The 115343-nt window shown below is 57.7% G+C and carries 97 protein-coding genes, 1 tRNA gene and 2 pseudogenes (2 of these 100 only partly in view); 55 read left to right on the top strand and 45 right to left on the bottom strand.

Features of this window, described 5'->3' with window-relative positions:
* Together ABVF61_RS14820 and ABVF61_RS14815 are read right to left on the bottom strand one after the other, a co-directional pair.
* Positions 1–96 carry the 5' portion of an alkyl sulfatase dimerization domain-containing protein gene (locus ABVF61_RS14820; RefSeq protein WP_353994316.1) on the bottom strand. It extends 1170 nt beyond the left edge of the window, so only the first 96 of its 1266 coding nucleotides appear in the window; the start codon lies at positions 94–96; its stop codon lies off the left edge, out of view.
* Positions 97–99: 3 nt separating this feature from the next.
* Entirely contained in the window at positions 100–1743 is a 1644-nt protein-coding gene (locus tag ABVF61_RS14815) for a sulfatase-like hydrolase/transferase (protein ID WP_353994315.1), read from the bottom strand.
* 134 nt (positions 1744–1877) lie between these two features.
* Between ABVF61_RS14815 and ABVF61_RS14810 the strand changes: the two genes are divergently transcribed.
* Positions 1878–2714 carry a helix-turn-helix domain-containing protein gene (locus ABVF61_RS14810; RefSeq protein WP_353994314.1) on the top strand — a complete coding sequence of 279 codons (837 nt, stop codon included), beginning with the start codon at positions 1878–1880 and terminating at the stop codon, positions 2712–2714.
* Between the two features lie 48 nt (positions 2715–2762).
* Here ABVF61_RS14810 and ABVF61_RS14805 read toward each other — a convergent pair whose 3' ends face one another.
* From ABVF61_RS14805 to ABVF61_RS14780, 6 genes are all read right to left on the bottom strand, one after another.
* Positions 2763–3527 (bottom strand): SDR family oxidoreductase, encoded by a 765-nt coding sequence (locus ABVF61_RS14805; RefSeq protein ID WP_353994313.1) that lies wholly within the window; start codon positions 3525–3527, stop codon positions 2763–2765.
* Positions 3528–3842: 315 nt separating this feature from the next.
* Positions 3843–4097, bottom strand: coding sequence for a hypothetical protein (locus ABVF61_RS14800; protein ID WP_353994312.1), 255 nt, complete (start codon positions 4095–4097; stop codon positions 3843–3845).
* Between the two features lie 531 nt (positions 4098–4628).
* Positions 4629–6146 carry an ABC transporter permease gene (locus ABVF61_RS14795; protein ID WP_353994311.1) on the bottom strand — a complete coding sequence of 506 codons (1518 nt, stop codon included), beginning with the start codon at positions 6144–6146 and terminating at the stop codon, positions 4629–4631.
* 11 nt (positions 6147–6157) lie between these two features.
* Positions 6158–7207 carry a quaternary amine ABC transporter ATP-binding protein gene (locus tag ABVF61_RS14790; protein WP_353994310.1) on the bottom strand — a complete coding sequence of 350 codons (1050 nt, stop codon included), beginning with the start codon at positions 7205–7207 and terminating at the stop codon, positions 6158–6160.
* A 70-nt stretch (positions 7208–7277) separates the two neighbouring features.
* The gene (locus ABVF61_RS14785) at positions 7278–8249 is read right to left on the bottom strand and encodes an ABC transporter substrate-binding protein (protein ID WP_353994309.1); all 972 of its coding nucleotides are present in this window, start codon (positions 8247–8249) and stop codon (positions 7278–7280) included.
* Positions 8250–8283: 34 nt separating this feature from the next.
* The gene (locus ABVF61_RS14780) at positions 8284–10611 is read right to left on the bottom strand and encodes a trimethylamine N-oxide demethylase (protein WP_353994308.1); all 2328 of its coding nucleotides are present in this window, start codon (positions 10609–10611) and stop codon (positions 8284–8286) included.
* A 109-nt stretch (positions 10612–10720) separates the two neighbouring features.
* On the opposite strand from ABVF61_RS14780, the gene ABVF61_RS14775 reads away from it, so the two are divergent.
* Positions 10721–11734, top strand: coding sequence for a LacI family DNA-binding transcriptional regulator (locus ABVF61_RS14775; protein ID WP_353994307.1), 1014 nt, complete (start codon positions 10721–10723; stop codon positions 11732–11734).
* Between the two features lie 53 nt (positions 11735–11787).
* Here ABVF61_RS14775 and ABVF61_RS14770 read toward each other — a convergent pair whose 3' ends face one another.
* The 3 genes from ABVF61_RS14770 to ABVF61_RS14760 all read right to left on the bottom strand — a co-directional run bounded on the left by ABVF61_RS14770 (position 11788) and on the right by ABVF61_RS14760 (position 14936).
* Positions 11788–13050, bottom strand: coding sequence for an ABC transporter permease subunit (locus ABVF61_RS14770; RefSeq protein WP_353994306.1), 1263 nt, complete (start codon positions 13048–13050; stop codon positions 11788–11790).
* Entirely contained in the window at positions 13047–13853 is an 807-nt protein-coding gene (locus ABVF61_RS14765; protein ID WP_353994305.1) for a taurine ABC transporter ATP-binding protein, read from the bottom strand. The genes ABVF61_RS14770 and ABVF61_RS14765 overlap by 4 nt, the downstream gene beginning before the upstream one ends.
* Positions 13854–13934: 81 nt before the next feature.
* A complete protein-coding gene (locus tag ABVF61_RS14760) occupies positions 13935–14936 on the bottom strand; it encodes a taurine ABC transporter substrate-binding protein (protein WP_353994304.1) in 1002 nt (333 codons plus the stop codon).
* Positions 14937–15255: 319 nt separating this feature from the next.
* On the opposite strand from ABVF61_RS14760, the gene ABVF61_RS14755 reads away from it, so the two are divergent.
* The 15 genes and pseudogenes from ABVF61_RS14755 to ABVF61_RS14685 form a co-directional block, all read left to right on the top strand.
* The gene (locus tag ABVF61_RS14755; RefSeq protein ID WP_353994303.1) at positions 15256–16635 is read left to right on the top strand and encodes an aminotransferase family protein; all 1380 of its coding nucleotides are present in this window, start codon (positions 15256–15258) and stop codon (positions 16633–16635) included.
* A 163-nt stretch (positions 16636–16798) separates the two neighbouring features.
* Positions 16799–18268 carry a MocR-like pyridoxine biosynthesis transcription factor PdxR gene (gene pdxR, locus ABVF61_RS14750; protein WP_353994302.1) on the top strand — a complete coding sequence of 490 codons (1470 nt, stop codon included), beginning with the start codon at positions 16799–16801 and terminating at the stop codon, positions 18266–18268.
* 145 nt (positions 18269–18413) lie between these two features.
* The gene (locus ABVF61_RS14745) at positions 18414–18968 is read left to right on the top strand and encodes a helix-turn-helix domain-containing protein (protein WP_353994301.1); all 555 of its coding nucleotides are present in this window, start codon (positions 18414–18416) and stop codon (positions 18966–18968) included.
* Positions 18969–18994: 26 nt separating this feature from the next.
* Entirely contained in the window at positions 18995–21436 is a 2442-nt protein-coding gene (locus tag ABVF61_RS14740) for a GcvT family protein (protein WP_353994300.1), read from the top strand.
* 50 nt (positions 21437–21486) lie between these two features.
* On the top strand, positions 21487–23037 hold the full coding sequence (locus ABVF61_RS14735) for a trimethylamine methyltransferase family protein (protein ID WP_353994299.1): 1551 nt from the start codon (positions 21487–21489) through the stop codon (positions 23035–23037).
* Positions 23038–23079: 42 nt separating this feature from the next.
* The gene (locus ABVF61_RS14730; protein ID WP_502949966.1) at positions 23080–25521 is read left to right on the top strand and encodes a GcvT family protein; all 2442 of its coding nucleotides are present in this window, start codon (positions 23080–23082) and stop codon (positions 25519–25521) included.
* 269 nt (positions 25522–25790) lie between these two features.
* Positions 25791–27569 carry a sulfoacetaldehyde acetyltransferase gene (xsc, locus tag ABVF61_RS14725; protein ID WP_353994298.1) on the top strand — a complete coding sequence of 593 codons (1779 nt, stop codon included), beginning with the start codon at positions 25791–25793 and terminating at the stop codon, positions 27567–27569.
* A 247-nt stretch (positions 27570–27816) separates the two neighbouring features.
* On the top strand, positions 27817–28848 hold the full coding sequence (gene pta / locus ABVF61_RS14720) for a phosphate acetyltransferase (protein WP_353994297.1): 1032 nt from the start codon (positions 27817–27819) through the stop codon (positions 28846–28848).
* Positions 28845–31661 (top strand): molybdopterin oxidoreductase family protein, encoded by a 2817-nt coding sequence (locus ABVF61_RS14715; protein WP_353994296.1) that lies wholly within the window; start codon positions 28845–28847, stop codon positions 31659–31661. The genes pta and ABVF61_RS14715 overlap by 4 nt, the downstream gene beginning before the upstream one ends.
* Positions 31658–32407: a 4Fe-4S dicluster domain-containing protein gene (locus ABVF61_RS14710; protein WP_299475574.1), complete on the top strand. Its 750-nt coding sequence runs from the start codon at positions 31658–31660 to the stop codon at positions 32405–32407. Before ABVF61_RS14715 ends, ABVF61_RS14710 begins: the two co-directional genes overlap by 4 nt.
* Positions 32407–33318, top strand: coding sequence for a dimethyl sulfoxide reductase anchor subunit family protein (locus ABVF61_RS14705; RefSeq protein WP_353994295.1), 912 nt, complete (start codon positions 32407–32409; stop codon positions 33316–33318). Before ABVF61_RS14710 ends, ABVF61_RS14705 begins: the two co-directional genes overlap by 1 nt.
* A gap of 19 nt (positions 33319–33337) precedes the next feature.
* Positions 33338–34369, top strand: a complete 1032-nt coding sequence (locus ABVF61_RS14700; protein WP_353994294.1) for a GlxA family transcriptional regulator — start codon at positions 33338–33340, stop codon at positions 34367–34369.
* Positions 34370–34617: 248 nt separating this feature from the next.
* Positions 34618–35910 carry an Hsp70 family protein gene (locus ABVF61_RS14695; protein ID WP_353994293.1) on the top strand — a complete coding sequence of 431 codons (1293 nt, stop codon included), beginning with the start codon at positions 34618–34620 and terminating at the stop codon, positions 35908–35910.
* A gap of 220 nt (positions 35911–36130) precedes the next feature.
* Positions 36131–36745: pseudogene (locus tag ABVF61_RS14690) on the top strand (Tll0287-like domain-containing protein); the annotation flags it as partial.
* 141 nt (positions 36746–36886) lie between these two features.
* A pseudogene (locus tag ABVF61_RS14685) lies at positions 36887–37693 on the top strand (PP2C family protein-serine/threonine phosphatase); the annotation flags it as partial.
* A gap of 49 nt (positions 37694–37742) precedes the next feature.
* Here ABVF61_RS14685 and ABVF61_RS14680 read toward each other — a convergent pair.
* Positions 37743–39149 carry a PepSY-associated TM helix domain-containing protein gene (locus tag ABVF61_RS14680; protein ID WP_353994292.1) on the bottom strand — a complete coding sequence of 469 codons (1407 nt, stop codon included), beginning with the start codon at positions 39147–39149 and terminating at the stop codon, positions 37743–37745.
* 84 nt (positions 39150–39233) lie between these two features.
* Positions 39234–39587: a DUF2946 family protein gene (locus tag ABVF61_RS14675; RefSeq protein WP_353994291.1), complete on the bottom strand. Its 354-nt coding sequence runs from the start codon at positions 39585–39587 to the stop codon at positions 39234–39236.
* Positions 39588–39973: 386 nt separating this feature from the next.
* On the opposite strand from ABVF61_RS14675, the gene ABVF61_RS14670 reads away from it, so the two are divergent.
* The 10 genes from ABVF61_RS14670 (at position 39974) to ABVF61_RS14625 (ending at position 48875) form a co-directional block, all read left to right on the top strand.
* Positions 39974–40216, top strand: a complete 243-nt coding sequence (locus ABVF61_RS14670) for a DUF6732 family protein (RefSeq protein WP_353994290.1) — start codon at positions 39974–39976, stop codon at positions 40214–40216.
* Entirely contained in the window at positions 40213–41325 is a 1113-nt protein-coding gene (locus tag ABVF61_RS14665) for a sirohydrochlorin chelatase (RefSeq protein WP_353994289.1), read from the top strand. The genes ABVF61_RS14670 and ABVF61_RS14665 overlap by 4 nt, the downstream gene beginning before the upstream one ends.
* Positions 41326–41332: 7 nt before the next feature.
* Entirely contained in the window at positions 41333–41989 is a 657-nt protein-coding gene (locus tag ABVF61_RS14660; RefSeq protein ID WP_353994288.1) for a precorrin-8X methylmutase, read from the top strand.
* A 1-nt stretch (position 41990) separates the two neighbouring features.
* Positions 41991–42233 (top strand): hypothetical protein, encoded by a 243-nt coding sequence (locus ABVF61_RS14655; protein ID WP_353994287.1) that lies wholly within the window; start codon positions 41991–41993, stop codon positions 42231–42233.
* Complete coding sequence (cbiE, locus tag ABVF61_RS14650; RefSeq protein WP_353994286.1) at positions 42230–43429, top strand: precorrin-6y C5,15-methyltransferase (decarboxylating) subunit CbiE; 1200 nt, start codon at positions 42230–42232, stop codon at positions 43427–43429. Before ABVF61_RS14655 ends, cbiE begins: the two co-directional genes overlap by 4 nt.
* Positions 43426–44151 carry a precorrin-2 C(20)-methyltransferase gene (gene cobI / locus ABVF61_RS14645; protein WP_353994285.1) on the top strand — a complete coding sequence of 242 codons (726 nt, stop codon included), beginning with the start codon at positions 43426–43428 and terminating at the stop codon, positions 44149–44151. The genes cbiE and cobI overlap by 4 nt, the downstream gene beginning before the upstream one ends.
* Entirely contained in the window at positions 44121–45992 is a 1872-nt protein-coding gene (cobJ, locus tag ABVF61_RS14640; RefSeq protein ID WP_353994284.1) for a precorrin-3B C(17)-methyltransferase, read from the top strand. The genes cobI and cobJ overlap by 31 nt, the downstream gene beginning before the upstream one ends.
* Entirely contained in the window at positions 45989–46765 is a 777-nt protein-coding gene (cobM, locus tag ABVF61_RS14635) for a precorrin-4 C(11)-methyltransferase (RefSeq protein ID WP_353994283.1), read from the top strand. The genes cobJ and cobM overlap by 4 nt, the downstream gene beginning before the upstream one ends.
* Before the next feature lie 89 nt (positions 46766–46854).
* The gene (locus ABVF61_RS14630; RefSeq protein WP_353994282.1) at positions 46855–48213 is read left to right on the top strand and encodes an MFS transporter; all 1359 of its coding nucleotides are present in this window, start codon (positions 46855–46857) and stop codon (positions 48211–48213) included.
* A gap of 29 nt (positions 48214–48242) precedes the next feature.
* Complete coding sequence (locus tag ABVF61_RS14625; protein WP_353994281.1) at positions 48243–48875, top strand: class I SAM-dependent DNA methyltransferase; 633 nt, start codon at positions 48243–48245, stop codon at positions 48873–48875.
* Here the strand turns inward: ABVF61_RS14625 and bchE are convergent.
* The 3 genes from bchE to cobA form a co-directional block, all read right to left on the bottom strand.
* Positions 48848–50413, bottom strand: coding sequence for a magnesium-protoporphyrin IX monomethyl ester anaerobic oxidative cyclase (gene bchE, locus ABVF61_RS14620; RefSeq protein WP_353994280.1), 1566 nt, complete (start codon positions 50411–50413; stop codon positions 48848–48850). The genes ABVF61_RS14625 and bchE overlap by 28 nt on opposite strands.
* A 116-nt stretch (positions 50414–50529) precedes the next feature.
* A complete protein-coding gene (locus ABVF61_RS14615; RefSeq protein ID WP_353994279.1) occupies positions 50530–51852 on the bottom strand; it encodes a cobyrinic acid a,c-diamide synthase CobB in 1323 nt (440 codons plus the stop codon).
* The gene (gene cobA / locus ABVF61_RS14610; protein ID WP_353994278.1) at positions 51842–52708 is read right to left on the bottom strand and encodes a uroporphyrinogen-III C-methyltransferase; all 867 of its coding nucleotides are present in this window, start codon (positions 52706–52708) and stop codon (positions 51842–51844) included. Before cobA ends, ABVF61_RS14615 begins: the two co-directional genes overlap by 11 nt.
* A gap of 130 nt (positions 52709–52838) precedes the next feature.
* Here cobA and ABVF61_RS14605 point away from each other — a divergent pair, with 130 nt between their 5' ends.
* A complete protein-coding gene (locus tag ABVF61_RS14605; protein ID WP_353994277.1) occupies positions 52839–53936 on the top strand; it encodes a cobalt-precorrin-5B (C(1))-methyltransferase in 1098 nt (365 codons plus the stop codon).
* A complete protein-coding gene (locus tag ABVF61_RS14600) occupies positions 53923–54684 on the top strand; it encodes a cobalt-precorrin-6A reductase (protein WP_353994276.1) in 762 nt (253 codons plus the stop codon). The genes ABVF61_RS14605 and ABVF61_RS14600 overlap by 14 nt, the downstream gene beginning before the upstream one ends.
* A gap of 9 nt (positions 54685–54693) precedes the next feature.
* Here ABVF61_RS14600 and ABVF61_RS14595 read toward each other — a convergent pair whose 3' ends face one another.
* Positions 54694–55458: a WecB/TagA/CpsF family glycosyltransferase gene (locus ABVF61_RS14595; RefSeq protein WP_353994275.1), complete on the bottom strand. Its 765-nt coding sequence runs from the start codon at positions 55456–55458 to the stop codon at positions 54694–54696.
* 350 nt (positions 55459–55808) lie between these two features.
* Between ABVF61_RS14595 and ABVF61_RS14590 the strand changes: the two genes are divergently transcribed.
* Complete coding sequence (locus tag ABVF61_RS14590) at positions 55809–57881, top strand: GumC family protein (protein ID WP_353994274.1); 2073 nt, start codon at positions 55809–55811, stop codon at positions 57879–57881.
* Entirely contained in the window at positions 57859–59193 is a 1335-nt protein-coding gene (locus tag ABVF61_RS14585) for a UDP-phosphate alpha N-acetylglucosaminyltransferase (protein WP_353994273.1), read from the top strand. Before ABVF61_RS14590 ends, ABVF61_RS14585 begins: the two co-directional genes overlap by 23 nt.
* On the opposite strand, the gene ABVF61_RS14580 is transcribed toward ABVF61_RS14585, so the two are convergent.
* Positions 59163–60335, bottom strand: coding sequence for a glycosyltransferase family 4 protein (locus tag ABVF61_RS14580; RefSeq protein ID WP_353994272.1), 1173 nt, complete (start codon positions 60333–60335; stop codon positions 59163–59165). The two genes, ABVF61_RS14585 and ABVF61_RS14580, sit on opposite strands and share 31 nt — an antisense overlap.
* A 196-nt stretch (positions 60336–60531) precedes the next feature.
* On the opposite strand from ABVF61_RS14580, the gene ABVF61_RS14575 reads away from it, so the two are divergent.
* Positions 60532–61539, top strand: coding sequence for a glycoside hydrolase family 5 protein (locus ABVF61_RS14575; RefSeq protein WP_353994271.1), 1008 nt, complete (start codon positions 60532–60534; stop codon positions 61537–61539).
* A gap of 24 nt (positions 61540–61563) precedes the next feature.
* On the opposite strand, the gene ABVF61_RS14570 is transcribed toward ABVF61_RS14575, so the two are convergent.
* Entirely contained in the window at positions 61564–62898 is a 1335-nt protein-coding gene (locus tag ABVF61_RS14570) for an aspartate aminotransferase family protein (RefSeq protein ID WP_353994270.1), read from the bottom strand.
* A 167-nt stretch (positions 62899–63065) separates the two neighbouring features.
* Entirely contained in the window at positions 63066–63974 is a 909-nt protein-coding gene (locus ABVF61_RS14565; protein ID WP_353994269.1) for an ATP-grasp fold amidoligase family protein, read from the bottom strand.
* Positions 63975–64184: 210 nt separating this feature from the next.
* Here ABVF61_RS14565 and ABVF61_RS14560 point away from each other — a divergent pair, with 210 nt between their 5' ends.
* The 3 genes from ABVF61_RS14560 to ABVF61_RS14550 all read left to right on the top strand — a co-directional run bounded on the left by ABVF61_RS14560 (position 64185) and on the right by ABVF61_RS14550 (position 68302).
* Entirely contained in the window at positions 64185–65303 is a 1119-nt protein-coding gene (locus tag ABVF61_RS14560; RefSeq protein WP_353994268.1) for a GumK N-terminal domain-containing glycosyltransferase, read from the top strand.
* A gap of 141 nt (positions 65304–65444) precedes the next feature.
* Entirely contained in the window at positions 65445–66902 is a 1458-nt protein-coding gene (locus tag ABVF61_RS14555) for a lipopolysaccharide biosynthesis protein (RefSeq protein WP_353994267.1), read from the top strand.
* 209 nt (positions 66903–67111) lie between these two features.
* The gene (locus tag ABVF61_RS14550; protein WP_353994266.1) at positions 67112–68302 is read left to right on the top strand and encodes a hypothetical protein; all 1191 of its coding nucleotides are present in this window, start codon (positions 67112–67114) and stop codon (positions 68300–68302) included.
* Positions 68303–68427: 125 nt separating this feature from the next.
* Here ABVF61_RS14550 and ABVF61_RS14545 read toward each other — a convergent pair whose 3' ends face one another.
* From ABVF61_RS14545 to ABVF61_RS14505, 9 genes are all read right to left on the bottom strand, one after another.
* A complete protein-coding gene (locus ABVF61_RS14545; protein ID WP_353994265.1) occupies positions 68428–69891 on the bottom strand; it encodes an aspartate aminotransferase family protein in 1464 nt (487 codons plus the stop codon).
* 8 nt (positions 69892–69899) lie between these two features.
* Positions 69900–70913: an NAD-dependent epimerase/dehydratase family protein gene (locus tag ABVF61_RS14540; protein WP_353994264.1), complete on the bottom strand. Its 1014-nt coding sequence runs from the start codon at positions 70911–70913 to the stop codon at positions 69900–69902.
* A complete protein-coding gene (locus tag ABVF61_RS14535) occupies positions 70910–71347 on the bottom strand; it encodes an EamA family transporter (protein WP_353994263.1) in 438 nt (145 codons plus the stop codon). Before ABVF61_RS14535 ends, ABVF61_RS14540 begins: the two co-directional genes overlap by 4 nt.
* Positions 71348–71518: 171 nt before the next feature.
* Positions 71519–72820: an FAD-binding protein gene (locus ABVF61_RS14530; protein WP_353994262.1), complete on the bottom strand. Its 1302-nt coding sequence runs from the start codon at positions 72818–72820 to the stop codon at positions 71519–71521.
* A gap of 6 nt (positions 72821–72826) precedes the next feature.
* Positions 72827–74263: a UbiA family prenyltransferase gene (locus ABVF61_RS14525; protein WP_353994261.1), complete on the bottom strand. Its 1437-nt coding sequence runs from the start codon at positions 74261–74263 to the stop codon at positions 72827–72829.
* A gap of 279 nt (positions 74264–74542) precedes the next feature.
* Complete coding sequence (locus ABVF61_RS14520; RefSeq protein ID WP_353994260.1) at positions 74543–75349, bottom strand: class I SAM-dependent methyltransferase; 807 nt, start codon at positions 75347–75349, stop codon at positions 74543–74545.
* The gene (locus ABVF61_RS14515; protein ID WP_353994259.1) at positions 75346–76398 is read right to left on the bottom strand and encodes a glycosyltransferase family 4 protein; all 1053 of its coding nucleotides are present in this window, start codon (positions 76396–76398) and stop codon (positions 75346–75348) included. Before ABVF61_RS14515 ends, ABVF61_RS14520 begins: the two co-directional genes overlap by 4 nt.
* Before the next feature lie 6 nt (positions 76399–76404).
* Positions 76405–76803 (bottom strand): 6-pyruvoyl trahydropterin synthase family protein, encoded by a 399-nt coding sequence (locus tag ABVF61_RS14510; protein WP_353994258.1) that lies wholly within the window; start codon positions 76801–76803, stop codon positions 76405–76407.
* A 57-nt stretch (positions 76804–76860) separates the two neighbouring features.
* Complete coding sequence (locus tag ABVF61_RS14505) at positions 76861–77898, bottom strand: zinc-dependent alcohol dehydrogenase (RefSeq protein WP_353994257.1); 1038 nt, start codon at positions 77896–77898, stop codon at positions 76861–76863.
* 74 nt (positions 77899–77972) lie between these two features.
* Between ABVF61_RS14505 and mdoH the strand changes: the two genes are divergently transcribed.
* The gene (gene mdoH / locus ABVF61_RS14500; RefSeq protein ID WP_353994256.1) at positions 77973–79796 is read left to right on the top strand and encodes a glucans biosynthesis glucosyltransferase MdoH; all 1824 of its coding nucleotides are present in this window, start codon (positions 77973–77975) and stop codon (positions 79794–79796) included.
* 52 nt (positions 79797–79848) lie between these two features.
* On the opposite strand, the gene ptsN is transcribed toward mdoH, so the two are convergent.
* The 11 genes from ptsN to ABVF61_RS14445 form a co-directional block, all read right to left on the bottom strand.
* Positions 79849–80316: a PTS IIA-like nitrogen regulatory protein PtsN gene (gene ptsN, locus ABVF61_RS14495; RefSeq protein WP_353994255.1), complete on the bottom strand. Its 468-nt coding sequence runs from the start codon at positions 80314–80316 to the stop codon at positions 79849–79851.
* Positions 80317–80377: 61 nt separating this feature from the next.
* Positions 80378–80965: a ribosome hibernation-promoting factor, HPF/YfiA family gene (hpf, locus tag ABVF61_RS14490; protein WP_353994254.1), complete on the bottom strand. Its 588-nt coding sequence runs from the start codon at positions 80963–80965 to the stop codon at positions 80378–80380.
* A 313-nt stretch (positions 80966–81278) separates the two neighbouring features.
* On the bottom strand, positions 81279–82829 hold the full coding sequence (gene rpoN, locus ABVF61_RS14485) for an RNA polymerase factor sigma-54 (RefSeq protein WP_353994253.1): 1551 nt from the start codon (positions 82827–82829) through the stop codon (positions 81279–81281).
* 89 nt (positions 82830–82918) lie between these two features.
* Entirely contained in the window at positions 82919–83674 is a 756-nt protein-coding gene (gene lptB, locus ABVF61_RS14480; RefSeq protein ID WP_299475701.1) for an LPS export ABC transporter ATP-binding protein, read from the bottom strand.
* Between the two features lie 121 nt (positions 83675–83795).
* Positions 83796–84365 carry an LptA/OstA family protein gene (locus tag ABVF61_RS14475; RefSeq protein WP_353994252.1) on the bottom strand — a complete coding sequence of 190 codons (570 nt, stop codon included), beginning with the start codon at positions 84363–84365 and terminating at the stop codon, positions 83796–83798.
* A 3-nt stretch (positions 84366–84368) separates the two neighbouring features.
* Complete coding sequence (gene lptC / locus ABVF61_RS14470; protein WP_353994251.1) at positions 84369–85019, bottom strand: LPS export ABC transporter periplasmic protein LptC; 651 nt, start codon at positions 85017–85019, stop codon at positions 84369–84371.
* A gap of 54 nt (positions 85020–85073) precedes the next feature.
* The gene (locus ABVF61_RS14465; RefSeq protein WP_353994250.1) at positions 85074–85694 is read right to left on the bottom strand and encodes a ribonuclease D; all 621 of its coding nucleotides are present in this window, start codon (positions 85692–85694) and stop codon (positions 85074–85076) included.
* 140 nt (positions 85695–85834) lie between these two features.
* Positions 85835–86299 carry a c-type cytochrome gene (locus tag ABVF61_RS14460; RefSeq protein ID WP_353994249.1) on the bottom strand — a complete coding sequence of 155 codons (465 nt, stop codon included), beginning with the start codon at positions 86297–86299 and terminating at the stop codon, positions 85835–85837.
* A gap of 5 nt (positions 86300–86304) precedes the next feature.
* Entirely contained in the window at positions 86305–86724 is a 420-nt protein-coding gene (cueR, locus tag ABVF61_RS14455) for a Cu(I)-responsive transcriptional regulator (RefSeq protein WP_353994248.1), read from the bottom strand.
* A 10-nt stretch (positions 86725–86734) separates the two neighbouring features.
* Entirely contained in the window at positions 86735–89092 is a 2358-nt protein-coding gene (locus tag ABVF61_RS14450) for a heavy metal translocating P-type ATPase (RefSeq protein ID WP_353994247.1), read from the bottom strand.
* Between the two features lie 105 nt (positions 89093–89197).
* A complete protein-coding gene (locus ABVF61_RS14445; RefSeq protein WP_353994246.1) occupies positions 89198–89854 on the bottom strand; it encodes a GntR family transcriptional regulator in 657 nt (218 codons plus the stop codon).
* A 140-nt stretch (positions 89855–89994) separates the two neighbouring features.
* On the opposite strand from ABVF61_RS14445, the gene dctP reads away from it, so the two are divergent.
* From dctP to ABVF61_RS14415, 6 genes are all read left to right on the top strand, one after another.
* Positions 89995–90981, top strand: coding sequence for a TRAP transporter substrate-binding protein DctP (gene dctP / locus ABVF61_RS14440; RefSeq protein WP_353994245.1), 987 nt, complete (start codon positions 89995–89997; stop codon positions 90979–90981).
* A 67-nt stretch (positions 90982–91048) separates the two neighbouring features.
* Positions 91049–91591 carry a TRAP transporter small permease gene (locus tag ABVF61_RS14435; protein WP_353994244.1) on the top strand — a complete coding sequence of 181 codons (543 nt, stop codon included), beginning with the start codon at positions 91049–91051 and terminating at the stop codon, positions 91589–91591.
* Positions 91592–91596: 5 nt separating this feature from the next.
* A complete protein-coding gene (locus ABVF61_RS14430; RefSeq protein WP_353994243.1) occupies positions 91597–92913 on the top strand; it encodes a TRAP transporter large permease in 1317 nt (438 codons plus the stop codon).
* Positions 92910–94178: a malonyl-CoA decarboxylase gene (locus ABVF61_RS14425; RefSeq protein WP_353994242.1), complete on the top strand. Its 1269-nt coding sequence runs from the start codon at positions 92910–92912 to the stop codon at positions 94176–94178. The genes ABVF61_RS14430 and ABVF61_RS14425 overlap by 4 nt, the downstream gene beginning before the upstream one ends.
* The gene (locus tag ABVF61_RS14420) at positions 94171–95688 is read left to right on the top strand and encodes a malonate--CoA ligase (protein WP_353994241.1); all 1518 of its coding nucleotides are present in this window, start codon (positions 94171–94173) and stop codon (positions 95686–95688) included. The genes ABVF61_RS14425 and ABVF61_RS14420 overlap by 8 nt, the downstream gene beginning before the upstream one ends.
* Positions 95689–95966: 278 nt before the next feature.
* On the top strand, positions 95967–97478 hold the full coding sequence (locus ABVF61_RS14415; RefSeq protein WP_353994240.1) for an ABC-F family ATP-binding cassette domain-containing protein: 1512 nt from the start codon (positions 95967–95969) through the stop codon (positions 97476–97478).
* Between the two features lie 12 nt (positions 97479–97490).
* Here the strand turns inward: ABVF61_RS14415 and ABVF61_RS14410 are convergent, their stop codons facing one another.
* Positions 97491–98153 carry a L,D-transpeptidase gene (locus tag ABVF61_RS14410; RefSeq protein ID WP_353994239.1) on the bottom strand — a complete coding sequence of 221 codons (663 nt, stop codon included), beginning with the start codon at positions 98151–98153 and terminating at the stop codon, positions 97491–97493.
* A 337-nt stretch (positions 98154–98490) separates the two neighbouring features.
* Here ABVF61_RS14410 and ABVF61_RS14405 point away from each other — a divergent pair, with 337 nt between their 5' ends.
* From ABVF61_RS14405 to ABVF61_RS14360, 10 genes are all read left to right on the top strand, one after another.
* A complete protein-coding gene (locus tag ABVF61_RS14405; RefSeq protein ID WP_502950000.1) occupies positions 98491–98823 on the top strand; it encodes an SMR family transporter in 333 nt (110 codons plus the stop codon).
* A 128-nt stretch (positions 98824–98951) separates the two neighbouring features.
* On the top strand, positions 98952–100892 hold the full coding sequence (locus tag ABVF61_RS14400) for a multiheme c-type cytochrome (protein ID WP_353994237.1): 1941 nt from the start codon (positions 98952–98954) through the stop codon (positions 100890–100892).
* Between the two features lie 207 nt (positions 100893–101099).
* The gene (locus ABVF61_RS14395; protein ID WP_502949965.1) at positions 101100–102704 is read left to right on the top strand and encodes an arylsulfatase; all 1605 of its coding nucleotides are present in this window, start codon (positions 101100–101102) and stop codon (positions 102702–102704) included.
* Positions 102705–102789: 85 nt separating this feature from the next.
* Entirely contained in the window at positions 102790–103767 is a 978-nt protein-coding gene (locus ABVF61_RS14390) for an HAD family hydrolase (RefSeq protein ID WP_353994236.1), read from the top strand.
* Positions 103768–103824: 57 nt separating this feature from the next.
* Positions 103825–104820, top strand: coding sequence for an AAA family ATPase (locus ABVF61_RS14385; protein WP_353994235.1), 996 nt, complete (start codon positions 103825–103827; stop codon positions 104818–104820).
* Between the two features lie 28 nt (positions 104821–104848).
* Positions 104849–105853: a DUF58 domain-containing protein gene (locus ABVF61_RS14380; protein WP_353994234.1), complete on the top strand. Its 1005-nt coding sequence runs from the start codon at positions 104849–104851 to the stop codon at positions 105851–105853.
* Positions 105850–106320 carry a DUF4381 domain-containing protein gene (locus tag ABVF61_RS14375; protein WP_353994233.1) on the top strand — a complete coding sequence of 157 codons (471 nt, stop codon included), beginning with the start codon at positions 105850–105852 and terminating at the stop codon, positions 106318–106320. Before ABVF61_RS14380 ends, ABVF61_RS14375 begins: the two co-directional genes overlap by 4 nt.
* Positions 106317–107300: a VWA domain-containing protein gene (locus ABVF61_RS14370; RefSeq protein ID WP_353994232.1), complete on the top strand. Its 984-nt coding sequence runs from the start codon at positions 106317–106319 to the stop codon at positions 107298–107300. Before ABVF61_RS14375 ends, ABVF61_RS14370 begins: the two co-directional genes overlap by 4 nt.
* Complete coding sequence (locus ABVF61_RS14365) at positions 107297–108838, top strand: VWA domain-containing protein (RefSeq protein ID WP_353994231.1); 1542 nt, start codon at positions 107297–107299, stop codon at positions 108836–108838. The genes ABVF61_RS14370 and ABVF61_RS14365 overlap by 4 nt, the downstream gene beginning before the upstream one ends.
* Positions 108835–110127, top strand: a complete 1293-nt coding sequence (locus ABVF61_RS14360; RefSeq protein WP_353994230.1) for a hypothetical protein — start codon at positions 108835–108837, stop codon at positions 110125–110127. The genes ABVF61_RS14365 and ABVF61_RS14360 overlap by 4 nt, the downstream gene beginning before the upstream one ends.
* Before the next feature lie 30 nt (positions 110128–110157).
* On the opposite strand, the gene ABVF61_RS14355 is transcribed toward ABVF61_RS14360, so the two are convergent.
* Both ABVF61_RS14355 and ABVF61_RS14350 read right to left on the bottom strand, forming a co-directional pair.
* On the bottom strand, positions 110158–110307 hold the full coding sequence (locus ABVF61_RS14355; RefSeq protein WP_353994229.1) for a hypothetical protein: 150 nt from the start codon (positions 110305–110307) through the stop codon (positions 110158–110160).
* 274 nt (positions 110308–110581) lie between these two features.
* Positions 110582–110668: transfer RNA gene (locus ABVF61_RS14350), tRNA-Leu, on the bottom strand.
* A gap of 177 nt (positions 110669–110845) precedes the next feature.
* On the opposite strand from ABVF61_RS14350, the gene ABVF61_RS14345 reads away from it, so the two are divergent.
* Together ABVF61_RS14345 and ABVF61_RS14340 are read left to right on the top strand one after the other, a co-directional pair.
* Positions 110846–111820, top strand: coding sequence for a complex I NDUFA9 subunit family protein (locus ABVF61_RS14345; RefSeq protein WP_353994228.1), 975 nt, complete (start codon positions 110846–110848; stop codon positions 111818–111820).
* A 112-nt stretch (positions 111821–111932) separates the two neighbouring features.
* Entirely contained in the window at positions 111933–113195 is a 1263-nt protein-coding gene (locus tag ABVF61_RS14340) for an MFS transporter (RefSeq protein WP_353994227.1), read from the top strand.
* Positions 113196–113222: 27 nt separating this feature from the next.
* Here ABVF61_RS14340 and ABVF61_RS14335 read toward each other — a convergent pair whose 3' ends face one another.
* The gene (locus tag ABVF61_RS14335; protein ID WP_353994226.1) at positions 113223–113456 is read right to left on the bottom strand and encodes a DUF1127 domain-containing protein; all 234 of its coding nucleotides are present in this window, start codon (positions 113454–113456) and stop codon (positions 113223–113225) included.
* A 146-nt stretch (positions 113457–113602) separates the two neighbouring features.
* On the opposite strand from ABVF61_RS14335, the gene ABVF61_RS14330 reads away from it, so the two are divergent.
* Positions 113603–114631 carry a helix-turn-helix transcriptional regulator gene (locus ABVF61_RS14330; RefSeq protein WP_353994225.1) on the top strand — a complete coding sequence of 343 codons (1029 nt, stop codon included), beginning with the start codon at positions 113603–113605 and terminating at the stop codon, positions 114629–114631.
* On the opposite strand, the gene ABVF61_RS14325 is transcribed toward ABVF61_RS14330, so the two are convergent.
* Positions 114623–115343: the 3' portion of an undecaprenyl-diphosphate phosphatase gene (locus tag ABVF61_RS14325; protein ID WP_353994224.1), read on the bottom strand. The gene runs 86 nt beyond the window's last position; 721 of the gene's 807 nt are visible here — the last part of the coding sequence; the start codon falls outside the window, past its right edge — the gene reads right to left on this strand; it ends in the stop codon at positions 114623–114625. The two genes, ABVF61_RS14330 and ABVF61_RS14325, sit on opposite strands and share 9 nt — an antisense overlap.

The following is a 115343-nucleotide window of genomic DNA, read 5'->3' as shown; positions in this document are numbered from 1 at the left end:
CGCGTATCCGACCGCGGTCCAGACGCCGGGCGCCAATTCGACAATCGTCTTGCGGAACTGGGTTTCGTTATGGCGGAGGAGATCTGCATTCGGCATGGGTCAGTCTCCCGTGTGCTTCTGGAGAGCCGGACCGCGATAGTTTTCCGTCAACTCTTCAGGCACTTCCGAACCGTCCACCAGAAACGGCAGAATGCCCCTGCGCATGGACCGTCCCCGCATGCCCCTGATGTCATCGTCGGAACGTGTGACGCGCTGCGCGCAGCGTCGTCCCCACTCGGCCAGCATGGAATAGAGGCGGTCGATCTCCGCCTGATGCGCATCCCCCTTGGCGAGATCGTGAAACTCGTCCGGATCGGTTTTCAGGTCGAACAGTATTGGCCGGAAACCGCCCTCGGCGTGCATCAGCTTATAACGGCCGTCGAACACCATGAAGAGCCGGCAGTCCTTCGGGTCGAGACCCAGCTTCATGGCCTGAGGCGTCGGCGAATAATCGAACTCGGACACCGCGAATTCACGCCATTTCGGCGTGTCACCGTGCAGCCAGGGCAGAAGCGAACGACCCTCAAGAATATGGTCCTGGACGGCACCGCCCGCGGCCTCCACGAAGGTCGGTACAAGATCAATGGATTCGACCAATGCATCGCAAGCGGTGCCGCGGGTCGCGTCGCCCTCGGGGCGGGGATCGTAGACGATCATGGGGATCTTCACCGAAGGATCATGGAAGAGATCCTTTTCGCCCATCCAGTGATCGCCGAGATAGTCGCCATGATCGGATGTCAGAACGATCATCGTGTCCTTCAGCCGACCTGTGCGCTCAAGATGATCCAGCAAAACTCCGAGCTGGTCATCGCATTGCTTGATCAGACCCATATAGGCGGGAATGACTTTCTGCCGAACCTCGTCCTTCTGAAAGGCGGAAGAGATCCTGTTTTCCATGTAAGCAGCAAAGACCGGATGGGCATCCTGCCGTTCAATCTCGTGACGGCAGGCTGCCGGAACATGGTTCTGCCCGAACATGTCGTGATAAGGCGCTGGAACGATATAGGGCCAGTGCGGCTTGATATAGCTTACATGCGCGCACCAGGGACCGCTCTGCTCCTCGATGAAGTCGATCGTCCGGGCCGTCAGCCACGGTGTCTCGCTGTCCTTTTCCTGGATGTTGGCCGGTTTGTCCGCATTGGCAAACATCCAGCCCGATGCCATGTTGCCGTCGTCATCGATACCCGCATTGGCAAAGTCTGCCCATGGGTTCTCGCCCTGATAGCCCTTGGATTTCAGATACTCGTTATAAGGCGAACGCTTTTCGTCATAGAACCCGTCCGGGCCATAGCCCCAGAGCCCGTCGTCCCGGATCCAGACGTCAAAGCCACACTCGGCCTGGCGCGCGCCGATCACGCTGTCGGGCGCGAGCCCCAGGCGTTCCATACCGTCTTTGTCCGCCTTCATGTGGGTCTTGCCGATCAGCCAGCAGTCCATTCCGGCCTTGCGCAAGTGATCTCCGAGTGTCTGCTCGCCAACACGGAGGGGAAACCCGTTCCATGCCGCCCCGTGGGAAGATACATACCTGCCGGTGTAAAAACTCATCCGGCTCGCACCGCAAATCGGGGACTGCACATACGCATTGGAAAAGCGGACCCCCATGGCCGCCACCCGATCGAAATTCGGGGTGTGCAGATGCGGGTGTCCGGCGCAGCTGAGGTAATCAAACCGCAGCTGGTCATACATGATGAACAGGATATTCACGCGCGGATTTCTCCACTTTTTTGCCGGCGTTTGCACCGGCTTCCTCCCTCGGGACAAAGCCCGTTGTCCGGAAAGTATTGCTCTTCTTTTTCAGGCTGTCTAATCTTCAGTCCGCTAGGCGGACCGATGAGCAGATGACTGAAAAAGACCAAAGCGAGCGTGTCAGATCCCTGGAACGGGGGCTCGAAATCATCGAATACCTGTCGCGCCGAACACGCACATCACTTGCCGATCTACGCCAGGCGACCGGCTATTCCAACGCGACATTGCTGCGCCTGTTGGCAAGTCTACAACATCGGGGCTGGGTCCGGCGCAACATCGTGGAGGGCCAATACGAACTCTCGCACTCGATCGGCAAGGTGCTGGGTGAAAAGGCCCGGGCCCATCCGCTCGCCGAACTTGCAGGTCCCATTCTGCTTGATCTCAAGGGGCGGCAGACGGGACTACCTTCAGATCTCAATGCAGTCATGGGTGCGGGGCGCATCGAAATTATCGAAAGCACCCGCCTGCGCGGTCCGATGGCGCCGACGCGGACCGCGCTCGGCATCCGTCCCTCGATGGTTCTCTCCGCGCATGGGCGCGCCATTCTTGCATTTTCGCCCGAGGCTGTCGCAGAACGGCACCTTGAAAGCCTTCGCCAAATTGCCGGCAAGGAAGAGCTGCGCATGATCGAAAGTGGATTTCTGGCACGCGAGATTGAAGAAACGCGCCAGCGCGGCTTCGGCCTTCGCGAGGCAGCTTACTGGCAGGCGCCCTTCGACCCGGGACCGGAACTCGGTGCAATGGCGGTTCCGATCATTTCAAAGTCCGGTGTACATGGGTCGATCAGTATTCTCTGGATGATCGATGACATGGATATCGACGAGGTGCTGGCTTTCGGTTGCCTGGACGACCTGCAAAAAGCTGCTGGCCGCATTGCCAACGTGCTGGACCGTGAACGGATCAAGGCACCGGATATTTTGTGGGGTTAGCTGTGATCACGTTTTTAGCGAACGCAAAATAGTATAGTTGCATTCTGTCTAGAGCTGCAATTTATCACTCACCGACATCGCGCTCATGCCACCATCGATGGTTATGTCCTGGCCCTTGATCCAGCCGCTTTCCGGCGAGGCCAGAAAGACGATCACATCGGCGATTTCCTCCGGCAGGCCGGGCCGGCCGGCCCGCGCGACGTTCCGCGCCATCCTGTCTCCGAAAGCGGCGGCGAAATCCTGCAAGATTCCGGTGCTGACGGCTGCCGGGCTGACGGAGTTCATCCTGAGGCCTCTTTCAATCATGTTTTCGGTTTCGGCCATGGTCATGACGATCACCGCCTCTTTGGAAAGATTGTAGGCCCGCGTCGCGTCAATGCTTCTTTCGCTGATGAACGCCGGAAGTCCATCCGGCTGGAGAGACATCAATGCCTTCACCTCGTCGAGATTGTCCCGCCACATGGCCCCTGCCCGCGATGCGGTGTTGACGATTGCACCGCCGGGAGCAAGTTTTTCCAGCATGCCGTCCATCAAGTTGCGCAGTCCGAACCAATTGACCTGAAGGATTTTCTGTTCCAGCCCATCGCGCGGCGGAAGGCCTGCGTTGTTGAGCAGGGCATCAAAACGGCCGGATGCGCGCCCGACTGCGGCTTGGATCGACGCCGAGCTGCTGAGGTCTGTCTCGATCCACTCGGCGACCTCTACCTCCGGTTCGGATATGTCAAACGCTGTCACTTCATGCCCGAGATCACCCAGCTTTCGCGCAACCTCGGCGCCAATGCCCGAAGAGCCCCCTGTTAACGCCACGCGCATATCGATCCTCCCAGATACCGTGAACTCGCGGTCCTTATCCTTCTGCTCAAAGGACGCGCCGTCAAATCCGAAAGGCTTTCAGTTTGGTCTTCAGGTCGGCTCGACAAAGGCGAACGCACCGTCGTGGCACGGCGGGAACGACGGCGAAGGTGACCACCAACACGGGTACGATCACTGCCGGACGAAGCGACGCCTGACAGCGATTTGGCCTTCGCCAAAAAATCAATTGAGCGGCCCTGCGGGGCCGCTTTTTCGTGGCCAAGTGGCTAATACACTAAAGAAAGCGTGCAGTTTCACTTCGCCTTGTGGCGTGTGTCAGGCAGCGTCCGTCGTCTCTTCGAGATCGGCAATCGCCGCGCGGTTGCCTTCCTCAATATTCTGTAGAACGATTTCCATGGCAGTTTCGGGCGACATGCGCGTTTCATCCTGAAGCGCAATCAGATTGCCGACGAGCTGACTTGATACCGCCAGTAACTCCGCCGGACAAAGGGTGTCCTGGTATCGACCAAGGACACCGACCAACTCCTGACGCAGAGTAAAATGAGTGTTCGACGGAGCTGTATATCTCACGGCCTAACCTCCTCTAAACGAACTATAAAAACTTATTCAGCCAACAAACTCGGTACGAGATTGCAGATGAGCGACGTCGCAAACGATTGAAAGAAACAAAGCTTCGGGTCACTTTAACCTTCAGCAATTGGTCGCCTTTCAATAAATACTAAGCACGATTAAATTATTTTGTGCCAAGCGAAAAATTCGCATCAATCACTCAAAACGACATACTTTTACTCAGCACTTATGAGAACAGTTTACTTAAGAATATACTTGATTTCAATTTGGCTATATTACCGACTGGTGCAACCTGTTCGTGTCCGCTCACAAAAGCGGACGCAAGTCCGCATCAAGCTGCGAAGCCAGTAGGGCTGGAATGCCTTGGAACAGTGTTCTTGTGTGTTGTTCAGAGCCCGGTCACGCAATTGGCCCGAGGCCGGTAAAAGGAATTCAACTTCATAACGCAACACCGGCAAGATCCTGACTGCCGGGATCTTGCCGGTGTTGCGTCCCCGAAGGCGGCGGACCGCCTCCGGAGACAGAGGTTCACTAGCGTCCGCCCACGACGATCCGGTCAAGTATGAGCGCACAAAACAGGATCGCGAGGCCCGCCAGGATACCTTGACCCGCAGCTGCATATTGCAGGGCCTCCAGGACGTCCTCACCCAAGCCTTTTGCGCCGATCAGGGAGGCCACGACAACCATCGCAAGGGACAGGAGGATTGTCTGGTTGACGCCTGCCATAATGGTTCTTCGGGCAAGCGGCAGGTCGACGCGCCACAAAAGGTATCGGGGTGTCGCACCGAACGCGAGCGCAGCTTCGCGCACGGTTTCGGGCACTTGCTGCAACCCAAGAACCGTGAACCGAATAACCGGCGGGCTCCCGAATATCATTGTCGCGACAACCCCTGCCGGTTTACCGGATCCAATGAAGGCGACAACCGGGATCAGGTAGACGAAGGACGGCATCGACTGCATGAAGTCAAGGATCGGACGGACCACTGCAAAGACCCTCGGCCGACGCGCGCAATAGATCCCGAGCGGAATGCCGAGACTGATTGAGATGAGCGCTGCAGCACCCAGGAGCGCAATGGTCGTCATTGCCTTTTCCCAGAAATCGAGCAGTCCCAGATAGGCCAAAGCCGCTCCGGTAAAGATCGCAACGCGTGGTCCTGCCGACAGGTATCCCAGCATGATGATCACCAGCGCAACCACTGGCCAGGGCGTTCCAACGAGAACGACCTCAATGCCGTCAAGAAGCGTTCTCATGCCGAAGGTCAGACTGTCGAAAAATCCTCTGCCAACCGTCTTCGTCCAGTCAAAGACGGCCTGAACGCCGTCGCCGACCACCAAACGCCAGTTTCGATCCGTTGGGAAGTTGGCGAGGGCGGCAATGGCATCGGGCCGTGCAAAGCGTATCGTCGACAGCACAACTACTGCAACCGTCAACGCTGCGGCGACGATGAGCCGCTGTTGTGACCAGCCGCTGGCCACACTCTGGTCGGAGCGCCAACGCGTGAATTGCTCCTCAAGTGTCCAGTTCGCAACCGAGGCGATGAGGAACTTGATCCCCAGCAGAAGGATCAGGCCGAACCCGAGATAGATAAGGCCGCTGGAATCAGCTGCCGCGGCAGCAGCCTGAGCATCCGCATACGCTGTTTCCAGGGAACTGGCCGCGCGTTTGAGACTGTCCAGCGACGAAGCGCCGGACTGCTCGGCTGCCGTTATTTGCTGACGGCGCAGCTCCAAAGTTTGCGCGATCTGATCGGCCCGTTCCCGCAAAGACCTGCCCAGATCGCCGAAAAGGCCAAGGCCTATCTGGATGTAGGCAAAGGTTTCAAGAACCAGAAACCCGAGGAACCAGGACCAGAGGCCTCGCGCTCCGAACCAGATCGGCCCAAGAAGACCTGCTGAGGGGTTCAGAGTGAAACAATAACCGGGTGCCTTCATCATCACGGCAAAGGTACGCTGATAGTATTCCTGCTGCGTGCCAACGAAAGAAGCGATCAGCGTGTTCAGCCGGTCCGCGGTTTCGGGCTTAATGTCGTTATCATCAACAGTGCTCATGACGGTGTCCCTCATGCCTGGCTGCTCTGGATGGCGCGCAGAAGCCCTGCTTGATCAATCACGCCCACATCATGTCCATTTTCCCGCACGCGAACGACACCGTTGCCTTCCGTGCAAATCGAGATCAGATCATTCAGGTCCATGTCCGGATGGGCCGAGGCCGCCCCGTCCGGAATGGGACCATGCTCGGCTTCGAACTCCGCCACCGGCTTCATGACAGCATGCGCGAAAATCATGTTGAGCTTGGAGATCCCGGCCACGAAGTCTGCGACATAGTCGTCGGCCGGATTGAGTATGATGTCTTCCGGCGTGCCGATCTGAACGATTTGGCCATCCTTCATGATGGCTATCCTGTTGCCGATACGGATCGCCTCATCAAGATCGTGCGTGATGAACATGGTCGTTTTGTTCAACTTGGCACTCAGTTCCATGAACTGATCCTGAAGCTGTTTGCGAATAAGCGGATCGAGCGCGGAGAACGGTTCGTCCATCAGGAGGATGTCCGGATCGGAGGCAATCGCCCGTGCCAGTCCGACACGCTGCTGCATGCCACCGGACAGCTCATGGGCGTATTTGTCTTCCCAGCCGTTCAACTCGACGAGTTCAAGAACCCGGTCGGCTTCTTCCCAGCGGCGAGCCTTGCCCGTGCCGCGGATCTCCAGCGGCATCGCCACATTGTCACGTACGGTGCGGTGGGGCATCAGACCGAAATTCTGAAACACCATTGCCACCCTGTGATTGCGCAAGCGGCGCAGTTCGGTGTCGTTCATCTGAACAACATCCTGGTCGTTTACCAGGATATGACCCGCGGTGGGCTCAAGGAGACGGTTGACGTGACGCACAAGAGTAGATTTTCCAGACCCCGAAAGGCCCATGATGCAAAACAGCTCTCCGCGATTGATCTGAAATGTCGCGTCAGCAACGCCCACGACACAGTTGTATTTATCAAGGACTTCAGCTTTTGAAAGACCTTCGGCGTGAATGGCGTTAAGTGCTTCTTCGGAGCGGGCTCCAAACACTTTCCAGACAGACCGGGCATCGATAGCGATATCAGCAGACACACCTATCCCCTTTGCTGAAAAGGAGGTACCACCCCGGACCGAACAGCCCGGGGTGTAACCTGCAGGAGTGTTAGTTCAGGCCGAGCCAGCCATCGACGACTTCACCGTTTCCTTCGATCCAGGCCGCGACGACTTCATCGATCTCACCGCCTTTGACCACCACTTCATAGGTGAGCTGGGACAGGTGATCGGCATCCATGCTGATATTGGCAAGGAACTGGGCCGCTGCCGGGTTTCTCTCGTCCAGGGACTTGGAGTAAGCGACCTTCACGGTCTTGACGAGGTCACCAGTCGTGATCTTGGATTTGTTGTACCAGTCGGCATCCTGATCCGGCTGCACGATCTTGAATTGTGCCGGGTCGTGCTCAGGCTCCTCAAGCATGACGACGTCATAAAGCGCGTGCACATAATGCGGCTTGTAGCAGTAGAACACCACGCCCTTCTTCTGATCCACGGCATCTTTCAGACGTGCGTAGAAGACGGTTTCGTCTTCGGTGGTCGGCGTCAGGAACGTTTCAATTCCGTAGTCGCGCACCTTCACTTTGTGAACATTGGTGGAAGCCCATCCGGATGCGCCAACCCAGATTTCGCCCGTGCCGTCCCCATCGCCATCATAGAGGCCCTGCGCGTCAGGTGTGGCAAGATCGAACACGGACTTGATATTGTGCTCTTCGGCCATGTAAGTCGGCGTGCAGAAACCGGTTTGGCCCGAGTAGCTGCCGGCGGACAGTGCGACGGTGCCTTTCTGGTCGACATATTCATCGGTGAACGATGACTGGTTGGGCAGCCAGACATCCGGATGGACGTCGATGTCGCCACGGCCACCATCCATGGCTGCAAAGATGACCGCATTGGCACCCGGTGCATACCCGACCTCGCCGCCAAGGCGGCTTTCAATCACCTGGCCGATCAGGTTGGCCATGATTTTCGCCCCTGGCCAGCTCGGTTCGCCGACCATCACTTTTTCCTGCGCCATGGCACCGGTCGTTCCAAGACCCAGGACCAGGGCGGCGGCTATCAGGGGTTGCTTTGCATATTTCATTTTATCGTTCCTCTGGCAGGTTGTGTGAACGCTCTCAGGCGCGCGCCCGCTTTCGTTGCGGGTCTATGAAAGGTGTGTTGGAAACCGTGCAGCCGAGGCGCTTCATGCGTCCGTCAAGCTGACCGATTTCAAGTCTTGTTCCGTTTTCGGCGTGTTCGACCGCGATGCGCGCCATTGCAATCGCATGCTCCAGTGACGGCGAGCGCGTTGCAGACGTCACGGTCCCGACCTGCCGTTCGCCGGCATAAACGGGTGCGCCATGTGCAGGTACGTCGTCGCTGTCGATCAGCAAGCCCTTCAACAGGCGGCGCGGTTCGCGGGCGTTTCTTTCCAGAGCCGCCTTACCGACGAATTCTTCCTTTGTAAGATCAACGGCAAAGCCCAATCCGGCTTCATGGGCATCGACATCGGCCGCGAACTCGGCGTTGCGGGCTGCAAGACCTGCTTCGATGCGTATCATCTCAAGTGCGGCGGTTCCCATCGGAGTGACACCAAATTCACCCCCGGCTGACATGATCGCGTCCCAGATCTCGATCGCATCGGATGTGGAACAGAAGATCTCGTAACCCAGCTCGCCCGTGTATCCGGTTCTGGACAGGAGGAATGGAGCGCCTTCGCGGTCCTTGAGCCTGGCAACCGTCACGCCGAACCACTTCATCTGGTCCAGCGCGGGAACATGCGGCTGCGTGAACACAATCTTCCGCAAAAGGTCCCGGGACTTCGGGCCCTGAAGCGCAAGGTTCGGCAGCGCGTCGCGATTGTCCTGAATGCGCACCTGAAGGTTGCGTTCACGCGCCAGCGTCTCGAGAGAGCGTGCGCTTTCCTCCGAGCCGCAGCACCAGCGGAACAGTTCCGGCCCCAATCGCAGCAAAGTGCCATCGTCGATGACAGTGCCGCTCTCGTCGCACATGAGGGTATAGGAGGCACGCCAGACGGCGAGCTTTTCGACATTTCTCGTTGTGGCCAGTTGCATCAGTTTCGAAGCATCCGGGCCGATAATGTCGTATTTGCGCAGCCCGCTCATGTCCTGGATCGTGACAGCCTCACGGCAGGCCCAGTATTCGCCAAGGGTTCCGTAGGATGGAAAACTGACCGGCGCCCAAAGATTCCGGGCGGGTGCAAACTGCTGTGTCAGACGCGTCAAACGATCGTGGAACGCGGAGTTCTGACTGATTGTCATCGGGGCATCTTCCTTTTCGCGATAGGCTATAGCCCGCCGGACCGGTTGATCGGCCCGATAAATGCGTACGTGAATATCCGTTGGATTCCAGCCGTTGATCGGATCAATATCGTCGGGGCACGCCGTGGAAACGCACACCGTGTCGGTCATGGCCCGCATCGCCACGTAGTCTCCGGGACGCGAATGGGATTCTTCAGTCTGGATCGTATGGTGATGGGGATCGATCCAGGTGTTCCAGAAGAAATTGATCGCTGGCCAAGCCGACCTTCGACCAACGCCATAAGGATCAAGCGCGCGGGACATGTTGTCGGAGCAATTCACGTGCCCCGGGAAGCCACGCTCCTCATAGCCTCTGGCCGTGCACGCCAGCCCGAACGTGTCGTGACGGCCGCAGGTGTCCTGCACCACATTCAACATGGGGCGCATCTCACGATCGTAAAACTTGTCGAACAGACCCGGCTCAGGGTAGGCGCGCCGAACCATGGACCGCGTTGCGGTGCTGTCGATCATCCACTCCTGTCCGGTGTCGAGGCCATCGGACCGAAACGCCATGAAGTCCGAACACTGTTGTCCTTCGACATCAATAATCTGGACGATTTCACCTTGCTTAAGCTCGTAGGCAACGCCCGTCCCGGCCCGAACCGTAAATTCTTCGCGCATGTCCGCCAAGGGATCCGGAAGCAACGGAGACCTCGCGGAAGACGGCGCGTGGCTGACCGCCACCGTACCGCCGGCCGTACCGGAAATGAGTTCCTGAGCACTTGCCGGCCGGACCAGCCACGCATCTGTGTCACGGCGGGCCTTCAGAACCAGGGTCTCGTCAGGCTCTGCCATGAGGTGACTTTTGAATGTCCACCTGTCGTCAGCGCCTCGTGCGCGCGCCCAGCCGATGAATTCTGCACTGTCGAAGCTTGCCGGGTCCAACTCTGAGCCTGCCGTCAGGCCGAGCGCATCCAGATCATCTTGACCATCTGCCGCGAAGGCGACCAGTTCCAACTGCCCTGGACCATTGAGCCCGTCCACTGACAGAAGGTCTCCTGCTTTTATCTTCAGATGCAGGGCCTGCCGTGGGGAGAGCAGAAAGGTCAGGGCCTGCGAGGGTTTCCTGAATCCGGGGAACTTTCGGGCAGGCGTTTCATGACCGACATTGTTAAACGCATAAAGAACTGTCTGGCTGCGCATTTCGAGCATTTCCGCCAAATGTAACTAGTTACATAGGTTGTTAAAACCAGTTACATATGTCAAGTCTCATCAACGATCGATTTTTGAATTCGGGCGATTTTGGAGGCGCATGACCAGCACCAGATACCGCAAGCGTGCCAATCTCAGGGATGTTGCGAAACTGGCAAATGTTTCGGTGGCGACCGTTTCGCGTGTTTTGAATTCACCGGACAGCGTGGCCAAAAATACAAAGGCGGTTGTCGATGCTGCGATCGCGGAATTGCGCTTTGTCCCAAGCGCTGCTGCCCGCGCCATAAACTCCGGACGATCCCGCTTTGTCGGGGCGTTGGTTCCGACCCTGGATCATGCGATTTTCGCGCGTTATCTGGCAGCACTTGAACAAACGCTGTCCGACTATCGCCTGTCCCTTGTCGTTGCCACGACAAATGGTGATGCTGCGGTTGAAGCGCAGAAGGCGCAGACGCTGGTCGACATCGGTGCCGAAGGGCTCGTCATCTCGGGAATCACGCACGAACACGAGCTTTACGAGTTGATCGACCGATGCCAGTTGCCGTCTGTTGCGACGTCTTACTACGATCCGGACTTTCTGCTGCCGACGATCGGCTATGACAACGTCGATGCCGGACGGATCGCGCTTGAGCATCTTTTGTCGCTCGGCCACAGCGCGATCGCCGTGGTGCATGGCTCGCTGACCAGCAACGACCGTACGCTGGCCCGTATCAAGGGTCTGGAAGGCCATGACGATGCGCAAATGAGTTTTCTGGAAGCGGATCTTTCAGTCGAGGCAGGTTGCGCAGCTGCGCGTCAGATCCTAGCCGGGAAACAACGCGCCACGGCGGTTTTGTGCCTGTCCGACGTGCTGGCGACCGGCGTGCTTTATGAACTGAACCGCCAGGGTGTTTCGGTTCCGCAGGATATTTCCGTCGTCGGGATTGATGACCTGCCTGGGTCCGCCCACACAACACCCGGACTGACGACCGTTCACTTGCCTGTCGTGCGAATGGGACACGCTACCGCGATCGCTATTTCCGAATGGATTGAAAACGGGGTGATACCCGCTGAGAAACTATTTGATACCGATCTGATCATCCGTGGATCGACCAGTCCGCTACACGTGGACTGAAAGTTTTTCGGGCGCAGTCTTGCCGCGCCCGAGATTGCTTGTCTTCCAGGAAATCAGGCCCGCCCCTTCCAGGGAACCAGTACCCGTTCTGCCATCCGCATGAGGATATCGATGCTGTAGCCGACAATACCGATGAGGATGATCCCCATGATCACGATATCGGTGAGCTGAAACTTGGAAGCAGCGATAATCATCATCCCGGCGCCTTTTTGGGCCGCGACCAGTTCGGCGGCAACAACCGTGCCCCAGCACACACCCATGGCAACACGAGCGCCGGTGAAGATCTCAGGCAGTGAATTGGGAACGATGACATAGCGCAGGATCTGGCGTTTGTTCGCTCCCAGCGAGAAGGCCGCGTGCACCTTGGAGATGTTCACGCCCGACACACCAGCTCTTGCGGCGATCGTCATGATCCAGAGCGCTGCCAGGAACAGGAGCACGATCTTGCCCGTCTCCCAGATGCCGAACCAGATGATGACGAGCGGGATGAGCGCAAGTGGTGGAACCGGACGCATGAATTCCACGATCGGATCGAACCAGCCCCGGACCCAGCTGGACAGGCCCATTGCATAACCAAGCGGAATGCCGATCAGTGCACCCGCGACGAACCCGCCAACCACGCGCAACAGGGACCAGCCGAGGTGTTCCCAAAGCGTGAAGTTCTGGTAACCCTGCGACGCGATTTCCGTGAAACGGCTGGCAACAGCTTCTGGAGACGGCATCCAGATGGGCTCCATCTGCAAACCCTTGCTGGGTTCGAAATTCAACGAGCCCTTCGGCGTCATGCTGACGGTCCCGTTGGACACGTTTACTGTTTCGCCCGGCGCAATCGGCTGTCCGTCGACCTCCGTCACTTTCGCGCCGTCACCGTCGTTTCGTGTGACGCGCAACAGCACAGAACGCCACGCCCCAACCGTGCCGGAGTCGTTTTGTGCAAACCCGTCGTTTGCCGCAACTTCAGGCGCGTCGATCTTCTTGCCCGGCTCATGCACGATCACATCAACTGTGGCACTGCTTGTTTCGCCGGCGTCGTTGGTCACCGTGTAGGTGAAGTTCGTGTCGCCGACAAACGGTCCTGGAACGTGGAACGGAACCAGCTTGGACCCTGTGAAAGCGCCCCAGATGAAAAAGATCACAATGATGGAAATCACCGACGCAGCCCTGTTGGGCCGAATGGCACTTTCGTCACCGAATGTCACCGTCTTCAGGCTGGTGAAATCCTGCCCGCTTTGCATCATTCTGCTGAGATAGGTGACCAGAAAATAGCTGGCCAGAAACAGCGCAGCATATACGAGAAAAACAACAGATCCGGTCATGCGGCAGTCTCCGATCGGCCCATGATTTCTTCTTCCATTTCCCAGATCATCGACAGGATTTCTTCACGCGTCTCCGCAAATCCCTCGCTTTTCTTGACGTCACGCAGATCTGCCTGCACACCGCGTTCGGCAAATGGCAGCCGGTATTCCTTGTGAATGCGTCCAGGTCTCGGGGCCATGACCAACAGGCGCTCACCAAGCAGCAGGGCCTCTTCCACCGAATGCGTGATCAGGATGACGGTCTTGCCGGTTTCCTTCCAGAGTTTGAGAACCAGACCCTGCATCTTTTCGCGGGTCAACGCATCAAGGGCGCCCAATGGCTCATCCATGAGGATAACGTCAGGGTCGTTTGCAAGACAACGCGCCAGGGCAACACGCTGCTGCATGCCGCCGGAAAGCTCGTAGACCGCCTTTTCCTTGAAATCCCCCAGACCCACTGTGTCCAGCAGATGGTCGACGATCTGGTCCCGCTCGCCTTTCGGCATTGATTTCATGCGCGGACCGAATTCGACATTCTTGCGCACATTCATCCATTCAAACAGTGCCCCCTTCTGGAACACCATGCCGCGTTCGGCGTTGGGACCGGTCACCACATGACCGTTCATGCGAACCTGCCCGCCTGTCGGGGCCAGAAATCCGGCGACGATATTCAAAAGGGTGGTTTTTCCGCAGCCTGACGGACCCAGGACCGACATGATTTCGCCGGTCTTCAGCTCAATGGACACGTCCTTGAGCGCTTGCACGTGCGATCCGTTTGGCAGATCGAAGCGCATGGAAACATTTTCGATATGGAGGCCATCCATGATCTGTCATCTCCTGCAGTCAAAAGAAAAGGAAAATGGGGCGGCACACGTTGCCGCCCCATGTCTTGCAGGGATGCGGTCTTATTCGGTACCGGTTGCAGCCAGGTAGCTGGAATCCACGGTATCGACATAGCTGTCGAGCGCCTGCGGAATGGAGCCGGCACCCTGGAAGACATCAGCAACGCCGAGCATGAAGGTCTGAACGTTTCCGCCCATCCACTTGTCGCTCAGCTTTTCTTCAACACTCGGGAACGTGAAGGTTGCAAGTGTGGCTTCGGTGGCGTCCACATCCATACCGGCGTCCTTGGCGATGACTTCAATCATTTCCGCCTTGTTCTCACCAGCGTTCCACATGGCGTTCGCCTCGGCGGTCACCTTCAGGAACTTCGTCAGCATTTCAGATTCTTCAGCGGCGAAATCAGCCGGGACGCTGATGCCGTCGAAAACGAGAATGCCGAGCTCTTCCTTTTCCGCGCCAGTCAGGAGCACGTTGCCATGTTCCAGCATGCGCCGCAGGGCGCCGCCCCAGCCGCAGACCATGTCAAGGCTGCCCTGTGCGAACGCAGCTGCGCCGTCGGCAGGTGCCATGTCGACGATTTCCATTGTCGAGATGTCGACGTCAAAATGCTTCATCTGAGACAGGAAGCCGTAGTGCGCAGCCGTTCCGATCGGAACACCCACCTGCTTGCCTTCCAGTTCCTTGGCATTGCTTTTGTCGATTTCCAGCGTTTCCGCAACGACGCAGTTGTCATTTTCGGAGTAGCTGACGGCAATGTCCGTCAGAACCAGGTCCTGGCCAGCGGATGCGGCCACAACGAAAGGAGGCACGCCCTGGCTCACGGCGATCTGAACGTCACCGGATGCCATGGCGGCCGACATCGCCGTGCCTGTGTCAAACGAAACCCAGTTGATCGGCACACCAAGCGCCTCATCGTAAAGGCCTTTTTCCTTCGCATACTGGAACGGCATCGGCCATTCCAGGAAGTAGGCCACCGTCAATTCCTCAGCTGCGGAAGTCGCCGGCAAGCCAGCCACCATTCCCAGTGCTGCAAGAGTGCCGACTAGTTTTGATTTGTAGGTCATTGATTTTTTCTCACTGTTCCCTCGGTACTGTACAGACGCGCAGATTTTCCTGTCTCGTGCCGCTCTCCTCGAACATCGGCTTGCCTGCATTTGAAAATGGTTACGGCAGAACGCCACGGTTACAATAGAAACACTCGACTGGATCTAATGTATCTGTAAATCTGGCCCTATATGTCACCGCCGGGCCGTGTTGACTGAGAACAATTGGTGCAACGGACTGCTTGATTTGTGAGCAAGCGCACAAATTTCCGCTCACACAGTCCCGCCTTGAATTCACCGAGAACTCGTCGAAGACCCCGAGACATGAGAGGACATTGCCATGAACGTTGCCGCCTCCCCGAATGATTTGAGTGAAATCATTGAAGCAGACCGCAATCATGTCTGGCATCATCTGCTTCAGCATAAGGCTCTGGAGACGATCGACCCAAAGATCATGGTCGAAGGCAAGGGCATGCGTCTTTGGGATGCGACCGGCAAGGAGCATCTTGATGCGGTGTCCGGAGGTGTCTGGACGGTGAATGTCGGCTATGGCCGTGAGTCGATCGCCGACGCGATCCGCGACCAGCTCGTTAAGCTGAATTACTTCGCGCATTCCGCCGGTTCAATTCCTGGCGCCCTCTTCTCAGAGAAGCTCATCTCGAAGATGCCGGGCATGAGCCGGGTCTACTTCACCAACTCGGGTACTGAGGCGAACGAGAAGGCTTTCAAGATGGTCCGCCAGATCGCGCACAAGCGCTATGGCGGCAAGAAGCACAAAATCCTCTATCGTGAGCGCGACTATCACGGGTCTTCTATCACCACGATTTCCGCTGGCGGGCAACAGGAGCGCAACGCGCAATATGGCCCCTACACGCCGGGCTTTGTTGAAGTCCCGCATTGCTGCGAATACCGCGCACAGTGGGACGTTGAAAATTATGGCGAGCGCGCTGCGGACGCGATTGAGGAAGTCATCCTGCGCGAAGGCCCCGATACTGTTGGCGCTCTGTGTCTTGAGCCCGTGACGGCCGGCGGCGGCGTGATCACACCCCCTGAAGGATACTGGGAGCGCGTTCAGGAGATCTGCAAGAAGTACGACATCCTGCTGCACATTGACGAAGTCGTCTGCGGCGTCGGGCGCACCGGCACCTGGTTCGGGTACCAGCACTTTGGCATCAAGCCTGATTTCGTCACGATGGCGAAAGGTGTGGCATCCGGTTATGCAGCAATTGCCTGCATGGTGACCACCGAAGAGGTGTTTAACATGTTCAAGGAGGATGCCAGCGATCCGATGAGCTTCTTCCGCGACATCTCCACCTTCGGCGGCTGCACGGCCGGCCCTGCGGCAGCTTTGGAAAACATGCGGATTATCGAGGACGAGGGCCTGCTCGACAACACGACCAAAATGGGCGACCGGCTGATCGCAAATCTCAACGGTCTCATGGAAAAGCATCGCGTCATTGGCGACGTTCGCGGCAAAGGCCTGTTCTGTGGTGCCGAACTGGTTGCGGATCGCGCAACACGCGAGCCTGTCGCCGAAAAGCAAATGCAAGCCGTCGCTGCTGACTGCATGGCACAGGGCGTCGTTATCGGCGTGAGCAACCGGGCCGTGCCTGGCCTCAACAACGTTATCTGCCTGTCTCCGGCTCTGATCGCGACCAGCGACGACATTGATCACATTACAGATGCGATCGACGGAGCCCTGACGCGGGTGTTCGGCTGAGACGTCTGACTGACCGGCGCTAAATTCTGACAGGGACACGGCGATCTAACGCCGCCGTGTCCCTGAAACCGAAACCTCGCAATGCTCCGGCATTGAAAGAATTTGCCAAAACGGGATCCCGCCTGTTTAATAAGTCCAGTCAGATACTGAATTAGGGCCAGATATGGCAATTCCGGCTGAGACGTTTTTTCTCCGCCCCGACAATGAAGCGTCGCTTCAACAACAGATCCAGGGGCTCGTCGTTGAAGCCATTCTGTCCGGGCGCTGCCTTCCCGGCGAAAAGATGCCGTCCAGTCGAAAGCTGGCCGAACACCTTGGCGTCGCAAGAATTACGGTAACGATCGCCTACACCGAGCTTGTCTCCAACGAATATCTCGTTTCAAAGGGGCGCTCCGGCTATTTCGTCGCCCACACAGCACCCAGCAGACCCAAATTCAATCTCCCCGACCAGTCCGACAAAATGCAGGTCGACTGGAACCGTACGATCGGACAACGATTTTCCGAACACGTTCCTTTGGTGCGTCCCGAGAACTGGCGCGACTACACCTACCCCTTCATCTATGGTCAGTCGGATTCCAGACTTTTCGACCACCACAATTGGCGCAATTGCGCCTTGAAGGCGGTTGGCCGCAAGGATTTCGACACGCTGGCGACCGATTATTATGAGCGCGACGATCCAATGCTCGTTGAATTCATACTCAGGCATATTTTGCCACGGCGCGGGATCAAGGCACGGCCCGAAGAAATCCTTATCACCATGGGAGCGCAGCACGCGCTTTGGATCACAGCGCAAATCCTTTTGACCCAACGGCGCACGGCCGCGATCGAGAACCCCTGCTATCCGGGACTAAGGCAAATCCTCAGCCAGACTCGTTGCAACACCATCTCAATCGATGTCGATTCAGCCGGATTGCCACCGGAGGATCTCCCGGAAACGCTTGATGTTGTTTTCACGACGCCGAGCCACCATTGCCCGACCAATGCGACCATGCCGGTCGCGCGCCGGCAGCGACTTCTGGATCTTGCTGCTGATCGTGGTTTTATCATCGTCGAGGATGACTATGAATTCGAGATCTCCTTCCTCAAGTCACCCTCGCCGGCCCTGAAGTCGCTGGACCCTGCGGGGTCAGTCATCTATGTCGGATCGTTTTCAAAGTCGCTCTTTCCAGGGCTGCGCCTTGGATATCTGGTCGCGTCCGAACCCTTCATTCGCGAAGCACGCGCGTTGCGTTCTCTGGTGCTGCGCCACCCGCCCGGACTGATACAACGCACCGCAGCCTATTTTCTCTCGCTGGGCTACTACGACTCACAAATTGCCCGAATGGGAAGAATATATCGGAAGCGCAGGTCCATCATGGAACAGAGCCTGATGGAAAACGGACTGACCCAGAACGCTCAGGGAACGTTCGGCGGGTCTTCGTTCTGGATGCGGGCGCAGGAAGATATCGACAGTTCCAAACTTGCAATGAAACTCCGCCAGGACGGCGTGTTGATCGAAGCCGGCCGGGCCTTTTTCAAAAGCGGCGAGGAGCATCCCGGATACTACCGGCTTGCCTACTCATCCATCGCCTCCGCAAGGATTCCTGACGGCATAGCGCACATCGCCAAGAGAATAGAAGAAGCAAGCCGTTAGGGCGAATTGCATTTTCAAACCAAGCCGCGAACTGACAGTCACGAAAGCGCGATAGAAAAAGTTCATGCGCGCGTGAAAATTTTGTTGATTTTTTCATTTTGCCGCGTGAAATTATGGAGGAAATTTTCACGCACGGATCGACAGAATGGAAATGAGCAGCCTGGGTGAAGACCTCAGGGCCCTTCGCACAACCAGAAAAATGACACTTGAAGAGCTCGCCCAGAAACTCGGGCGTTCGGTTGGCTGGCTGTCTCAAATTGAACGCGACATCTCCACGCCGCGCCTCTCTGATCTCCGGCAGATCGCCGACATCTTCGATGTGCCGTTGTCGATCTTTTTCGGAAGTGCCGACGCTCCCGAAATCGAGAAAGGCCGTATCGTGCGCTCATCGGCGCGGCGGATCATCGGCGAACGCGACGCAGGTCTGGTCGAAACGCTCATCTCACCGGACCTGACCGACAACTTTGAAATGATCCACTCGACTTTCCAGCCCGGGTCGCGACGTCCGTCGCCCATTTCCCGGCCCACGCAGGAAGTCGCCTACATGATCTCCGGCAAACTGGACATCTGGCTGGATGAAGACACCTTCACCGTTGAAACCGGTGACAGTTTCCGGATCCGCGATGCCTCCTACCGCTGGGCCAATCCATATTCAGAACCTGCAGTTGCCGTCTGGGTGATTTCCCCACCGGTCTACTGAACCCTTTCGAGAAGGAAAGCCGAACCATGTCCGTTCCCTCAACAGCCCGCGTCGTCATCATCGGTGGTGGCGTTGTTGGCGTGTCCACGCTCTATCACCTTTCCAAAAACGGCTGGTCAGACTGTGTCCTCCTGGAAAAGAACGAACTGACGGCCGGGTCGACCTGGCATGCCGCCGGCAACTGCCCGAACTTCGCCGGCAGCTACGGCATCATGAACATGCAGCGGTATGCCCTGGAGCTCTATAGGGGGCTGGCAGAGGAAGTCGATTATCCGCTCAACTACCATGTGAGCGGAGCGGTGCGCCTCGCCCACAGCCATGAGCGGATGATGGAATTCGAATATGTCGCCGGCATGGCCCGTCACATGGGCCTGGAGATGGAAATGTGCACACCGCAGCAGTTGCAGGAGCACCACCCCTTCATGGAACTCCACGACCTTGAAGGCGGCCTCTGGGACCCGCTGGACGGAGATATCGATCCCGCCCAGGTCACACAGGCTCTTGCGAAGGGCGCAAGAACGCACGGTGGCAAGATTTTGCGGTTCACGCCCGCGACCGGTGTCAGCCGCCAGAACGGCGAATGGATCGTGCACACGGAACAGGGCAACATTCGCTGCGAATATGTCGTGAACGCTGCCGGTTACTATGCCGAACGGGTCGGAGAATGGTTCATACCGTTCGGTGGCCGCCAGGTTCCGATGGCGGTCATGAGCCACCAGTATTTCCTGACAGAACCCGTACCGGAAGTTGCCGCATGGTCAGAAAAAAACGGCCGCAAGCTGCCACTGATACGGGATGTCGACACCTCCTACTATCTGCGCCAGGAAACCACCGGCTTCAATCTCGGCCCTTACGAGCGGAACTGTCAGACCGCCTGGACGCGGCCCGACGATCCGATGCCGGATGATTTCAGCTTCCAGCTCTATCCCGACGATCTCGACCGGTTGGAATGGTACATTGAGGATGCCATGGCGCGCGTTCCGCTGCTGGGCACACAAGGAGTGAGCCGCAACATCAACGGCCCAATTCCCTACGCGCCGGACGGATTGCCAATGATCGGTCCGATGCCTGGTGTTCCGAACGCATTTGAAGCCCACACATTCACCTTCGGCATCGCGCAGGGCGGCGGCGCCGGCAAGGTCGCGGCAGAGTGGATCATGCACGGTGCGACCGAGTGGGATATGTGGTGCGTCGACCCGCGCCGCTACACCGACTACACGGACAAGCAATACTGCATCGACAAGGCCAAGGAAGTGTATGGCCACGAATATGCGATGCATTTCCCGCATCACGCGTGGCCCGCTGGCCGTGACCGGAAAAAATCGCCCAACCATGAGAAAATTATGGAACTCGGCGGCCAGATGGGATCGTTCAACGGTTGGGAGCGCGCCAACTGGTTTGCAAAACCGGGCGATGACACTTCCGAGGATGCGACACAGACCTGGTCGCGATCGGGCCCATGGGAACCGCGGGTGCGTGAAGAATGCGAGGCCGTTCGCGACTCCGTCGGCGTGCTTGACCTGTGCGGCTTCTCCCGCTTCAGTCTCAGCGGCGAAGGTGCCGCGGAATGGCTTCGCGGCAAAATTGCCGGTGGTTTGCCCAAGGCCGGCCGCCTGAATCTCGGATATTTCCCGGATCACCGCGGGCGGGTGCTGACCGAAATGTCGCTTGTCCGTCATGGCGAGGATGACTTCACACTGATCACGGCTGCGGTTGCGCAGTGGCACGACTTCGCAGTTCTCAAGTCGGATCTGCCCGACGGCGTGACGCTGACCGACCGCACCAAAGAGATGACAACGCTGATCGTGGCAGGTCCGAAGTCCCGCGACCTCTTTGAAAAGATCACGGATGCAGACCTCTCCCTCGGCTGGCTGACGCACCAGCAGACAACCGTTGCTGGCAAGCCCGCAATGCTGGTTCGCGTTTCCTTCGCAGGTGAACTTGGCTGGGAAGTCCACGCAGCGATGGACGACATGCCGGCGATCTACGGTTCCATCCTTGAGTGTGGCGCAAAACCATTCGGCATGTTCGCTCTGAATGCACTGCGCATCGAAAAAGGCTATCGCACCTGGAAAACTGACCTTTCGTCCGATTATTCCCTCTTCGAGAGCGGTCTGGGACGTTTCGTGAAACTCGACAAGCCGCAGGAGTTCCCCGGCAAGCAGGCACTTCAGATCGAAAAACAGCGTGGTGCGGCAAAGGGTTTCGTTACGCTGACGATCGAGGCAGGCGACTATGACGCGCCCTACATGTCGAACATCTGGCAAGGGGATGAGATGGTTGGTGAAATCACCTCGTCTGCATGGGGTTACCGCGTCAATGCATGTATCGGCCTCGGCATCGTCCGCAAAGGTCTCGATGCTGCGGGCACGGAACTCGAAGTCGAAATTTACGGCCGCAGATACAAGGCAACCGTTCAACCGGATCAACCATTGTGGGATCCGGAAAATGAGCGCCTGCGCGCCTGACCCCCGAATGGGAAATTGCAGCTTTTGGGCATGATTTTGGAGGACTGCGCATGACCGGGAGTGAAGTGAAACAACGCCGCCGTTCCGGTGGCCGTTCGGCTCGAACGGCTGCGCGTGCCCGCCCTCTGGACGATGCAATCCGTCCGGTCTGGCCGGGCATGCCCGGGGGGCACTACCGGCCACTGAAGGATGCGGACGTCAAACGTATCCACGAAGCGGCTCTGCAGGCGCTGGAAGTCATCGGTTTCGGATCGGCTCCGGCTACCGGCCGGGCCTATCTCAAGACCGCAGGAGCGATCGAAGGAGAGGACGGTCGCATCCGATTTCCGCGCGCGCTGGTGGAGGATATGCTCGCCAAGGCAGCCCGCGATATCACGCTTAACGGCAGAGACCCGAAGTTCGATCTGAACCTGACGGGGACGAACGTTCACTATGGAACGGCCGGTGCGGCCGTTCACATTGTCGATCCGAAGACAGGCGATTACCGCAACCCCAACATCCAGGATCTTTACGACGCGGCGCGTCTCGTTCAACAGCTCGACAACGTGCATTTCTTTCAGCGGCCGCTCGTTTGCCGTGAATTCGAATCCCCGAGAGACCTCGACGTCAACACCGCTTATGCGGCCTGTGCCGGAACGACCAAGCATATCGGCCTCTCATTCACCGAAGCGGCGAACGTTGCGCCCGCGCTGGAGTTGCTGCACCTGATGGCCGGTGACGAAGACGCCTGGCGGCAACGGCCCTTCGTTTCAAACACCAATTGTTTTGTCGTGCCCCCCCTCACATTCGCTGAAGAAAGCTGCGAGGTGATGGAAGCATGCATACTGGCCGGGATGCCCGTTCTTCTGCTATCGGCGGGACAGGCCGGTGCGACGGCACCTGCCCCCATCGCGACTGCGGTCGTGCAAGCGGTCGCCGAATGCCTTGCCGGGGTCGTCTATGTCAATGCCGTGAAGCCAGGCCACCCGGCGGTGTTCGGCACCTGGCCGTTCGTAAGCGACCTGCGCACCGGTGCCATGTCAGGCGGCAGCGGTGAGCAAGCCCTGCTGAGTGCGGCGTGCGCGCAGATGCACCAGTTCTACGGCTTGCCGGGCGGCGCCGCAGCCGGCATCGCCGACAGCAAGCTTCCCGACATGCAGGCAGGCTGGGAACAGGGGATCAGCAACGTCATGGCGGGCCTCTCAGGCCTCAACATGGTGTACGAGGCCGTTGGCATGCACGCCTCTCTGCTCGGCTTCTGCCTGGAGTCGCTTGTTCTTGGAAACGACATGCTCGGTCAGGTTTTGCGCTGCGTGCGCGGTGTCGAGGTGAAAGACGAGTTTGTCGATATCGAGGTCATTCGCTCCGTCGTGCTCGACGGTCCCGGCCACTATCTCGGCCACGATCAGACACTGCAGCTGATGCAGAGCGAATACATCTATCCGGACCTTGCCGACCGGACCAGCCCGAAGGAATGGGAAGAACGCGGCAGGCCAAGACTGCTCGACAGCGCGCAGGAAAAAATGCGGAGCATCCTGTCCCGGGACGGGCACACATTCGATCAAGCAACTGAGGACGCCCTTCGCGCAGCCCAGCCCCTCGCTGAGCTGGTCAGGCCGTGACGTCCTCCATCTTCATTCAATCACCAACGGAAAGAGATTAACGTGACACCTCCATCCAAAGCCCGCGTCGTCATTATTGGCGGTGGTGTTGTCGGTTGTTCGGTTGCCTATCACCTGACCAAAAAGGGTTGGACCGATGTCGTGCTTTTGGAACGCAAGCAGCTGACGTCAGGAACAACGTGGCATGCTGCGGGCCTGATTGCGCAATTGCGCGCAACAGAAAACATGACGCGGCTCGCAAAATACAGCCAGGAGCTTTACGGCAACCTCGAAGCGGAAACGGAAGTTGCCACCGGTTTCCGGCGCTGCGGCTCCATTACGGTCGCACTTACGGAAGAGCGCAAGGAGGAGATTTTCCGCCAGGCGTCAATGGCGCGCTCCTTCGGTGTGCAAGTGGAGGAAATCACGCCCGAGGAAGTGAAAGCGCGATACGAGCACCTGAACACGGATGGCGTTGTTGCAGGCGTTTATCTGCCGCTCGACGGTCAGGGCGACCCGGCCAATATCGCGCTCGCGCTGGCCAAAGGGGCGCGCATGGGCGGCGCCAAGGTGATGGAACGGGTCAAGGTCACTAACCTGCAGAAGACCGGACGGCGCATCACAGGTGTTGAATGGAGCTCTGCGGAAGGGTCCGGTGTCATTGAATGCGATCACGTGGTCAATTGCGGCGGCATGTGGGGCCATGAGCTTGGCCGCATGGCGGGTGTCAATGTTCCACTGCATGCGTGCGAACACTTCTACATCGTCACCGACAGCGTTCCGGGTCTCACACACATGCCGGTCCTGCGCGTTCCCGACGAATGCGCCTACTACAAGGAAGATGCCGGGAAGATGCTGTTGGGCGCTTTCGAGCCCAACGCCAAGCCCTGGGGCATGAACGGCATTCCGGATGATTTCGAATTCGACCAGCTGCCGGAGGATTTCGATCATTTCGAACCGATCCTGGAAGCTGCCGTCAATCGGTTGCCGCTTCTGGCGGAAGTCGGCATTCACACCTTCTTCAACGGACCGGAAAGCTTCACGCCGGACGATGCCTATCATCTGGGCCTTGCTCCGGAGATGGACAATGTCTGGGTAGCGGCAGGCTTCAACTCCATCGGCATTCAGTCCGCAGGTGGTGCCGGCATGGCGCTATCCGAATGGATGGACACGGGCGAAAAGCCGTTCGATCTCGGCGATGTCGACATTTCGCGCATGCAGCCCTTCCAGGGCAATCGGCAATATCTCTTCGAACGCTCGAAAGAAACACTCGGACTGCTCTATGCAGATCACTTCCCTTATCGCCAGAAGGCGACAGCAAGAGGCATTCGCAGAACGCCGCTTCACGAGCACCTGAAATCGCATGGGGCTGTCTTTGGAGAGTTTGCCGGTTGGGAACGTGCGAACTGGTTTGCCGACGAGGGTCAGGAACGCGAATACCGCTACACGTGGAAACGTCAGAACTGGTTTGACAATGCCGCGCGCGAACACAAAGCCGTACGCGAGAATGTCGGCATCTACGACATGTCTTCCTTCGGCAAGATCCGCGTTGAAGGGCCGGATGCCGAAGCCTACCTGAACTATGTCGCAGGCGGCGACTACTCCGTGCCGGTGGGCAAGATCGTCTATACGCAGCTCTTGAACAATCGCGGCGGCATTGAAGCCGATGTCACCGTTACCCGGCTTTCGGAAACCGCCTATCTGGTGGTCACGCCGGCGGCAACGCGTCTTGCCGATGAAACATGGCTCCGCCGACATGTCGGCGACCATCGGGTCGTGATTACCGATGTTACGGCAGGCGAAGCTGTACTTGCCGTAATGGGCCCGAATTCCCGTGCGCTCTTGCAGAAAGTGTCGCCGAACGACTTTACCAACGCGACCAATCCCTTCGGGACCGCGCAGGATATCGAAATCGGCATGGGCCTCGCACGCGCGCACCGGGTCACCTATGTCGGCGAACTCGGATGGGAGCTTTACGTATCTTCAGACATGGCTGGTCATGTATTTGAAACGCTTCATGCAGCGGCCCAGGAGATGGGGGCCAAACTGTGCGGCATGCACATGATGGATTCCTGCCGCATCGAAAAGGGGTTCCGCCACTTCGGGCACGACATTACCTGCGAGGACCATGTTCTTGAGGCCGGGCTTGGTTTCGCTGTCAAACGCGACAAGCCGGACTTTATCGGACGCGAGGCCGTCTTGAAGAAACGCGAGGCCGGGCTCGAGAAGAGGCTGGTGCAGTTTCGCCTGAAAGATCCCGAACCCCTGCTCTATCATGCAGAGCCTATCATTCGAAACGGCGAGGTCGTCGGGTTCCTGAGCAGCGGCAACTATGGCCACACCCTGGGTGGCGCAATGGGTCTTGGCTATGTCCCGTGCAAGGGTGAAAAGGCGGATGAGGTTCTGAGCTCGTCTTACGAAATCGAAGTTGCCGGCGTTCGTGTGGCGGCAGAGGCCTCGCTCAAGCCGCTTTACGACCCGAAATCAGAAAGAGTGAAGGTCTGATTCCGTGGATTTTTCTATCCGCGTCGATCAGGCGAGGTAAAAAAACGGACATAAGATGCCTGCGGATTTTATTTTTTGAGACCTATTGTCTCAATTTTTTAAATCCTTTAACACTAGTGCGGTGGTGATGTTGGACCGGAAACGACCCGATCTGGCTTTATGCTGCACTAGTAACTGGCCCTAAGAGCGCAGTGGTAAGTCGAGTTAAATCTCGCCCCAACGCAGCATTTGCGGGAAGAGATTTCCTTGAATTCACGGGAGTATTCGCAATGAAAATGACGACCGAGGAAGCCTTTGTAAAAGTGCTTCAGGCGCACGGAATTGAACACGCATTTGGCATTATCGGCTCTGCCTTCATGCCTATTTCTGATCTGTTCCCGCGTGCAGGCATTAAATTCTGGGACTGTGCGCATGAGGGCTCCGGCGGCATGATGGCGGACGGATACACCCGCGCGACCGGTAAAGTCAGCATGATGATCGCGCAGAACGGACCGGGTATCACCAACTTCGTGACTGCCGTCAAAACCGCTTACTGGAATCATACGCCGCTTCTTCTGGTCACACCGCAGGCTGCCAACAAGACGTTGGGCCAGGGCGGTTTTCAGGAAGTCGAACAGATGGCTTTGTTCGAGGATATGGTCGCATACCAGGAAGAAGTTCGCGATCCGTCACGGGTGGCTGAAGTTCTGAACCGTGTCATCCTGCAGGCAAAACGCGCCAGCGCTCCGGCACAGATCAACATGCCGCGCGATTTCTGGACCCAGGTCATCGATATCAACCTGCCGCCGATTGTCGATTTCGAACGTCCGGGCGGCGGCGATGCTGCAATTCAAGAAGCTGCGGAACTCCTGAGCAACGCCAAGTTCCCGGTTATTCTGAACGGCGCAGGTGTGGTTATCGGCGGCGCGATCGAATCCTCCATGGCACTCGCCGAACGTCTCGATGCGCCGGTTTGCTGCGGTTATCAGCACAACGACGCTTTCCCGGGATCACACCGCCTGTTTGCCGGCCCGCTTGGCTACAACGGCTCCAAGGCCGGGATGGAACTGATCTCGAAAGCCGATGTCGTGCTCGCGCTTGGAACGCGGCTCAATCCGTTCTCGACGCTACCCGGCTACGGCATTGATTACTGGCCAAAAGATGCCAAGATCATCCAGGTTGATATCAACCCGGATCGTATCGGCCTCACCAAGCCCGTCTCAGTCGGAATTGTCGGCGATGCCCGCAAGGTGGCCGATGCTCTTCTTGAAAAGCTGTCGCCGACTGCAGGCAACACCGGCCGCGACGACCGGACCCACACGATCGCGCAGACCAAGTCGCGTTGGGCTCAGCAACTGTCCTCCATGGATCACGAAAACGACGATCCCGGCACGACCTGGAACGAGCGTGCACGTGCTGCCAAGCCGGACTGGCTCAGCCCGCGCATGGCATGGCGCGCCATTCAGGCAGCCCTGCCGAAAGAAGCGATCATCAGCTCGGACATCGGCAACAACTGCGCCATCGGCAACGCCTATCCGAGTTTCGAAACCGGGCGGAAGTATCTCGCTCCCGGCCTGTTCGGACCTTGCGGATACGGTCTGCCTGCAATTATCGGCGCCAAGATCGGCTGCCCGGACACACCGGTTGTCGGCTTTGCAGGTGACGGTGCCTTCGGCATCGCGGTGACCGAGCTGACCGCCATCGGGCGCAAAGAATGGCCGGCAATCACGATGATCGTCTTCCGCAACTATCAGTGGGGCGCTGAGAAGCGCAATTCCACCCTCTGGTATGAAGACAACTTTGTCGGCACGGAGCTGGACGAGCAGGTGAGCTATGCGGGTATTGCAAAGGCCTGCGGATTGGAAGGCGTTCAGGCGCGCACTATGGACGAACTGACCCAGGCTCTCGACAAGGCCATCGAAGACCAGATGAAGCACGGCAAAACGACCCTGATCGAAGCCATGCTCAACCAGGAGCTCGGTGACCCGTTCAGACGCGATGCCATGAAGAAGCCTGTGGAAGTGGCTGGTATTTCCGCATCCGACATGCGTCCGCAGGCAGGCGTCTAAGACCCAGCGCTGATGCGCCATTTGCCTCAAACGACGTCTTCTCCAGGGTGAACAGTTCTCTCCGGGGAAGACGATCAGAAGACAGGATAACGGCGCACTTCAACTACCGGCACCGCCGCTCAAAAGGTCAAACGTGATCGTCCAGCGGCGGCGCCAGCCCACCGGTTCGCTGCCCTGCCCGAATGCCGGCACAAAGGGAACAACCAGCGGCCAGACCGGTCAGCCAAAGCCAGGAGAGCAAGGTCGCATGAAACCTTTGGAAGATATCCTGCGAAATGCCGCCAGCGCGCAAAAGACAATCGTGCTGAGCGAAGGCACGGACCCAAGGGTAGTCCAGGCAGCACTCGATGCACGCAAACAGGATGTCGCCAAGATCATTCTCGTTCTGGACAATGGCCCCGATACCAAGCGGCCCGCCGCGCTCGACGAAACAATTGACGGCCTGGAGGTCCACGACCCTTCAAATTCGCCTCTCACGCAGGAACTTGCCGACCTTTATTATTCCATGCGCAAGCACAAAGGCATTTCGCCTGAGCAGGCATTGGAACAGACAAAGCTTGCGCACGTCTACGCCGCACTGCTTGTCAAGGCAGGGCACGCGGACGGCTGCATTGGAGGTGCCGTACTGTCATCTGCGGAGGTCATCAAGACGGCAATACAGGTGATCGGCGTTGCAGAAGGCACGAAGCTCGTCTCGAGTTTCTTCCTGTTTCTTTTTTGCGAAGATCACCACACGCGCAAGGGCGCTTGCATCTTCTCTGACGCAGGCCTTGTTGTTGATCCTTCGGCGGAAGAGCTGTGCGAAATTGCAATAGCATCGGCGCGCTCTTTTCAGGACCTTACGAACGAGCAGGCCCGCATCGCCATGTTGTCCTTTTCGACGCGGGGCAGTGCGCAGCACCATGCCGTCTCGAAAGTCCAGAAGGCGACAGATCTTGCGCGCGCCGCCGCACCTGATCTCCTCATCGACGGTGAGTTGCAGTTCGATGCAGCGTTTGTGCCCGAGGTTGCACAATCGAAGGCGGCGGATTCGCCAATTGCAGGCAACGCGAACGTTTTCATATTTCCAAATCTTGACGCAGGGAATATCGGTTACAAGATCGCACAAAGGATTGGCGGCGCAACCGCGATCGGTCCGATCCTGCAAGGTCTATCGCATCCGGCAAACGATTTGTCGCGCGGGTGCAGCTCGGAGGACATTCTTCACATGATTGCAGTCACCACCGCGCAGTCGCTTCACAAGGACAAGACGACCACCAGCGTGGAGCAGCCGGTATGACCGATCCCGTCCTCGATACCTCACCGAAAGTGTCGGACGAAGTCCGCAAAACCACCTGCTACATGTGCGCGTGCCGTTGCGGCATCAATGTGCACCTCAAGGATGGCAAGGTCGCCTATATCGAAGGCAACCGCGATCATCCCGTGAACAAGGGCGTGCTGTGTGCCAAAGGATCATCCGGCATCATGCAGGTCAACGCGCCGTCTCGCCTGAAAGCACCGCTTAAGCGCACCGGGCCGCGCGGATCGGGTGAGTTTGAAGAGATCTCCTGGGACGAAGCGCTGGAGCTCGCCAAGTCTTGGCTTGAGCCGATCCGGAAATCCGGACCTGAAAAGCTGGCCTTCTTCACGGGACGCGATCAGTCCCAGAGCTTCACGAGCTTTTGGGCCCAGAATTTCGGTACACCAAACTACGCCGCCCATGGCGGGTTCTGTTCCGTCAACATGGCGACGGCCGGCATCTACACAATGGGCGGCGCTTTCTGGGAATTCGGCCAGCCGGACTGGGACCACACCAAGCTCTTCATGATTTTCGGCGTCGCGGAAGACCACGATTCCAATCCCATCAAAATGGGTCTCGGCAAACTGAAGGCGCGCGGGGGCAAGGTGATCGGCGTCAATCCGATCCGTTCCGGCTACAACGCCATTGCCGACGAATGGGTCGGCATCACGCCAGGGACGGATGGATTGTTCATTTCCGCTCTGATCCACGTTCTGCTCAAGGCGGGCAAGATTGATCTTTCCTACCTCTCCCAGTTCACCAATGCGCCCTGCCTTTTGAACGCGACCCCTGGCTCGCCCGAAGAAGGCCTCCTGCTGCGTGACGATGATGGCAAGCCGCTCGTCGTTGACCGGTCAAGCGGCACGCTTGAGCCCTTTGACAAACAAGGGGTTAAACCGAACCTGGCTGCCAGTGTCGAGCTGGACGGCGTAACCCACAAGACCGTGTTCCAACATCTGGCGGATCGTTTTCTGTCAGACGAATACAGCCCGGAAGCCGTGTCGGAGCGCTGCGGGGTCAGCGCGGGACGGATCAAGGCTATTGCCGCCGAGCTTGCGCGCGTTGCATTTGAAGAAGCCTTCGAACTCGATCAGCCCTGGACGGATTTTCGCGGCAACCGGCATGAAAAGATGCTCGGCCGGCCGGTCAGTTTCCACGCCATGCGCGGCATCTCGGCCCATTCCAACGGGTTTCAGACATGCCGCACACTGCATATCCTTCAGATCCTGCTCGGCACGGTGGAGGTTCCCGGCGGCTTCCGTTTCAAGCCGCCCTACCCGAAACCGGTTGAAGCCCATCCGACGCCTCACTGCCACTCCAAGCCGGATTGTCCGCTCGACGGACCCCATCTCGGATTCGTGCGCGGGCCGGACGATCTGGCGCTGAAGGAAGACGGCACTCCGGCGCGTATCGACAAGGCGTTTACCTGGGAAAATCCGCTGTCTGCCCACGGGTTGATGCACATGGTCATTTCAAATGCCCATGCCGGCGATCCTTACAAGATCGACACGCTGTTCTTCTACATGGCCAACATGGCCTGGAACTCGTCCATGAACACCCGCGGCGTCATGGACATGCTGACCGACAAGGACGAGAACGGCGACTACGTCATTCCGCGCATCATCTATTCCGATGCCTATTCTTCGGAAATGGTTGCCTATGCCGACCTGATCCTTCCCGATACGACCTATCTGGAACGGCACGATTGCATTTCCCTGCTCGACAGGCCGATTTGTGAGGCCGATGCAGCCGCCGATGCCATCCGCTGGCCCGTAATCGAGCCGGATCGTGATGTTCGCGGCTTTCAGTCAGTGCTGATCGACCTTGGCGCGCGTCTCAAACTTCCCGGCTTTGTCGACGAAAACGGCGAGGCGCTCTATGCCGACTACGCCGACTACATGGTCAACCACCAGCGGCGGCCCGGTATCGGCCCGCTCGCCGGCTTCCGTGGGAACGGCACTGAAACCGGCCGCGGCGGCGTCAACCCGAACCAGCTTGAGCGTTACATCGAGAACGGCAGCTTCTTCGTCGAGCATGTTCCGGCGGAAGCGTCCTACTACAAGCCCTGGAACACCGGCTATCAGGACTGGGCGGTCAAGCTCGGGTTCTACGACAAGCCGCAGCCCTACCTGTTTCAGCTCTATGCCGAGCCGCTGCGCCGGATGCAGCTTGCCGCAGAGGGCCACGGCGATCGGCAGCCGCCAGATCATCTCAGGCAACAGATCATCGATCATCTTGATCCGATACCGGCCTGGTATGAACCGCTCGAGGAGGCATCTGTCGATACGGACAGCTATCCGATCCACGCCCTCACCCAGCGGCCGATGGCCATGTACCATTCCTGGGGCAGCCAGAATGCGTGGCTCCGGCAGATACACGGACGCAACCCGCTCTATGTGCCGACAAAGCTCTGGACGGAACACGGGTTCAAGGACGGCGACTGGGCGAAGGTCACTTCGGTTCATGGCGAGATTACCGTTCCGGTCGCGCACATGGCGGGCCTTAACGAAAACACCGTGTGGACCTGGAACGCGATCGGTAAGCGCAAGGGTGCCTGGGCCCTGGACGAGGATGCACCCGAAGCAACGCGCGGATTCCTGTTGAACCATCTCATTCACGAGCTGCTGCCGCCAAAGGGCGACGGGCTCAGGTGGTCGAATTCAGATCCTGTAACCGGCCAGGCTGCCTGGTTCGATCTGAGGGTTCGCATTGAAAAAGCTGCTCCCGTTGAAGAAAGCCTGCCCGCGTTCGGCGCATTGAAATCGCCGGTCGGCAAGGGCCCAGCCATCGTTCGACAGAAAGTGACCTCATGACCCTGTTGCCGGAAACGACTGAAAAGAAGCTTGGCCTGGTCATTGACCTGGATACCTGCGTCGGTTGCCATGCCTGTGTAACCGCTTGCAAGGGCTGGAACACCGAAAACTACGGCGCCCCGCTGAGTGATACAGACGCTTACGGCGGCGATCCTGTCGGCACCTTTCTCAACCGCATTCACAGCTACGAGGTCGAGCCGAAAGGCGGCGGCTGCAGCCAGACGGTACACTTTCCCAAATCATGCCTGCACTGTGAAGATGCGCCCTGCGTGACCGTCTGCCCGACCGGCGCCAGCTACAAACGGACCGAAGACGGCATTGTTCTTGTCAACGAGGACGCCTGTATCGGCTGCGGGCTATGCGCCTGGGCCTGTCCTTATGGTGCACGTGAAATGGATCCGACCGCCGGCGTCATGAAAAAATGTACGCTGTGCGTTGACCGGATCTACAATGACAATCTGCCGGAAGAGGATCGCGTACCTGCATGCGTCCGGACCTGCCCGGCAGGCGCACGCCATTTCGGGGACTTCGCCGACCCGGACAGCAATGTCTCCAAGCTGGTCGCAGAGCGCGGCGGCATCGACCTGATGCCGGAACAGGGAACCAAGCCGGTCAACAAGTATCTGCCTCCCCGGCCCAAGGACCAGTTGCAGGACATGGACGTCCTCACGCCTCTCCTTGAGCCCGTTGCCGAAGAACCAAAAGGTTTTCTCGCCTGGCTCGACAAAAGACTGGAGGCGCTCTGATGCATCCGGCTCCCTCCGTTATCATCTTCACCGTTCTGTCCGGCCTCGGCTTCGGGCTTCTGACGTTTCTCGGCCTTGGCATGCCGAAGGTCACCGGATGGGAAGCGTTCTTCTATTTTGCGATTGCCTATGCACTGGCCGTTGGCGGACTGGTGTCCTCCACATTCCACCTCGGCAATCCGCAAAGGGCGCTCAAGGCATTCACCCAGTGGCGGTCCAGCTGGCTGTCCAGAGAAGCCTGGCTCTCAACCTTTGCCCTTATCGTTCTTGCGGTTTTCGGTGCTGCGGCCGTCTTTGTCGGGGTCACGATCGCACCGCTCGGTCTGCTGGGGACGCTTCTGTCTCTTGCCACCGTGCTGGCAACGGCGATGATCTATGCCCAATTGAAGACAGTTCCGCGCTGGAACCACTGGCTGACGCCCCTGCATATGCTGACCATTTCCCTTGCGGGCGGTGCCATTATTGCTCAGCAGGCCACCGCGGCAATCGTGTTGCTCCTCGCCGCAGGCGGTGTACAAATACTGCACTGGGTCCTTGGCGATCGGCGCTTTGGCGAGCGCGGCCATACCATCGAGACGGCGACAGGTCTCGGCGATCGCGGCAAGGCTCGGCTGTTCGAACCCCCGCATACAGGATCGAACTATCTCCTGAAGGAAATGGCCCATGTCGTGGGCCGCAAGCACGCGCAGAAACTCAGGATCATTTCATTCGTAGCAATGATTTTTATCCCGCTGATCATTGTCGCGCTCTTGCCGGTCAACCCGTTCACAGCCGTGCTTGCAACCGTGTTTTATCTCGTCGGTGCATTTGCGTCCCGGTGGCTGTTTTTCGCCGAAGCCGAACATGTTGTCAGGCTTTACTACGGAGCTTCCGGCTCAGAGCCGCCCTATCAGCCTAGCTTCTCAAGCTGAGTCTGCCTAAGGTATTGGAATGAAAAGCGAGACCAGACGCCGCAAAATAGGATTTCTGTTAATCGACGGATACGCATTGATGTCGGTCGCGTCCGCGATCGAACCGTTGCGCGCGGCCAATCTGCTGGGTGAATCGGAACATTTCACCCTGTCTTACTATTCGCAAAATGCCGGCAAGGTACGCGCTTCCTGCGGCGCTTATTTCGAAACGGAACCTCTCGGGATCCTGAGCAACCAGGTCGATCTTCTTTTCGTCGTCGCGGGAAGCAATCTTGGCGATGCCGAGAACCCCGCATTCTACGCCCAGCTTCGACGCCTGGCGGCACACGGCGTTGAGCTTGGCGGTATTTCCGGGGGCGGTTCGCTACTGGCCAAAGCCGGCCTGATGGACGACCGGCGGCTCACCGTCCACTGGGAGCATTTTGAAGAGCTGAACGCCCTTTCCGATGCCTATTTTCTGGAACGCCGCATCTTCGTGATCGACCGCAACCGCTACACCTGCGCCGGCGGTGTCGCGTCGCTCGACATGATGCTTGCGCTCGTGAAGTCCGAGCTTGGCGCTGAACTTGCGACAACAGTCAGCGACTGGCTCGTGCATAGCGGCATGCGCAGTGCGGAGGAACCGCTGCGCTCACGTTACCTTGGCAGCAACACCAGTTTGAACAGCTGCGTCACCGCAGCGGTCGAACTCATGGAAAGCCATGTCACGGACCTTTTGACACTCGACCAGATCGCAATGCTGGCCGGCGTGAGTTCGCGCAAGCTGCAGCGAAACTTCAAATCCGATCTCGGTATCAGCGTCATGCGCTGCTACATGGATATCCGCCTGCACAAGGCGGACGAGCTTTTGCGCAAAACCAGGATGGCCGTTGCCCAGGTGGCGTTTTCGACCGGCTTTGTAGACCAGGCGCATTTCGCGAGTGTCTACCGGGAGAAGTTCGGATTTTCGCCGACCGAACGGCGGAAGAAAACCCGCGTGGCACCGTCTGCCGTGCGCGCGCATGCTCCGAGCGACGTCATGGAACAAAACGGCGTTCTGGAACACCACTAAATGTGCCTGCATCAGAGCTGCTGAATCCAGATTTTTTCGCACCCGGGCTTGCCTTTTCCAGCGTTTGACCGTATCCAGCCTGCCCACTCCAGACTATGAACGCGAACCGCCAGCAAGATCAGCAACCTTCGGGCTGCATGTTCCGTGCGCCTTTGACCTGATCGATGCGACGTGGCCAGATCTTCCGGTCGCGCGCGTGCTGTTTCCTGCGGACTGTGGTTGGCGTGCTGCAAACGAGGTCGGCTGAGATGATTGAGACAATCGGACTTGATTTCGGGACGTCCAACACGGTGGCTGTCACTGCCGCCGCGCAAGGAGGGACGCAGCCGGTCACTTTCAGCGATAATGCAGCGGACTTCTCGTCGCTACCGACGGTACTGAGCTTTCTCGACCGCGGTGCCGCGCGCGCACTCCATCCGGAGGTCGGGCCCTGGGCGATCCGGCAGTTTCTGGAAAGTTTCGGTGACGTCCGCTTTATCCAGTCACTGAAGACCTTCGCGGCAAGCCGTGTGTTCAAAGGCACGGGTGTCTACGGCGTCCGCTTCGAATTCGAAGACCTGATGGCGACGTTCCTGCGCTGCGCATTCGAGCGTGCAGGCACGGCGTTCCATCCAGCGAGGACGCGGCTCGTCGTCGGACGGCCGGTTGAGTTCGCCGGTCACAATCCGGATGAAACTCTCGCGATGGAGCGCTACAGGAAGGCGTTTCGCAAGGTCGGCTTTGAAGACATCCTGTTCGTGATGGAACCGGTCGGTGCCGCGTTTTCCTATGCGCAGTCGCTCGAAAGGGATACGACCATTCTTGTCGCGGATCTTGGAGGCGGCACCACGGACTATTCCATTATGCGCTTCGAGACCAGGGCAGGACACTTGAAGGCCACTCCGCTCGGACGCGGCGGTATCGGTGTTGCCGGCGACACGTTCGACTACCGCATCATCGACAACGTCGTCCTGCCGAAACTCGGCAAGGGATCGTCTTATAAGAGCATGGGCAAGATCCTCGAAATCCCGCCAAATCTTTTCTCCAATTTCGCCCGCTGGCACATGCTGTCGATCTTCAAGACGTCGGACGATTTCAAGGAGATGAAGAAGCTGCTGCGCTGGTGCCTGGAACCGGACAAGATCGAGCTTTTCATCGAGCTGGTCGAAGAGGATCAGGGATATCCGCTCTACAAGTCGGTATCGGAAACGAAAGCACGATTGTCTTCGGAAGATGAAGCGGAGTTTTCGTTCTCGCCTCTCGGTTCGGATTTCCGGGCATCGGTCTCCCGCCTAGATTTCGAAGGCTGGATCGCCTCTGACCTTGCCAAAATGGACAAGGCTCTCGATGCCACCCTTCAGAAGGCAGGACTTGCGGAAACCGATATAGATCGCGTGTTCATGACAGGTGGCACATCCTTCGTACCCGCCGTGCGGCACCAGTTCGCGAACCGGTTCGGCACGGAGAAAATCTCCGGCGGCAATGAGCTCACCTCCGTCGCCAACGGCCTTGCGCTTATCGGCGCGCGGGAAGATGCCGGAGACTGGGCAGTCGCGGCTTAGGAGCTAAAGAGAAGACTTCTCATATGACTTGCTCCCGCTCCACCTTCGTGTCGCCACCTTCCGCCAATAACCGATCATTCATACCAGCGTTGAAATTTTCCCGCAGGGATGTAGCAAGAGCTGCAATCGGGTACCATACTGTAGACAACGAGAAGGTATTCCAGTATGGCGCTCCACAACCTATAGGTTCACACGGCTTTTGGTCGAATCAGGAACAAGAATGCAGCAAATCGAACACCGCCGCGTCGACAGATTTTGGCTCAAGCTGATTGAACGCCCCTTGGTGTTTCTGGTGCTTATCCTGCTCGGTCTCGCCTTGCTGCCTGTTGCCGTCTGGCTGGACCTCAGGTCAATCTCGGACACGTCGCTGAAATCCCAAGCGGTCGATCTGGACGATGCGATCAGCGAGATCAGATCCTATTACGCGCAAAATGTCGTCGGACGCGTCCTGGGCGCGACCGGAGACATTGTCCCCACACATGAGTATCACGAGACGCCAGGCGGAATTCCGATTCCGGCCACGCTGTCCATCGAACTCGGTCAGGTCATTGGCGGTGACGGCCGCAATCTGAAATACCGTTTTGTGTCCGACTTGCCGTTCGATGACAGGTCTTCGCACGAGCTCAACGACTTTGAAAAAAAGGCGCTCGCCGATTTCCGCGACAGCCGTGATCCCGCCGATCTGGAAATCGGCTATGAAGGGTCGATTTTTAACCGCAGCATTCAGATCGCCTCGCCGGTTTTTCTCGCCGAGTCCTGCGTTCCCTGCCACAACTCGCACCCCGAAAGTCCCAAGACCGACTGGGAAGTGGGTGATGTGCGCGGCATTCAGGCGATCACCATAAGCCAGCCGATCGCCGCCAACCTGTGGTCCTTCAAGTTTCTGTTGCTCTATTTTGCCGGAGCCGGCGCGATTGGCGCAGCAGTCACCGGCCTTCAATGGCACCAGGCGACCCGCTTCCACCGGATGAACGGTGAGTTGGAGCACGCCAACACCGAAATTGCGCAACTGAACGATCAGCTCACGTCCGAAAACCTGCGGCTCGGCGCCGAGATCGAGGTCGCGCGGCAGATCCAGATGATGGTGCTGCCGACCAAGGATGAGCTCGGCGGCATTCGCGAACTGGAAATTGCAGCCTTCATGGAACCGGCCGACGAAGTCGGCGGTGACTACTATGATGTGCTGCAGCTCGACGGCCGCGTCAAGATCGGGATCGGCGACGTTACGGGACATGGCCTTGAGAGCGGTGTGCTCATGCTGATGGTGCAGTCGGTCGCCGTTGCGCTTCAGGAACGCGGTCCCTCGGATCCGCGGCAGTTCCTGGTCTCGCTCAACAGCGCAATCTGCCGCAATATCAGGCGCACGAAAACGGACAAGCACCTCACGCTGTCCTTCCTCGATTTCGATCATGACAAGGTAACGCTTTCCGGACAGCACGAAGAGCTGATCATCCTGCGTGAGGATGGCCGTTGCGACGTCATTGATACGGTGGATCTCGGCTTCCCGATCGGCCTCGATGAGGACATCGCGCCCTATATTGAAACCAAGGACGTCCCCTTCGGTGCGGGCGACATGATCGTGCTTTACACAGATGGAGTGACTGAAGCAGAAAGCCCGGAAGGCGAGCTCTTCGGCATGGAGCGGTTGCTGGAAAGCGCGCAGCGGCATGCAGCAGCGCAGGCGTCACAAGTCCTCAAGGGCATCATCGGTGACGTCAAGGCGCATATCGGAACCCAGACCGTCTTTGACGACATCACTCTGCTGGTCATTCGGCACACCTGAACCGCAATGAAGAACCGGGCACTGAAACGATCAGCGCCCGGCTTGGAAACTATCCGAGCGCCCGGCGGAGCATCGGCACCCGCTTGACGATCAGATAGTCAAGCGCGAGTACGCTCAGCAACGTTACACCTGCCAGCGGAAAGGCGAGCGACAAGGCAAGCATCAGGATCATGGCACTGCGCCAATGCGGCAGATCTTCGGGGGTCTTGGGTGCGAAGACCCGCAAGGCCAGGCCCTTGGGCCGCCGCAGCCACCACATGACGACACCGCTTAAGCTCAAGAAGATCACGGACAGGCACACAGCCGTGTTCAGGATCAGGTTCCACAGCCCCATCAGACCCATGTGGAACGGGATACCGACCGCCATCGCCTTGCCGGCTGCCGAGTAATCGGCAAACGCAACATTTGCCAGAACCCTGCCTGTGTATTGATCCACGTGCACGGTCCTGTCTGCAAACGGATCTTCTGCGTCCGAACTCATTGTGTCCTGGTTGATCGTCCAGACACCGGTTTCGCTTCGCGGAAAGGCAATGCGGTATCTGGCATTGAACCCGACCGATGCGGCAAGCGCTGCGATGCTGTCGATATCGACGGGGACATCCGGCGCCGTGCCTTCGACACCCTCTTTCGAACCGGATGCCGGCATGGGAGTCTGTTCCAACGCCCAGGGAACGTCGGATACCGCGCCGTGGTTCATGGACGCGTGCGTTTCGTCCGACAGCGGAACGTTGTCCCACTTTTCTGCGGGGAATGTGCTCCATGCCTGAACGATCTTGCCGCCCCAGATGCCTGTCCAGGACATGCCGGTCACAAGAAAGAGCAACAAGAGCACGGAGACATAAATCCCCACATTGACGTGCAGCGTTTTCCAGAGCGCCCGGCCTTTCTGACGCAGATCGGGAACAATTGCGCGAACAAGAGAGACATCGCGCGGCCACCAGAGATAAATTCCGGTCACAACCAGAACGATGGCAAGACCTGCGGCGATCTCGAGAAGCCGGTCACCCGGAGTACCAAGAAGGAGATCGCTGTGAATGCCGTCAGCGAAATCATACCAGCCCTGGCGGCGGTTCCAGCTTTCCACGATGTCGCCGGTATAGGGATTTACGGCGACCATCATCTGCTCGTCGTCCTTCGCGATCCGGAAGACCGACACACTGTTGTCCGACCGGCCTTTCAACCATTCGACAAGCTCACTACCGGGCGAAGAAGCCAATGCTGCATCGGCTTGCGTGGATACGCTGAGGGCCACCTTGTTCTCGGGAACCGGGACAGTGATTTTCTCGCCGTCCCGGCCATCGAAATAACCTATATACATCATCATCATGCCGGTGACTGCGAGGATCGTCAGGAAGGGCATTACGAAAAGTCCGGCATAAAAGTGCCAGCGCCAGGCCGCCAGGTAAAAGCGGCTGGGTGTGGACGCGCCTGTGGCGTCCAGGGAAATGTTGTTCATGTGTGCTCCATTGCGGGACCACTGCCTGATCAGGCGATCGGCAGGGTTCACATTTCGATTGGGTTTTGACGGTTTAAGCTGCGTTCAAACCCGGCGCGGCGGAGCCCGCGCACCCAGAGTGCCGGCAATGGCTGCCTTCGCCAAAGCAATGTCGCGAAGCGAAAGGGTTGTCTCTTGTTCGACGGAGAGCGGCCAGACCTCTAATGCCTGCTGCGATCCCAGAAAAGCGCCAACGCCGGCAAAGACGCAATGGTCAAAGGAAGCAGGCTCGTCACCCTCAGACGGCGAAGGAATTTCGACGCCATTGGCATCAAGCGTGACAGTTCTGAACCCTTCGGGCGTACAGATCGTGACGGTGAAACTGCCGTCGGCCTGAAGGGCCGGCATGTACCCCTGCGGAACCAGCGCAGACATGAAAAACGGAAGCATCAGCAGCATTAAAGCTGCCGCTCTCAGAGCCGGAAATTGTTGCCGGAAGTGCTTCACGCTCAGGTATCCATGGTGGCGACGATTCGATCTTTAGGTGAAATACGAGGGAAAGACAAACCCGTTTTGCAACGGTTCCTGTTTCGACCAAATGATGTCGCTTTCGCGCTTGATCCTCTGTCTTCACTCCCCTAGATTGCCGCGACCTGACGGCGTCCTATCAGGGACTGAAAGCGATTCTGGATGCGGTTGACCCAATCAGGGGACCAACGCCGGAGCTGTCACTGCCAATTGCATTCCGGCCAATCCGTGCCGGTCCTTTTGGCGTGTTTGCTTTCATCTCCCATACCCGCCGCCATTCATCAGCCTGTCCGGGCGCCTGTCATTGGGAGAGAAACATGATCCGCCGGCTTTCGCTTACCCTTGGTGTTGCGTGCCTCGCACCGACAACCGCCTTTGCCCATGCCGGTCATCTGGGCGAACTAGCCGGCCACGCCCACTGGATCGGTGTTGCCGCTCTTGCCGGAGCCGCTCTCGTTGCTGGCGTGGTTGCGCTGAAGGACAGAAAGAAGAAGGACGCCGATGGCGCTCCGGAAACGGAAAGCCAGGACGATGAGACTGCCGGAGAGGCTGCCCAATGAGTGAGAAACTCGGTCTGATGATCTGCGGCCATGGCAGCCGCAACAAGGGCGCTGTCAAACAATTTGCTCAGCTGGCCAAAGGCCTGACGGCACGGTTTCCGGACTGGCCGGTCGAATACGGATATCTTGAGTTTGCCAATCCGGTCATTCATGACGGCCTGAACAAGCTGCGCGAAAAGGGCTGTACGCACGTGCTGGCAGTCCCCGGAATGCTGTTCGCCGCCGGCCATGCCAAGAATGACATTCCATCGGTCCTGAACACTTATCAGGCCATGCATCCGGAGATGAAAATCTCCTACGGGCGCGAGCTGGCCGTCGATACACGGATGGTGAAGGCAGCCGCCGCGCGTATTCAAACGGCGATTGACGAGGCCGAGAGTGACGTCCCGCTGCACGAGACATTGCTGATGGTGGTCGGCCGGGGCGCTTCCGATCCCGACGCCAATTCGAATGTCACCAAGATCACGCGACTTCTTTGGGAAGGCTTCGGTTTCGGATGGGCCGAGACCTGCTACTCCGGCGTCACCTTTCCGTTGGTCGGCCCAGGCCTGGAGCACGCCGCCAGGCTTGGCTACAAGCGCGTCATCGTCTTCCCTTATTTCCTTTTCACCGGCGTATTGGTGCAGCGGATCTACAACACGACAGACGAGGTCGCGGCCAATCACCCGGATATTGAGTTCCTGAAGGCCGGATACCTCAACGATCATCCCCAGGTGATCGATACGATGGCCGACCGGGTCCAGGAAATTCTTCAGGGTGCCAACCTGATGAACTGCCAGATGTGCAAGTACCGCGAACAGGTGCTCGGGTTCGAAGCCGAAGTCGGGCTCGCGCAGGAAAGCCACCACCATCATGTGGAAGGGCTGGGTGAGGAGGCCGAGTGCCAGCTGTGCGACGAAATCTGCACCGGCGCTTGCGAGAAACAGGTGCGGGCGGCGGGACATCACCACCACCATCACGATCACGATCACGATCACGGGCATTCTCATTCGCACGGGCATGGGCATGGGCATAGTCATGATCATGACCACGGGCATGACCATCATCATCACCCCTATCCGCATGCCGATCATCCGCATGGTCCGAAGTCGCTGAACCGAGACGGATAAGACGCAGGTGACACGGCCTTCCACACCGTCTTACAGTTATGAAAAGGATCCGGCTGAAATCTACCGGCAGTCCTTTTCGACCGTGCGCGCGGAAGCTGATCTTACGCACCTGCCGGAAGACCTGCGGCCGGTCGCAATTCGTCTCATCCATGCCTGCGGCATGACGGACCTGCCTCAAGATCTGGCCTGGTCCGGCAATGCAAGCGAAGCGGCCAGGACTGCGTTCGCAAATCGCGCCCCGATCCTGTGCGATGTGGAGATGGTCGTTCACGGCATCATTCGTTCGCGCCTGCCGTCGGGATGCGATGTCATCTGTACCCTGAATGATGCTGGTGTCCCGGATCTTTCCAAACGTCTGAAGACAACGCGATCCGCAGCGGCAGTCGACTTGTGGCACGACCGTCTCAAGGGGGCGATCGTCGCAGTTGGAAACGCTCCGACGACACTTTTCCGTCTACTGGAAACCATCGCAAACGGCGGTCCAAGGCCCGCACTTGTGCTTGGGTTTCCGGTCGGATTCGTTGGAGCTGCCGAATCCAAGGATGCTCTGATCTCGAACCCGTTCGATCTTCCGTTTCTTGCCCTTAAGGGACGCAGAGGCGGTTCGGCGATGGCTGCAGCGGCTGTAAATGCACTTGCCGCTGGCCTGCCGGAGGAAGCGTGACATGACGGATTATGAAGATCGCAAGAAACTGAGGTCGCATGGTGCGGGCAAACCCCTGCGTTCACGCGGGTTCTTGTCTCATCCCGGTGCTCCAGTTTCTGATGCTGACAGTGAAGGGGTTTCCAAAGACGGCCCGGCACAAAAATCCCGTGGCATGCGGCAGATCTCCTTGCAAAGCGATGGAAAGCCAAAGGACCTGTCTTCGAAAGCTACCGTCAAACCGTATCGGCTGGAGGAAGAATGAAATCTCCCTGGATGACGCTGATCGGTATTGGCGAAGATGGCGGTCTTGCATCAGGAGGCCGGGACGCACTCGCGAATGCGGACGTGGTCTATGGCGGCCAGCGGCATCTGGCTCTGGCCGGCGAAATCCGGGCTGAAAAGCGGACATGGCCGTCACCCTTTGACACAGTCTTCGACGAACTGGCGCAGTTGAAAGACCGGCGCGTCGCGGTCATCGCCACCGGCGACCCGATGTGGTTCGGCATGGGATCGTCGCTCGCAAGGCGCTTCAATGACGCCGACATGACCGTTCTTCCGGCACTGTCTGCCTTTCAGCTCGCCGCGAGCCGTATGGGCTGGCCGGTCCAGGATTGCGAGTGCCTGTCGGTCCACGGCCGTCCGGTCGATTTGCTTCGGTGCGCGCTCTATCCAGGCGCACGGCTCCTGGTTCTGACAAGCGGAGCGCAGACACCGCGCATGGTGGCGGATCTTCTGGCCGATGAAGGGTTCGGGCGAACCAGAATGACCGCGCTTGAACATCTTGGCGGCGAAAAAGAGCGCGCCGTGAGCGGGACGGCGGAAAACTGGTCGGCCGACGTGGCGGCGTTCCATACGCTGGCACTGGAAGTCGTCGCAGATCCTGCAACCCGCTTTCGCTCCCGCGTACCGGGCCTGTCTGACGATGCCTTCCGGCACGACGGCAAAATGACCAAACAGGACATACGCGCGATAACACTTGCTGAGTTGAAACCCTATCCGGGCGCTCTCCTTTGGGACATCGGTACCGGATGCGGGTCTGTCGCCATCGAATGGTTACGTTCTGCCGACAGGACACAGGCAATCGGGCTTGAACCGGTGGCAGATCGCCGCAAGATGGCAGCAGAAAACGCTGTCGCCCTCGGCGTTCCGCACCTGGAATTGCGCGATGCGACTGCGCCGGAGGGTCTAGAGGACTTGCCGGTACCCGATGCCATCTTCATTGGTGGCGGATTGACGACACCTGGCGTTGTCGACAAGGCGTTGGCAGCACTTGCCTCAGGTGGCCGGCTTGTCGCCAATGCCGTGACGCTTGAGAGTGAGGCCATCTTGCTTGCCAGTTATCAGCAACACGGGGGCAGTTTGAAAAAACTCTCGGTGCACCGTGCCAGCGCCGTCGGCGGGCTTACAGGTTGGCGTCCGCTCATGCCTGTCACGCAGTGGAGCCTGACAAAATCATGACCGGCAAGCTCTATGGCATCGGTCTCGGCCCCGGCGATCCGGAGCTGATGACCCTGAAAGCGCACCGGCTGATTTACTCGGCGAAGGTTGTTGCATACCCGGCTCCCGATAGCGGCGAGAGTTTCGCCCGCTCTATCGCGTCGGGGATCATTCCAGCAGAAGCACGAGAAATTCCGATCATCGTTCCCATGCGGGTCGAAAGATTTCCGGCAAAAGAGATTTACGACAAGGCAGCCGAAGAGATTGCTGCAGTGCTGTCCTCCGGCGAAGACGTGGTGACCCTGTGTGAAGGTGATCCCTTCTTCTACGGCTCGTTCATGTATCTCTTTGAGCGTTTGTCCGAGCATTTCTCGATTGAGATCGTGCCCGGTGTCACGTCGCTTACGGCCTGTGCCGCACAGTTGCAACGGCCGCTGACGTCCAGAAACGATGTCCTGACCGTCATTCCCGGGCCCCTTCCCGATGCTGAAATCGAACGCAAGGTCGCAAACGCGCAAGCCGTTGCAATCATGAAAGTCGGGCGGCATTTGGCGCGTCTCAAGGCCTTGCTGGCACGCATGGGTCTGCTCGACAAAGCCGGATATGTGGAGCGCGCCAGCCTGGCTGAGCAAAAAGTTCACAGACTTGTTGACCTTGACGCGGATGCAGCGCCCTACTTTTCCATGATCCTTATCTACAAGGGAGACGAAGCGTGGACGCTTCCCCCATCCTTTTCGTCCTGAACCAGGCCGGCCTCGACACGGCGGAAGATGTCGCCAAACGTTTTTCGACCGCGCGTATCCACGGCCTGGCAGGGCGCGTGCCGACGGCGGACACGCAATTCAACGAAACCATCGAGCACCTGCAGCTGCTCTTCAAGGCCGGGCATCCGATCGTCGGCTTTTGCGCTAGCGGCATCCTGATCCGCGCACTCGCGCCGATCCTTGAAGACAAGCGCACAGAACCCCCGGTCATCGCCGTGTCCGAGGACGGCTCAAGCATCGTACCGCTCCTGGGTGGGCATCGCGGCGCAAATGAACTTGCCAGAATTCTGGCGAAGTCCCTGCGTGGCCACGCCGCGATCACCACGGCGGGAGATACGAAACTCGGGTTAGCGCTGGATGTACCGCCCAAGGGCTGGCATCTGGCCAATCCGGAAGATGCAAAGCCCGTCATGGCGGAGCTCCTGTCCGGCGCAACGGTCAAGATCGAGGGACACGCTGAGTGGCTTGCGCAGGCGAACCTTAATCAATCCGACGATGCCGCCATATCACTCACCGCGACCGAAAAACCCGTTGAGGGCGGGCCGACCAGGCTTGTCTATCATCCCAGAAAATACGCAGTCGGTGTCGGTTGCGCCCGCTACTGCGAGCCGCGCGAGCTGATTGATCTCGTTGAAACCCAGCTCTCCGAAGCGGGAATTGCCAAAGGCGCCGTTGCCTGCGTCGCAACGATCGACCTGAAGGCAGACGAAACAGCCGTTGGCGAGCTTGCGGCTCATCTCGGCGTTCCACTTCGCGTTTACTCCGCCGTTGAACTGCAACGCGAGACGCCAAGGCTCAAGAACCCTTCGAATGTTGTCTTCAAGGAGGTCGGTTGTCACGGCGTCTCGGAAGGCGCGTCGTTGGCCGCGTCGGGGTCGTTCGGATCGCTTGTTGTCGAGAAACAGAAAACCGAGAACGCGACCTGTGCCATCGCGCGCGCGCCGCAGCCGATCGACCCGGAAAACGTTGGCCGAGCCCGCGGGCACCTGTCGGTGATCGGTATCGGCCCGGGCAAGGATGACTGGCGTACGCCCGAGGCAACCAAGCTTTTGTCCGAAGCGAGCGACGTTGTCGGTTACTCGCTTTATCTCGACATCGTCGAACAGCACATCACCGGCAAAAAGCATCACAACTTTCCTCTCGGCGCAGAGGAAGACCGCGTGCGGTTTGCGCTTGAAGAAGCCGGCAAGGGCAAGAATGTCGCCCTGATTTCATCCGGCGACGCCGGGATCTACGCGATGGGTGCGCTGGTCTATGAACTGCTTCACCGGAACGAGGAATTCGGCGGCGTATCAGATGCGGCAAAGCGCGTCAGCGTCACCAACGCACCGGGCATTTCAGCGCTGCAGGCGTGCTCCGCACGGATCGGCGCGCCGCTCGGACATGACTTTTGCGCAATTTCACTCTCCGACCTGCTGACACCCTGGGAAGCGATCGAAGCAAGGCTGAAGGCCGCAGCCGAGGGCGACTTTGTCATCGCCTTTTACAATCCCGTTTCAAAGCGCCGCCGCACACAACTGGCCGCTGCGCGTGACATCCTCCTGGAGCACAGACCGCCGACAACACCGGTTGTTCTGGGCGTGAACCTCGGACGGCCGGAAGAAACCCTGCGGGTAACAACGCTCGAAGCGCTGACGGTCGATGAGGTCGACATGCTAACGACCGTCCTCGTGGGGTCTTCAAACACGCGCGCGATCATGAAGGGCGACGGCAGCATTTTTGTCTATACGCCGCGTGGCTATGCCAAACGCATCGATGCGCCGAAGCCCACCAATACTGAAGAATTACCTGAACCCGAAGAGGCTGACGAAAATCAATGACCGTTCATTTCATTGGTGCAGGGCCCGGCGATCCCGACCTGATCACAGTTCGTGGATTGCGGCTGATCCAGTCCTCTCCCGTTTGCCTTTATGCCGGGTCCCTTGTGCCGGAACAGATTGTCGCCGCCGCACCGGAAGGCGCGCGCGTTATCGATACGGCGCCCATGACGCTTGATGACATCATCGCCGAGATACAGGACGCCCACGACAAGGGTCTGAATGTCGCGCGGGTTCATTCGGGCGACCCGTCGATCTACGGCGCAACGGCGGAACAGATGCGCCGGCTGGAAGCGCTCGGGATCGACTATGACGTCACGCCAGGCGTGCCGGCGTTCGCAGCTGCAGCCGCTGCGCTCAAAACTGAGCTGACGATCCCCGAGGTGGCCCAGACAGTCATCGTAACCCGCACGGCCATGCAGTCATCCGCAATGCCGAACAACGAGGATCTCGACACGCTTGGCAAGAGCGGCGCGACGCTCGCCATTCACCTTTCGATCCGGAACCTGCGCGAAATCGAGCGTCAGCTCGCCCCTCACTACGGTTCGGATTGCCCGGTCATCGTCGCCTACCGCGTCGGCTGGCCGGACGAGACCTTTATCCACGGCACGCTTTCGACCATCGCCAAAAAGGTGCGCGCCTCCAAGATCACCCGGACCGCACTGATCTTCGTCGGTCACGCTCTCAAGCCGGGGGAAGACTTCCGCGATAGCGCGCTCTACGACGCGGACCACGTTCACGTCCTGCGGCCCAAGAAGAAATCGAAGGCCTCCTGAACCTCTGCTTGTGTCTGGCACAGTTCTGAGCTTACCCTTTCGCCGGTGGCGGAGTGCTGATCCTTCGCCTGCCGGTCGAGGGGTGCGTCATGGCTGTGATTACGGAAGACAATCGCAAGTGGTGGCTGCTGGTTGCCGTGAGCTGCGTACTCGGACTGGTGCTCCTTGACGAGACGGTCGTCGGGGTCGCTCTTCCAACCATCGAGGATGAGCTCGGTCTCAGCGTCAACCAGTCCCATTGGGTGGTGAATTCCTATCTGCTGGTCTTTGCCTGCTTTGTCGCTGTTGGCGGTAAACTGGGCGACCAGTTCGGCATGCTGCCGATGTTCCTGATAGGTCTTCTGGTTTTCGGCCTGTGTTCGGTCATCGGCGGCTTTTCACCATCCGGAGACGTTCTGATCGCGGCGCGCGCAATACAGGGTATCGGCGCTGCAATCATCTTCCCGCTCTTCGTCGCGATGACAACGATGACGTTTGCGAAAGAGCAACGCGGATTTGCACTTGGGATCGGCGGTGCCATTGGAACAATCTTCCTGTCGCTTGGCCCGCTTGTTGGAGGTCTCTTGACCGATCTCCTGTCGTGGCGCTGGATCTTCTGGATCAACCCTCCGATCGTGGTCGTGATCGGTCTGATCGCATTTCTGACGTGGCGCGATGTCGACCGGCCCAAGGCGCCTCCGATTGACTGGACCGGTCTCGCCCTGATCGCGTCCGGCATGTTCTGCACCATTTTTTCCCTGATGCAGTCGGAAGTCTGGGGATGGGCGTCTCCGCTCGTTTACGGCCTCTTTGCGGCAGGGATTGTGCTGCTGCTGGTGTTCGTCTGGTACGAGTTGCGCGTCGCCGCACCGTTGATCGAAGTCGACCTTTTCGTCAATCCAGCTTTCCTTGCGTCCAACCTGACCATCTTCATGGCGCAGTATACCAAGATGCCGATCTTCATCTTCGCGGCCATGTACGCCCAGGAAGTGCTTGGACTGTCACCGCTTGGCGCCGGTCTGCTGGTCATGCTCGCAGCCATTACACAGCCCTTTATCGCCCCCTATTGCGGCAAGCTCACCGACAGCCATGAGCCGGGTCTTCTGGTAACGGGCGGCATGGTCGGTCTTGGCATTGCCATGGCGCTGATGGCGATCACGGCACCACTCGATACCACGTGGCTGTTCGCTATCGGGATTATCATTACAGGCCTCGCGATGCCCTTTGTCTTCGTTCCCACGCAAACTGCCATCATGGCCTCGCTTCCCGAACACAAACACGGTCAGGGCGGCGGCATTTCCATGACGTCGCAAATGATCGGAGGCACTGTCGGGCTTGCGGTTTCCGGTACGCTGTTCGCCTTTCACAAGGATTACGCACTTGTCTTTGCTACGACGGCTGTTCTTCTGTTTGTCCTTGCCGTCGTCTGCTTCATTTTGTTCCGCAAATCGGTTACGCAATCGGCCTGAGATGCGAACCCTATCCGAGCGAGGCAATCATGATCGAGACCGAATACGTGATCCTGAAGGAAGCCTATTCGCTTGGAACCGATGTTCAGGCGATCAAGGATTTCTACACAGAGTGGGCAGACACCTACGACACCGATCTCCTTCTTGCAATCGGCTATGCAGGCGCGGAAATTGCCGCAGAAGCGCTGTGCAAACATGTCTCCGATACGGCGCTGATCCTGGATGCCGGATGCGGAACCGGTCTCGTCGGCATCGAGCTGATCAAGCGGAAATTTGACCTCACGATCGACGGCATCGACCTCACGCCGGTCATGCTTGAGCATTCGCGGAAAAAAGGTGCCTACAGAAAGCTGAATGAAGCAGACCTGTTCGAGCCCTTGAGGGAGCATGAAGACGATGTTTATGAAGGCATCGTCTGTGTGGGTGTCTTCTCAAAGGGCCATGTGGGTCCACACGGTCTTGATGAGCTTGTCCGCATTGCCAAGCCGGGTGCACCTATCGTTCTGACGGTGCTCGAAGATGCGTTTGAGGATGGCGGCTTCAAGGAAAAGATCGAACAGCTGGAAGCCGAAGGCTTGGCCAAACTGCTCGACGTCACCTTGAGCCCCTACTATCCCAAGCAGGAAATCTCATGTCAGCTGGTGGTGCTGGAAGTGGCCTGAAGCAACGACGCAGGTGCGGCGGACGTCTTTGACACTTCGTTTTGCACCGCGCCGACCGTCATGGAATTCTCGCTTTCAAGACTGTCGCCCCAGAACTCGGCAACCGTCGGGCCGTTCTTGATCCTCTTATCGCGGAACAGAAAGCCGAACACCTCGTGAAACCACACGCGTTTGCCCATCTGATAGTACCATTTCTGGGCATGCCGCAGCTTGGCGTTCGGAAGGGTCAGTAGCCGCAGTAGGGCTTTCGGCCGGGACTGGACGATGAACTCGATCACCTTGACCCACAAGAAAACACGCCATGGCGGCACGTGCCGCGTTGCCAGGACCTGGTGTTTGTAATCCCATTTGCGCTGGTCGAGCTGAATAACCTTCCTGTGGCTGATATCGCGAAAGAGCGGCGTCCAGCGATGGGGCGTCACATAGAGCGATTGGATCTGATCCGGATCATATGAGAGCAGAAGACGCAGCACGCGCCAGTAATCGCGGTCCCGTTCTTCTTCGAACCCGACCACCCAGGTTGCCATCGACAGCATGCCGTGCTGGCGCATCAGCTGGATTGCCTGGCGGTCGATACTCGTCGAACCGCCTTTCCTGACCTTTTTGAGAATGTCTTCGTCGGTGTGTTCCATGCCCATCAGGAAACGTTCCACCCCGGCCTGCCGGTAAAGATGAAGATGGTCGCGATCGCGCACAATGTCGTCCGCCCGTGTCGATCCGACCAGCGTCACGTCGATGTCTTCGGCGATGATTGCTTCCAGAAACCGCTTCCACATCTTCTTTGACGACGTTGGATTTTCGTCGGCAAAGTTGAACACCTCGACCCCGTGAACGCGGTGAAGCCAGGCGATTTCGGCGGCGAATTTTTCCGGATTGCGATGCCGCCACTTTGTCCAGAAGCCACGTTGACCGCAATAGGTGCATGGGTGTGGACAGCCGCGGGAGAACTGCACCACGACAGCGCGTTTGCGCCCCCAGTAGGAGTAGTTCTTGAAGTCGATCAGCTCCCAGGCAATGCGATAGGCATCCAGATCCCGGATTACCGGTTGCGGTGATGTTGAAACAATCTTTCCCTGCCGTCTGAAGGCCAGGCCGTTCACGCGTTCGAGCGGCGTTCCGACAGTCATAGCGTGGACGAGTTGCCTGCAGGTTTCTTCGCCTTCACCGCGCACGATGACGTCAAACTGCGGCGCGTCGCGCAAGACCTCACGCCAGTGATAGGTTGGGAAAACACCGCCGTAAATGATCCGGATCTCAGGTTTCGTATCCCTGACCAGTCTTGCGATTTCAGCCGCGGTCGGATGCGCCGAGGTCGAGCCCGAGTGGCCGATCAGAAGCAGGTCGCAATCGGATGCGATGACCGACGTTGAAATCTCGAGCGGCGTCATCGGCCCGAACTCGCCATCCAGCAGGTCCACCCGGTGGCCGTCGTCGATCAGAGGTCCCGCAATGGACAAAAGACCCAAGGGCGGCAGATGATCGTCCGGGATGCGGCTGCCGATCGCCGTGTGCGGCGGGTTCACAATCAGGATATGCATGGGGCTCTCTCTGCTGCCGTTTTCACGCAGCAAGAAAGCACCGGGTAGCTTGCAGAATGTGAGGAGGCGTTGTGCGGAATTGCCTCAAATGTGCGGCTTGAGCAGGATCACACTGTTTACGCCTGAACGGCAATCACATGGGCGAACGAGCCCATGACGTTTCCAGCCCGCAATCCCATGTCCGGCAGCATGTTCGCTTCTGCATCGGTTACCGAAAAGAGACGCTCCGCGTTTCCTTCGAAAAGAATAGACGCGTAGTGAAACTCATGCGCCGACAGGGACGATGTCCAGGGCAAGGCGCCGAGTGCGTTGATGCTGCGATATCCGAGATGGCGCTTGCGGTCCTGGAACGACGTTTCCAATGGCAAAAGTCCCAGCATCTCGTGCGCTGTTCCTTTACCATCAACGAGACCCTTGCCCAGAACCATATAGCCACCGCATTCGCCGTAGATCAGCGCGCCTGACGCAGCCGCCTGACGCATGCCGGCCTTGAAATTTTCGGCTGCCGCCAGACTGGTCGCATGAAGTTCGGGATACCCGCCGGGCAAAAAAACGGCGTCGGCGTCCGTGACGGGGCTTTCATCGGCAAGAGGGGAAAAGAAACTGATTTCAGCTCCCTGTTTTTGCCAGAAATCCAGCAGATGCGGATACGAAAAGGCGAAAGCGACGTCCCGCGCAACGGCAATACGTTGACCCAAGGGTGCTGGAAGTCTGGCGGAGTGGACACCTGCCGGTGCCAGCGCAGCTGCCGCAGCTTCGATGGTAGTGAGATCAACGTTTTCCCGGCAGATTTCCGACGCCCGCGCCAGAAACAGCTCCAGGTCGGCATGCTCGCCTGCCTGCACAAGGCCAAGATGTCTTTCCGGCAGACTGAGATCGCCGGATCGCGGGATCGAGCCGAAAATCGCAACGTTCTGGGTGCTTAGCACCGTGCGCAGCATCTTCTCGTGCCGCGCGCTGCCTACACGGTTCAGGATTACTCCAGCAATGCAAATGTCTTGCCTGTAAGTCCGGAAGCCGTGCACAAGCGCTGCGACGGACTGCGCCTGCTTTGCGCAATCAACAACGAGAACAACCGGAAGGCCAAGGGTGGCAGCAAGATCGGCGGCGGAGCCGCGCCCGCTCGCTGCGCCGTCAAAGAGACCCATCGCGCCCTCGATGAGCAAGAGCTCGCGCTCGGCAAGTTGCCCCCCAGCCATCGACCGCAGGGTTCCAGCGTCCATCGCCCAGGCATCGAGATTTATGCAAGTCTTTCCGCTGGCTGCTTCATGAAACTTCGGATCGATATAATCGGGGCCAGATTTTGCCGAAACGACAGAGCGGCCGGTGTCCCGGAAGGCTCTCAGCATCGCGAGCGTGAGTGTCGTTTTACCGGCGCCTGACGACGGCGCGGCAATCAGTATGCCGCCTGCACCGGAGCTGCTATTTCTATCCGGCATCTGCCGTGCGGCTTTCGGCGCGAAGACCCAACGGGTCGGACGTCAGCACCTTGCCGGACATCGCCCCCAGCCAATCGAGACCATTGCGCAGTCGCACGACTTCACCAACGCACACAATCGCCGGCGGCTGGACCCCCGCCGCCTTGGCATCGGCCGCGCAGCACCCAAGCGTCGTCTCGAGAACTTCTTGCCCGGCTAAGGAAGCGTTGCACACGATGCCCACAGGCTCGTCCACCGACCGTCCACCGCTTATGAGTTTGCCGGCTATCGTCTCAAGGTGTTTCATGGCCATGTACATGACGATGACAGGCGACCCCTTTGCGATGCCGTCCCAATTGATTGCGTCCGGCGCCAATCCGGTCTGATCGTGGCCGGTCAGGAACGTGACGGCCTGGTTGCAGTCGCGATGTGTTGCAGGGATACCCGCATAAGCAAGCCCGCCTATCCCGGCCGTGACGCCCGGGATGATGCGAAACGGAACGCGTGCCTCCACAAGACCAAGGGCTTCTTCACCGCCGCGGCCAAAGACAAACGGATCGCCTCCCTTCAGACGCAAGACACGTTTTCCTGCGCGGGCGTAGTCGATGAGTTTCAGCGTGATGTCCCGCTGTTTCGGGCTGGGCTTTCCGCCGCGTTTGCCCGCATAGTCTGTAATTGCGCCCGGTTTGACCCAGTCCAGAATGCTCTTGTCGACAAGCGCGTCATAGACCACCACATCCGCCTGGCGCAGGCCGTTGACCGCATGAAGTGTCAACAGGCCGGGATCGCCCGGGCCCGCACCGGCCAGCCACACCCAGCCTGCCTCGAAACCGGGCAGGCCTTGCGGGAAAGTATCTTTATGTTCAGCGCCTTTCATGAGTCCTGTTTATCCGGCAATCACAAGAACGCCAAGCGCTTCCGCGATGGAAAACGACAGGAATGCGACATTTCGGATCTTTGATGTGCAAGCACGCGCGCCAAAGCCAAACATCGGCTATAGAGGGTCGATGTCTGATAACGAGCGGAAAGAACTGAGACGCGGCTGGACGACGGGCGCCTGTGCGACAGCGGCGGCCAAGGCTTCCTATGCTGCACTCTTGTCCGGTACGTTTCCAGATCCTGTGGAAATTTCCCTGCCCAAGGGCGGAACCGCCGATTTTGTGCTGACCAGCCACGGCGTTTCAAACGGAATGGCCCATGCCGCGATCACCAAGGACGCAGGCGATGATCCCGACGTGACCCACGGTGCGCTCATCACGTCGCGCGTGCGTGTTCTGGCACCAGGGGAAGGCGTCTGTTTCAAAGCAGGCGACGGCGTTGGAACAGTCACACGTCCCGGATTGCCTATTCCCCCTGGTGAACCCGCGATCAATCCGGTTCCCAGAGACATGATGCGAAAGGCGATCGCGGAGGTTGCCGAGCGTTATGGCGGTTCGGGAGATGTCGAAATCGAGGTTTCCATTGAGGGCGGAGCGGAGCTGGCGCTCAAGACCATGAACCCGCGCCTTGGCATTGTCGGCGGTTTGTCCGTTCTGGGAACAACAGGCATCGTTCGTCCTTTTTCCTGCGCGGCCTGGATCGCGTCCATTCACCGGGGTGTCGACGTCGCACGCGCCATTGGACTGACACATGTTGTCGGCGCAACCGGATCTTCTTCTGAAGATGCGGTACGCGCGCGCTACGAGCTCGACGAAACCGCCTACCTGGACATGGGCGACTTTGCCGGTGGCCTGCTCAAGTATCTGCGCCACCATCCTGTGGACCGGCTGACGCTTGCCGGCGGTTTTGCCAAGTTTTCAAAACTCGCACAGGGCGCGCTTGACCTGCATTCGGCGCGAAGTTCCGTGAATTTCAGCTTCCTGCAGGAGCTGCTCGCCGAGACAGGCGCATCGCCTTCCCTCATCGCGCATGCCGTCGAGGCAAACACGGCGAAAGAAGTGCTCGACAGGTCGCTGGAAGAAAACCTTGATCTGAGCGTTGTGCTGGCTAAGCGCACAAAGAAGCAGGTGCGGCACATCCTCAAGGATGCGCCAGTTGCATTGGAGGTGCTGATTACAGATCGTCAGGGAAAGATCCTGGGAGAGAGCAGCTTTGGAGACGAGTGACCACATCCTTCTTCTCGGGGGGACATACGAGGCGCGTCTGATCGCGGAAAAACTGACGACCTCGCTTCCAGGCGCTCAGCTGACGGTCTCTTTTGCAGGCGTCGTCAAGGATTTGCCGGAGCTGGGTGTTCCCACAAGGGTTGGCGGCTTTGGCGGTACCAACGGGCTTGCCGATTTTCTGAAATCTGAAAAGGTCACGTACGTCGTCGACGCGACCCATCCGTTCGCGTCGCAGATCAGCGGTCATGCCGCGATGGTCTGTACGGCGCTGCAGGTGCCGCTGATCCGCCTGGAACGACCGGCATGGGATACCGTTGACGGTGACGATTGGGTGCGTGTCGCTTCCATTGAGGCTGCGGAGCGCGCATTGCCTGTCGCGTCCCGGGTCTTCATTGCCCTTGGCCGCAAGGAGATTTCAAAGTTCTACGGCCGTGACGACATTTACGGTCTGGCTCGTATGATCGAACCGCCCGAACACCCTTTGCCGGCGCACTGGGATCTGGTGCTGGCGCGTCCGGCGCAGTCGGCTGACGAGGAAGAGGCTCTGTTTCGTGCGCACGGCATTTCGCACGTTGTGTCAAAGAACAGTGGCGGTGAACGCGCCTACGCGAAGATTGAGGCAGCCCGCCGATTACACCTGCCTGTCATCATGATCGATCGTCCCGATCTGCCGAAGACGGAGACGTCGGCCAATGTCAGCGATTTGCTTGAAAAACTTAAGGCTTCTTCGTCGCAAGCGGGTTCGTGACGCGCTTTTTCAGCGATCGCTCCTGGTGCGCTTCAGCTTCATCAGGGCAATAAAAAACCGCGGAATTCCAACGACGTAGCGGCGGAACAGACGGCGCGGTTCCTGCAGCAAACGGAACAACCATTCCAAACCAACAGCCTGCACCGCCTTCGGCGCCCTGATGACGGAACCGGACATGAAATCAAACAAGGCGCCAACCCCAATCGCTACGGTTGCGTCCAATTGGGGCCGGTTCTGAACGATGAAGTTTTCCTGGCGGGGATTGCCCATGCCAACGAGAAGGAGGTCCGGCCGCGTTCTGTTGATTTCGTCACAAATCGTAGCGCTCCGATCCATGTCGAAATAGCCATTTCGATATCCGACAACTTCATGCAACGGATAGGTGGCTTCGATGTGTTCACTTGCAAGCTTTACGCGATGCTCGGAGGCACCCAGGAGAAATATCCGGAGCGGAATGCCGACATTCGCGAGGATGTCGGGGATCAAATCAGTCCCATTCAGATTGTCCGGAAATTCCTTGCCGTTCAAAAAGCGGCTCGCGAGATCAATTCCGATACCGTCGTTCAACAAAGTCATCTGCTGCAGGGTCTTGGCAAATGCCGGATCATCAAGAGCCGTCAGCGTCGTGTGCGCATTGCAAATGGCAATCTCGAGCGGATAGCGCAACTGAACGGATGAGCGAACCAGCTGCACAGCCTCTTCGCTTTTCATCCGTAGGATCGACAAGGGTCCGATGACCGTCGTGCCGGCCCTGATCGGAAGATTCAGATCCACCTTATTCATCAAAGGAACGCCACATTGAGCAGATTGCACTTTATTCGTCTTGCCTGCGTTTAAACTTGAATTGTTCTAGCTTGAATACAATTAAAATAACTTAATTCGATCATCACTGCGGTGTTTATTATTAATACTTGGTTTCCGGAAAAACTAAATTTGGAAACAACGCAATATTGCCTGAAAACTCGCATGGTCGGCATGCCGGGATCCGCCTGGATATTTGCGATGCGTTAATCATGTTTGTTTACGAATGAAGCTGGTGACCCGATGCAGGCCAACAGCGTCTGGCAGATGGCGGTCAGGAAAAGAGTGCAGCAAAGACGGCCAAACTGAAGACCAATGGCGCAATGATTGATCTGTCTGAGATACCGGCGATACTTCGACGCCATGTCGTCTGGCTTATCTTGTGCCCGATTGTATTCGCGGCTCTCGCGCTCACTTATGCCTATCTCAAGACGCCCATCTATCAGACCAGCGCAGAGTTGCTGATTCAGCCCGAAGGCGTGCAGATTATCAGTTCAGACCCAGCAGGTGGACGCGGCAGTCAGGCATTCCAGGGCATGGATCTTGACAGTCAGTCCTTCGTCATCCTGTCCGCCGTCGTCCTCAATGAAGTCGCAAACAACCTCAAACTCGACAGCGATCCTAATTTCCAGCAGCCCGGGTTGAAGAGAAAACTCATTGCAATGCTGTTAGGCGGCCTTTCGGGAGGCACCCGCTCCTCCGCGACGGTCCGCAATTCAACGCTCGAGGTCTTGCGGGACGTTGTTCGTGTTTACCGTCTCGATCAGAGCTTCGTATTCTCCATCACGGTGAGCCACCCCGACCCGGAGCTTGCGGCTGCGATCGCCAACGAGACCGCTGCGGCCTATATCCGCCAGACCCGCAGCAGCCGGACCGAAGCGCTCGCCAGGGCAGGCACGACACTGGGCAATCAGGCCAAACAGCTTCGCTCCCGCGTGGAACAGGCAGAAGCTGCCGTTGAAGCCTACAAGGCCCGGCAGGGTTTGATCAGCACATCCGGCGGGTCCGTCGTTGACCAGCAGATCGAAGCGCTCAACACGCAAATCACGGATGCGCGCGTCGATCTTGAGCGCAGCAAGGCACTTTACGATCAGATGGCGCCGCTTACGCTCTCCGACGTCGAAGCCGGAGCTGTACCTGCAGGAACGGAAAACGCCGTCCTGAATTCGCTGCGCGTCCAGTATGCCGGCATTACACAGCAAGTTGCCGAAGCGTCGACAACGCTCGGCGCAAATCATCCGACGCTGCTTGAGCTTCGTTCGCAGTTGTCGAACATCAAACGCGAAATTCAAAGCGAACTGCAACGCATAAAAAGGGCCGTTCGCAGCCAGTTTGAACAGGCGCAATCAACGGTGAATGCGCTTGAGTTGCAATCAAAGAACCTCCAGTCGCAGAACTCGGTTCAAGGCAAAGCGCTGATCGAACTCAGGCAGCTGCAGAGCGAAGCCGACGCGAGCCGCGCAGTCTACGAGGCCTTTCTGAAGCGGTCCCGCGAGCTTGAAGAACTTCCAAACGTTGACACGAACACAACGCGAATTCTTTCAGAAGCAACCATTCCGACTGACGCGAACGGTCCGCGGAAAATCATTGTTCTTGGCGCGGCCCTGGTATTTGGGTTCGCCGTTGCTGCGTCGGGCGCAATCGGGCTGACCGTCTTGAGGGGTCCCATGATCTCCGAGCGGCAACTTGTGTTGCAGACCGGTGCACCGATTCTGGCGAACCTGGGCGGCTCGGCGGACAAGGGAAGGTTTTTGTCCGGTATGCCGCACCTTACCGGGAAGGCCGGATCTCGACAGGAAAACAAGGCCGACATCGCACGCATTCGCGTGGCCTATGCCCTTCGGCACGCCATCGCCCATAGCCGTCCTGCAAACGTGCTCGCCGTATCGGTTGGTGGAACCGGGGACACCTCAAACTTTGTCCGCAGTGTCGCTGAAGAGCTCTACGATATGGGTGAGGAGATCCTGTTCGCGCACACGACTGCTGGACACTCTGTCAGCAGCCAGGAGAACAGACGCCCGCGATCAGACAACCGACGCATCGGAGCCATCGGCCAGATCGCCGCAAGCCTTTCTGCAGCGCGCAACGTGCCGCATTCGGTATCGCAGACAAATTCGACGGGGCTGGCCAGCTATCTGCGCGTTGAGCATATCGATCCGCGCAAGAAATATGCCTCCGGAGGTGATCTCGGCTCATCCGACGAAGACATCCTCCTGGTCGATGCCGGAAATATTGACGAGAGCCCGATGCTGCCGGTTCTCCTGCGTCATTGCGACGGGATCATCCTGATCACGGCTGTTGGGAACACCAACTCGGCCGAGTTCGACCACGCCGCTGCCTTCCTGGAACCCTGGTGCGACCGGATCATCGGAAATGTCGTACTCAACGCTGTCTGACCGTCAGGTACCGCTTCGAACCGCTCTGGACCACGATCAGGCCCAGTACCGGCTCTGGCTCATGTGCGTTTATGCCGTTGTGGTCGGGACGCTCACGTTCAACTTTGCGCTGGCATTTGCAAACACCAATGCTTTTCGCATTTCGGAGAGCTACGTTATCCTATCGGAAATGGGGCTGCTTTCGGCGGCGTTGTTCCTGATTATCCTCAGCCGGAACAGCATGTTGTTCCTGCTTCTGGTTCTCTATTTCAGCTATGTGGCCCTTGTTCTCGCCCTACGGCCCGAACTCGATCTCAAGGCCATTCGCGACTTTCTGATCCCGATCGTTTTCTACTTCATCGGCAAGCGCTTCAAACGGATCGAGGATGCGGACAGACTGGTCTGGATCTCGACAGCGATCGTACTCTCCGTCGCCTTTTTCGAGTATTTCTTTCTCGATCTTTACACGCGGATGGTGAGCATTTTCGACTATTACGTCGCCCGGGGAACGTTGACCGCCGACGCCAATTTTGTCGAAGGGTCCAACCTTTTCGTCTCAAGTACGCGTATCGGCGGACGGAACTTCCTGGCCTTTCTTGGAGACGTGCGCGCGTCATCGGTGTTCCTGGAGCCGGTCACGATGGGCAACTTCGGTGCTTTCCTGTGTCTTTGGGCGCTGTTCCGGTCCGGAATGAAGCATCGCGCCCTGATGTTCCTCGCCGCCTTTGCGGCCGTGATCTTGCCCGATGCCCGTTTTGGCATGTTCGTCTGTATTGCACTGGTAGCGGCCGCCGCTGCCGGGCTTGTGCTGCCAAGGATCACCTGGTGGAGCCTGCCGGTGCTCATTCTGTTCGCGCTCGGCATCTATGGAGGCTGGAATACCGAACTCAACTGGACGGACGATCTTGGCGGACGCCTGCTTCACGCGAGCCAGCTGCTGCAGGAAGTCACACCGGAGATCTTGTTCGGCGTGGCCGCCAACGTACCATTTCTGGCAGACAACGGTTTTGCCTATTCGCTCGCGCAGATCGGAGTGGTCGGACTGCTGGGCTTGTGGACGTGCTACATATTCGCGCCGTATGAAGATCAGCGCGCAATCCAGTTCAAGGCGCTGGCGGCGACCTATATCGCGCTTTTGATGACGATCTCGAATTCCTTCTATTCAATCAAAATGGCGGCCCTTTTCTGGGTTGCAGCGGGTGCTGCCGACGCCATGAGATCGCGGCAGCTGACAAACCCTCACAACCAGCGCCAACGGGACACAGGATCTGTTCTATTGCCCCCACTTGCAGGATCACCTGCTTACGGCCGGGTTGAAAGAATATCCCGATAGAGGTTCTCGTACTGCTGCGCCTTTGCGGACCAGCCATAGTCACGTGCTGCCCCAATTGCCTCGGAGCGCAATCCCGGGTGCCGCTCCAATTCTGCAAAACTTGCCTGAATGCTGTCAGCCGCACGCCGGGTGTCCGCATAATCCACGGTGCGCACCAATGGATGTTTCCAGGCGATGGCCCTGAAAGCATCATTTGCCTCAACGACGGGCACGAGGCCTGCGCTCATCGCTTCGATCAGAACCAACCCGAAGCCTTCATACTCCGATGCACTGACAAAAAGACTGCATTGTCCGATCAGTCTACGCAGCTCGTCATTTGACAAACCAACGTGAACGTCAATGTGTTCGGCAAGACCGCGCGTACTCGATTCCTCGATCAGCTGATCGGCCGTCAACTCTGATTCCATTCCCGCGATGTCCAGACGCCACGCGGGATCCTTTTTTGTGAGCACGCTCATCAGGTCAAGAAGGCGATCGAGCCGTTTGTTGGAGGAAAACCGGCCGAGCGTCAGGAGCCTTTTGCAAGGTCGCGGTGAACTGGCATCCATGAATTTCTCAATTCCGGCTCCATTTTCAATGAGGACGGATTTATGTGGTGCTATCTTTTGAAAGAGATCCAGGTCACTCGCGCTGCAGCACACGAGGCCTGCAAACTGGCTTGCCGAAAAACGTGTCAGCGTATTGAACCAGATGGACTTAATACGCGCGAACTTTCGTGTGTGAAAAAACCCGCCATGGGTGGTGGCGACGAGCTTTCGGTGATGAATGAGCCTGGTCAGCGCGAGGAAATCGAAAAAGAAATCTATCGCATGAACGTGCACCAGATCGGCTTCTGAAATTCTGGAGAGGACGGATGGTGCAATCGGGTAGCGTGAACTTCCTGAATAAGGGATACGCAGCACTTCAATCCCGTCGATGGTTTCCTGGCTGGAAAGATGCTTGCCGGGATCGGTAAACAGTCGATCGAGCGTCACGACCTTTACGTCTTCAAAGCGATTGCGTTGCTGATTGGCGAGATTTTTGACAACGTCCTCCAGCCCTCCGACGCTCGGTGCAAACTGGCGCACCACGTGAATGATACGCCGCGTTGCGAAAGGCGAGCTTGCTTCTTCCTGGCTGCCGGACTGAATGGTTGCGTCCATTTAGGATATCCGAGGATACTCGTTGAATGCTGTGCTTCGGGATGAGACTATCACCCGGCCATCAACAAGACCTTTATCTGAAGGCCATCAAAACAGATCTAGCTTATCCGTGCATACACTCAATTTTCCCTGGCAGCGCCAGACGTATCAACACGCACCATTGCGAGGAAAGCACATTGCTTCCGCGGTCTCCCTGATGCTTGCAGTTGCGTCTGCCACCGTGCCGGTTCATGCAGCAAGTTGCCTGCGAGGTGTCAACATAGCCGGCGCTGAGTTCGGTGGCCCGAACGCGGTTTACGGCCAGGATTACACCTATCCGTCAGACGAGACTCTGGATTGGGCTCTTGAGAAGAACATGACGGCAATCCGGCTGCCGTTCCGATGGGAACGCCTTCAGCCGGAGCTTTTCGGCGATTTCGATCCCGCCGAGCTCGCGCGCCTTCAGGTCACGGTACAAGCGGCGAACAGCCGCGGCCTTACGGTTATCCTGGATCTTCACAATTATGCGGAATACCGGGGCGACAGGATCGGCGCCGGCAAGGTCACTGCGGATGCGCTCGCTGATTTCTGGCGGCGGCTCACGCCCTATTTCCTCGGCAATGACAAGATCGTGCTTGGCCTGATGAACGAGCCTGCCGACATCACAGCCAAAGTCTGGTTCGAAGCGGCGCAGGCCGGACTGAACGCGATCCGCGAAGCCGGGTCGGATCAGCTTGTTCTTGTGCCCGGTACAATCTGGACAGGCGCGTCACACTGGTTCGATCCGCAGGACGGAGGCTCGAACGCCGACCTCTTTCAACATATCGAAGACCCGGCAGGCAACTTCACCTTTGAAGTGCACCAGTATCTCGACGAAGATTATTCGGGCACGAACCGTACGTGCCCGCGCGCCGACGACGCCGTCGAGGCTTTGAAGGCAATGGCGGATTGGCTAAAGACACACGGCTTCACCGGCTTTGTCGGGGAGTTTGGCGGAACGGCTTCCGCCGACTGCCTTGAGGGCCTCGATTACATGACGAGCTATCTCAACGAAAACAGTGACGCCTGGATCGGCTGGACGGCCTGGGCGGCAGGGGACTGGTGGGGAAACTACCCACTATCGCTGCAACCGGTTGATGGTGAGGACCGCCCGCAGATGAAGGTTCTCGCACCGTATCTTTCCGCTGCAGGAAGTGCTCAGCAATGTGGACCTGCGCCAGAATGATGCATCTTTTGAGACACGCCGCCGTCAGGCGGACGCAGCTTTTCTCGCTCTTGCACCATCCAGCGCATATTGCGCGTCAAGCATGTCGCAGACGTCCGTGAGGATCTCGAATCCGCGATCAATTTCCTTCAGGGAACTGGTGAGAGGTGCCAGGAACTTCAACACCTGATCGCTGCGTCCGCATGTTTCGATGATCAGGCCACGTTCAAAACTCATCTTCTGTATCATGCCAGCAATCGCGGGCTCACGCCGGCTTTCCAGACCCCATACAAACCCCTTGCCGCGGTAGAACAGGTCAAGCGCGGAGTAGTCGGAGGCGAGGCTCTGCAAGCGTTCTTCAATATGTTCCGCCTTCGCCCTGATCTCATCGGCGAAGTCGGTGTCCTGCCAAAAGTGAGCCAGAGCCTTGGTCGCAGCGACAAAGGCAAGATTATTGCCACGGAACGTGCCGTTGTGCTGGCCGGGCTTCCAAACGTCGTGCTGGGGCTTCAGAAGAACGAGCGCCATGGGAAGGCCGTAGCCGCCGATGGATTTCGACAGAACGATAACATCCGGGTCAATACCGGCTTTCTCGAAGCTGAAAAAGTCGCCGGTCCGGCCGCAGCCCATCTGGATGTCGTCAACGATCAGCAGCACACCGAATTGCTTGCACAGGGTGTCCAAAGCCCGGAGCCAGCCCATGGGCGCTATGTTGATGCCGCCTTCTCCCTGGATGGGTTCAACGATTATCGCAGCCGGAGCGTCATCGTTTTGCGATCGCCTCTGCAGCGTGTCGGCGATGGATGAAATCGATGCCTCAAGAGTGCTTTCATCCGTGCAGAACGGCAGCGGCCCGTGGGTGCACTGGTCAAATCCCGGCAGCCCCTCCTTGTAGTAGGGGTTGTCTGTCAGCTCCAGCGAACCGGTCGTCATGCCGTGGAAACCATGGGTGAAGCCGAATATGTCACGGCGGCCCGTAACCTTGCGTGCGATCTTGATCGCCGCCTCTACCGCGTTCGTCCCTGTTGGACCGCAGAACTGAAAACGATAGTCCATCCCCCTTGGCTGGAGAACGGCACTGTCGAAGGTTTCGATAAACTCGTTCTTTGCGACCGTTGCAAAATCGAGGCTGTGGGCGATACCGTCGCCGGACACATAGTCCAGAAGCGCCTGCTGGATAACCGGATTGTTGTGACCATAATTCAGCGCTCCAGCGCCGGCGAGAAAATCGATGTATTCGACCCCATCTGCGGATGTGATCGTACTGCCGGATGCGGTTTTGGCAACAAACGGAAAACTGCGAACATAACTTCTTACATTCGATTCCAGTCTGTGCGCCGGATCGTTGGCCTTGATTTCCTGCATGTCGTTCCCTGTCATCACTAACGGTCAAGCATTGGCGTTGCACTTGACTCTCAAGCATTCAGGGCACTATGCCGCGCCGAACCTTAAAATTCGAACAAACTTCAAAGTAAAGAAAACAAAAATCCGAGTTCTGAATTTTCGGGATCAACAATTACTTTGGATTCATATTTTGACATAGAAAATCACTGCTGAACGACGAACTCTTTCCAATATTTCGCAAGCTGGAAGTCATAGCTGTCCGGGACAAACGTTTCGAACCCTCCGCTGGGGTACAGCGTGATTTCGCCAACAAATATTCCCTGCGAGGTGTTGTAGAGATCAATCCTCGCAAACCCCAGCTCGGGACCAAGCGCGCGCGCTATGTCCAGCATCCTGTCATAGCCGTCGGGGCGAGGAAGTTGTTTTTCAAGCAGCGGATAATAATCCATATGGATCGGCAACAATTTCCAATCCGGCGAATAAACACTCTCATGCATGACGCCTTCAAGCGGCGTCCTGAGTTCGATATGCACAAGATTTCCGTTGAAGCTGTAAAAGCGGTAGTCGCTCAAGACTTCGTCTCGCTCACCAATCAGCTTTTCAATAATGATGCGCGGCGGAACATTCGAATAGGCCCATTCTCTGTTGACACGTGAATGATCAGAAGCGAGCCATTCGGCTTCGGGCCGCTGACGCATCAGGTCGTCGATATCCGCCTTTTCCCAAAGGAAGAAACCGGCGCCGCTGGCGTGGGTCGGCTTGACCACAGCCGGGAGCGGAATTGACTGCCAATCAACTTCGGAAAGATCGGTCCCAACCCAGTAGGTCGGGATCAGGTGATCATCACCTATACGCTCGCGAATGAAATCCTTCGCCGCGGCCTTGTCGACGACAGTCGCATAGAGTGGGTTTTGATCCTGCAGTTTCCGGATCTGTTGATACTCAGAAAACCGGGTCGGTGTTTTCCAGTTCGGAAATCTGCCGAAGATCGAGAAATACTTTAGAGTAAGGTAGATCTTGTCTGGAAATATTGAAATCAGCCGCCAGAAAATTCGGCGCACCCGATGTTCAATGGTCGCATGCTTTTCCGTACCAGCCGCAATACTGTCCATTTTTCTACCCGAAGCCTCGTTTCTTAAGTCATTGTCAACGTGAACAGTGGAAAAGGTTTCACCGAAAGCGCTCACATCGGAAGAACGACCGCATGTTTCTAGCGGAAAAACCGTTAAGATCTGGCTTACTGCGGACGCGCCGCATTGGAGGGGCGCGCGAGGGTTACTTCCAGTTTAACGCGGTCACCACGACGCCCACGGGAGGTCGCAGTGAACGGTAAGACAATCCTTCTTGTCTCACGTCATGACTACAGGACGGGCTGGCGCGCAGGCCGCCATTTCCTGGCGGATGCGTTTCGCGCCCAGGGCCATTCGGTCCAGTTTTTTTCGGTCGGTTTCAGTCCGCTTTCGCTGTTGAGCAACGACCATCGCAAAAGCCTCTTTGGCGCGTCGAACAAATGGCAGGAGGTCGATGGCATCGGCTGCTATCTCTGGCGCTCGCCGCTGCACCCCTTTGGCAAGGGGCTTGGAAACCACGCTGCCTTGACCAACGGGATGTTCCGCTGGTGGATCGGCTCGAAATGCAACGCGCTTGATGAGGCCTCCCGGCAAGCCGACCTGATTGTCGTGGAATCCGGCATTGCTGCGGCGCTGATCGGCCGCATCCGGCGATCGACTCCGAACGCGCAAATCATTTACTTCGTCGCGGATCTGCTGGAAACGATCAGTGCGCATTCGTTCATCGCCGAGCAACTTTACCGAGACCGGGCTGCAATCTCTGACATCGTCGTTGTTGCCCGGGCCATGGCTCCGCATTTTGAAGGTTTCGGGTGCCCGGTCCACTTCGTTCCACATGGTGTTTCAAAATCGGACTTTGATCACATCGGGCCCAGCCCGTATGAGACATCCGGCAACATCGCAACCGTCGGCTCCATGTTGTTTGACCCGGCTTTTTTCGATATCGCCGCACCCGCATTTCCAGACATGCACTTCCATCTTATCGGAACGCCTGAACTTGGCAGGAGTTTTGACAATGTGACCGAGTATGGACGCATGCCTTTCAAGGACACGCTTCCCTTTCTCAAGCACGCCGACACCGGTGTAGCGCCATATGCCGACCGCGACGGTGCGGATTATCTGGCAGATTCCAGCCTGAAGCTGATGCAATATGAGTTTCTTCGTCTGCCCGCTGTCTGTCCGCAATACGCTGTCGGCGACAAGGCGAACCGGCATGGCTATAAGCCGGGCGATCCGGTCTCGATCAAAGACGCCGTTGGTCAGGCTCTGAACACACCGTTTGCGGACGAAGCCAGCAAGGTTCTCGACTGGAAGGACGTTGCCGACAGACTGTTGGCGCTCGACCGGGCGGCAGCGCTCATTAAATCTTAAAGCGTTTCAGCTATTAGAACCGGGTAGATGACAGTGCCGGGCCCCCCGGTGCTTGGCTGCCTGCCGACTCGGTCTGGACGACATTGTATTGGCGGGGCATGTCCAATTCGACCGCGGAACAGGAACGGCAGGCGGAATCCGATGGCATCGATGGTGCGAATGTCTGTGATCAACACGTCAGCCGGCGTGCTGTCCATGTCCATGGGCTTTGTCTGCAGCATCATTGTCGCAAGAACGCTCGGCGTCGAGGGCACCGGTGTTGTTGCCTATGCCCTCTGGTTCATGTCCGTCGCAACTGTTGTCTCCGACTTCGGCATGCCGCAGGCAACCTTGCGCTTCATTGCGCGCGACACAAGTTCGGAAAGCGGATCAGATGCGCTCTTCCGCATATTGCTGCGCCGATTTGTTCTCACAACCGGGCTGATGACGGGTGGCATTGGCCTTTATGCGATCTTCCAGTTCAACCAGGACAATCCGCAAGGCGCATTGGTCTGGTCGGCAACGATCCTCCTTTTTCTGGCCTATGCCTATGCAACGATGGTTATCGGTGCTGCCCAGGGGCTCGGACAATTCGACCGGACGGCTTCCATGACGCTGATCGGCTGCCTGCTTCAGCCCTTCTGCGTCCTCGTAGGCGCGCTTATGCTCGGTCCCGTCGGGGCGATCATGGGTCACGCGACACGGCACTTGCCGCAGGCTCTCGACCTAAAACGCTACCTGGGCACGGCAGCCGCGAAAACGGCGAAGATCCCCAAAGACGTTGGTCTTTATGCCCGCAACAACTGGTTCTCCGGCAGCATTTTCGCGCTCTTCGGCGCCCGGATTGAGCTGGCAGTCATCGGTTTCTTCTTCTCAATTTCCCAGGTCGGCTATTATTCGATCGGCTTGACCATGTCCGGGATGATCGCCCAATTCGCAGTCTTCAGTCTCGCGTTTGTTGTTCCTCAATTCGGCGTCCTGCATGATCAGAAGGACGACAACGCCCTGTCGGTTGCCTTTGAAGGAACCATCCGCTGGCTTGGGATCGTCATTGCCCCTGTCGCAATCGGTGGCGCTTCCATTGCGCCGGAGCTGATCCCGCTGGTGTTTGGAAAAGACTTTGAACCTGCCGTAGGGCCGGCAGTCATCCTGTTGGCGTTTGCCCTCGCGCAGGCACTGTCCTCTGTCATTTCCAGGGCCATTCTGGCGAAAAACCGAAGCACCGACGAGTTGTGGATGACGATCGCCTGGTGTGCGATCACCAGTGTCTCGCTGCTGATTATTGTTCCTTCCTTCGGACAGATGGGCGCCGCCTATGTGCGGGCAGCGGCGAGCGTTCTTCTTCTCCTGATCCTTGGTATTTATTGCCGGCGGGTCCTTAATCTCCGGCTCCCCATGCTGGCCTTGCTTAAATGCACCGTGTCGGCACTGCTGTGTGCTGGGGTAGCGGTTTTCGTGCTTTCCAAGGCAGGTGGCATATTGGGTTTACTGGCCGCTATTGCTGCCGCCGGCATCGTTTACCTCATGTCGCTGACGCTTTTGAAAACCGTTCCGAAATCGGAGCTCGAACCGGTGCTGAACCAGGTCAGAGGCAGGCTGCGCGGGCTCAAGACAACCTGAAACCTTTCAAGAGCAGGAACCCTGGACATGCGCTGTACCCGGCGATTAAGGCGTTATTAGCTTGATGACCTTAAGTTTAGAGCAAACAACGCAGCCACAACTGGGCGGTGCAGTTTGCGTTCGAAAGCACAAAGAACGACTAGACTCTCGGGTCTGAAAGTTCCGTCAAACGTCGATTGCAGCAACAAACCGGAAAGACCTATACGCACATGTCCCTTACCAACACCTTCGGTGATCGTTTAGGTACTGCTTTGCTTGCGTCGGGCAGACTGCTTTCGAAGGATGTCGTGAACGCAGTGTCCGTTGGCCTCTTTTCGCTGATCGTGCTTGGCACGCTCGCGCTGGCCTATTTCAATCCGGTCTACAACTGGGACATCCTCGCCTATGTCGGCATCGCGGCAGAGGACCAGCTGGACAGTGCGGAGGAAATTCACGCGCTTGCGTATGGTGAGGTCAAGGAGGCCGCATCCGATCTTCAGTTTTACAAGGTCACCGCGAGTATTCCCTATCGGGTCAACCAATACGAACAACCCGAACACTTCGTCTCCCTGTTTCCGATGTTCAGGGTCAAGGTTGCCTACATCGAAGCCATCAAGCACCTTGGGGCTTTGACCGGCCGCGTTCATGCGACGACGATCATTTCGACGGTCTCGGCCGCGCTTATCGGGCTGTTCATCCTGTTCTGGAGCGCACGGCAGTCCTTCGTCCAGGGATTGTTGATCATCGGCCCTGCGATCATTCTCATCGGCTATACGTTCTCTGCAAGGGAAGCAACGCCGGACCTGATGATGGCGGCCTTTGCGCTTCCAGCTCTCTATTTCGTGTGCCGTGAAAAACCGCTGTTTGCTGCGCCTTTCCTTTTCACGATGTTTCTCGTGAGACCTGACGGGCTGCTGTTCTTCTTCGCGCTGCTGCTTGCCGCCATTGCGGTGGGAAGAGACCGATTGATCTATCTTGCTCTCTTTGTCGGGGCTCTTTTCCTGTACTTCCCGATCGTCGGGTCTGCCGACCACCCCGGCTGGTGGCCGCATTTCTATTTCTCAAACGTTGAATACCAGGACGATATGCGCGGCTTCGACCCGGCCTTCAATGTGCTTCTTTATGTCAAGGCACTGGTCGTAAATGTCGCCAGGACAGTGCAGGACTTCAACTGGCTTATGCTTCTTGCCATTTTCCTGCTCGGCTTCGCCCTGCTCGTTCGCAGCGGAAAGAACATTTCAAAAGGACAATGGATTGCGGTCGTCGCCCTCACGCTGTGTATCAGCGGCAAGTTCGTCACGTTCCCGCTTCCGGACGACCGGATCTACCTGCCCTATCTGCTGCCGTTGCTGATTGTCCTGTTCGAGATCTGGAAACCAAAGTTTTCCTTGCCGGTCGACGAAGCGCGCGCCCTTCCCTAAAACGCGGCAAATCGTTTTTTCCGCAAGGATCAGAAAAAAAGCCCGCGCAATTCGCGCGGGCTTCTTTTTCGTGTCTCAGTGAAGGATGCAGGTCACTTCGCACCTTGGGAGAAGCTACGCTTCCCTCAGCCTGCCTGCGATTTGATGAAGCCGTTCACGATACTGACGATGCCCTTGGACAAGAGGTCGTCCAACGCGTCGCAGAAGGTGTCGACATTCTCCATCGTGCAGACCAATGGTGGCTCAAGGCGGATGACATTGCGGTTGTATTCGGTGAAGGCCACCAGAATGTCGTAGTCTCTGAGAAGCTGCGCCCCAATGAAGCCGGACAGCGATCCCTTCAGCTTGTCGTCAAGCAGCGACAGCATCGGCCGCAGCACCACCGGCATCGTCTTTGAAAAGTCCTGGAATTCCAGACCGACCATGAGGCCTTGCCCGCGCACGTCCTTGATGATTTTCGGATATTTTTCCTGAAGCTTTTTCAACCGCGAAATCAGATGGGCACCGACACGCGCGGCATTTTCCATCAGGTCTTCGTCGTAAAGGACGTTCAGGCCTTCAATTGCGGTGATGCTCGCCTCACCGATACCGCCGAACGTTGCCTGCGCGTGGATCATTGCGGTTTTCGGAGAACCATAGGCCTTCATGTAGACATCACGCTTTGCGATCATCGCGCCGACGGCAGCCTTGCCCGCCCCCAGGGACTTTGCAAGCGCCGTTACGTCCGGGACGACACCGTAATGTTCGAACGCATAGAACTTGCCTGTCCGACCGTAACCGCACTGCACTTCGTCCGCGACCCACAGGACATCGTGCTTGTCGCACAAGGCCCGCACGCCCTTCCAGTAGCTTTCCGGTGCAGAAATGATCCCACCGCCGCCCTGGATCGTTTCCAGAACAACAACGCCGATCTCGGGGTCTGATTCAATCGCCTGCGTGAGGGCTTCCAGATCGCCGAACGGAACCTTCACATGATTGTCGACGAGTTTGAAACTGCCCTGGTAGAGATCAGAGTCTGTCAGCGACAGAACGCCCTTTGTCTTGCCGTGGAACGAATTGCCCGCGTGTACGATCTTGCAGTTTTTGCGCCCGGATGCGCGCTCGGCAACCTTGACCGCAGCCTCCATTGCCTCTGATCCTGAAGATCCGAGAAACACCATGTCGAGATCGCCCGGCGAGCATGCCGCGAGGTTCTTCGCTAGGGCCGATGCGTATTGAGACAGGAAGGCGATCGCAATCTCGTGGCGGCCTTCTTCCTGAAATTTCCGACGCGCTGCGATTACCCGCGGATGATTATGACCATGTGCCAGCGATCCGAAGCCACCGAAAAAATCCAGGATCCGCCGGCCGTTCTGATCGACATAGAACATGCCGTCGGCAGTCTCGATCTTGACCTTGTGAAACCCCAGCAGCTTCATGAAATGAAACTGTCCCGGATTGATGTGCTCCTTGAACAGATCAGCCATGGACTGGGGGTCAAGCGCCTTCGCGTCTTCGACCGTCAAAAGATCAGGCTTCGAACTGTTCTCAGAAGCGGCTTCCAGCTCTTTCTCGGAGAAGTCGGCTTTAACTGCGGTGTTCTGCAACATCAAAATTCCTATTCTGCCGGCTGTGCCGAGCCTTGATCGACGCGGGAGCCGTCATTCTTTTGTGCGCGGTATTCGTCGTAAGCGGCGATCAGCATGTCTTCATCGCGATAAGCGGGTACCCAGCCGAGATCGCGCTCGCCTTTTGAAACATCCAGAACGCACATTTCATCGGCAATCAGATACTGCTCCGGATCCATGATGGGCATGTTGAGCGCATCGAGCAGGTCGAGAGTCCGCTTTACAGCGAAGCCCCAGGTAGGGATCAGGATCGATTTCGAATGAGCGTGCTTGACCAGATCACCAAGCAGCTTCCTGACGGGAGGCGGATTGATGGATCCCAGATTGTAGGCTTCGTTCGGAACACCGGCCTTCCAGGCTTTGTATGCCGCACCCGCGCAGTCATAGACGGAAATGAACTGATACGGGTTCTTGCCTGACCCGATCATGGGAACCGGCAGGTTCATGTCGATCAGCTTGAACAGCTTGGTCAGGATGCCCAGACGTCCCGGACCGATGATCAGCCGCGGGCGGAACAGCGTGATGTCCATCCCGCGTGCGCGCCACTCGGCCGCCAGGACTTCCGTGTCGAGTTTCGATTGCCCGTATTCCCCGAGGGGTGAAACAGGATGATCTTCGGTCATCGGGTAGGTAACCGTGTGGCCATAGACCATATCGGTCGTGTAGTGGACCAATTTGCTCGCACCGGCGCGGTCCATCGCCTCGATGATGTTCTTCGTTCCGTCGTAATTGACGGGATAGAAAAAATCATGCCGCTTCGCCTTCACCTGGATCGGCGAGAGCATTTTTGCAGACAGATTGTAGACCATATCGCCGCTGGTCATCGGCACGGCGGCAACGGCTTCGGGATCGGTCACGTCACAGTCAAGGATCGTCGCTTTTGCATATAGATGGCGATGGGACTGCGCGATATCTGCAACGACGACTTCCTCATCGTCTTCCAAAAGACGCTTGGCGAGCTGCCGTCCGACAAATCCGTCCCCACCGAAAAGGATGTGTTTCACTTCGAGGTCTCCTTGAGAGCAACTTGTTGGACCTTGGCGTCCGTGTCCGCGCGGTCCTGGTTCGAACCGCCTTGGGCAATAAAGACAGTGCCCACGCAAATCAGAGCGATGCCAAACACGCGCATCGCGTTCAGATCTTCATGGAAAATGAAGAAGGCGTAGACGGCAACCACCACATAGGCGAGCGACAGGAACGGATAGGCGTAAGACAGCTCGACCTTGGACAACACATAAAGGTGCGAGGCCATCGAAATCACGAATGTGCACAGACCGAGAAAGACGAACGGCGTGAACACCACCTGCAGCAATTTGATGATCAGATTGCTGTGCAGTGTGCTGAAGTCACCGATTTGGGTCATTCCGTATTTCAGCATGATCTGCGCTGCTGCGTTTGTCAGGACGGTAAAGAGAATGAAGGGAAGGTAAGTACTCATACAGGCCGTCTCCGCACGGGCTCGATGCAACACCGGCAATATCCGTCGAATTCAATTAAATTATATTAATTTGAAAGTCACTCGAGTTACCGTTTTTGCTATGAATAACAAAACATTACTCTGCAAAAATGATTTCAAAGCTGATTTAAATCCATTATTTACTTTAGCTGCTCAGCTTAGCGCCGTTCTGCGCCAGAAATCCGACATCAGCACGGGATCCCGGAGCTCTTCGAGCCGTTGCCAGTGCGGGAAGGAGGCCTTGAACGTGAACGCAGACATGCGTCGATCCTTGTACGGGTTGACGGCACCGCCAGCAGTCAAGGTGATCTCGTCGAGCTGCTGAAGAAGCGCGAGGGTCGGCTCGCCTTTGTCGGGAAAGTCGAGTGTGAGGGTGTAACCCGGGCGCGGAAAACTCATGAACCCAGGGCTTTTTATCTGTCCAAAACGCTTCAACACCGTCAGGAACGATCCATGCCTGCTTGCCTGCGTGCATTCAAGAAGCGATGTCACCGTTGCAAAACCACCCTTTTCCGGAATGACACTTTGGTGCTGGTGCAAGCCGCGCGGGCCGTAGAGCCGGTTCCATCGCCCGATCCGGTCGAGCGGGAAAAAGAACTTGTCGAAGGCAACATCCTGCATCGAACATCCCGCCGGCGCGCTGCGAAAATAGGTTTCGTTGAAGAGACTGAGGAAGGGCCCCTGAAGCGGTGTGATCGGCGGCGTGAAGGGGATGATCAGGCGTGGTTCTGAGGCTTTTTCCTGATATTCACCACTGGCCGTATGGTCGCCCGCGATCAGATGACCGCGCCCGAAACGCTTTCCCCGGCTGAGAGAGTCGATCCAGGCGACCGCATATTCGTGCTTTTCGTCGGCCGCTTCTGCGAGATCAAAATAGTCCTCGAGGCAATCGAAGCGCGTTGTTTCCTGCCGGATTGACGGTGAAGTCACACGCATCAACCGAATAGTTGCCGACCGGATCAAACCGGTCAGGCCCAGTCCGCCAATCGTGGCCTCGAAGAAACCGGATTCATCGCCGGATCTGATCGTGAGACAGCCTTTGTCGGTCCGATCAAGCCGGATTTCCTCAACATGGCAGCCAAACGTACCCTTGCGATGATGGTTCTTGCCGTGAATATCGTTTGCGATCGCGCCGCCGAGCGTGACGAACTGCGTTCCGGGCAGGACGGCTGGAAACCAGCCATGAGGCGCAACCGCAGCGATGATGTCCGACAGAAGAACACCGGCCTCCGCTTCCAGGAGACCTGTCGTCTTGTCAAAGGACAGAATTCTGCCTGACGAGCGTGTTGCGACGGCGGCTCCCGCCGCATTCAAACAGCTGTCCCCGTAACTGCGTCCATTGCCGTAGGGCAAAAGACTTCCTGCAGTACGCTCCTCCGTCAGATAGGCGTCAGGCTGCACGAGCTCGTTTGCTTCGACCTTCAGACCGCCCCAGCTTTGAACATGTTTCGTCATGCTGGTTCACCAGATCGCAGCAATGAGGAACAAACTCGCACCGCACCCGATCATGAACTGACTGCGCCAGTCCTTCAGGATGAACACGATCGGGTCCTCATGCATTTCGTCCCTGCGCGCCAGGATCCAGATACGCATGATGATGTAGAGGATCAGCGGGCACAGGAGCCAGATCATCTGCGGAACGGCGTAGGCCCGCTCGATTGCCGGACTTTGAATATAAAGCGCGAGAACCAACACCGCCGCGAAGCCGGATGTCATTCCGGCCTGTGAAATCGCTTCCAGGTCGACATGCCGGTATCCGCGTCCGGTGACGGCGCGCGAAGCCGTCTCCCCGACCTGCTGCAGCTCGGTGAAGCGTTTCACGAGCGCGAGAGACAGGAAGAAAAAGACGGAAAATGCCAGCAGCCAGAAAGAATACTCGATACTTGCAGCAACACCACCTGCGAGAACGCGGATCGTATAAAGACCTGCCAGAACAAAGACATCCAGTAGCAGCATCCGTTTGACAGAAACCGAATAAGCCGTGGTGATGAAGAGATAGAGCAGCAGGATGCCCGCAAATTCGATCGGCAGAAGCGTGGAGATTGCAAAGGCCACCGCGATCGAGGCAAACGCCAATGCCAGACCGTTCGGAACGCTCAATCGTCCGCTGGCAAAGGGGCGCTTCCATTTCGTCTTGTGCTTGCGGTCGGCCTCAAGGTCCATCAGGTCGTTCAGGATATAGATGGCCGATGCCGACAGCGAAAACGCGACGAACGCCAGAATTGCGCTGAGGAGCACCGAGCCGACGAAGATTTCATGCGCCATGACGGCCGGCACGAAGATGAGCGTGTTCTTCAACCACTGATGCGGGCGCATCGCCTGAACGGCGGCCTTAATCTGGCTTTCCGAGGCGTCGATCCGGTTGGCGCCGGACTGCTTCTGCCAACGATCGGCGGCGCGGTCCGGTGCCACAACCGTCGCCTCCGAAGCTGCTTCGAACAGGCAAACATCCTGATGCGAGTTGCCGTAATACTCAAAGCCGAGGTCGCCGGCCTCCGATTCGATGCGCTCTAGCTTGCGCCTGGACGTGAGGTTGGTTTCCTCGTCCGAGGCGAGCACACGATCAAAGAGAGCAAGATGCTCGGCAACGGCGTGGGCGAGCTTCTCGTTTGAGCCGGTCGCCAGGACAAGTTGCCGCCCAAGAGCCTTTTGAGCGTTCAGTTGCTCCACGACCTCCGCCCGGTAGGGCAAAACCGTCACGTCAATCCCGGCAGCTTCGGCGAGCCGTGCCTTCGTATAGGCGATCCCTCTCAAGACCCATCCGAACAGCGCAAATACGATCAGAGGATTACGGCGCAAGGACTGAAACAGGCTCTCCCAGAGCAGATCGGTCCGGAGCAATGTTCCGTCGAGATCCACATAGATTGTCCGGTTTGAAGTCTCTAGGCGCTGATCCATCAAGCAGACGTCCCGAGCCCAAGCGCCGCCACAGCCCTCTCTAGAGCTTCAACGCGCCGAACTCTTTCCCTGTTGGCCACTATCGATGCACACTAATCGTGCTTAATTTTCACCAGAACTAGCGCGAATTTCTTATCATGCGCTTTAGAGCAAAGTGAAAGAAGACGATTTCGGCCGCATTTTACGCAATTTATGCAAATTTTTGACAAGCCGATGCCAACATACTTATCGAATAGTGAATCCTTAAAAGGAAGTTTTACTTAAAATCCAATCGATAAATTAAACTTTGGACTTTGGAAAAGCTGCAAAGTCGATGTGACCGATCGTGACACGAATATCACCGGATCGCATTTGCGTCAGATGTTGCAAGCGCCATCCATCCAGATCGTCCTGCGAAATTCCATTTTTCAGGCCGACACCGGACCAGCCCGACAGGAACTCTTCCAAAAAGCCCTCGTCGGACGGCCCGACATTCCAATCGGAGGTTCCGTTGACGACTTCGTAGCCCCCTGCCTTGAACAATGCGATTGCCCGTTCGGCTGCAAAAGGACCAAGCGCCGGTCCGAAACCCTTGTCCAGCCGCTGGTCGCTGTTCAGAACATCGCGCATGGTGTTATCCAGCGACGCTTGCGGTGCGAAGGTTATTCGCCCGTCATAGGTCAAACTCGCCAGAAACGGTTTTTGCGCGCGGATGACACAACCCACAAGACGCTCCAGAAAAGCTTCCGAAACGAGGTCCAGGAAAGCCGAAGTCGTGACGGCATCCACTTCTGCAAATGGGAGATCTTCGACATTGGCGGCCAAATCGATCTGACGAAGCGAAAGCGCCCCTTGCAGTTGCCGTTGCCAACGATCGCGCGCAACGGCAATCAGAGCAGGATCATGATCGGTCAGCGTCCACATGGTGTCAGCCGGCAACCGGCCCTTAAGAGCGGCAACCGTCGACCCCGCGCCACTGGCAAGATCCAGCAGACGGGGAGAGCTGGAAGGCAGGTGTCTTTGAAAGGCCGTTTCGACTTCCCGGTTCCTGGCGGCAAGATCCAGCGGCTCTCTCAAGGCCAGCCATTTGGAGGAAAATCCGCTCATCTCAACGTCCCCTCCAAGGCCGCAGCGAACCGTGATGCCGCGTCCCGCCAGTCAGGCAATGCGGCGGCTGCTTTTTCAGCAGCCTGCGCTATATCGTGCCTTGCTGTCGCGTCACTCAAAAGCAGCTTGAGTGCGCTCTTCAGCCGGCCTGTGTCTTCTATGCCGCAGTAAATCGCAGCCTCTTGCGGCAGCGTGTCTTCAACCGCACCGCCGCCACTGCCGATCACCGGAAGTCCGTGCGCGAGCGCTTCAGTATAGGCCATCCCGTATCCTTCATAGCGGCTCGCCAGAACGAAGATGTCCGCACTGCGATAGAAGCCCGGAAGGTCACCTGGTGCGACGGCCCCCTGAAAAGTCACGCGATCTTTCAAGCCGTGCTGCGGCAGGCTTGACATCAAGGCGGCGTGGCATGCCGGATCCGCGTCGAGGCCTCCGACGATATCGAGGTGCCAATCGTATTGCTTCAGATCTTCAAGCGCTGCAAAAAGCAGATCATACCCTTTGCGCGGTACCACCGTCCCGACGGACAGAAGGCGCAGTTTATCAGAAGAGCTTCTCGCAGTACGCGCGTGTTTTTCTGTCCCTGGTAATATGACCGAGATAGCGTCCGGCGAAATCCCGAACAGATCCGCAACCTGGTCGGCGGTCGCATGACTGGTCACAATGACATGGTTTGCATGGGACAGGGCCTTGCGCTCGCTTTCGAGCAAGACCTTCGACTGCTCTTGCGTGAGACCGGTTTCCCGGCAGAGTGGATGATGCACCAGCGCTACAAGTTCTAAGTGGCCTGTCAGCGAAGCAGCTATGTCCGCCATGACACCGAACGCCAAACCATCCACCACCAGCAACGCCCCCTCAGGTAACCGGGCGAGCATGCCACGGCTCGTTGAGAGGGTCGCTTGCGTTGGGAAAGGAAACCCGTCTCCGAGGGAAATCAGTTCAACGGACCAGCCCAGATCGCGAAGCCCGGCAATGATCTGGCGGTCGTAGCCATAGCCACCCGTCGGCGTGTCCAGGTCACCCGGATATGCGAAAAACAGCTTCTTCATTGCCGGTCAGATCTTGGCTTCGTACCAGGCCCGCGCAACGTGGGATTCCGAAATGGTCACCCGGATGGCATCGAGTTCGCTGCCCGACCTGCCAAGACGATTGTCGCGGGCAGCCTGCGCGAGGTGATCATGGATATGTTTGGTCAGAAATTCGGTGGTTGTGTTCACACCGGCAAATTCCGGCACGTCGTCGAGGTTTTTGTAGTTCAGTGGCCCCAGAACCTCTTTCAGCGCTTCGTGCGCGCGGCCGATATCAATCACCACACCGTTGTCATCCAGTCTTTCAGAGAGAAAGGCAGCGTCGATGACAAATGTTGCCCCGTGCAGCGCCTGCGCGGGACCGAACAGCTCCCCCTTGAAGGAATGGGCAATCATGACGTGGTCGCGAACTTCAACAGCAAACATTTTTGGAGGTTCCTGAGACTTCTGATCGAAACGGTTGGACGAGGCGGGGAGCACCTTCTAGCAGATCTGCTCCTCATAAACGACAAGGGCGGCCAGAACATCTGACGCCTTGTTCAACACTTTGGGAAGTTGCTCCGGCAGACTTCGAAATGCAATCCTGTGCGTGATCAGACAATCGAGCACAGGGTCTTCGAGGAGAGACATTGCCGTTTCCAGTCGCCGCCGATATGTCCAGCGCGGCTGGCGTTCAAACGGAATTGTCCCGACCTGACTGGAGATCAGCTTGAGGCGTCGACTGTGGAAATCCGCTCCCAGAGATACGGCAACGTTTCCAGCACCATACCAGCTCATTTCAACGATGGACGTTCCGTCCCCCGCGCATTCCAAAGCCGTCGCCAGGCCAGCTGCATTGGCGCTTGTGTGAAAAACAATGTCCTGATCGCGCGGAGCATTTTGCGGCAGTGCAAAATAAAGTCCGAGCGCCTTCGCAGTTTCTTCACGCTCAGGGTTTGTATCAATGACGGTGACGGTTGATCCGGGCAGTTTGCCCGCAACGTATGCGGTCAGGAGGCCGACAACGCCACCACCGACCACGCAGATGTGATCCCCAGGTGATGGTTTTCCGTCCCATATAGCGTTAAGCGCTGTTTCCATATTGGCTGCAAGAACAGCACGTTCTGGCGAAACGCCATCTGGAACCGGCATGCAAGAGTTGGCAGGGAGAGTGTAGACGTTTTGATGTGGGTAGAGGGAAAAGACGGTTCGGCCGACCAGAGCTGTGTCTCCTTCCAGAACCGTGCCAACGCTGGAATATCCGTATTTCACCGGGAAAGGAAAATCTCCTTCCTGAAACGGGGCGCGCATTCGCTGCCACTCGCTTTGTGGCACCTGCCCGCGAAACACGAGGCCTTCCGTGCCGCGGCTTACGCCGCTATAGAGTGCTTTCACAAAAACCTCTCCAGGTTGCGGCTTTCGGTGGGAAACCCGTTCAAGGCCGCACCTTTCCTGTCCCTGGTACCACAAAGCGCATGGCTCGGGTGTGCCGCGCGTCACCGCCTCTTCTTCCGTCATTCCCGTACCGTTCCGCTCACTCAATTAGCTCCTGTCAAGATTAGGACATTTTGACATGCGCACTATCGTCACGATTGCCCGAATTGGAAGTCAAAAAAATGTTTCGAGTCTCTGACACCTCCCATTCAGACATATCACCGAGGCGCATGACCGTCAGGCGGACGATCTTTGCATGTCTGCTGGCGATAAGCTTCATCGGGCTAACGGCGCTGATGGCGGTCACATTGTCTCCGGGCGGTCTGCTGCCACTCGATCTGTTCATTCTGGTCTGTTTCATGGTGACGCTGCCGTGGACAATCATCGGATTCTGGAACGCCATTATCGGTTTGCTGGTCATGAGACTGTCCCGCGATCCTGTAACGGCGGTCTGCCCGATAAACACCGGTGATCCGGAGGCACCGCTCACGAGCTCCACGGCGCTATTGTCCTGCGTGCGTGACGAGGATGTGGAAAGCCTGGAAACAAATCTGAGCGCGATGGTGACCAATCTCATCCGGTCAGGATATGCGCCACATTTCAAGCTCTACGTGCTCAGCGATACGTCACTCGACTCGATCGCGCTACAAGAGCAGGAAATGAGCGCCCGCATGTCGGAACGCTTTCAAGGGCAGATGGACGTCATCTATCGGCGCCGCTCTCTGAATACGGGCTTCAAGGCCGGCAACATCGAAGATTTCTGCGACCGCTGGGGCGATGAACACGATTTCGCGCTGGTCTTGGATGCCGACAGCTACATGTCCGCTGATGCGATTGCCACGCTTGTGCGCCGCATGGAAGCAAATCCGAAGCTGGGCATCCTGCAGAGCCTCGTGGTCGGGCTTCCCACAGACAGCGCCTTTGCGCGGGTGTTCCAGTTCGGAATGCGTCTTGGGATGCGCTCCTACACAATCGGCAGTGCCTGGTGGCAGGGAGATTGCGGTCCCTATTGGGGGCACAACGCCCTTCTGCGGTTGAAGCCGTTCAAGGAGCATTGCCGGCTGCCGGAACTGCCCGGGAAGGGTCCGCTTGCGGGCACGATCCTGTCGCATGACCAGGTTGAGGCTGTCCTCATGCGCCGTGCAGGCTACGAGTGCCGCGTCCTGCCGCTGGAAACCGGCAGCTACGAGGACAATCCACCTCACCTCCTGGAATTCATTCGCAGGGACCTGCGCTGGTGCCAGGGGAACCTTCAATACCGCCGCCTGATCGGCATGAAGGGTCTGAAGCCTGTCAGCCGCGCGCAATTGTTCCTGGCGATCCTGATGTTCCTGGGGTCGCCCGCCTGGATCGGTTTCATGATCGGGGCAGCTGTTCTCGGCATGACCACCGACTATGCACCGTATCGTGCAGATACCGGTGTCGTGATTTTCTTCACCGTCCTCGGAATGGTCTTTGCGCCAAAGATCGCAACTGTTGCAGACGTTCTGGTCCGCCGCGACCTCAGGACGGCTTTCGGAGGTCCCATCAGGGTGCTGCTCAGTTTCGGTTCGGAAATCGTCTATTCAGCCATGATGGCGCCTATCATGGCGGTCGCCCATACACTGTTCATGGGTGGGCTCGCGGTTGGCAAAACCATTGGCTGGGGTGCGCAGGCACGTGGTGTCGCGCGGCTCCCGATACCGCTCGCAACCGCCAAGCTCTGGCCACAGACACTTTTCGGGCTCGCGGGCCTTGTCTGGATGTCTTCGCAGCCAATTGAACTTGTGTGGCCGATCATACCGGTCGCGATCGGTCCGCTGCTCGCAATCGGGATTGCGGTGTCCACTTCTACAAAATTTCTCGGAAAACTCGGGATCCGTTCGACGCTCTGGCGTATCCCTGAAGAAACAAACCCGCCGGCAGAGCTGTCAGATCTGCACCTGCCGGCGCTTGCAAGGCACACGGCACCGGTAGATGCAGAACCGGGCCTGGTTCAGGGCGACCCGAAACCTGCAGAAGCCTAAAAGAAAAGACCGGCGAGAGCCGGTCTTTTTTTCATCCCCTGCCAGACAGGGTTCAAGCTGCGTTTGAAGACGCCAGAGGCTGAATCAGAAAATCATATATTTCTTCGGCATCGGCGGAGCCGCGAAGCCCCTGCGTTACAGTCGCATCCCGAAGCTGACGCGCGATCCGGGCCAGTGCTTTCAAATGGTCCGCACCAGCCCCTTCAGGTGCCAGCAGCAGAAACACCAGGTCGACGGGCTGATCATCCAGCGCATCAAAATCAACCGGTCTTTCAAGCTTGGCAAACAGGCCAACCAGACGGTCCAGTCGCGTCAGTTTGCCGTGCGGGATCGCAATCCCGTGGCCGACTCCTGTGGAGCCCAGACGCTCGCGCTGAAGCAGCGTGTCGAAAATTTCGCGTTCCGAAAGACCGGTCAGTCCCGCAGCATGCGCGGACAGTTCCTGAATTGCCTGTTTCTTGCTTTTGGCCTTCAGGCCGGCAATTACCGAGTCTTTACCCAGAAGATCGCTAAGATCCATTAGTAAGCCTACAAGTTTCGGAAGCCGGCCCCAGCGTGGAAGCCGGCTCCTTCCGCATCATCTATTCGGCAGCTTCTCCAGCCACCAACGCTGGGTCTATCCACCCTATATTGCCATCCGGCCTGCGGTAGACAACGTTTACACCGCCATTTGCCGCATTTTTGAACATAACAACCGGCGCTTCGGTCAGATCCAGCTCCATTACAGCCATTCCGACTGTCATGGTTTTCACCTTGGCGGATGTTTCCGCAATGACAAGCGGATTGAAATCCGCTGGAACTTCCTCGTCGTCCTCCGGCGAGGCCAGCACGTATGAAGCTGCTTCAAATGCCTCACGGCCGTTGCCGTTGTGGCTATGATGGTCCTTCAGCTTGCGCTTGTACCGCCGCAACCTTTTTTCGATCTTGTCCGCCGCGGAGTCGAAACTGTTGCGCGGATCCTGATCCTGTGCAGACACCTGTAACACGATTCCCGTGTCGAGGTGCAGGCTGCATTCAGACTTGAAGCCTGTTCCCTCCCTGCTGAGCGTAACGTGGCCAGTGAATCCGCCCGTGAAATACTTCGACAGGGCATCTTCGATCCGGTCTGTGATGTGCTCGCGCAGTGCATCGCCCACATCCACATTTTTACCCGAAATCCGCAAAGCCATGGGGACCTCTTCTTTTTCTCTTGGCCGATAAATCATCAGCTTGCGCCGATGTCGAGACGCGAAACGTCTCAAGTCCACAGAATGGACCAGTCAGCGCTCAAGCGCCATCCCCTCATTACGTCATGAGGGCGGTGCTATAATTGCGCTAACGCAAAGTGTCAATTCTAAATAAATAGGTCGTCCCACCCTCCGTGAGAATGGTGCGATCCCGACAATGTGTTCGAGAAAAAATCCGGAAATCCGTTGGAAATTGCAGCCATTATGTGTGGCGTCCGGAACGGTCGACGCGAAGCGGCAAATGAGGGCGGGCCAGCTAGAGCTTCGAGTTCTTTTCGCGCCTGCGCTGAACCGAAGATCCGATTTTCATCGCCTCTCGGTACTTTGCCACAGTCCTGCGTGCAATATCGATCCCGTCGTCCTTGAGAATTTTGACGATCGTGTCATCGGACAGGATGGCCTTGGGGTCTTCTGCGTCGATCATTTGCTTGATGCGATGCCTTACAGCTTCTGCTGAATGGGAGTCCCCGTCAGCGGTTCCGGAGATGGCAGACGAGAAGAAATACTTGAGTTCGAAGATCCCGCGCGGTGTCGACATGAACTTGTTTGATGTGACGCGGCTGACAGTCGATTCATGCATTCCGATCGCTTCTGCGATCGTCTTCAGGTTGAGCGGTCTGAGATGCGCGATTCCGTATGTCAGGAAGCCGTCCTGCTGGCGCACAATTTCAGTGGATACCTTGAGGATTGTCTTGGCGCGCTGGTCCAGGCTCTTTGCAAGCCAGTTCGCGGTCTGAAGGGATTCGGTGAGATATTCCTTCTCGGTCTCGTTGCGCGCGGTCTTGATGACCTTGGCAAAGTAAGTCTGGTTCACCAGCACTTTGGGCAGCGTGTCGGAGTTGAGTTCGACCGCCCAGGTTCCATCGTTGGCCGGGCGGACGAAGACGTCCGGGACCACCGGTTGTACGAGCGACGACCCGAAAACGCTGCCCGGCTTCGGGTCGAGCGCCCGGATCTCGGCAATCATTTCGACAAGGTCCTCGTCATCGACACCGCAGATTTTCTTGAGCGCGGCAAGTTCACGCTTCGCAAGCAGCTCGATATTGTCGATAAGCGCTTCCATCGCCGGGTCGAACCGGTTTTTGTCGATCAGCTGAAGCTTCAGACACTCTGCCAGATTTCGCGCAAAAACGCCTGCAGGCTCAAAGGATTGCAGGGTTGTGAGGACCGCCTCGACCCGATCGACGTCGACACCAAGCTGTTCCGCTGTATCTTCAAGCTCCTGGTAGAGGTAACCGTTCTCATCGAGCGAGTTGATCAGGTGACCGGCGATCAACCGGTCGGCCTCGTCGCTTAGCGCCAGGTGCATCTGCTCTTCGAGCGATGTTCCAAGCGACGCTTCTTCGGCGACAAAGGCTTCGAGATTATAGTCTTCAGAGGCAGCGCCGCTCGAGGCGTTCTTGTAGCTGTCTCCCGATTTCAAAAGTGCGGGATCCGGTGATGCCGGGACTCCCGGCTCGTCCGGGAAAACATTCCCAAGGTCGGTGTCCATGCGCGATGCGATGGCTTCCGATCCCGTTTCGAGATCGTTTTGCATCCAGTCGCCGGAATTCGGCTCATCACCCGATGAAGCTCCTGCGTCGGACGGCTCCGGTGATGGTTCCGATGCCCCTGAGGCTTCGCCGTTGCCTGCCTCCGCAGCCTCGCTGTCGCCTTTTTCGAGCAGCGGATTGCGCTCAAGCTCTGCCTCGACATAGGAAACCAGATCGAGGTTGGACATCTGCAGCAGCTTGATTGCCTGCATCAGTTGCGGCGTCATTACCAGTGACTGGCTTTGCCGCATTTCCAACTTGGTTGAAATGGCCATCGAGTTCCCAGGCGCCTATCAGCTTCGTGTGGTCTGCTTTTTGCTTATTTATTGCAGAACCGAACTATACCCTAGCTCGACACTCGTCATCAAAGCGTAAATTGCTCACCAAGATAAAGCCTGCGCACATCCGGGTTCGTAACGATCTCCTGTGGCAGTCCTTCGGTCAAAACCTCCCCGGCTGCAATGATATAGGCCCTGTCGATCAGTCCGAGAGTCTCACGGACATTGTGGTCCGTGATCAGGACACCAATGCCCCGCTGCGTCAGGTGGCGGACCAGCTGCTGGATATCGCCTACCGCAATCGGGTCAATCCCGGCAAAGGGCTCGTCAAGCAGCATGAAGGACGGGCGGCTGGCAAGAGCACGCGCAATCTCGACACGCCGTCTTTCACCGCCGGACAAGGCAATACTCGGTGATTTGCGCAGGTGAGTCAGACCGAATTCCGCCAGAAGCGAATCGAGTTCCTCGCGGCGTTTTTGACGGCTGGGCTCGATCACTTCAAGAACCGCACGAATGTTCTCTTCGACGGTCAGGCCACGAAAAATCGACGCTTCCTGCGGCAGATATCCAATACCGAGACGTGCCCGGCGGTACATCGGCATCCGTGTGATGTTGAAACCTTCCAGAAGGATCTGTCCCTGATCCGGCCGGATGAGGCCCGTGATCATGTAAAAGGTTGTGGTTTTGCCGGCACCGTTTGGACCCAACAATCCAACCGCTTCGCCCGGTTTGACCGACAGACTGACATACTTGACCACTTGACGGCGGCCATAGGTCTTTCCAATCCCTTCCACCACCAGCGCCTGTGACAGATCGTCTTCAGACAAATCAGGTTCCGGCATATGTCCGTGCAATCCGTTGAAATCCGAAGACGTTCTTTTCACCTATCAAAAATCCAATCAACACTAGCCTGCGCATCATCTTTACGGTCTGCCGATGCGATGTCGGCATCCCCTAACGGGTTCAGTTTTCTTCGACGCTGTTCGGCAGGATCCGTACCTTGACCCGTCCGCCGCCGCCTTCGGAGTTGGACAGGTTCGCCTTTGCAGCCGTCAAGTTTGCCTGTCCGGTTTTCAGGTTAACGGTCAGCTTGTTGCCGACGACCACGTTCGGGCCCTGGCTCAACACGACCTCACGGCCCGTCATAACCATGATTTCCTTGGTCATGTCGAAGCTTGCGGCATCGCCCTTGGCGGTCTGGTCCTTCGACGTCACAAAGACACCGCCCTCGGCCTCGAGGCGGGATATCCGCTGCTGGACTGCACCTTCGCCGGCCGAGGCACCGGAGCCGGCATAGAAGACCTTCAGACGCTCGGTTTTGAGGCTGGTCTCGCCCTGGATGACGACAACGTCGCCGACGAAGGTCGCCGTGTTGTTGTTGTCTTCCACTCTCAATTCGCTCGCTTCAATCTCGATCGGCTCACCATCATCCGACCCGAAACCAGCAAAGGAGTCGGTAAATGTCTGCGCTTGCGCGGCGGCGGCGAAAAGAGCTGCCGATGCGGCAATCGCGAAGCGCTTCAAAATAGTCATCTGCTACTGTCCTTCCGATGCCGGATTAATGGTCATTCTGATGCCATCCGAAAACCGGACGAGACCCTTTTCCTTATCATATGAGAGTTTGCCGGATTGAATACGGCCCTGATCGGAGCGGATGGAAACGGGCTCCGATGTGCTCATAGCGCCATCCTTCAAATCGACTTCGACTACAGACATGTCAACCGTGTAGCCCTCGCTCCACTCGATCTGAATCCCTTCATAGAGGCGTAAAGTTTCCGCTGCGTTATTGTAAATACCCTTCAGGGCGACGATTTCCGCACTCTCGTCCGCGCTCAGAACGATGTCGGCACGGATGGTTTCCAGATCGATTATCCTTGGATCGCTTAGTCTTTGGATCGCCCTGCGCGCCGTTACCTTGTAAGACCGCTCCCCGTCATGCCCGGAGAGCTCAGGATGGTCCATCACCAATCCCTCGCTGGTCAGCATCATGTTTGCCGCGCCAAAGCCGCTTAACAGATTGAACAGAACGACCAGTCCGATCATCACGGCAAGTATCAAGAGGCCAACGCCCGGGAACACCCAGCGCAGGACACGCACCAGAACGCTGTGACGGCGCGCGGCCCGCTGCGCACGGCTGAACTGATGCCTGGGGGCGGTCTGCCCTATTTGATCGCTGATGACGCTCAACACTGTCTCCAATCACGACACCCTGGATGCGGTAACCGTCCTTCGGTCCGCCGATCAGGAATGCGCGAAAATGTCGTTTTCTTCCCAGCCCTTCAGGTCGAGTTCTGCGCGGGTCGGCAAAAAAGCGAAACAGGCTTTCGCGATATGCGACCTTTCTTCCCGAGCGAGCATGAACTCCAGTTTTTCTTTCAAGGCATGCAGATGCAGGACATCCGATGCCGCATAGGCCAATTGGGCATCAGATAGCTTTTCGGCCGCCCAGTCAGAACTCTGCTGCTGCTTCGACAACTCAACGCCCAGGAGCTCACGTGTGATGTCCTTCAAGCCGTGCCGGTCCGTATAGGTGCGCACAAGCTTGGAAGCGATCTTGGTGCACCAGACAGGTTCGACTTCGATGCCTAGATAGTGCCGCAATACGGCGACATCAAACCGCGCGAAATGAAAAATCTTGGGTTTGGACACATCGGTGAACAGGCGCGCCAGGTTCGGCGCTTCGGTTTGACCACGCGCGATCTGAACGACATCCGCAGTTCCATCTCCGGGCGACAACTGCACGACGCAAAGGCGATCCCGGTGCGGATTAAGGCCAAGGGTTTCTGAATCAACCGCGACCGCGCTTGCGGTTTCGTATGTTTTCAGATCAGGAAGATCACCCTTGTGGTACCGGATGGTCATGCTGCGTCGTCTCCTGTTGCTTGGCTGGCAGTGCTTTATAACGCGCCATGTTTGACCGTCAGGTAAAACATGCTGCCGGTTGTGGCAAGCAGATTGCTGCAGCGAAACGTTGACCATGGTGAGCGAAAATGCGCGCAGACTTATTTCTCGACGCGGAAAACCTCGTGACAGGATTTGCAGGTTCCCGCCATTTCGGCAAAGCTGGACATGATTGTTTTCCGGTCGGCACCAGACCTGGCGCCGTCGCCTAGCTTGAGTGCGGACACTCTCAAACGTTCCGCCAATTGCGAAAAATCATTCCATTGTTTCCAGATCGCCGGGCTTGCCTCTGTTGGAGATTGCAGGCTGCCTTCCGGAAATAATCGTGTCATCGCCTCTCCTGCATGATCGGCAACAACCGTGCCCGCCTTTGCGACGGCCTCTCCATCGTAAGGGATTTCTTCTTTCAGCATCCGGCCGACCGTTTTCACGTTCCTGCTGATTTCGGTCATGGCATCCATGCGCTCCTTCACGACACCCATGGCACCGCTATGGGCCCAGGCAACGGCCAGGCTCCAAAGGCCGGCCGACATCGTGAACACAACGCAAACAAGGCTTCTGTTCATCACCCTTACCCGTCCTCTCCCGACGTGTTCCAGGGGCCGATTTCCCCCGCAAGGTCATCAATAATCGGACAGTCCGGACGGTTGTCACCATGGCAGGCGGCAGACAGTTTTTCCAGGACCCGCTTGAGGGACATCAGTTCTTCGATCTTGCGCTCGACTTCCAGGATCTTTGCGCGGGTAAGAGCCTTGACGTCAGCGCTCGCACGATTTCGATCCTCGTAAAGCGACAGCAGGTCACGGCACTCGTCAATCGAAAATCCCAGGTTTCTTGCCCGTTGCAGAAAGGTCAGCCTCTGAACATCCGTTTCAGAAAAATCCCGATAACCGTTACCGCTGCGGGTCGGTTCGACAAGACCGATTTCCTCATAATAGCGGATCGTCTTGGCGGGCAGACGGCTCAATTCGGAAGCTGTGCCTATGTTCATGTTTGCTGACTCACAGTTTCAAACTGCGCAAACGCAGCGCGTTGCCGATAACGGAGACAGAAGAAAGGCTCATCGCCGCCGCCGCGAGCATCGGAGACAACAATACCCCGAAGACGGGATAAAGCACGCCTGCTGCGATCGGGACACCAACGGAATTGTAGGCGAACGCGAAAAACAGATTTTGCCGGATGTTACGCACGGTCTCGCGGGCCAGGGTGCGGGCGCGCAATATGCCCTCAAGATCGCCTTTCAGCAGCGTCAGCCCGGCGCTTTCGACGGCGACATCGGCACCGGTCCCCATGGCCAGGCCAACATCCGCAGCTGCAAGTGCGGGCGCATCATTGACGCCGTCACCCGCCATCGCCACAACGTGCCCCTTCGACTTGAGATCTTCCACCAGCTTCTGCTTGCCTTCGGGCAATACGCCGGCCCAGACGTCATCAATTGCGAGCGCCGCTGCGACTGCGTCTGCGGTGGGTTTTGCATCGCCTGTTGCCATAACAATCTTGACGCCATCGCGGTGCAGAGCATCAATCGCTGCCTTGGCATTTTTCTTCACCGGATCCGCGACAGCTATGACGCCCTGCACAAAGACCTGCCCGCCAAATTCCTGGACGAGATACATCGCGGTCTTGCCAAGTGCGGACAATTCTTCGGCACGCTCGGACATTTCAGCAATGTCTGCCCCCGCTTCATTCGCAAACTGGCTGTTCCCTAGGAAAACGCGGCTTCCGCCGATCTTAGCGGTAACCCCTTTGCCTGTTATGGACTGGAACTCTTCTGTCTGCGGTAAAACGAGTTGCCGCGCATTTGCAGCACTCAAGATGGCTTCGGCAAGCGGATGTTCCGAGCCCTTTTCAAGCGCCCCTGCAAGCTCCAGAACCTGATCTTCCGTCACGCCGGAAGCCGGCAGTATATCGCTGAGAACCGGCCGACCCTCTGTCAGCGTACCGGTCTTGTCGACAACGATCGTATCAACTTGGGCAAGACGCTCAAGACTTTCAGCCTCCTTTACGAGAACGCCTGCCTGTGCGCCCCGGCCTGTTGCAGTCATGATCGACATTGGTGTCGCCAATCCGAGCGCACAGGGACATGCGATGATCAAGACAGAGACTGCCGCGATGACGGCATGCACCAGAGAAGGACTGGGACCTAAAATGAGCCAGACACAAAATGCCAATACCGCGATGGCAACAACTGTGGGAACGAAGTAACTGGCAACGCGGTCCGCGAGACCCTGGATCGGTGCGCGTGAGCGCTGCGCTGACGCGACCATGTCGACGATTTTCGCAAGCATCGTATCCGCACCGACGTGCTGCGCTTCCATCACGAAAGTTCCGGTCTTGTTGAGCGTACCACCGGTCACATGGTCTCCCACTCCCTTTGCGACTGGAAGCGGTTCACCGGTTACAAGACTTTCATCAATCGATGACACCCCGTCCAGGACGATGCCATCCACCGGAACCGAGTCGCCTGGGCGCACGCGCAACCTGTCGCCTGAAAGGATGTTTTCGAGAGGGGCGTCATATTCCTCGTCGTCGTCCACAATGCGCCGGGCCGTTTTCGGGGCAAGATCAAGCAGGGCGCGAATGGCATCTCCCGTTCGTTCCCGTGCGTTCAACTCGAGCACCTGACCGACGAAGACCAGCGCGACAATCACAACGGCAGCTTCAAAATATACCGGCAGATGCCCGCTTGTCCCCTTCAGCGTATCTGGAAACAGAAACGGCATGAAAGCCGCCGTCATGGAATAAAGGTAGGCCGCGCCCACCCCGATCATGATCAGGGTCCACATGTTGAAGTGGCGGGTGACGAGTGAGGTCCAGCCCCGCTGGAAAAACGGGAGAGCTGCCCACAGGACCACAGGCGTTGCCAGAATTGCCTCCAGATAGATCGCAAGACCTTCACCAATCCAGTCGCGTATCGGCACACCAACCATCGGGCCCATCGTCAGAATGAGCAAAGGAATGGCCGCAAGAACGCTTACCCATAGCCGCCGGGTAAAGTCGATCAGTTCATGATTGGGTTCGTCGGAAACACCACTCATCGGCTCCAGGGCCATACCGCAAATAGGGCAAGTGCCGGGACCTTCCTGAACGATCTCGGGGTCCATCGGACATGTGAACAGCGCAGCAGAGCCTGACTGCTCCGCTTCCAGCCGTTTCTTTTTCTCGCTGTTCCCGGAAAGATAAAAGTAAGGGTCGGTCTCGAACCTGTCGTGGCATTTCGGATTGCAGAAATGATATTCGCGGCCCTTGTAACGCAGGGCCGGCTTGCCCTTTCCAAGCTTCACCGACATCCCGCATACGGGGTCGGTCGCAGTGTCTGCCTGGTTCACTTCATCCGGGGCGACGGCGGTTTCCTGCATGACTTTGCTTTTCTTTCGCGGTTTAGTTCTTTTCCAGATAAGGCTTCCAGTCACTGGAAGGTCAATCGGAAAAACCACGTAGTCGGCTCAGTACCGTCTCACAAATCAAACAGCTTCGCGTTTGAGGCTGGCCATCAGATTGTGGAATTTTTCACCCTGCACGGCGACATGATTGCGCAACGCATTGGCCGCTTGCTCCGGCTCCCCGCGCGCCAGCGCGTCGACAATTGCTTCGTGCTCAGCCATTGACTGGGCCATGCGGCCTCTGAATTTCAGCTGTTGACGCCGAAAAGGTTTCAGGCGCTTGTGCAGTTTTGCCGCTTCCTGCTCCAGAAAGCTGTTGCCGGATTGGCGGTAGATCGTTTTGTGAAAACGCTCGTTTTCGATGTAATAACCATCGGTATCCTTCTCTTCGACAGCCATCTGGCAACGGGCATTCGCGTCCCGAAGCTCTTCAATTGCAGCATCGGAAATCCTGCGTGCAGCCAAACGGCCGCATACGGCTTCCAACTCCGCCATGACCTCGAACATTTCCATCAGCTCGATTGGCCCCGGTTGACGTACGAATGCTCCCCGGCGCGGAACGAGTTCGACCAGACCTGATAGCGCCAAGCGCTGGAATGCCTCGCGCAACGGTGTGCGGGAGACGCCGAACTTCTCGGCAAGGCGTACTTCGTCAAGACGGTCGCCGTCCTGAAAAACACCGCTAAAGATATGCTCTTCCAGCGTTTCAGCAATGTTGTCGGCGCGTCGTTGTTCCATAGCTTTCTTGTAGTTCGATCGCACATAAAACGCAAACTTGAGTTTTTTGTATACAAGATTATTGACTAAAAATACAGAACGCCCGTAAGCTGGAGGCGTCCAATCAGGCAGATGCCTACTGGACACTTCGGGAGGAAATTATGAAATCAATTATGAAAGGCGCGGTGGCAGCCCTTGCCATCATGAGCTCGGCAACGCTGGTTCAGGCGACAGAACTGCGTTTGTCGCACCAATGGTCCAACAAGGACGTCCGCCACCAGGTGGCGCAGATCGTGGCGGATGAGGTCGCTGCCGCAGATGTTGATCTTGAGATAAAGATCTTTGGCTCGAAATCCCTGTTCAAGCCGCGCGAGCAGTACAAGCCCCTCAGCCGCGGCCAGCTCGACATGACTGTGTTTCCGTTGAGCTACGCCGGAGGTCAGCAGCCAGCCTATAACCTCACGCTAATGCCTGGGCTCGTAAAAAACCACGACCATGCGGCCCGTCTCAGCGACTCACCGTTCATGGATGCCCTTGAGGCAAAAATGGCTGACGATGACGTCATGGTTCTGGTCCACGGCTATCTGGCCGGAGGATTTGCAGGAACCGACAAGTGCATCACCAGCCCCGATGACGTCAAAGGTCTGCAGACCCGCGCCGCAGGCAAATCCTTCGAACAGATGCTTGCCGGAGCAGGTGCGTCAATCGCCTCCATGGCCTCTTCGGAGATCTACAATGCGATGCAGACCGGCGTTCTGCAGGCCGCAAACACGTCGTCTTCGTCGTTCGTGTCCTACCGCATCTACGAACAGGTCAAATGCTATACACCTGCGGGCGAAGTTGCCCTCTGGTTCATGTATCAGCCACTCCTGATGAACAAATCGACCTTCGAAGGCCTGAATGAGGCGCAACAGAAGGCTCTTCTTGCGGGCGCCGAAAAGGCCGAAGCATTCTACCTCGCAGAAGCAAAGAAACAGGATGCGGCATCCGTCCAGGTCTTTGAAGAGGCCGGCGTTGAAATTGCGGAAATGAGCCCGGAAGATTTCGACGCCTGGCGTAAACTGGCAATGGAGACGTCTTACCAGAAGTTCGTTGAGGAAGTGCCGGACGGACAGGACCTGCTCGACAAGGCTCTTGCAGTAGAATAACGCACCAGCTGGCGGCCAATGGCCGCCATGCTTTTTCTTTCAATCCCGGACCTTGAGGGAGTCGGTAATGGCCGGCCAAAGCTCCGCTGTTGTCGCACGCACGGGAAACAATCCTTTCCTGCGTGCCGTCGCAGCTCTCTCAACCCTGGCAGGCTGGTGTGCGTCGGCCATGATCGTTGCGGCCGTCGCAATCACCTGCCAGATGATCTTTGTGCGCTTCGTCCTCAACGGGTCCACAGTCTGGCAGACCGAGGCGGTGATCTACCTCGTGATCGCGGCGACCCTGATTGGACTGCCCTATGTTCAGCGCTTGCGCGGGCATGTGAATGTGGATCTCATTCCGCTTTCGCTCGGCCCCCGGGCCCGGTTCGCACTTGCCATGCTCACATCCTTGCTGTCGATCGTCATCGTTTCGATCATGCTGTGGTACGGCTTTGAATACTGGCATTTCGCCTGGGACCGGGGCTGGCGCTCCGACACGGTCTGGGGCGTCCGGCTGTGGATCCCTTACCTCTCCATCCCGATCGGCTTCGGCCTGCTCCTGCTTCAGCTGATCGCTGACCTTGTGGCCGTTCTGACCGGAACCGACAAACCGTTTGGACTGGAGTAACGGCGATGGATCCTCTTCTTCTCGGTGCAATCGTCGCCATCGCCACGATCCTGGTGCTCTTCTCCGGTGTCTCGGTCGCCATCGGGCTGCTGATCGTTTCCGCTGGTTTCCTGATCATCTTCGACGGCCCCCGCTCGTTGGAGCTCATGCCTGAAATCCTGTTCGGCAAGCTCGATAATTTCGCGCTTCTGTCGATCCCCATGTTCATCATCATGGGCGCATCGATCGCATCGACACGCGCAGGTGCTGATCTCTACGAGGCGCTTGAAAGGTGGTTGACCCGGGTTCCGGGCGGACTGGTCGTCTCGAACCTCGGTGCATGTGCCCTCTTCGCGGCCATGTCCGGCTCGTCGCCGGCGACATGCGCCGCCATCGGCAAGATGGGCATTCCGGAAATGCGCAAGCGCGGCTACCCGGACGGCGTCGCTGCCGGGTCCATCGCCGCAGGCGGCACGCTCGGCATTCTGATCCCGCCCTCCGTCACGATGATCGTCTATGGCATCGCGACAGAAACGTCGATCGGCCGTCTGTTTCTCGCTGGTGTCATACCAGGCTTGCTCTTGGTGGGCCTGTTCATGGCCTGGTCGCTTTACTCGACCTGGCGTTCGGGCGAAGGCGGACGATTGAGTTCAGGCAGCTACAGCTGGGGGGAGCGGCTTGAAATCCTGCCGCGCGTTCTGCCCTTCATCGCCATTATCCTGGGTGTGCTCTATGCCATGTATGGCGGTGTTGCGACACCGTCGGAAACGGCAGCGGTCGGGGCGCTCCTTTGCCTCCTGATCGCGATGATCATTTACAAGCTCTGGCAACCGCAGGCACTTTGGGTGGTCCTGCGCGACAGCACCAAGGAATCGGTGATGATCCTCTTCATCATCGCTGCTGCCGGTGTTTTCTCCTACATGCTCAGCTCCCTTTTCATCACGCAATCGATCGCGGAATGGATCGGTACGCTCGATGTCAATCGCTGGGTCCTGATGGGTGCCGTCAACATCTTCCTGCTGATCGCCGGCTTCTTCCTGCCGCCGGTCGCCGTGATCCTGATGGCAGCGCCAATCCTGCTTCCGATCATCACGACAGCCGGTTTCGACCCCATCTGGTTTGCCGTCGTTTTGACGATCAATATGGAAATCGGGCTGATATCTCCACCAGTCGGGCTGAACCTTTATGTCATCAACGGTATAGCCCCGGACATCTCCCTGAAAACGATCCTGACTGGATCCTTGCCATTCGTTGGATGCATGGTGCTTGCGATCATTCTACTTTGCATCTTTCCAGAGCTGGCGACCTGGCTTCCAGACGTTGTCATGGGCCGAGCCGTATGACCCTGCTCGCCGACCTGCTTGCCACCGTCTTCGAGCGCCGTTACCGGCAACCGGCCCGTCATCTGCGAAACGACAGGCCGCTTGAGGAACTGGCGAGCGATCTGGTCGGCTCTGCGGGCGAAACCACAGGGCTCGCACTCGCACAGGATATCCTGTCGGGTTACGAAAACCTGGACGATGAGGAAAAGCTCACCTTCTTCCGCAACATTGCCGGCCGGCTCAATATCAACCCGGAGAAGGTAAGAAGTGCTCTGGACGCCTATGAGGGACGCCCTTCCAAGGCAACATACCGGGATTTCATGATTGCCGCAGAACCACGCAGGCAGGAGCTTTTCCGGCGTTTGAACAAGGTGCCGGGCGCAACCGGAACCCTGGTCAACATGAGGGCGGACCTTTTGCGGCTCGGCAATGCCGACCCGGAACTTGATGCACTCGATCTCGACTTGCGACACCTATTTTCGTCCTGGTTCAACAGGGGATTTCTGGTTCTAAGGCCGATCAACTGGGAAAGCCCGGCTCATATCCTTGAAAAAATCATCGCCTATGAAGCCGTCCATGCCATTCACAGCTGGGACGATCTTCGACGGCGCCTGGAACCGGCGGACAGGCGCTGTTTTGCGTTCTTTCATCCATCCATGCCGGATGAACCGTTGATCTTTGTCGAGGTCGCCTTGATGAAAGGTATCGCAAGTTCCATCCAAACGCTCCTGGCCGAAGACCGCGATGCGCATGCGGCTGAAGACGCGGATACAGCTATATTCTATTCGATCTCCAATTGTCAGGCGGGATTGGCGAGCATCTCCTTTGGAAATTCACTGATAAAGCAGGTCGCCTCGGATCTGTCCGCAGAACTTGCCCGGCTGAAGACTTTCGCAACCCTGTCGCCAATTCCGGGACTGGCGAAATGGCTTGACCTGGAAGGTATTGATTGGGGCCCCGCCACACCGGAGGAGATGAAAGCGGTAGCTGCGCACTATCTCCTGACCGCTAAATCACTTGGCGGCCAGCCGTTCGACCCGGTTGCCCGGTTTCATCTCGGTAACGGCGCAATTGTCCATGCAGTCCACGCGAACGCCGATGTATCGGACAAGGGGCGCGAACAATCCGGTGGAGCGATGGTGAATTACCTTTACGACCTTACAAAAGTCGCCCAGAACCACGAAAATTTTGCAACGACACAGGAAGTGGTGGCCACAGACGCGGTCAAATCACTTGCCAGGCCCGCTGCGCTCGATCAGATAAGAAAAGGTAACACAGATGCCTAACCCGCTTTTCGACAAGCTTTTCGGCGTTCATGCTGGCAAAACATTGCCATTTCTCCGTCTTTTAGATGGTCAGATAGTCACGTTTCAGGACTTCCTGGCGAAAACGGCACGGATCGCAAATGCCCTGAGCTCTTTCGGGCTGGTGGCGGGTGACCGCGTGGCCGCCCAGGTGGAGAAGTCTCCCGAGACCCTCGCTCTCTATGCAGCCTGTGCACAGGCAGGTCTCGTGTTCTTGCCGCTCAACACGGCCTATACGGTCGATGAACTGACCTATTTCATCGAAAACAGCGGTGCTTCGCTTGTGGTCTGCGACGCCAGAAGCGTCGAAGAGCTTGCTCCGGTAGCAGAGCATCTGGGCGCAAAGCTTGAAACACAAAATGCTGACGGTGGCGGCTCCTTGAGCGAAAAGGCGGCCGGTATGCCAACGGTTTTTTCGACCGTGGACAGGACCGGTGAAGACCTTGCCGCGTTTCTTTATACGTCCGGCACCACGGGCCGTTCCAAGGGCGCCATGCTGACGCAAAACAACCTGTTGTCGAATGCCGAAACCCTTGTGAATGAATGGCGTTTTACCGAACAGGACGTTCTCCTGCACGCGCTGCCCATCTTCCACACCCACGGGCTTTTTGTTGCGACCAATGTGACGCTGGCCGCCGGTGGAAGCATGATCTTTTTGCCGAAGTTCGATCTGGACGAACTCATTGAGCATATGCCTCAAGCTACGTCGATGATGGGTGTCCCGACATTCTATTCGCGCCTTCTCCATGATCCGAGGTTCACGGAAGAACTAGCTTCGCACATGCGTCTTTTCGTTTCCGGATCTGCACCGCTCCTGGCGGAAACGCATGTTCAGTTCGAAGAACGCACAGGTCACCGGATCCTCGAACGTTACGGCATGACCGAAACCAACATGAACACGTCCAATCCCTATGACGGCGAACGGCGTGCCGGAACAGTCGGCTTTCCCTTGCCGGGTGTCGAACTCAAAATCACGGACCCGGAAAGCGGGGCAACATTGCCTCAAGGTGATATCGGCCAGATCGAAGTGCGCGGCCCCAATGTCTTCAAGGGGTATTGGCAAATGCCGGAAAAAACCGCTGCAGAGCTGCGTGCAGACGGGTTCTTCATTACCGGGGATCTGGGCCGAATAGACGAAGACGGCTACGTCCACATTGTCGGGCGCAACAAGGATCTCATCATCTCCGGCGGCTATAACATTTATCCCAAGGAGATCGAGCTTGTGCTCGATGACCAGCCGGGCGTTCTGGAAAGTGCCGTAATCGGCGTTCCGCATCCGGATTTCGGTGAAACTGTCCTTGGCGTTCTGGTGCCGGAAAAGGAAGCGGCACCGGATCTTGATACAATCCAGGATGCTGTGAAGGCCCATCTTGCCCGGTTCAAGCATCCGAGAAAACTCATCGTCCTTGATGAATTGCCTCGCAACACAATGGGCAAGGTGCAGAAAAATGTCCTGAGAGACGCCTACAAGGATATGTTCGCGCTGGCTTGATCGGCGATCAGTCCGCGCGTCCAACGGTATCATCAACCCCAATCGCTTTTCGAAGCGATTGACTTGGTGAAGCGCGCAGACTAGCATTCGGCATCAATTTCACATGTACCGAGGGAGGATCAAAATGACGTTTTTTAGATATCATGATCGAACCCGCGGTCCCGTCCAGGCCCTGCAAACGCGTTTGTAGGGCTGATCGTAGGACACCAACAAGTCACGACGATCTGCCCAGAAGGCAGCCAAAACGGCTGCGTCTCCCGGTTTGAAAGTTGTGCCACATGTCTTTGATCAATCTGCGCAATCTTGGCGTTTTTCTCTCTGCACCCCTGTTTGAAAACCTGAATCTTTCCCTTGGAAAGACCGACCGGATTGGCCTTGTCGCCGCCAACGGCACCGGCAAATCCACGCTGTTGCGCGTTATCGCCGGCGAGGCCGAGCCAACCCATGGCGACATCACAACCATGCGCGGCCTTAAGACAGCATTAGTCAGCCAGGATGTTCCGGACGGCCTAATGCAGCTCACGTTCTATGAGGCGGTTCTGTCCGCACTGGATAGCGAGCAGGCTGACAGCGAAAGCTGGCGTGTCGACATTGTTCTTCATGACCTCCAGGTTCCCGAAGATCTCTGGCAGCGGCCATTGCGCAATCTTTCGGGCGGCTGGCAAAGAGTGGCGCTGCTGGCGCGCGCATGGGTCGGAGACCCGGATGTTCTCCTGATGGATGAACCGACGAACCACCTCGACCTGAACCGCATCGGCGTGCTTCAAAACTGGCTCTCGATCGTTGCACGCGGAACGCCGATGATTGTCGCCAGCCACGACCGGGCATTTCTCGATACCGTTACGACCCGAACGCTTTTTCTGCGGCGTGAACAGCCGGTTTTGTTCGACCTTCCCTATTCCAGTGCGCGGCAATCTCTTGCAGAGCAGGACAGTGCAACCGCCAGGCGTTTTGAGAACGAGCTTGCGAAGGCAAATCAGCTCCGCCGGAAGGCCGCAAAGCTGAAAAACATCGGCACCAATTCCGGCTCCGATCTGCTGCTCAACAAAACCAAACAGCTGAAGGAAAGAGCCCAGAAAATCGAAGACGCAGCCCGGCCCGCCGAAGCGCAGCGCTCTGCAGGGAAAATCCGTTTGGACACATCCACGGCACATGCCAAAGCGCTGGTCACGATCGCCGAAGGCGGTGTCGGCCTCCCGAACGGACATTCCTTGTTTCGTCTCCCCAGGCTCTGGATCAACCCCGGTGACCGGGTTGTCGTTCTGGGTGCAAATGGCGCCGGCAAATCCAGACTGCTGTCGCAGGTCATTTCGTCACTGCAAGAGGACTTGGACAGCATTCGTGTTGCACTTTCGGCCATACCAGGGGTCTCCGATCAGTCGCTGTCCCAGCTCGACACGTTCAAGACCCCATTGCATGCCGTGACACACTCGTCGAACGTCGGCGACCAGAGGGCGCGCGCGTTGCTGGCGGAGGCCGGTCTTCACATTGACCTCCAGGAAAGACCGATGACCGTTCTCTCCGGGGGCCAGCGCAGCCGTCTCGCCATGCTATTGTTGCGGCTTAAAAAGCCCAACCTCTACATTCTGGACGAACCAACCAACCATCTCGACATCGACGGCCAGGAAGCCCTTGAACACGAACTCCTCCGTAAAGAGACAACCGCGCTGCTTGTCAGTCACGACCGGACGTTCGTGCGCAATGTCGGTTCGCGTTTCTGGCTCGTCGAAGACAAGAAACTGCACGAAGTCGAAACGCCGGAAGCGTTTTTTGAAAAACAGCTCGGATAGCCTCTGAGGCGATCAGCTCAGCACGACCACCGTCGTACCGAGCGGCACGCGGTCATAAAGATCGATGATGTCCTGGTGCCACATGCGGATACATCCGCTCGAGGCATTGGTCCCGATGCTGCTCGGCTGGTTGGTGCTGTGAATTCGGTAGAGCGTATCCTTGTTGCCCTGCCACAGATAGAGGCCGCGCGCGCCGATCGGATTGCGTGGTCCACCCTCCTGGCCATCCCGGTATTTTTCCAGGCTCGGATCCCGCTCGATCATTTCGTCGGGCGGGAACCACTTCGGCCACTCGCGCTTGAAGCGTATGACCGCCTCGCCGCTCCAGGCAAAACCGGCCCTGCCGACACCGATTCCATAGCGGATCGCCCGTCCGCCGGGCTGGACCAGGTAGAGGAACTTTTTCCGCGGATCGACAACGATCGTTCCAGCCGGATAGCGGGTCGGGTAAAAAACTGTCTGACGCAGATATTTCGGGTCGAACGCCTGATAATCGATCCCGGGAAGGGAAAACCCACCGTCCCGAACGGGTGCGTAAGCTGATGCGTAGTTGGGGGTTCCGTCGGCAAGCGGGGTCAAACCTGCCTGAACCGTCGACTTCTGCTGCCCCTGACAGGCGGCCAGAAGCAGTGGCGCTCCGAAAACCAGATACCGCCGGCTCAGTCCTGTCTTCATTTCCCGATCCCCTGCAATTTGCTCAATCAATTATGTTTCAAAATGTGCCCAAGCCGCCGCTGCAACCAACCCGGCTGCGCGCCGTCAGCGCGGATCAGATCCGGCACAACCCGACTCAAGCCAACATTATTATGGTAAACGGCAAATTAATGACCTCTTCAAGTGTTTGAGACTTCAACTTCGCGTTCTTGACCCACATCTGCTTCTTCTGAACATTGAACACAGGCCCCAGGAAGGTTTGACACGAGCTGCAAATCAGTCCCCTCTGGAGCGTGTTCGAAAGCGCAAAACGCATTAATAAAGACCCTTTAAAGAGCCGACCATGACAACAAGCCCGATGGCTACATATTTTTTCCTGGGGGCTGCAATTGTTGCCGAGGTTGTTGCAACGTCAGCGCTTGCAAAGACGGAGAACTTTACCCGTCTTGTACCCTCACTGATTACCGTGGTCGGATATGCCGTCTCCTTCTGGCTGCTGTCCTTTCCGATCCGGGTCCTGCCGACCGGGATCGTCTACGCCATCTGGTCAGGTGCCGGTATCGTGCTGATCACAATGGTCGCCTGGCTCGCCTTCGACCAGAAACTCGATTTGCCGGCCATTCTAGGTCTTGGCCTGATTGTCGCCGGTGTTGTGATTATCAACATGTTCTCGAAATCCGTCGCTCACTAGCAGGCCTCAAACGCCAGGGCCCAAATGCAATCTTGCTCGACCGGGCCGCGTTGAGTACGCTTACCAAGTGAAGCTTGTTTGCGCGCGCTGCTTTGGAAGCTGCCGCGCACAAGAAAGGGCGGGCGCGGATGCACAGACACTTGCTGCTTTTCGCTTTCGCTTGTTTCCTCACCTTTGGTACGCAGCAGCATCCTTTTGCGCAGACAGCGCCCGGTTATGCCGGCTCTCAAGCCTGCAAGGCCTGTCACAGTCAAGAATTCTCGAACTGGCAGTCGAGTCACCATGCCAAGGCCTGGACGCTGCCCACGCAGGACACCGTCAAAGGTGATTTCGAGAATGCGGAGTTCGCACACCAAGGCAGAACAACCAGGTTCTTTCGTGAAGGCGACGGCTATTTCATTGAAACAACCGACATCTCCGACGGGACGAAGGTTCTGGAGGTCATCGGTGTCGCCGGCATCGAACCTCTGCAGCAGTATCTGGTTGATACCGGCAGCGGGCATGTTCAATCTTTTGATGTCGTTTGGGACCGGCAAAAAGAACGCTGGTATCACCTTTATCCGGAACAGGACCTCCCTCCAGGAGATGGTTTCCACTGGACCGGTCCTTACAAAAACTGGAACGCGCGCTGTGCGGAATGTCACGCGACCGGATTTGAAAAGAACTATGATCCCCGCACACGATCCTATAGCAGCGTGCATGCCGAAATAGGCGTCGGATGCGAGGCATGCCATGGCCCGTCGGAAGCACATGTCGGTAGGCACAGTACTCCGGAGACTTATGACCCCAACGCCTATGCCGGAACGGATGAAAACGGGTTTCTGTTTCGTTTTTCTCCTGCGGGCGCTCAAACGGAAATTCAGCAATGCGCCGGCTGCCATTCACGGCGCGAGCCCTTCCAGGACGGCAATCCGGTTCCTGGGACCGGTTTTCATGATGCCTATCGCCTCGCGTTGCTGCGTGAGGGACTTTACCACGCCGACGGCCAGATCCTGGACGAGGTCTACGTATACGGGTCCTTTTTGCAGTCGAAGATGCACGAAAAGGGTGTTCGGTGTTCCGATTGCCACGAACCGCACAGTGGTAATCTGATTTCCGAGGGCAACGCCGTTTGCACGCAATGCCACTCCGAGGCCGGAAACCCGCGCTTCCCCTCGCTTGCACTCAAGACATATGACGATCCTGCGCACCATTTCCATGCACAGGGCACGGAAGGAGCATCATGTGTGGCCTGCCACATGATTGAGCGCACTTACATGGGGGTTGACGGTCGGCGGGACCATTCCTTTCGTATTCCACGGCCAGATCTTACTGCTCGAATCGAAACACCAAACGCCTGCAACGATTGCCATATCGACAAGGCCCCTGACTGGGCCGCAGACGTGCTGGAAAGCGCATTCCCGCAGAGCGCGCACCGCAAGCCGCATTTTTCCGAGGTGTTTGAAAGGGCGAGAACCGGCGGTAGCGGTCTTGGTGCCGATCTGGCAAAAATTGGGCTCCACAAGGACTTTCCAGGAATTGTCCGGGCCTCGGCGCTCGACCTGCTGCGAAGCCGTGCCTCAATGGAAGACCTCGACAGGATCACGGTTCTTTTAAGCGACCCGGACCCGCTTGTGCGTGCCGCCGCAGTGCGCCTGCAGGCGTTCCGCCCGGCGCCGGATCGCGCCGAAGCGCTGGAAAAAACACTCACAGATCCGGTGAAGTCCGTCCGGCTTTCAGCTGCCCGGGTGATGCTTGGCGTGCCGGTTCAGGATGAGACGCTGAGTCAACACGTGCAACGGGGAATGCAGGAGTGGCAACGGTCGCTGTCCGCGAGGCTCGATTTTCCGGAGACCCATATGGTCATTGGCGGAACTGCGCTGACGCTGAGAAATCCCCGCGCGGCCGTGAACGCGTTTCAGGAAGCCACAAATCTCGACCCCCAACTCGCCGAAGCCTGGGTCATGCAGGTGCGCTTACATCTGGCTGCAAACGACTACGCATCTGCTGAATTCACACTGCAAAAAGCGCTTAACAATATTCCCGACAATCCGGAATTACTTCAACTAAAACGTCAGTTTAGTCAGTAGTAATTACAATGAAAATTTATTCGAATTTGGCTTAATACGAACGCACTGGTATTTTCAGCAAACAAAAAGCTGACCCCATGTCAAAAAAGCCAGTTAGGGCTGTTGACGCTGCGGTAAATTCGTCCTCTGATTGAGACGCCTCTAACCAAACTATTGGGATGCTTTACCTTTTGGTATGCGCCTAAATAATCTGGGACGAACAAAGCCATGACATTTGGATTAAGATTCTCTGTGCGAAAGCTCGCCGTTGGCGCAATCGGAGCGCTTGCACTGGCGAGTGCGATGCCGGCTTTTGCGCAAACCGGCGAAAAACCCAATATCCTTGTGATTTGGGGAGATGACGTCGGACAATCGAACATCTCCGCCTACACGATGGGCCTGATGGGTTACCGGACGCCGAACATCGACCGTGTCGCCAATGAAGGCATGATTTTCACAGACTATTACGGTGAACAATCATGCACCGCAGGCCGTTCGTCCTACATCATGGGCCAAAGCGTCTTCCGGACAGGATTGTCCAAAGTCGGACTGCCGGGCGCTGATCTGGGCATGCAGGAAGAAGATCCGACAATTGCCGGATTGCTGAAGGCCCAGGGATACGTCACGGGCCAGTTCGGCAAGAACCATCTTGGCGACAAGGACGAACACCTGCCGACCAATCACGGCTTCGATGAGTTTTTCGGAAATCTCTACCACCTCAACGCGGAAGAAGAACCGGAAAACGCCGACTATCCCGGCGATACCGTGATGCCGGACGGCAGGACGTTCCGGGAGACATATGGGCCCCGTGGCGTCATCAAATCGTCTGCGGACGGTTCCATCGAGGACACGGGACCGCTGACCAAAAAGCGCATGGAAACGGTTGACGAGGAAACGGTTGCCGCGGCGATCGATTTCATTCGCCGTGCGCATGACCAGAACCAGCCCTTCTATGTCTGGTGGAACGGAACGCGTATGCATTTCAGGACCCACGTGAAGCCTGAAATGATGGACCAGGCCAAGGAGATCACCGGCCATAACGTCGATGAATATACGGCAGGCATGATCGAACACGACCTGCATGTCGGCCAGCTTCTCGATCTTCTTGATGAACTCGGGATCGCCGACAACACCATCGTTCACTACTCGACCGACAATGGCCCGCACTACAACACCTGGCCGGATGCTGCCGCGACGCCGTTCTTTGGCGAGAAGAACACCAACTGGGAAGGCGGCTGGCGGGTACCATCCATGGTGCGCTGGCCCGGCCAGATCGAAGCCGGTGCCGTTTCGAACGAGATCATGCACCACATGGACTGGTTGCCAACCTATCTTGCAGCTGCAGGTGTCCCAGACATCAAGGAACAGCTGATAGAAGGCGGCGTCCAGGCGATCGGGCGTGAGTACAAGGTTCACCTGGACGGCTATAACTTCCTTCCTCACCTGCTCGGTGAAACAGATGCAGGTCCGCGCCGCGAAATCTTCTACTTCTCGGACGATGGCGACCTGACAGCGCTTCGCTACAACGACTGGAAGATGATCTTCATGGAACAGAAGGCCTATCAGACCTTCCGCGCCTGGATCGAACCTTTCACACCGCTGCGCGTGCCGCTGATCTTCAACCTGCGCCGGGACCCTTACGAGCGATCTTACAGAACGTCGAACACCTATTACGACTGGCTGATCGATCGCGCCTACCTGCTGGTTCCTGCGCAGCAATATGTGGGACAGTTCCTGGCGACATTCCAGGAGTTCCCGCCGCGCCAGAAAGCAGCGAGTTTCTCTCTTGACCAGGTCATGGAAAAGCTCTCGACGCCTGGCGGGGCGCAGTAAGAGCCCGTCTCCATGCGGCGGCGGAGCTTCTCCGCCGCCTTTTACGCCCGCTTCATAATCGCCTGCTTTCAGTCGAGTATTCCCAATGCGTAATGTTCTTTTCCTGGTCCTGTCTTTTGTCTGGATCGGGAACGTCCTGGCAGATCCGCTTCCGTCCTGGAACGAGGGTGGGACAAAAACCAGACTTCTCGAATTCGTCGAACGGGTGACCGACCCCGGATCACCCGATTTCGTGCCCATCCCCGCCCGGGTCGCCGTCTTCGACAACGACGGAACTCTCTGGGCGGAGCAACCGGTCTATTTTCAGTTTCTTTATGCGCTGGACCGGCTAGAGGAAATCGCCGCGGCGGACCCTTCAGTGCTTAACAGCGTTGTTTTGAGGGCTGCCGCGCAAGGCGATCTGGAAACGGTTGCCAAGGCCGGCGAGGAAGGACTTCTGGAAGTCGTCATGGTGTCTCACTCCGGGATCAGTGTCGATGCCTTCCAGGCCGACGTTGCCAACTGGATGGAGACTGCCGTCCACCCGACCAAAGACATGCCGCTGAAACACATGACCTATCAGCCCATGCTGGAACTGTTGCGGTACCTGCGCGACGAAGGTTTCTCGACATATATCGTTTCGGGCGGCGGTATCCATTTCATGCGCGCCTTCGCCGAAGAAGCCTATGGCATTCCGCCTGAGCAGATCATCGGCAGCGCAGGAAAGACGCGTTACGAAGTTGTCGACGGCACGCCGACCATTTTGAAAGATCCCGAAATTGCTTTCATCGACGACAAGGCTGGAAAGCCCGTCGGCATCGATTCCAAGATCGGGCGCAAACCGATCCTCGTCGGCGGTAACTCGGACGGCGACTTTGAAATGCTCGAGTGGGCGACCTCCGGCGACGGTGCCCGGCTTGGCCTCATCGTTCACCATACCGATGCGGAGCGCGAATGGGCTTATGACCGGGACAGCCATATCGGCAAACTTGACAGAGGCCTGGACGAAGGACCGGCAAAGAACTGGCTCTTCGTGGACATGGCAAAGGACTGGAGCCGGGTCTGGAGCGGTTCTCCAAACTGACTGTGGCCAGAAAAGCCGCTCTTCTTAGTTAGGGTGGATATGAACTCGGGACACTTAATGCCAGGATCACTACAGCAAATTCAGGATCTCAAATCCCGCATCCAGCAATCGATAATCGGTCAGGAGGACGTCGTTGACCGCCTGATCATCGGCCTGCTGGCCAACGGCAACCTTCTGGTGGAAGGGTTGCCGGGCCTTGCGAAAACCCGCGCGATCAAGGCGCTGGCCAGAAACCTGGAAGCTGATTTCAGCCGAATTCAGTTCACGCCCGACCTTTTACCGTCGGATGTGACCGGGACGGAGGTCTATCACCAGTCCGGCGGGACTGGGACGTTCCGGTTCGAAAAAGGACCGATTTTCGCCAATATTGTCCTGGCGGATGAAATCAACAGGGCACCTGCGAAGGTTCAGGCGGCCTTGCTTGAAGCCATGGAAGAGCGGCAGGTCACCGTATCCGGCACGACGCACGTGATGGACCCGCTGTTCATGGTGATGGCAACGCAAAATCCCGTTGAACAGGAAGGAACCTATCCCCTGCCCGAGGCGCAGATGGATCGCTTCCTTATGCATGTTCTGATCACCTATCCGCCCGTGACGGACGAAGTGAAGGTTGTCGAACTTGTCAGAGCGGAAGAACAGGCTGCACTGACGTCCGGCTCTGAAGGGCACAAAGAGACTTCAGCCAACCCGCCTGTCCCCCAATCCGCTGTGTTCGAAGCACGGCATGATATCGCTGCTGTTCACGTCTCAGAGGCGCTGGTTCAATATATGGCCGATCTGGTTCAGGCTACCCGCACACCTGCGCACTACACAGACGAGCTCGGACGCTGGATTGAAATCGGCGCAAGTCCGCGGGCGTCGATTGCGCTTGATAAATGCGGCAGGACGCATGCCTGGCTCGCGGGCCGCGACTATGTGGATCCGCTCGATGTCCAGGCGATCATTCACGATGTCCTGAGACACAGGCTCACGCTCAGCTTCGAGGCGGAAGGAGACGGTGTGTCCCCCGATGACGTGATCGATGAAATCGTCAAGAATGTCGCCTTGACCTAGCCGGGCCTTAATTGGGGTGGTGATCCGAATGCGAGATCGTGCAGCAAGAACACGTACCGGTCTTTCGGCAAACGCGGCCGCATCGGATCGCTCATCGGATCCGCGTGTGCACGTGACGGTCTCTCAGTTGCGGGCCCTGGAAAACAGCGCCAGGTCGCTGCGGTTTCTACCACGCCAACCTGTTTCGAGCGTCTTTAATGGGCGTCATGCTTCGCGATTGCGAGGCCGTGGCCTGAATTTCGAAGAACTGCGCGGATATCTGCCGGGTGACGATCCCAGAACCATCGACTGGAAGGTCACCGCGCGCACCGGCGAGCCCCACATTCGCGTTTTCAGCGAAGAGCGGGACCGCCCGGCTCTCCTGGTTGTCGACCAGCGCATGTCGATGTTCTTCGGTACGCGGCACGCCATGAAATCGGTAACGGCAGCAGAGGCCGCTGCGCTCGCGGCTTTTCGCATTCTCGATCAGGGTGACCGGGTTGGCGGCCTGATTTTTGGCGATGCGCTGGTGGCGGAGATCAAACCGAAAGCGAGCCGCAGCGCGCGAGACCAGCTGATCGCCGCACTGGTGCGCGCCAATCAGATGCTGCACGCTGACGCTGCTTTTTCCGATAATCCGACCCCGCTCAATCTTCCTCTTTCAAAGGTCGCGAAGATTGCACGACGCGGATTTCTGATTGTCGTGATCTCCGATTTCGACGGGATTGACGCGAAGACCACCCGGCTCATTGGCGACCTGTCGCGCCACAACGACCTAGTCCTGTGTCCCGTGACAGATCCCGTTTCCGGGGACATTCCGAAAAACACGAAACTGGTGGTTTCGAACGGGGATCTTCAAGCCGAATTGGACACCGGCTCGGGCGACGTGCGCAAACGTCTGACAGAATTTGCCTCAGGGCGCCTCAACGAGGTCCTGAGCTGGCAGAAACGGTTCGGAATTCCCGTATTGCCGCTCAGCGCCGGCGAGGACACAGTTCCGCAAATTCAGCGCCTCACCGGCATCGGGCCGAGATCCAGCGGACGCGACCGATGAACGAAGACTGGAGCGGCCTCAATCTCTCCGAGCTGATCGATCTGCTGGAGCCCATACCGCAACCGGCGCAGATTTCGCTTGTTCCGCAAACAGCCGGTTGGATCTGGCTCGCTGCAGCCGTTTTGGCCGGTCTCGCATTGCTTTGCTGGCGGCTTTATCGCCTGCGGAAAAGAAACGCTTATCGCCGGCAAGCGCTCACGGAACTCGAAGCATGCCAGGGCGACCCCGGCGAACTGGCGCGGATCCTGAGGCGCACTGCCCTGGCTGCCTATCCCAGGGCCGAGATTGCCTCCTTGCACGGACAGGACTGGCTCGCATTTCTCGATCGAACCTATCCCGGCAATGCCTTTCTGGAAGGGGCCGGAAAGGACCTTGGCGACGCGCCTTACCGCCAAAGCGGATCTTTTAAGCACCTGAAGCCCGTTGTTTGTGACTGGATCCGAACACACAAAGGCGAGGCCGCATGATCGAATTCGGCCATCCTTTCGTTTTTCTGATGCTTCCGCTGCCGCTGCTGATTTATTTTTTTCTCCCGGCGCACAGGCAGCGCGTCGCTGCGTTCCGGTTTCCCTTTTTCAGAGAACTTGCTCGATCCGCCGGTCAGGAACCCCAGGCCGGGGCTATCGTTTTCAGCCGGACCAGGCTGCAGAACGGGGTGGCGATCCTCATCTGGGGGCTGCTTGTCTGCGCCCTGGCAAATCCGGAGCGCGTGGGTGAACCGATCACACAGGAAAAGGCTGCCCGTGACGTCATGCTGGCCATAGACATCTCCGGATCGATGGACCAAAGAGACTTCCCGGCAGCCGACGGGCAACGCGTGCAACGGCTGGACGCCGTAAAACGGGTGGTGGGAGACTTTATCGACGCCCGCGATGGCGAGCGCGTCGCGCTCATTGTCTTCGGCGCGAAGGCTTTCGTGCAGGCCCCCTTCACGGAAGACCTGGCAACCGTGCGTGCGCTGCTGGATCAGACGGAGGTGGGCATGGCCGGACCGCACACGGTCCTCGGAGATGCCATCGGGCTTGCCATCAAGACCTTTCAGACCAGTGAGATTGAGGATCGCCTGCTGATCGTCTTGAGCGACGGCGCGGACACCGGCAGCCGCATGACACCGATCAATGCGGCTGCCATCGCGGCGCGCGAAGGCGTCGAGATGATCACGATCGGTGTGGGCGATCCGAGGGGAACAGGCGAGCAAAGGTTGGACGAACGCACTCTCACCGACATCGCAACCACGGCTGGAGGCCAATATTTTTTTGCTGGAGATGAAACGGCCCTTGGCGACATCTATGAGCGCATCGATGCCCAGACACCCAAGAAGATCGACGTCTCGGTTTACCGGCCCAAGAAACCCCTCGCGCATTTCCTGATTGCGCTTTCGGCAGCGATCGGTCTCGCCACACTGGGGCTTTTATACGCTTTCAAAACACGGAGGCGTCTTGCATGAGCACTGCAGAGCTTTATGAGGGATTGTCTGCGTTTCATTTCATCCGCCCGCTCTGGCTGTTGCTATTGCCTGTGACCGCATATCTTTGGTGGCGGATCCGTCGCGAGGCCACGCGCGGACCCGATCTTCCAGAAACAATCGCGCCGCATCTGGCCAATGCGCTCACAGTCGGAAAGCGCGCGGACAGCAAGGTCTTGCCGATTGACGTGGTCGCACTGTTTCTCGGTCTGCTGGTGATCGCGACAGCGGGGCCTACGTGGTCAAGACTTTCCAATCCGCTCGTCTCTGACACGGCACCGCTGGCGGTGACGCTGAAAGTCAGCAAATCCATGCTGAATACCGACATTCCACCAAACCGGATGGAGCGATCCAGACACAAGATCCTCGACCTCTTGAGCGAACGGGCTGGTGCCAAAACAGCGCTTGTCGCCTATTCGGGCACTGTCCATCAGGTTGTTCCCCCGACCGAAGATCCCGAAGTCCTCAAACCGTTCCTTGAAGGGTTGGAACCGGATGTGATGCCGCGCGACGGCAATTCGGCGCGGGCTGCTCTCCTGCTCTCCGAGGGCATCATCGGAGCGCTTGAGAGCCCGGGGGCCATCGTCATGTTAGCCGATCAGATTACCGATGCGGACCCTCCAGCATTTCGAGACCATGCCGACAAGGGCGGCAGCCCGGTCATTTTCTGGTTTTTCGGACGTGAGGACGACATGCGGCGCGAGATTGCCGCCCTACCGGGAACGACCGTCGTCGACGTGACGGTGGATGCAAGTGACGTGTCGAAAGTCCTGCAGTCGATCGATACAGCCTATCGGGACGGGCTTCGAGGCGATGAACGCCAGGAGTGGAAGGATCAGGGGTGGCTACTCGCCTGGCCGGCTGCCCTCCTGCTATTGTTTTGGTTCAGACGGGGCTGGACCATGCAGTGGGCCGCTCTCGTATTTGCGGCAGGATTGACCGCGTTCGGGCCTGAGGCACGTGCGGACGGTTGGCGCGACTGGTTCCTGACGCCCGACCAGCAGGGCCGACTTGCCTTCGAAAACAAGGATTATCAGCGCGCGGCCGACCTGTTCGAAGATCCCATGTGGAAGGCTTATGCCCTGGACCGGATCGGCAAATACGAAGATTCTGCCGAAATCTACGCCTGGCAGGACAGTTCCGATGCAGCAATTGGCGAGGGCGTTGCTCTCATAAAATCAAGGTCTTACCGCGCAGCAATTGATGCATTTGCAAAAGCGGTTGAGCGTGATCCGGACAATGCCGCCGCACAGCACAATCTGAAGCTTGCGCAATATATCCTGGACTATATCGAAACGACCCGCGAGCAGTCGGATACCGGTGAAGACAGCGGCATCGGGGCCGACGATGTCGTTTACGACAACGAAGCCGGACGCGGAGCCGACAGCGAACAGTCCGCCGCTACAACCGCGGAAACTGCGCCGGAAAGCGCTGAACAATGGATGCGGACGGTCGACACCCAGACGGGCGCCTTCCTCAAAACGCGGTTCGCACTGGAAGCTGCAAGGACGCCCCAATGATCCGTGTTGTTTGCCTGCTGCTTTTCGCCTTTCAGACAAGTGTTGTTTTCGCGGCATCTTCAATGGCCCCGATCGTCAAGACGTCCTTGTCGGAGGAAACGGCGATCCCCGGCCAGGCGATTATATTCAGGGTCAGCGTCCTGGTGCCGACCTGGATGTTGTCGCCTCCGGTCTTTCCGAGCTTTGAAGTCCCGAACGTCGCCGTCCGCTTGCCATCCCGATCCGCCCAGCCCGTCAGCGAAACCGTGGACGGCGAGACCTGGTCCGGTGTCAGCCGTGCCTACAGGCTTTATCCGATGGTGCCCGGACGGTTTGCCATTCCAGCGGACGAGATCCAGGTGACCTATGCTGATCCACAGACCCGCGAGGCCATTGTCGTAACTGTGCCGATCGAAGCGTTCGACGTCGTCGGTGAAGTCCCGGCGGCGGCGAAAACGCTCGCTCCGTTCCTGGCTGCCAACTCGCTTTCAATCGAGCGAAACATCGAAGGCGACGCGGAGGCTCTGAACCCGGGCGACGCGCTGACGCTCACAACCACTGTCAAGGTCCGCGGCGTGTCGCCGATGTTCGTCCCACCGCTTCCACCGATCCCATCCGATCAGGGCTACGCTACCTACGCCAAGGAACCTGTGGTGACAGAAAAAGAAGATCGCGGCGCCTTATCGGGAGAGCGTAGCCAGTCCGTGACGGTGATTGCCGAGAACCAGGGGACTTACGATATCCCCGAGCTCACCTTGTCCTGGTTCAATCTTGAGACCGGCAAAATCGAAACGGCAACCGCCCCCGGACTATCGGTCACGATCACCGGGTCTGCCGGGACATCCCTCCCTGAGGAGGAACCACTTGACTGGCGGCCTTATGCATTTTTCGCACTGGCATCGGCGCTCGTGATTTTTGCACTCTACAGGCTTTCAAAGCTGTTCCTGCCGCGCCTGAAACGGGCGATCCGGCAACATCATACGCGTTACCTTACTTCTGAAACTTACGCTTACAGGCAGCTGAAGAGGGAGATTTCCCGGCGGAACCTGGCGGGCATTGAGCGCGCCGGTCTTCGCTGGAGGAGTCTTGCAAGTGCGGAAGATCCAAAAATCGACTGGCAACCTTTCGAGGCGGCGCTTTTGGCCGTTCGGGCCCCGACTTACGTTTCGGCGCTTGCGGGTCGCGGACCCAGTAATTTGCACAATTGGCGATCTCTTCAAGACGCCGCGCGCGACATCAGGGCCTCTGCGAAGAAAAACCGAAGGAACGCATCGCGGCGAATGCTTCAGCCGCTTAATCCTGTCTCCTGATACCGAAACAGGGCTGATCTACCCGCGCATTCAATGACGGCTTGCTGCATCTTCGAAGGGTTCGTTCTGTCGCCAGTCCAGATCCAGATAATAGCTGCTTGCGGTCACCAGCAGGGTGGCAAGCGCAAAGCACCCGGCCGCGAGCAATACGATGCCTCGTTCAAACGTCTTCCGGTCCATGCAGCCCTCTCTTGTCAAACATGATCCAAGGACTGGAGCGGCGCTCCTTGCGACTTACTTAACGGAAAGCGTTAACTTGACATTTTACGACAAACTGCCCGAGCATTGCCAAGAGAAAGTTCCGCGAACGGCTCTATTGCCACCTCTCTGAAGCCGGTTTCCCGCATGGATTGCCGCAATGTATTCTAGCGAGACACCAGAAACGAAAAAGCCCCGGAAAACCGGAGCTCTTTCGAGGATATCAGACCGTGCTGAACTATCTGAAATCGGAATTTGGTGCCCAGGAGAGGACTCGAACCTCCACGCCCATAAGGGCACTAGCACCTGAAGCTAGCGCGTCTACCAGTTCCGCCACCTGGGCTGTGAGGGGGGCTTGTAAGCGCCGGACCTTCCCTTGTCAATCGCAAGGTGCGACTTTTTTTGATCAATCGCAGGCAGCTCTTCACACCCGGCTTACAAAGGTCTAAGAAACATCCTGGCGGTCCAGACTTTTTGCGCTGCAACGCCGCTTTTCGGACGCGACAGAAGGCATATGCGAATGGCCACACCCCTTAACGGCAAGCTCGTCACTATTTTCGGCGGATCAGGTTTTGTCGGCCGTCACGTCGTTCAGGCACTGGCCCGGCGCGGCTACCGTGTGCGTGCCGCCGTACGGCGTCCGGATCTGGCAACACACCTGCAACCCCTCGGCGCGCCCGGACAGATCATGCCCGTCCAGGCCAACCTGCGTTACCGCTGGTCCGTCGACCGCGCGGTTATCGGCGCGGATGCCGTGGTCAATGCGGTCGGCATCCTTGCACCAACGGGGAACCAGACATTCGATGCCGTGCAGGCCTTCGGTCCACGCGCGATTGCTGAAGCCGCGCGCGGTGCCGGCCTTTCCGCGATCACGCATATTTCGGCAATCGGCGCCGATAGCGAAAGCACTTCCGCCTATGCCCGCACGAAGGCAGCCGGCGAAGCAGGTGTTCTGGAAACACTGCCCGACAGCATCATCCTGCGCCCATCGATCGTGTTCGGACCGGAAGACAATTTCTTCAACCAGTTTGCTGAAATGGCGCGTTTTGCTCCTGCCCTGCCGCTGATTGGCGGCGGCGAGACCGTGTTTCAGCCGGTTTATGTCTGCGACGTTGCGGAGGCTGTTGCGCGGGCGGTCGACGGAGAGCTGACAGCCGGTACGACTTACGAACTCGGCGGGCCGGAGCACAAGAGCTTCAAGGAGTGCCTTGAAGCAATGCTCGACATCACCCGCCGCTCACGCGCACTCTTGCCGATTCCGTTTCCCATTGCGTCCGCCATGGGCAAGGTGATGCAGCTCTTCCCGGGCGCACCGATCACCGCCGACCAGGTCGAGCTCTTGAAAAGCGACAACGTTGTCTCGGAAGAAGCGATCAAAGACGGCAGAACGCTGGAAGGCATCGGCATAACCCCGGCGACGCTTGCGGCGATCCTGCCGACCTATCTGGAACGTTTCCGGCAGCATGGCCAGTATGACGCGCATCGCGCTGTCTGACCGGGCTTTCCGGTAAGAGACAAAGCAGACACTTCCTGAAGGCGGGCTCAGCCCGCCTTTTTCATTGCCGGGGAGATATGCTTGTCCTAGGCTTCTCTCCAAGGGGGAGCCAATGCCATTTCTTGCCAAAGTCACAATGCTCTTTGTCGTCTTTGTCGACCTCCTGGGGCAGGGTCTCGTCTTTCCGATCATCAACAGTCTGATCATGGAACCCAGCACCTCGATGCTGCCAAAGGACACGACCGATGCCGTGCGCCATTTCAACTACGGCCTGATCATCGGCATCTTTTTCCTGTGCTGGTTCTTCGGCGCACCGTATATTTCAAAACTCTCGGATGTGATCGGACGCAAGAATGCCATCCTGATTTGCCTTTTCGGTGCTCTTGGCGGGTATGCGCTCACAATTGCGGCGCTTTATCTCAACAGCTTTCTTCTGCTCATTCTGGGGCGTGCAATCACGGGTCTCACGGCGGGCAACCAGCCCATCGCGCAAGCGGCCATGATCGACGGAAGCGTCGATGACGAAGACCGGAACCGGAACATGGGCTACATCATCACCGGCGTCAGTTTCGGGCTTGTGGGCGGTCCGATCATTGGCGGGTTTCTGTCGGATCCCGTTATTCTGGGGAGCCTGGCAAGCGTCAAACTGCCGTTTTTTGCCTGTTTCGTGCTGGTGTTGATTGCGATCCTACTGGTGGTGATCTGCTTCAAGGACACGCACGACGCAGTCGCCGAACGTCAGCCTTTTGTCTTCCGTCCGGCGGAGATCTTCGAACTGCTCTGGCAGATAAAGAACTATCCAATCGTTCTCAGACTGACCTTCGTCTTCTTTTTCTTCCACATCGCCAATCTGTCGTTCTACATCTTCGTGGACAACTATCTGACAAGCCGGTTCGGGTACGGAACATTCGGCGGCAGCATGGTGATGCTGACGATTGGCGCAGCGCTTGCCTTTTCAAGTACTTTTCTTGTGGTCCCGGCACAAAAGCGTTTCAGCAAGGAAGCCATTCTCGGAACAACATTCGTCGTCTGGGCTCTCTCGGCTGCAGCGTTCGTCGCATCGCCGATCGCCATTTTGACCTTCATACCGGTCTTCTGCTTCTACTTTGTCTTCGGCATCGCCTACCCGACATTTCTCGGGCTCTATGCGGCCGCCGTAAATGACGAGGAACAGGGCTGGGTCATGGGGATAACGATCGCGATCTTCACGCTGGTTGCCGGCATAATCTCGCTCATCGGCGGTGAACTGATCGGCCTGAACCTGGATATTCCGTTCTTTGGCGTCATCGTCGCGGCGATCATTGCGCTTGTTGTCATGTTCCTCAGCTGGAACAAGCCTGAAATCCGGGCGCTGACGCGGATTTCCGGTGGCTGACACATCCATGTCAGCCACCGGAAGCGTTTATTTCCAGAGGTCTGCACCATATCTGTTCCGGTGCAGTTCACGATAGCCTTGTCCCGTGCGCATGAGTCCAATGTCCCTCAACTCCCCGTCGTTCAGGTGAGAAAGGGCACGGGCAGTTGTCCGGCGGCGAACATACCGGCGGAGCTGGTCGGCACATACACGAAGAACGGTGAACACAAGGCCACGGCTGTGTGCGCGGCTACGGAATACAGTTTCAATTTCATAGCTCATCTCTCATCTCCTTGCGGATCGTGTCCGCCGTTTTCCGGCGACAAAGCAAAGATGGCAGGTCAATCCTGACAGCTGTGAGTCAGGTTTGATCTCGTTCTGTTCCCGGGATATGATTTTTTTCGGATCAACCGTCCAAGGGCCTTTTCATGAACCCGATAGAACGCGCGCTCGGCATCCTCTTGCTGCTGACCGGAGGCAAGCTCGTCCCCGCGACCGTGCTTGCCGAACGATTCCAGGTCTCCCTTCGAACGATCTACCGGGACATTGACCGGCTGATCGCGCTCGGCGTTCCGGTCGACGCCGAAAGAGGCGCGGAGGGCGGATACCGGCTCGCGAGCGGATATCTCCAGCCACCGGTCGCGCTCACGCGCAATGAGACGGCAGCGCTGCTGGCTGCCATGGCGCTGGTGCGCAGCAGCCGCACCGTTCCCCTTGCCGACGACCTGAGCTCAGCGGAAAAGAAACTGCTCGCCTCCCTGCCCAAAACCGTCCACGGACTTCTCAAGGAAGCCGACCGCATCGTCGGAATCGAGCCCATTCCAGCCGACATTTTTCATGCCGGCACCAAGGCGGAACCGACGGATGACTGGCAACGCGCGCTCGACGGGTTCATGGCCGGAATCCTCGATGGAAGACGTGTCCGGTTCCAACACGTCAATCCGTCCCGCAATACGGCCAAGGAACACGACGTCGAACCCTACGGGGTCATGTTCGACCGGGACCTTTGGTATCTCGCCGGACGCTGCGTCGACACCGAGATGGTCAAGGTCTACCGGGCGGACCGCGTGCGCAACCTGGAAATCAGCGGGCTCTTTTTCAGGCCCGACAAGGCGTTTTCCATCAAGACGCTGCTCGGCGGTGCCTGGCTTTCCCAGGCAATGCGTCGCTGGGAGCAAGAAGAAGAAATCGCCAAGATCCTGATCACCGCTGACCAGGCCAAGAAACTGAGCGTCGACTGGTACTACAGGCACGCGGTCTTCACGCCTGCAGGAGACGGCAGGATCCTCGTCAGCATTCCCAGCACTGATCGGGCCCGCCTCCTGCCACTGGTCAGATGGCTCGGCCCCGGAGCAGAGCTCCTGTCACCCGACGCGCTGCGGTTGGAGCTTGCAGACGAGTTGGCCACGCTTGCCGGGCTCTACGGAGCCGGCCCGGCGGCAAAGCATTCAGCCTAGGAAATAGAGACCGGCAAACCCGGCGAGACCGACGAATATGCGCCAATAGGCAAACGGTGCGAAGCCGTGGCGGGATACGAAATCGAGCAGGCCCTTGACGACGAAGACGCCGGAAATGAATGATGCGACGAAACCGATGACGATGAGCGTGGCATCGTCTGCCGACAGCACGTTGCGGTTCTTGTAGAGGTCGTAGGCGAAAGCACCCGCCATGGTCGGCATGGCGAGAAAGAACGAGAACTCCGCCGCCGAGCGTTTGTCGGTTCCCATCAGCAGCGCCCCGGCTATTGTCGCGCCCGACCGGGAGACGCCCGGCACCATGGCAAGGCACTGGCAAAACCCGATTTTCAGGCAGAGCGAAAGCGGATAGTCCATCACGTTCGTATAGCGCGGCTTCAGCGGCAGCCTGTCGATCCACAGCAGAATGACACCGCCCACCAGCAGCGTGGTGCAAATGAGTGCGGGCGTTTCAAACAGGACTTCCTTGATGAAGCTGTGCAGCAAAACGCCAATCACCGCAGCGGGCAGGAATGCGATGAGAATACCGAAGACAAATCGCCGGCTGGCCGCATCGTTCGGAAGCGCGGTCGTCAGGGCCCAAAGCCTACCGAAGTAAACAGACAGAATCGCCAGGATCGCGCCAAGCTGTATCAGAACCTCAAAGGTTTTTCCGGTGCTCTCAAATCCCAGGAAATGGCCCAGCAACAGGAGG

Source organism: Roseibium sp. HPY-6 (assembly GCF_040530035.1).
Taxonomy (GTDB): Bacteria; Pseudomonadota; Alphaproteobacteria; order Rhizobiales; family Stappiaceae; genus Roseibium.
Note: the sequence above shows the minus strand (reverse complement) of the source record. Positions and strands in the feature narration are given on the sequence as shown.

What these genes read in the sequence shown, in the direction of transcription:
- ABVF61_RS14575 (WP_353994271.1), top strand. Translation starts at nt 60,532, where the DNA reads ATGCTTGCAGTTGCGTCTGCCACCGTGCCGGTTCATGCAGCAAGTTGC.
- ABVF61_RS14625 (WP_353994281.1), top strand. Translation starts at nt 48,243, where the DNA reads ATGATCGAGACCGAATACGTGATCCTGAAGGAAGCCTATTCGCTTGGA.
- ABVF61_RS14390 (WP_353994236.1), top strand. Translation starts at nt 102,790, where the DNA reads ATGCGTAATGTTCTTTTCCTGGTCCTGTCTTTTGTCTGGATCGGGAAC.
- ABVF61_RS14680 (WP_353994292.1), bottom strand. Translation starts at nt 39,149, where the DNA reads ATGAACAACATTTCCCTGGACGCCACAGGCGCGTCCACACCCAGCCGC.
- ABVF61_RS14435 (WP_353994244.1), top strand. Translation starts at nt 91,049, where the DNA reads ATGGCCGGCCAAAGCTCCGCTGTTGTCGCACGCACGGGAAACAATCCT.
- ABVF61_RS14700 (WP_353994294.1), top strand. Translation starts at nt 33,338, where the DNA reads ATGAAAAGCGAGACCAGACGCCGCAAAATAGGATTTCTGTTAATCGAC.
- cobA (WP_353994278.1), bottom strand. Translation starts at nt 52,708, where the DNA reads ATGAAAGGCGCTGAACATAAAGATACTTTCCCGCAAGGCCTGCCCGGT.
- ABVF61_RS14430 (WP_353994243.1), top strand. Translation starts at nt 91,597, where the DNA reads ATGGATCCTCTTCTTCTCGGTGCAATCGTCGCCATCGCCACGATCCTG.
- ABVF61_RS14695 (WP_353994293.1), top strand. Translation starts at nt 34,618, where the DNA reads ATGATTGAGACAATCGGACTTGATTTCGGGACGTCCAACACGGTGGCT.
- dctP (WP_353994245.1), top strand. Translation starts at nt 89,995, where the DNA reads ATGAAATCAATTATGAAAGGCGCGGTGGCAGCCCTTGCCATCATGAGC.
- ABVF61_RS14715 (WP_353994296.1), top strand. Translation starts at nt 28,845, where the DNA reads ATGACCGATCCCGTCCTCGATACCTCACCGAAAGTGTCGGACGAAGTC.
- ABVF61_RS14795 (WP_353994311.1), bottom strand. Translation starts at nt 6,146, where the DNA reads ATGAGCACTGTTGATGATAACGACATTAAGCCCGAAACCGCGGACCGG.
- ABVF61_RS14335 (WP_353994226.1), bottom strand. Translation starts at nt 113,456, where the DNA reads ATGAGCTATGAAATTGAAACTGTATTCCGTAGCCGCGCACACAGCCGT.
- ABVF61_RS14375 (WP_353994233.1), top strand. Translation starts at nt 105,850, where the DNA reads ATGAACGAAGACTGGAGCGGCCTCAATCTCTCCGAGCTGATCGATCTG.
- ABVF61_RS14755 (WP_353994303.1), top strand. Translation starts at nt 15,256, where the DNA reads ATGAACGTTGCCGCCTCCCCGAATGATTTGAGTGAAATCATTGAAGCA.
- ABVF61_RS14395 (WP_502949965.1), top strand. Translation starts at nt 101,100, where the DNA reads ATGACATTTGGATTAAGATTCTCTGTGCGAAAGCTCGCCGTTGGCGCA.
- ABVF61_RS14670 (WP_353994290.1), top strand. Translation starts at nt 39,974, where the DNA reads ATGATCCGCCGGCTTTCGCTTACCCTTGGTGTTGCGTGCCTCGCACCG.
- ABVF61_RS14385 (WP_353994235.1), top strand. Translation starts at nt 103,825, where the DNA reads ATGCCAGGATCACTACAGCAAATTCAGGATCTCAAATCCCGCATCCAG.
- ABVF61_RS14655 (WP_353994287.1), top strand. Translation starts at nt 41,991, where the DNA reads ATGACGGATTATGAAGATCGCAAGAAACTGAGGTCGCATGGTGCGGGC.
- rpoN (WP_353994253.1), bottom strand. Translation starts at nt 82,829, where the DNA reads ATGGCCATTTCAACCAAGTTGGAAATGCGGCAAAGCCAGTCACTGGTA.
- ABVF61_RS14805 (WP_353994313.1), bottom strand. Translation starts at nt 3,527, where the DNA reads ATGCGCGTGGCGTTAACAGGGGGCTCTTCGGGCATTGGCGCCGAGGTT.
- cbiE (WP_353994286.1), top strand. Translation starts at nt 42,230, where the DNA reads ATGAAATCTCCCTGGATGACGCTGATCGGTATTGGCGAAGATGGCGGT.
- ABVF61_RS14450 (WP_353994247.1), bottom strand. Translation starts at nt 89,092, where the DNA reads ATGCAGGAAACCGCCGTCGCCCCGGATGAAGTGAACCAGGCAGACACT.
- ABVF61_RS14360 (WP_353994230.1), top strand. Translation starts at nt 108,835, where the DNA reads ATGATCCGTGTTGTTTGCCTGCTGCTTTTCGCCTTTCAGACAAGTGTT.
- ABVF61_RS14580 (WP_353994272.1), bottom strand. Translation starts at nt 60,335, where the DNA reads ATGGACGCAACCATTCAGTCCGGCAGCCAGGAAGAAGCAAGCTCGCCT.
- ABVF61_RS14590 (WP_353994274.1), top strand. Translation starts at nt 55,809, where the DNA reads ATGATTGATCTGTCTGAGATACCGGCGATACTTCGACGCCATGTCGTC.
- ABVF61_RS14615 (WP_353994279.1), bottom strand. Translation starts at nt 51,852, where the DNA reads ATGCCGGATAGAAATAGCAGCTCCGGTGCAGGCGGCATACTGATTGCC.
- ABVF61_RS14465 (WP_353994250.1), bottom strand. Translation starts at nt 85,694, where the DNA reads ATGACCATCCGGTACCACAAGGGTGATCTTCCTGATCTGAAAACATAC.
- ABVF61_RS14525 (WP_353994261.1), bottom strand. Translation starts at nt 74,263, where the DNA reads ATGGATCAGCGCCTAGAGACTTCAAACCGGACAATCTATGTGGATCTC.
- ABVF61_RS14330 (WP_353994225.1), top strand. Translation starts at nt 113,603, where the DNA reads ATGAACCCGATAGAACGCGCGCTCGGCATCCTCTTGCTGCTGACCGGA.
- lptB (WP_299475701.1), bottom strand. Translation starts at nt 83,674, where the DNA reads ATGCCGGAACCTGATTTGTCTGAAGACGATCTGTCACAGGCGCTGGTG.
- ABVF61_RS14605 (WP_353994277.1), top strand. Translation starts at nt 52,839, where the DNA reads ATGTCTGATAACGAGCGGAAAGAACTGAGACGCGGCTGGACGACGGGC.
- ABVF61_RS14555 (WP_353994267.1), top strand. Translation starts at nt 65,445, where the DNA reads ATGGCATCGATGGTGCGAATGTCTGTGATCAACACGTCAGCCGGCGTG.
- ABVF61_RS14810 (WP_353994314.1), top strand. Translation starts at nt 1,878, where the DNA reads ATGACTGAAAAAGACCAAAGCGAGCGTGTCAGATCCCTGGAACGGGGG.
- ABVF61_RS14510 (WP_353994258.1), bottom strand. Translation starts at nt 76,803, where the DNA reads ATGTTTGCTGTTGAAGTTCGCGACCACGTCATGATTGCCCATTCCTTC.
- ABVF61_RS14380 (WP_353994234.1), top strand. Translation starts at nt 104,849, where the DNA reads ATGCGAGATCGTGCAGCAAGAACACGTACCGGTCTTTCGGCAAACGCG.
- ABVF61_RS14775 (WP_353994307.1), top strand. Translation starts at nt 10,721, where the DNA reads ATGACCAGCACCAGATACCGCAAGCGTGCCAATCTCAGGGATGTTGCG.
- ABVF61_RS14445 (WP_353994246.1), bottom strand. Translation starts at nt 89,854, where the DNA reads ATGGAACAACGACGCGCCGACAACATTGCTGAAACGCTGGAAGAGCAT.
- ABVF61_RS14545 (WP_353994265.1), bottom strand. Translation starts at nt 69,891, where the DNA reads ATGTTGCAGAACACCGCAGTTAAAGCCGACTTCTCCGAGAAAGAGCTG.
- ABVF61_RS14785 (WP_353994309.1), bottom strand. Translation starts at nt 8,249, where the DNA reads ATGAAATATGCAAAGCAACCCCTGATAGCCGCCGCCCTGGTCCTGGGT.
- ABVF61_RS14460 (WP_353994249.1), bottom strand. Translation starts at nt 86,299, where the DNA reads ATGAACAGAAGCCTTGTTTGCGTTGTGTTCACGATGTCGGCCGGCCTT.
- ABVF61_RS14420 (WP_353994241.1), top strand. Translation starts at nt 94,171, where the DNA reads ATGCCTAACCCGCTTTTCGACAAGCTTTTCGGCGTTCATGCTGGCAAA.
- ABVF61_RS14745 (WP_353994301.1), top strand. Translation starts at nt 18,414, where the DNA reads ATGGAAATGAGCAGCCTGGGTGAAGACCTCAGGGCCCTTCGCACAACC.
- ABVF61_RS14765 (WP_353994305.1), bottom strand. Translation starts at nt 13,853, where the DNA reads ATGGATGGCCTCCATATCGAAAATGTTTCCATGCGCTTCGATCTGCCA.
- ABVF61_RS14340 (WP_353994227.1), top strand. Translation starts at nt 111,933, where the DNA reads ATGCCATTTCTTGCCAAAGTCACAATGCTCTTTGTCGTCTTTGTCGAC.
- ABVF61_RS14520 (WP_353994260.1), bottom strand. Translation starts at nt 75,349, where the DNA reads ATGAGCGGATTTTCCTCCAAATGGCTGGCCTTGAGAGAGCCGCTGGAT.
- ABVF61_RS14365 (WP_353994231.1), top strand. Translation starts at nt 107,297, where the DNA reads ATGAGCACTGCAGAGCTTTATGAGGGATTGTCTGCGTTTCATTTCATC.
- ABVF61_RS14345 (WP_353994228.1), top strand. Translation starts at nt 110,846, where the DNA reads ATGGCCACACCCCTTAACGGCAAGCTCGTCACTATTTTCGGCGGATCA.
- ABVF61_RS14770 (WP_353994306.1), bottom strand. Translation starts at nt 13,050, where the DNA reads ATGACCGGATCTGTTGTTTTTCTCGTATATGCTGCGCTGTTTCTGGCC.
- ABVF61_RS14355 (WP_353994229.1), bottom strand. Translation starts at nt 110,307, where the DNA reads ATGGACCGGAAGACGTTTGAACGAGGCATCGTATTGCTCGCGGCCGGG.
- ABVF61_RS14705 (WP_353994295.1), top strand. Translation starts at nt 32,407, where the DNA reads ATGCATCCGGCTCCCTCCGTTATCATCTTCACCGTTCTGTCCGGCCTC.
- ABVF61_RS14710 (WP_299475574.1), top strand. Translation starts at nt 31,658, where the DNA reads ATGACCCTGTTGCCGGAAACGACTGAAAAGAAGCTTGGCCTGGTCATT.
- ABVF61_RS14535 (WP_353994263.1), bottom strand. Translation starts at nt 71,347, where the DNA reads ATGAGTACTTACCTTCCCTTCATTCTCTTTACCGTCCTGACAAACGCA.
- ptsN (WP_353994255.1), bottom strand. Translation starts at nt 80,316, where the DNA reads ATGGATCTTAGCGATCTTCTGGGTAAAGACTCGGTAATTGCCGGCCTG.
- ABVF61_RS14550 (WP_353994266.1), top strand. Translation starts at nt 67,112, where the DNA reads ATGTCCCTTACCAACACCTTCGGTGATCGTTTAGGTACTGCTTTGCTT.
- mdoH (WP_353994256.1), top strand. Translation starts at nt 77,973, where the DNA reads ATGTTTCGAGTCTCTGACACCTCCCATTCAGACATATCACCGAGGCGC.
- ABVF61_RS14415 (WP_353994240.1), top strand. Translation starts at nt 95,967, where the DNA reads ATGTCTTTGATCAATCTGCGCAATCTTGGCGTTTTTCTCTCTGCACCC.
- cueR (WP_353994248.1), bottom strand. Translation starts at nt 86,724, where the DNA reads ATGAACATAGGCACAGCTTCCGAATTGAGCCGTCTGCCCGCCAAGACG.
- ABVF61_RS14780 (WP_353994308.1), bottom strand. Translation starts at nt 10,611, where the DNA reads ATGCGCAGCCAGACAGTTCTTTATGCGTTTAACAATGTCGGTCATGAA.
- ABVF61_RS14675 (WP_353994291.1), bottom strand. Translation starts at nt 39,587, where the DNA reads ATGCTGCTGATGCTTCCGTTTTTCATGTCTGCGCTGGTTCCGCAGGGG.
- ABVF61_RS14585 (WP_353994273.1), top strand. Translation starts at nt 57,859, where the DNA reads ATGTCGTACTCAACGCTGTCTGACCGTCAGGTACCGCTTCGAACCGCT.
- ABVF61_RS14565 (WP_353994269.1), bottom strand. Translation starts at nt 63,974, where the DNA reads ATGGACAGTATTGCGGCTGGTACGGAAAAGCATGCGACCATTGAACAT.
- pta (WP_353994297.1), top strand. Translation starts at nt 27,817, where the DNA reads ATGAAACCTTTGGAAGATATCCTGCGAAATGCCGCCAGCGCGCAAAAG.
- ABVF61_RS14735 (WP_353994299.1), top strand. Translation starts at nt 21,487, where the DNA reads ATGACCGGGAGTGAAGTGAAACAACGCCGCCGTTCCGGTGGCCGTTCG.
- ABVF61_RS14665 (WP_353994289.1), top strand. Translation starts at nt 40,213, where the DNA reads ATGAGTGAGAAACTCGGTCTGATGATCTGCGGCCATGGCAGCCGCAAC.
- ABVF61_RS14475 (WP_353994252.1), bottom strand. Translation starts at nt 84,365, where the DNA reads ATGACTATTTTGAAGCGCTTCGCGATTGCCGCATCGGCAGCTCTTTTC.
- bchE (WP_353994280.1), bottom strand. Translation starts at nt 50,413, where the DNA reads ATGCATATCCTGATTGTGAACCCGCCGCACACGGCGATCGGCAGCCGC.
- ABVF61_RS14410 (WP_353994239.1), bottom strand. Translation starts at nt 98,153, where the DNA reads ATGAAGACAGGACTGAGCCGGCGGTATCTGGTTTTCGGAGCGCCACTG.
- ABVF61_RS14630 (WP_353994282.1), top strand. Translation starts at nt 46,855, where the DNA reads ATGGCTGTGATTACGGAAGACAATCGCAAGTGGTGGCTGCTGGTTGCC.
- ABVF61_RS14515 (WP_353994259.1), bottom strand. Translation starts at nt 76,398, where the DNA reads ATGAAGAAGCTGTTTTTCGCATATCCGGGTGACCTGGACACGCCGACG.
- ABVF61_RS14425 (WP_353994242.1), top strand. Translation starts at nt 92,910, where the DNA reads ATGACCCTGCTCGCCGACCTGCTTGCCACCGTCTTCGAGCGCCGTTAC.
- ABVF61_RS14740 (WP_353994300.1), top strand. Translation starts at nt 18,995, where the DNA reads ATGTCCGTTCCCTCAACAGCCCGCGTCGTCATCATCGGTGGTGGCGTT.
- cobI (WP_353994285.1), top strand. Translation starts at nt 43,426, where the DNA reads ATGACCGGCAAGCTCTATGGCATCGGTCTCGGCCCCGGCGATCCGGAG.
- ABVF61_RS14370 (WP_353994232.1), top strand. Translation starts at nt 106,317, where the DNA reads ATGATCGAATTCGGCCATCCTTTCGTTTTTCTGATGCTTCCGCTGCCG.
- ABVF61_RS14400 (WP_353994237.1), top strand. Translation starts at nt 98,952, where the DNA reads ATGCACAGACACTTGCTGCTTTTCGCTTTCGCTTGTTTCCTCACCTTT.
- pdxR (WP_353994302.1), top strand. Translation starts at nt 16,799, where the DNA reads ATGGCAATTCCGGCTGAGACGTTTTTTCTCCGCCCCGACAATGAAGCG.
- cobM (WP_353994283.1), top strand. Translation starts at nt 45,989, where the DNA reads ATGACCGTTCATTTCATTGGTGCAGGGCCCGGCGATCCCGACCTGATC.
- ABVF61_RS14530 (WP_353994262.1), bottom strand. Translation starts at nt 72,820, where the DNA reads ATGACGAAACATGTTCAAAGCTGGGGCGGTCTGAAGGTCGAAGCAAAC.
- ABVF61_RS14405 (WP_502950000.1), top strand. Translation starts at nt 98,491, where the DNA reads ATGGCTACATATTTTTTCCTGGGGGCTGCAATTGTTGCCGAGGTTGTT.
- ABVF61_RS14570 (WP_353994270.1), bottom strand. Translation starts at nt 62,898, where the DNA reads ATGACAGGGAACGACATGCAGGAAATCAAGGCCAACGATCCGGCGCAC.
- xsc (WP_353994298.1), top strand. Translation starts at nt 25,791, where the DNA reads ATGAAAATGACGACCGAGGAAGCCTTTGTAAAAGTGCTTCAGGCGCAC.
- hpf (WP_353994254.1), bottom strand. Translation starts at nt 80,965, where the DNA reads ATGGCTTTGCGGATTTCGGGTAAAAATGTGGATGTGGGCGATGCACTG.
- ABVF61_RS14760 (WP_353994304.1), bottom strand. Translation starts at nt 14,936, where the DNA reads ATGACCTACAAATCAAAACTAGTCGGCACTCTTGCAGCACTGGGAATG.